This is a genomic window from Lentzea nigeriaca (assembly GCF_016907955.1).
Classification (GTDB): domain Bacteria; phylum Actinomycetota; class Actinomycetes; order Mycobacteriales; family Pseudonocardiaceae; genus Lentzea; species Lentzea nigeriaca.
On record NZ_JAFBCX010000013.1, the window covers coordinates 115,344 to 196,215 of the forward strand.

Consider the following 80,872-nt stretch of genomic DNA (forward strand, 5'->3'; position numbering starts at 1 on the left):
CGTCTACGGCACGCAGGACTGGATCGCCGGGATCCACGACGGCAAGCTGTGGGGCGTACTCGGCGCGTCGTGGAGCGTCGGCACGCTCAACCGGTCGATCCCGAAGGACACCGGGCGCTGGGCCGTCGCGACCATGCCGACCTGGGACGGCAAGCCCGCCAACGGGATCCAGGGCGGCACGGCCTTCGGCATCTCCGCGGAGAGCAAGGCGCCGGAGGCCGCGATGACGTTCCTGCGCTGGCTCAGCACGAACCCCGAGGTGCCGAAGATCGGCAGCACGTTCACCACTCCGTTCCCCGCGCACCTGCCCAACCGCGCCGTGGCACGGCAGGCGTACAAGGGCGGTTACTTCCTCGGCGACCCGGTCTACGACGTGCTCGACGAGGCGGCGAAACGGGTGCCGGACTGGACGTGGGGCCCCAACGCCCTGCGGTTGTTCTCGACCATCTCGGACTCCTTCGGACCGGTCCGCAGCGGCGGCACGACGTTGCCCGACGCGGTGCGGAAGGTCCAGCAGCACGCCGTGACCGACATGCGGGCCAGGGGACTCTCGGTGCGAGAGGGGAAGACGGCATGAGCGTCCTCGCGCCCGAGCGCGCACCCGCGCAGGAACAGACATCGACAGAGCCGGCCACCAGGACCCGCAAGAAGGACTTCGCCGGGGCGGTGCTGGCCGTGCCGTTCGCGATTCTGCTCGTCTGCACCGTGCTGGTGCCGGTGGCCTACACGCTCTACCTCAGCCTCTTCACCGAACGCTTGCGCGGCCTCGGTTTCTCCGGTCCCGAGCACGTGTTCGTCTGGCTCGGCAACTACCTCGAGGTGATCGCGGACTCGGCTTTCCACGCGAGCCTGGGCAACGTCGCGCTGTTCGCGCTGATCCACATCCCGAGCATGCTGATCGGCGCGCTGATCCTGGCTCTGCTGCTGGACTCCGCGGTCGTGCGGCTGAAGCAGGTGTGGTCGCTGGCGGTGTTCGTGCCGTACGCGGTGCCGGTGGTCATCGGTGGCCTGATCTGGGCGTACCTCTACAGCCCCACGATCGGCCCGATCAAGAACCTGCTGGGCTTCGACCCGTTGAGCGACACCACCGTGCTGCCGTCGATCGCGAACATCGCTACGTGGCAGTGGGTCGGCTACAACATGATCATCTTCTACACCGCCCTGCAGGCCGTTCCCAAGGAGATCGTGGAGGCGGCACGGGCGGACGGCGCGGGCGGGTTCCGCACCGCGTGGTCCATCAAGATCCCGGTGATCCGGCCGACGATCTTCGTGGCGGCGGTGTTCACCGTCATCGGGTCGTTGCAGGTGTTCACCGAACCCATGGTGCTCAAGGGTTTCACCGGCACGGTGACCAGCACGTGGTCGCCGAGCATGTACGTGTACGAGGCCGCGTTCGTGGCCGGTGACAACGGGCGCGCCGCGGCGGCGTCGGTGCTGATCGCGGTGATCTGCGCCGTGTTGTCCGCCGTCGTCATGCGCTTCTCGACGAGGAGGTCGTCACGGTGAGCTTCGCGGACAGCAAGTCCCGCTGGGTGTCCACCCCCGCGGTGCACGTGATCCTCCTGGTCGCCGCGCTGTACAGCCTGCTGCCGCTGGTGTGGCTCGTGACCTCGTCGACCAAGTCGCTCGGCGACTTCTCCACCACCGGCGCGTTCGAGTTCGGCGAGTGGAACCTGTGGGCCAACGTCAAGGCGTTGTTCGCGCAGGAGAACGGGATCTTCTGGCACTGGCTGCTCAACTCCGTGCTGTACGCGGGCGGCGGAGCGGTGCTCGGCTCGCTGATCTGCGCCGCCTGCGGGTACGCCATCGCCAAGACGAGCTTCCCCGGCCGCCGGCTGTTGTTCGCGCTCACACTGACCGGCGTGCTCGTGCCGACGACAGTGCTGGCGCTGCCGATGTACCTGCTCGCGTCCGAGCTGCGGATCGTCGACACGTTCTGGGCGGTGTTCGTTCCCTTGCTCACCAACCCGTTCGGCGTCTACCTCGCCAGGGTCTACGCCGACGCGTCGGTGCCGGACGAGGTGCTGGAGGCGGCGCGCGTCGACGGAGCGGGCCAGCTGCGCACGTTCTTCACGGTGGCGCTGCCGATGATGCGGCCCGGTGTCGTGACGGTGTTGCTGTTCCAGTTCATCGGGATCTGGAACAACTTCTTCCTGCCGCTGGTGCTGCTCACCGATCCGAAGCTCTTCCCCGTCAGCCTCGGCCTCTTCCAGTGGAGCACACGGCAGACCCAGTTCCCGCAGTACACCCCGCTGGTGATCACCGGGTCGCTGCTCGCGGTGCTGCCGCTGGTGGTGGCGTTCCTGGTGCTCAACCGGCAGTGGCGCAAGGGTCTCGCGGCGGGGAGCGTCAAGTGACGGAACACCGGCCAGAGGTCATGCTCGCCATGAGCCCGGACGTCGCCGACCTGCAGTTCGGCCCGCTGGAACTGGCGCGGTTGCGCAGGCTCGCGACGCTCGGTGATCCCTTGGTGGCGCACGACTTCTCGGCGCCCGCGGTACGCCGCCGCCTGGCCTCCGTGGAGGTGCTGATCACGTCGTGGGGCTGTCCTCCGATCGACGCGAACGTGCTGGAGGCGGCACCGCGGTTGCGAGCCGCCCTGCACGCGGCGGGCAGCGTGCGGTCACACGTCGGTGACGCCGTGTTCGACCGCGATGTCCTCGTCACGACGGCCGCGCACGTCAACGCCGAACCGGTCGCCCAGTACACGGTCGCGGCGATCCTGTGGGCGTTCAAGAAGGTGCCGTTCCTGGCCGCCGACGCCCGCCGGTTCCGCGAGGACTGGGGTTATCGGGAACGGCGCGGTGAACTGTCGGGGCTGGGCCGCACGATCGTGCTGGTCGGGTTCTCCCGCGTCGGCCGCAGGGTGGTGGAACTCCTGCGGCGGCTGCAGGCGGGCAGGCTGCTCGTGGTCGACCCGGTCGTCGATCCCGCGCTGGTGCGGGCGGCCGGCGCCGAGGTCGTCACGCTCGCCGAGGCACTCCCCCAGGCCGACGTGCTGAGCCTGCACGCCCCCGAGCTGCCCCAGACGCGCCACCTGATCGGCGCGGCGGAACTGGCCGCGCTGCCCGAGCACGCCACGCTCGTCAACACCGCCCGAGGGTCCCTTGTGGACACCGCGGCGCTGGAGGAGGCGTGCGTGCACGGACGTCTGCACGCCGTGCTGGACGTGACGGATCCGGAACCGCTGCCCGCCTGGTCGCGGCTCTACGACCTGCCGAACGTGGTGATCACGCCGCACGTCGCGGGATCTCTGGGCTCGGAGACGCGCCTCATGGCGGCGGCCGCGCTGGACGAGTTGGAGCGGTACGCCGGAGGGCGGCCACCGTTGGAACCGGTGACCAGGCACGGGCTCACGGTGCAGGCATGATGCTCCCACCCGAGAACCGCCGTCTCTCCCCGCACACCGGCTGGACCCGTGCCCACTGGGAAGCCACCGCCGACCACCTGCTCGACGCCGTCAACGGGCACTGGTCGCCGAGGTGCGCCCGGATCGACCTGCCCGGCGAGCCGAGCAGGTACGGACCGGTCTCCGACGGCCTCGAGGGATTCGCCCGCACGTTCCTGCTCGCCGGGTTCCGGGTGGCGGGCGGGGGCGATCCCGCGCTGCTGGAACGGTACGCGTGGGGCCTGGCCGCGGGCACCGATCCGCACTCGCCGGAAGCCTGGCCGCGACCGGACGAGCTGGGCCAGGCGAAGGTCGAGGCCGCGTCGATCGCGCTGGTGCTGCAGCTGACCAAGCCGTGGCTGTGGGACCACCTCGACGACAGCGTCCGCGAACGGGTCGTCGAGTGGATGGCCACCGTGATCGGCCAGCCGTACCCGCCGATCAACTGGGTGTGGTTCCGGATCGTCGTCGAGTCGTTCCTGCGGCAGGCCGGTGGTCCCTGGTCGGCCGGTGACATCGAGCACGACCTGGCGCTCCACGCGTCGTTCCGGCGTTCCGGTGGCTGGCTGAGCGACGGCGCGGAACGCGCGTTCGACCACTACACGGGCTGGGCGCTGCACCTGTACCCGTTGCTGTGGACGCATCTGTTCGACGTCCCTGAGTCCTTGTGCTCGCAGGAAACCCGCCGCACCTGGACGAGTGATCTCTCGCGGTACCTGCAGGACGCCGTGGCACTGCTCGGCGCCGACGGCTCGCCGTTGATGCAGGGCCGCAGCCTGACCTACCGGTTCGCCGCGGCGGCGCCATTCTGGGTGGCCGCGATCACCGGCACACCGGGCCAGGAGCCCGGCCTGCTGCGCCGGGCCGCGTCCGGGGTGCTGCGCCACTTCGTCGACCACGGCGCGCTGGAGCCGGACGGGGTGCTGCGCCTCGGCTGGCACGGCGGCTGGCCCGCGATCCGGCAGGCCTACTCCGGCCCCGGCTCTCCCTACTGGGCCGCCAAGGGGATGCTCGGCCTGGCCCTGCCCGTCGACCATCCCGTGTGGACGGACGTCGAACGCCCGCTGCCGGTGGAGACCGGCGACTTCACCCATGTGATCGCCGCACCGGGCTGGCTGGTGTCGGGCCGCCGCGCCGACGGCATCGTCACGACGATCAACCACGGCACCGACCACGCGTTGCCGGGTGATCAACGCGCGGACTCGCCGTTGTACGCGAAGTTCGGCTACTCCACGGCGACGATGCCGACCACCACCGACAACTCGGTGGTACTGCTCGACTCCGCGGGCGCCGCGAGCCACCGCGCGGGCTTCGAGACGCTCTTCGCCGAGGAACTGCCCGGCGAGGTGGTGGCGGCTGCGTCACGCGGACCCGTGCGCTGGGTCGACACCAGCGAGGACGACTCACCCGACCACGGTTCCGGCCGTTCGGGCGAGATCGTCGGGGGACCGCCGGTGCTGGTCGTCTCGGTGGTGCGCCGCGGCACGGAGGTCCGGCTCGTGCGCGTGGACGGCGAGACCGGCGCCCGGCTGAGGCTGTCGGGCTGGCCGATCGCCGGCGACACCCGGCCGCGTGCCGAGAGCGCAGCGTCGGAGGTCGTCGTCTCCGGTGCGCGTTTGCGTTCTTCGCTGTGCGTGCTGCGCGGCTTCGACCGGACCGGCGTGCACACCGGCACCGGCACGTCGCCGCTCGGCAAGTACGTCGCGACACCGTGGCTGGCGACGACCGGCCCCGTCGTGCGCGGTGACGTGCTGGCCGCGGCCGTGCGCCTCGACCGGGACGGCACCACGACCACTCCGCAGCTCACCGTGCACGGCAACGACATCGTGCTGCGGTGGAGCGACGGACTCGAAACACGGATCACCCTGCCCGATCCCCGTGACGTGGCAGCCAACGATCGCCGCGTCTCCGCCGCTCGACAGGGCGGCACGAGCTCGCGATGAACGGCGCACTTGTTCACCTCAGGTGGACAAATGCGCCGTTCATCAGTTGCTCGTACCGCGATGCGCCGTCTGAGCGCCGAGTGCGGGCGAAGGCTGACTACCTCGGCACTAGTAGACCGTCGCCTCTAACCTTTGGTATGGGCCGGTCGTCCGCGTGTCGCCGCGGCGTGTCGGCGATGTGATCGTGAGTTGGCGGTAGGTGGCGTGATCAGCAAACGTTTGCCTTGGCTCGCAACTACAACCAACTCAAGATCGCGGACCACACAACTAAGCCGCGACGCTCCACTAGGAGGAACGTCGCGGCTTGGTTGTGCTGCGTTGAGTCGGGCAGGGGGCTGGGCGGTCTGGTGCTCGTCACCGGAAGCCCGGATGGTCGCGCTCTCATGTACGTCGCTGCCGAGATGGCGGTAGAGAAACGCTGACGCAAACGTCTTGGCTGATCACCGCAACTGCTGCCAACCGTGCAGTCGGCAGCCGTGAGAGCGCGATCTTCATGATCGAAGCGCGGCTGCCTGCCGGCATCACTCTCAGTGTCACATCCCAAGAGATAGCTGCGACACGCTACTAGGAGGAACAATGGTCACCCGCAGGACAGTGCTGTCCGGTGCGGCGGCCGCCATCGCGGCGACAGCCCTCGGCACCCGAGCCGGTGCCGACCAGACCATCACCGTCGACCCCGCCACGAGCTACGGCACTTGGGAAGGCTGGGGCACGTCACTTGCCTGGTGGGCCAACGTGTTCGGCGACCGCGACGACTTCGCCGACCTGTGGTTCACCATGAAGTCCGTCACCTACAACGGAACGACGCTGCCCGGCCTGGGCATGAACATCGCCCGCTACAACCTCGGCGCGTGCAGCTGGAACTCCGTCGACGGCGCGAAGATGGTCTCGTCGCCGAACATTCCGCGCTTCAAGCAGATCGAGACGTTCTGGCAGGACTGGCGCACCACGGATCCCGGCTCGTGGCAGTGGGGCGCCGACGCGAAACAACGCGCGTCCCTGGTCAAGGCCGTCGCACGGGGCGCGATCACGGAGCTGTTCTCCAACTCCCCCGCGTGGTGGATGTGCGTCAACCACAACCCTTCCGGCGCCGACAACGCCAACAGCAACAACCTCCAGTCGTGGAACTACCGCACGCACGCCGCCTACCTGGCCGAGGTGGCCAGGCAGTTCCGCGACCGGTTCGGCGTCACCTTCCGCACGGTCGAGCCGTTCAACGAGCCCGCGTCGGACTACTGGTCGGCTACCGGCAGGCAGGAAGGCTGCCACTTCGATCCGTCGCTCCAGCGGACGGTGTTGCAGTACCTGCGCGAGGAGATGAACAACCGCGGCCTGGCGGGCATGCGGATCGCGGCGTCCGACGAGACCAGCTACGACGCGGCGCGCAGCACGTGGAACTCCTTCGACGCCACCACGAAGTCGGTCGTGAACCAGCTCAACGTGCACGGCTACCAGGGTTCTGGCGGGCGCCGCGACCTGCTCTACACCGACGCCAAGGCGGCGGGCAAGGTGCTGTGGAACTCCGAGTACGGCGACAAGGACGGCACCGGGCTCTCGATGGCGGGCAACCTGTGCCTGGACTGGCGCTGGCTGCACCCGACGGCGTGGTGCTACTGGCAGGTGATGGACCCGACGCCGGAGTGGGCGCTGATCGCCTACGACCCGGACACGCTGCAGGCGGGTGCCGTGCAGCGCAAGCTCTACGTGCTGGCGCAGTTCACCCGGCACATCCGGCCGGGCATGCGGATCATCTCCGCCTCCGCGGGAAACGCCGCCGTGGCCCTCGATCCCGCCACCCGCAGGCTCGTGCTGGTCGGCGTGAACACCGCGACCTCGGCGCAGACGATCACCTTCGACCTGAGCCGGTTCGGCACCCTGCCCACCGGCCTGGTCACCAGGTGGTCCACGTCGACGACCAGCGGCAGCGACAGGTACGTGCAGCGCACCGACGTCCAGCTGGACGGCAAGCTGCTGCGGGTGCCGTTCGCCGCGGGGCAGGTGCAGACCTTCCAGCTCGACGGGGTCTCGGCCTGACGTGCAGAGGTGCGCATGTGGCAACCCGAATTAGGCGGAAGATCTTCCGTCGATCGCCGAACGACGAACGGAACTTAGGTAACGCTCACATACGCTCGCCGGGAATCATTTTCGTCACGGGGAGCGGGGTACGGCGTTGGGCGCAGCACTTCGCGGTCGTTCGCGAGCGCTGCGCCGGTTCGGCGTGCTCACGCCGACCGCCCGGCTGCTGGTACTGAGCCAGCTGCTGTTCAACATCGGCTTCTTCCTGGTGCTGCCGCACCTCGCCGGGCATCTCGCCGACGAGCTCGGGCTCGCGGGCTGGTTGGTCGGTTTGGTGCTGGGCGTGCGCACGTTCAGCCAGCAGGGCCTGTTCGCCGTCGGCGGTGTGCTCACCGACCGGTTCGGCGCGAAGCCGCTGATCATCACCGGTTGCCTGGTGCGCGCGGCGGGTTTCACGGTGCTGGCGGTGGCATCCGAGCTGCCCACCGTCCTCTGTGGAGTCGCACTCGTCGGGTTCGCGAGCGCGTTGTTCTCACCGGCGGCCGAGGCATCCCTTGCCCGTGAGGCGGATCCGGACGCACGCGCGGACACGTTCGCGATCCGGTCCATGGCGGGCGAGGTCGGCACGGTGCTCGGGCCGTTGCTCGGTGTCGTGCTGTCGGCGAGCTTCCCCCTCACCTGTGTGATCGGTGCGGTGCTGTTCTGCCTGATCATGCTGCTGCACCTCGAGTTCCTGCCGCGCCGGCCGGGCGAGCACCGCGACGAGGGCATCTTCGACGGCTGGCGCGAGGTCTTCGGCAACCGGGCGTTCCTGCTCTTCGCCGCCGGGTACTCGGCCTATCTCGTCTCCTACAACCAGCTCTACCTCGCGCTGCCCGCCGAACTGCACCGCGTCGGAGCGCCGGACCAGGCGCTGGGGCTGTTGTTCGCGCTCGCATCGGCGCTGGTGGTGTTCGGCCAGCTGCCGACGACGGCGCTCGCCCGGCGGCTGCTCGGCCGCGAACGCGCGCTGGTGGCCGGTTTCACCGTCATGGCGCTCGCGTTCGGCGTGGTCGCGCTGCGGCCGCCGGGACTGGTGGGCGCCACCGCGTTCGTCATTCTGCTGATCTTCGGCCAGATGCTGGCCGCCCCGTTCGCGATGGAGGTCGTGCCGCTGCTGGCGGGCGACCGCAGGCTCGGCGCGCACTTCGGCGTGCTGTCGTCCGCGGGTGGCGTGGCGGTGCTCGTCGGCAGCACGGCGAGCGGAGCCCTGCTGGGCCAGGGCCGCGTCGCGTGGCTGCTGCTCGGACTCCTGCCGTTGGCGGGCGCGTGCGTCATGGCGTTCTCCGGCAGACGGCGCGCGTTCCTCTCCTGATCGAAAGGCACACCATGTTGTTGCGACGAACCCTGCTCGCCGCCGCGGTGCTCTCGCTGACCGCGGGATGTTTCGCCGGCAGCCAGGCGGAAGGCCCGGCGCGGTTGCGCGTCACGCTGCCGTTCGCGCCCGTGCAGTCGTTGTCGCCGTGGGGAGACGACGGCGTCACGCTCACCCGGCTCGGCATCGCGGAGACGCTCGTGCGGCTCGACGCCGACGGCAAGCCCCAGCCGCTGCTGGCCGAGAGCTGGACGCGCAAGTCGCCGACGACATGGTCGTTCCGTGTGCGCGGCGGCGTGAAGTTCCACGACGGCACCGCACTCACCGCCGCGGCCGCCGCCGACGCGCTCAACCGGGCAGCGGCGGCGAGCCCGGTGCCGCGCGCGATCAAGGGCGTCGGCGTGAGCGCGAAGGCCGCCGGTGACCTCGACCTCGAGGTGAGCACGGTCGCGCCCGATCCCACGCTGCCGCAACGACTTTCGTCGGCGAACCTCGTCGTGCTCTCCCCCGCCGCCTACCAGGGCGAACGGGTGAGCCCGGTGAAGGCGGGCACCGGGCCGTTCGTGCTGCCGGACCTGAACGTGACGGCGGGCGCGACGCTCAGCCGGTTCGACGGGTACTGGGACGGCGTTCCCGCACTGTCCGGTGTGGACGTTCGGTTCGTGCCCGACGGCAACACCCGTGCCGCCGCGTTGCGCGCGGGCGAGGTCGACGTCGCCACCACCGTGCCGATCAGCGGGCTCGCCAACGTCACCGCGGCGGAGGTGCCGCTGCCGAGGACGGTGTCGGTGCTGCTCAACACCGCCAAGCCGCCGTTCGCGGACCCGAGGTTGCGCGCGGCGGTGCGGGAGGCGGTCGACCCGGCCGCTTTGGCGAAGGGTGTCTACGAGGGCCACGCCGACCCAGCCACGGGGGTCTTCCGGGGCACGGCGCCGCGCCAGATCACGCCCACCGGTGCGACCGCGGGCGGCCAGAAGATCACCCTGGCCACCTGGAGCGACCGGCCGGAGCTGCCGGGCGTCGTCACTGCCGTCGCCGAGTCGTTGCGCGGCAAGGGTTTCGAGGTCGAGCAGGTGGTGCGCAAGTACAGCCAGCTCGAACCCGACCTGCTCGCGGGCAACTTCGACGCCGTGATCTTCTCCCGCTCGTACGCGATGGACAGCGGTGACCTGGCCGCGAACCTGAGCCTCGACTTCAGCTGCTCCGGCGGTTTCAACCTGGTGAAGGTGTGTGATCCGGCGCTGGACACCGCCATCGGCCAGGCGCTGGCCCTCGATGACGTCACCGCCCGCCGGACCGCGTCGATGCGGGCCCAGGACGCCGTTCTCACGACCAACGCGGTGGTGCCGCTGGTGCACGAGCGCACCATGATCGGGCGTTCGGGCGCGGTCAGCGGGCTGTCCACCGACCCGTACGAGCGTCTGCTGATCACCGGCAAGACCCGCATGTCATGAGAGTGCTCGGACGGCTCTGCGCGCTGCTCGCCCTCACCGCGGTGATCGGCCTGCTGCCACTGGTGGCTGGCAGGGATCCGGCACTCGCGGTGCTGCGGGCGCGTTCCGCCGATCGGGAGCCCGACGCCGAGGCGATCGCGTCGGTGCGGCGCGAACTCGGTCTGGACGGCGGGCCGTTCGAGCTGCTCGGCCGCTGGTCCGGCCGGGCGCTGCACGGTGATCTCGGCACCTCGTGGGTGTCCGGTGAGCCGGTGACCGCTCCACTGGGAGCGGCCATCGGCGTCTCGGTCACGCTGACGGCGCTCGCGGCGGTGGTCGCGCTCCTCGTGATGACCGCGCTGGTCGGCCGCCCGTTCGTGCTCGGCTTGCGCGGCAGGTCTCCTTCGAGCCGCGCGGGCCTCGCGGCCGTGCTCGCCGCACTGCCGGAGTTCCTCATCGGCTCGGTGCTGCTGCTGGTGGTGTCCGTGCGGCTGGGCTGGCTTCCGACGTCGGGCTGGCGCGACCTCAGCTACGCCGTGCTGCCCTCCATCGCCCTGGGCACACCGGCGGGCGCGGTGCTGGCCGTCGTCGCCGGTGACGCCCTGCGCGACGCCGTCGCCGCACCCTGGCTGCGCTCGTGGACGGCCGCGGGTTTCGGCGCACGCACGATCGCGCTGGCCGTGCTGCGCCGCGCGGGGTCCGTGGTGACCGGCCAGCTCGGCATCGTCGTGGCGGGCATGTTCGGCAGCGCCGCCACGGTCGAGGTGGTGTTCGGCGTGCCGGGCCTGGGCAGGCTCGCGGTGGACGCGGCGCTGGCGCAGGACGTGCCGGTGGTCCAGGCGTGCGTGCTGGTGATCCTTCTCACGGGTGCCGCGGCGGGCGCGATCGGGGCGCTGGCGCAACGGTTGCTGCTCGGCCCGGCGCTCACCGACGGGGCGTTGGAGTCCGCGGCTCCGCGCCCGGTGGTGTCCGGCCGGTTGGGTCTGGTCCTGCCTGCCGCGGCTGTGGTTTCGGTCGTACTGTGGGGAATCTGGCGCGATCCGTTCACAGTGGACCTTTCGGCGCGGCTGCTGCCTCCGTCCGCGGCACACCCGATGGGCACCGACGCGCTGGGCCGTGACCTGCTCGCACGGGTCGCCCACGGCGCACTGCACACCGCCGTCCTGGCGACGGGAGTGACGGTCCTGGTCGTCGTGATCGCCCTGCTGGTCGGCATCGCGGGCCGGCGCGGCTCGGCGGCCGCGGACCTGGTGAACGCGCTGCCGACGGTGGTGGTCGCACTGGCCGTCGCCGCGACCGCGGGCCCTGGCTGGACGAGCGCCGTGATCGCGGTCGCCGCGGTGGCCTGGGCTCCCCCGGCCGCCCACGCCCGGTCACTGGCGCTGGAACAACGCGGCAGCGCCCACCTCACCGCCGCGCGGGCACTGGGCGCGAGCACCCGGCACATCCTGCTCCGGCACGTGCTGCCCGCCGTCCTGCCTCCCGTGCTGCGCAACGCTTTCGTGCGCCTGCCCGCCATCGCACTCGCACTCGCGTCGCTGGGCTACCTCGGGCTCGGTGCGCAGCCGCCCGAGCCCGAGTGGGGGCTCCTGCTGGCGGAGGGCATGCCGAACGTGGAGCGGGCGCCGTGGGTCGTGGTGTTCCCGGCGGCGGCACTGGTGACGCTCGGAGTCGGCGCCGTGGTGGCGGCGAGCCGGATGCGCTGACGTCAGGCCACCGCGTCCGCGAACAACGCCGCCCTCAACAGCTGAGCCCCGTGCCCACCGGCCGGATCCCATCCGGTGATCTTCGCGATGCGCTGCAACCGGTAGTCCATCGTGCTGCGGTGGACGAACAGGTCGCGGGCCGCCTGGTTGCGGTTGAAGTCCGCGTGGACGAGCGCGACCAGCGTCTCCCACAGGACCTGGTTCTCGCGCACCGGCCTGATGATCTCGGCCAGCCGGCCGGCGACCTGGGCGTTGGACGCGATCGCCTGCTCCACCAGCACGTCGGTCAGCGCGTAGGTGCCGGCGGGCCGGCATCCGGCCGCCACCAGGCGCAGCACCTCGGTGGCCTCGGTGTAGGCGTCCTCGAGCTCGGCCACGGGGCGCCTGGCGGTGGCGACCCACCTGGTGCCGCCCATCAGCCGAGTCGTGATCTTGTCCAGCAGGTCGGTGTCGCGGTCGGGGACCAGCAGCACGAGGAGGCCGGATCTCGTCGTGCGGAGGACGCCGTGCAGGTCGAGCTCCTGCAGCCGCACGTCCCGCTGCTCGGAGATCACCACCACGTAGCCGGGTGCGAGCCGCCCCAGCACGCCGTGCGGGACCGCCTTGCCGTCGATCAGGTCGGCGGCGAGGTCACCGGACGGCGGCAGCGCGGCGGTGCAGCTGAGCCCGTCGAGGAAGTCCTCGAGCAGCTGGGCACCGGCGCGGGCGAGCTGGAGCAGCTCGGGGTCGTCCGCCGCGGCCGCGCACAACAGCTCGGTCAGACCGGCAGGCCTGGTGCCCGACCACTGCTCACCTGCCGCCCGGACCTTCGCACGGAACTCGGCGAACCGATGTTCGTGCTCGCCCACCACGCGCAGGTTGAGCGCGGGGTCGGCCTCCCAGTCCGGTGAGGTGTTCGGCATGGCCACATCCGCAGTTTTGATGCGCACGTTCACAACGTCAACATGCCATGCGTTAAATCACCAGCAAAGTGCCGTCTCAATTCGTTTCCACCACAACTGTGAGGTGCATTTCATTAGCGGCAACGCATGGTATTGCGATCTCTTGACCCCTCAGATAAGGAAGGTTTGTTAACGTAAACAATCCGATTGCCGACGCAACAACTCAGTTGCTGCTGCTGATGCTCGCGACCAGGTTGATCGTGGTCGCGAGCAGGCCGGTGCCGAAGAGATACGAGAACAACGCGTGCCGCAGCGCCGTGCGGCGGATCTCGCTCGTGGAGAGGGAAGTGTCGGACACCTGGAACGTCATCCCGATGCTGAACGCGACGTACGCGAAGTCCCCATAGTCTGGCGGGTCCGGCTGGTTGAAGTCGATACCGCCGTCGACGTCGTGGTAATAGAGCCGGGCGTAACGCAGTGTGAAGATCGTGTGCACGACAGTCCATGACAACACCACGGACTGCACACCGAGTCCCACGCGCAAAAGTTCTGACGTGCCAGAGGTTTCGGCCGCACGAGCGAGCACGAAACCGACGGACACGAGGCTCGCGACCGCCGCGAGCAGCAACACGATTTCGGCGACAGCGCGTGTGGGGTCGTTGCGCACGGCGTGCCGCGCGGTCTCCTCCGCGTCCATCGGCCAGATCAGGACCCACACCCAGGTCAGGTAGACCAGCGTCGCCACGTTCCAGCCGACGAGCGGCCCGAACTCGGCGTGACCGGTGAGCGAGACCACGAGGCCGGCCGTGACCCCGGCGGCGAGCACCGTCGCGAACTTCGTCCTCGCCAGGACGTAGCCGTCGTCGGACGGCGGGCGGACCGGGAGATCATCTGGCATGAGACCCGAAGGTACGACATGTCGGTCAGCTCCGCCGCGACCCGCCCGCCCCAGGATGCAGCTCCGGCACGGCGCCACGGACGACGTGCTGAGGTACCGAACTTCGGGGAGGAGGTTCGGCGTACCGGTCGCCCACTCGACCTTCGCGTCGCGCACCGGCACAACGCGTTGCCGTTCCAGGACGACACCGCGATCGCCGACGGCAGTCGCGGTCAGTGACCGAACTCCCGCAACAACCCCGAGTACCGCTTCGGCGGCGGGACCGCGAACTCGTCCCGCTTGCCGGTGCGCAACCCCATCTCCACCAACGCCTGCACGGTGAGCACGGCGGACTGGACGCCGTCGACCACCGGCACGCCGATCGCCGCCGAGATCACCGGTGCCCAGTCCGTCATGCCCGCGCAGCCGAGCACCACCGCGTCCGCGCCGTCCTCCTCGACGGCGCGGGCGCAGGCGGTCGTGACGACGTCGAGAGCGCCCGGATCCCGGTCGAGCTCCAGCACCGGGATGTCACAGGCGTGCACGCCCCGGCACAGCCCGCGCACGCCGTACCGCTCGGCCAGCTCCCACGCCCGGCCGCGGGTGCGCGACAGCGTGGTCACCACGGTGAAGCCCCGTCCCAGGTACGCGGCCGTGCGCATGGCCGCTTCGGCGATCCCGACCACAGGTCCCCTGGCCAGCTCCCGCGCGGCGTCGAGTCCGGGGTCGCCGAAGCACGCGACGACGTAACCGTCCACACCGGACACTTCGCCGTCGGCGATCTCCTGCAGCAAACCCGGAACGCTCAACGCCTCGTCGTAGTGGCTCTCGATCGACTCCGGCCCCATCTGCGGGCTGACCGCCACGACGGTCGTACCCGCAGCGGCGACGGCCTTGGCGGACCGTTCCACCAGCGCGGTCATGTCCGCGCTGGTGTTCGGGTTCACCACCTTGACGATCACCGAGCGCGCCTCGACGCCAGCGTGTGCACCACCAGGCCGACTGCCATGCCGATGAACCAGCTGTACTGCGCGGCGGGCGCCAGTGCGGAGATCAGGACCGGGGCCACGGCGACGACCGCGCCGGCGGCGGTGGCGGCGATCGCCTTCGGGTTGTAGCCCTTGCGGTAGTGGTAGCGGCCGTCCGGCGACAGCGTGAACAGGTCGTCCACCACCACCTTCTGCTTGCGCACCAGGTAGTAGTCCGCGATCAGCACGCCGAACAGCGGACCGATGAACGCGCCGAGCACCTCCAGCGTGTAGTGGATGACCTCAGGGCTGTTGTAGAGGTTCCACGGCGTGATGAGGACCGACCCGACGGCGGCGATCATGCCGCCCGCGCGCCAGCTGATCTTCTGCGGGCTGACGTTGGAGAAGTCGAACGCGGGCGAGATGAAGTTCGCGACGATGTTGATCCCGATCGTCGCGATGGTGAACGTCAGCGCGCCCAGCACGATCGCGAACGTGCTGTCGACGCGCGCGACCGTCTCGACCGGGTCGGTGATGAGCTCGCCGAACACCGGCAGCGTCAGCGACGTCGTCATGACCACCAGCACCGAGAACACCAGGAAGTTCACCGGCAGGCCGAGCAGGTTGCCCCGCTTGACCGCGGCGAACGAGCGGCCGTAACGGGAGAAGTCGCCGAAGTTCAGCATCGGGCCGGAGAAGTACGACACCACCAGGGCGATCGCGCCGAGCATCACGGGCACCGACGCGAGACCGGTGAGGCGGACCTCGCCGAGGCTCAGGTCGATCGCGCTCCAGCCCGCCCGGTAGATCAGGTAGCCGGTGAGCAGGAACATCACCACGTACACGGCGGGACCGCAGAAGTCGATGAACCGGCGGATCGTCTCCATACCGGTCCAGAACACCGCCGCCTGCACGAGCCACAGCAGCGCGAACGAGCCCCAGCCGAGCAACGGCAGCCCGAGGAACCCGTACTGCTGCACGTCCGCGTACGGCATGAGCGCCGGGAAGAGCTTGAGCAGCACCACGTTCAGCGCCGCGGACGCGAGGTAGGTCTGGATGCCGTACCACGCCACCGCGATGAGGCCGCGGATGATCGCCGGGACGTTGGCGCCCAGCACACCGAACGACGCCCGGCAGATGACCGGGTACGGCACACCGGTGACCTGGCTGGGTTTCGCGACGAGGTTGCAGAAGACGTTCACGATGCCGATGCCGATGAGCAGCGCCAGCAGCACCTGCCAGCTGGACAGCCCGAGCATGAACAGGCTGCCTGCGGTCACGTAGCCGCCGACACTGTGCACATCGGACATCCAGAACGCGAAGATGTTGTAGGAGCCCCAGGTCTGGTTCTTCAGCGGCGCCAGGTCCTCGTTGGTGAGGCGTGGTTCGTACTGGGCTGTGGCGCCGATCGCCGGGCGGGCGACAGTATCGGTCATCACCGACTCCTCGTGACCTCGGATGTGGGTGCGAGCAGCCTGGTCCGGCAGTGTTACGCCCTAATGACGCGAACCGTATATCTTCCCCGTCGCGCTCAGTCGGAGTCGACGAACAACCCTGTGTGACGAGGCAATGCGGCGAGTGACGCCCGCAGCCTGCCGTGGTGCGCCCGCGCCGCGGCCACCAGCCTGTCCACGTCCCGCGCCAGGAACGCCGCGAGCATCTCCTCGTGGTCGCGGTGCATCTCGACCTTCGCGCCGTCGGGCACGTGGGCCATGGGCTGCACCGGTTCGGTGGTGTTCCACGCCGACTCCAGCATGGCCATCAACCGGTGCATCCCGCACGGCCGTACCAGCGCCAGGTGGAACCGCCTGCTGTCGCGATGGTATGCGCGCACGTCGTGGGCGGCGATGGCCTGGCCGAGAGCCTCGTGCGTGGCGGTCGCCTCCAGGTCGTCCTGCTCGGTCGCCGAGGCCACCGCGGCGGTCAGTGCCGCCACCTCCAGCACCTCGCGCACCACGTACAACTCGTGCAGCTCACGGGTCGTCAGCCGGGCGACGTGATAGCCGAGGTTGGGCCGGTGCTCGACCAGTCCCTCGCCGATCAGCGTCTTCAACGCCTCACGCACGGGGATGCGGCTCACCCCGAACACCTGTGCGACCTCGTCGAGCGGGATCGGCGTGCCCGGCGGCACCTCACCGTCGAGCAGGCACCGGCGCAGTTCCTCGAGGATCGACGCCTGGGAACCACCCGGCTGGTCGCTCACCAGCCGGGCGATCAGCGCAGAACGTTTCCGCGGGCCCGCCACGTCCAGCAGCCTATGCCACGAACGGGCAGCAGACGCCACTCCGGGTGGCCGCTGAGGCCACCTCCCAGCGGTTCCTTCGCAACCGAATAACCCCTAATGTTCAGGCATGCCAAAGTGGAAAGCGCTCTCCCTGCTCCTGGCACTCCAACTCTCGGCGACGGCCACACCGGCCCTCGCCGACCACTCCCCCTCCTGCGCGCGCCCCGGCGTGCTGTTCTGCGAGAACTTCCAGTCCGTCCCGCTCGGCGGCGCCACCAGTCTCAACTGGGGAGTCGACACCAGCCACGGCACGCTGACCGTGGAGAAAGCCACGCGCGGCCAACGGGTTCTGCACGTGCACACCGAACGCAACGGCCGGGCGTTCCTCCGGGTGGAGGACTTCGCGCCGCCCGGCAACAGCTTCTACGGACGCGTGCGGCTCAAGGCCAAAGCCTTCCCGCGCAAGCCGGACTGGGCCCACTACACCCTGATCGAGGCCACCGGCCAGGGCGCCGAGATCGTGCGGCCGCTCGGCGGGCAGTACGTGCCCACTGTGGACCGTCCGCTGTGGGGTGTCGGCGCCGACGGCGGGCCGACCGGCGACTGGACGAACTGGCGCGAGTCGGCCCCGTCCCGTGAGGACGTCTGGCAGTGCGTCGAGTGGCGGATGGACGCCGCCGACAACCAGGTCGAGCTCTGGTTCGACGGCGTCCCGCAGCCGGATCTGACCGTGTCGACGCGCAACCACGGCGGAAACCCGGTGGACTTCGTGTTCCCGCGGTTCACCACGGTCAAGTTCGGCTGGCAGCTCTACCAGCCCAACGAGGGCGCCTACGACCTCTGGATGGACGACATCGCGCTCGCGACCGACCGGATCGGCTGCTGAGGTCTCATCCGCAGACCACCCCGTCCAGCGTCGGTGAGAGGAACGGCGGGGTGCCGCCGCCATGGGTCGCGTTGTAGCCGATGGTGGCGGTCCCGCCGGTGCCGAGAGCACCGTTCCAGGACGCGTTCCCGACCTCTACGAGATCGCCCTTGTCGATCCACGTGCCGTTCCAGCCCCGCGACACCGTCACGCCCCGCGCGGAGAACGCGGACCCGCTGCCGTTGCGGCTCGTGTCGAATCACCGCGCGCAACGTGTGCGGGACCGCCTGGTCGAACGTCGACCGACCACTCAGTGCGCGGCGAACTGCACGTTCGTCGGCTGAACGACATCGGGCTTGACCGGCAGCGGGTTCACGACGAGGCGCTCGCCCCAGATGTCCGTGATCGCCACGGCACCGCCGCACCCGGCACCGTTCTCGGAGAGGAAGTAGTTGTAGTCGACGCGCTTGAGTTCCCTCCACTGCCCGCCGGCCTGCACTTCCAGCCGTGCCACCGGGTTGCGGTGGTCGATGGCCTGGATTCCGCACCACCACTGGCTCGACCCGGTCTTGTAGCGGATGGAGATCTTCTTCTCCAGCGGTGGGCTCACGAGCGTCCACGTCACCGGGATCTCGCCCTGCTGCGGGTCCGCGAGCCGGGCGAACGCCTCCTTGCTGAGGTCGAGCTGCCCGACCCGGCACGGCGCCGGGCAGAGGTTCGTGACCCGCACGGTGACGCTCTTGCCGTTCGCCTTGACGAGGATGTAGGCGCCGCAGGCCTTCGAGTCCTCGTAGTCCGACCAGTTCATCGCGACCGTCAGCGGATCGGGGCTCCGGTCGTACGAGCAGGCGCCGCTGCCGTCGGAGTCGTAGTGGGTCGCCGGGCCGTTCCGGGTGACGCCGGGCTTGATCTTGCCGACCAACGGTGCGCCGGCCGCCGCGACCGGTGATGGCTGCGCCGAGGACGACGAGGGCGGAGGCGACGAGACCGGCGGCGGTGGCGTGGTCGTGGTGGTGGGCGGGGCGGTGCTCGTGGTGATGCTCGTGGTGACTGCGGCAGCCACCGCACGACCGGTCACGTCCGCGTTGCCCCAGACCGCGACAGCGGCGGTCACCAGCACCAACACGGCTCCCGCCAGCACCGCGACACGACGCCTCGTCACCAAGCCAGCCCCAATCTCGCGATGTAGTCGTTCAGCTTCCCGGAGATCAACCGGTGGTCGTGCTGCGAGAAGTGCCAGTCACAGCCCAGCCGGTCGAGCGCGGCGTCACTGTAGTTCCAGTACCGCACGCGGCTGTCACCCCGGTCCTGTACGACCTGCCTGGCCGCGTCGGCGAACGCCCCGGAGGCCTCCGGCACGCTCACGAGAATCGTCGTGCCGGAGCCGTACCTGGACCGCAGCTTGTCCAGAAAGCCCTGGTACGCCGACTTGTACGCGCTCACGAGACTCCGCTGGTCCGGCCACTGCTCACCGGGCTTGAGCGCGGTCGAGAAGTCGTTGGTGCCCAATCCGACCACGATCAGCTGCGGCCGCCAGGTGCCGGGGTTCTGCCACACGTCACCGTCGACGTTCAGCAACGCCCGATCGTAATACGTGCGGTAGCTGGTGCCGGGTTCACCGCCGTTGTAGTTGCGGACCATGCCGCGGCCGGAAAAGGCGTTGATCTGGTAGTCCGCGTTCAACGTCCGGGCGGTGAGCGCACCGAAGGTCAGGTCGGCATTGCTGTTGCGGTCCACGCCGCCGTTCGCCGAGCAGTCACGGGTCGTCGACAGGTTGCCGTAACCCGCGGTGAGCGAGTCGCCGATGAACTCGATCTGCCGGGACCGCGCCGCGGGCTTCGAGAGGACATTGCCGACGAACCCGCCGAACTCCCCCGCCGCCCACGCGCTTTCCGACCGCTTGACGAGCCGGACACGGTGCTCGGCGTCGCTCAGGTTGCGCACCCAGTACGTCGTGCGGCCGGGTTTGACGAGCGTCGTCACGGTTCGTCCGTCGATCTGCACGTCGTAGTAGCTCGCCGCGTCGTTGAGCGTGACGCCGACGCTGGTGCCGCGGAACCGGCCCTCGAAGTACACGCCCGGCCAGGAGAACTGACCGGACTTCGTGACCCGGCCGGCGGTGTGGGCCTGATCGAGGGGGGCGGCCTGGGCCGCGGGAGCGCCGAGCAGTGCGGCGACGAGGACGACCAGAGCAGGCCTGGTAACCAATTTCCGCGACATGGGTCGAAAAGTGGCACGGCGCCCGACAGCCGTCAAGACGCTTCACCGGAAAATGGACGCGCTTCGACAAAACGGCGTCGAAGTCGATTCGATGGGATTGCCCGCATCGACGATCTCACTTTAGCCTCGCATGCGGCGATTTGAGCCGGACATCGGCGCGTTCGAGCCTCAGCATACGCTGCACCGATACTCGGGAAAGCGCTTTCCCGCTTGAACCGCAACGAGTATGCTGAAAGGAAGATCGTTTTCTGTTGCGTCTACATCAGACAACCCCTGCCGTCTGGAGACAATCGTGCGGAAACGTGTTCTGACCCTCGTAGCACTCGCCGTCCTGCCGTTCCTCGCCGCCAGTCCCGCTTCGGCGGACCGGCCCGACTGCGCTCCCGCCGCCACCGCGGCGTCCACCAGCGCCGCGAGCGTGAAGGTCTGGCTCGCCGGCGACTCGACGATGGCCAACCCGCGGTCGAGCTGCCCGGTCGGCTGGGGCAGCCAGTTCGACCCGCTGTTCAACGACAACGTGGTCGTGCAGAACGACGCGGTGGCCGGCCGGAGCATCCAGACGTGGCTGTACGAGTCCAACGTGCAGAACACGATGGACTCCGCCGGTGAGTGCGTGGTGAGCCCCAGGACGTTCCACCAGCGCTGGCTGAACATGCTGGACGCCACCAACGGCATGAAGGCCGGCGACTACCTGATGATCCAGTTCGGGATCAACGACGGCGACCGCAACTGCCCCAGGCACGTGGGCAGCGCCCGGTACAAGGAACTCCTCACGATGATGGCCAAGGCGGCCAAGGACCGCGGCGCCACCCCGATCTTCCTCACCCCCGTCTCCGCCATCAGGTGCAGCGGCAGCACGGCCGTCGCCACCCGCGGCTTCCTCACCGAGACGTTCGACGCGGGCAGGGCGAGCGGAGTCGCCGTCATCGACCTGCACAAGCTCAGCTACGGGCTCTACAACACGCTCAAGCTGTGCCCCAACGACGGTGACTACACCAAGGGCCCGGTCGGCGCGTTCTTCTGCAACGACCACACGCACTTCGAGGCGGCCGGTGCCAGGCAGATCGCCGGTGTCGTGGCGAAGGCGTTGCGCGACCAACGGATTCCCCTTTCCACCTACCTCAAGTGAACTGTCACGGTGTTGCCGATACCCGGAACCGCCTCCGCGCCCGGCAGCCCGACCTGCCAGGACGACGGCGGCGATTCGGCCTCGACGCAGATCCGGTTGCCGGTTCGACGCGTGTGGAACGTGGAACCCGCGACCTCAGTGGTGATCGAGGCGCCGTCGTCGAGCTGGTGGATCAGCAACGTGACGCCGTCGGCGTAGTCGTAGTCCGGGCGGTCGTCGACGGCGCCCAGCGGGAGAACCGTGTTCGGCCGCACCAGCAACGGCACGGTGAGGAAATCGCACGACATCGTTGTCCACCGGCCGCCCGGCACCTCGGCGCCGGTGAAGAAGTCGGTCCAGGTCCCTTCCGGCACGTAGAACGACACCTCGCCGTTGTCGGCGAAAACCGGTGCCACGAGCAGGCTGTCGCCGAGCATGTACTGGCGTTCGAGGTGCGTGCACGCCGGGTCGTGCGGGAACTCCAGCGCCATCGCCCGCATCATCGGCGTTCCCCCGGTGGCCGCTTGCCGTGCCGCGTGGTGCAGGTAGGGCATCAACCTGGCCTTCAACTTCGCGAACACCCGCAGCACGTCGACGGCCTCCTCGTCGAACAGCCACGGCACCCGGTAGGACCTGCTGCCGTGCAGGCGGCTGTGCGACGACAGCAGGCCGAACGCGATCCACCGCTTGAACAACGCCGGATCAGGCGTGCCCTCGAAGCCGCCGATGTCGTGGCTCCAGAACCCGAAACCGGACAGTCCCAGGGAAAGGCCGCCGCGCAGGCTCTCCGCCATGGCCTCGTAGGTCGACTCGCAGTCGCCGCCCCAGTGCACCGGGAACTGCTGCGACCCCACGGTTGCCGCGCGAGCGAACACCACCGCCTCGCCGTCACCACGTCGTTTCCGCAGCACGTCGAAGACGGTCTTGTTGTAGAGGTAAGCGTAGTAGTTGTGCATCCGCTCTGGATCGGAACCGTCGAAGTACACGACGTCGGTCGGGATGCGCTCGCCGAAGTCGGTCTTGAAGCAGTCCACACCCTGGTCGAGCAGAGCGTCCAGTTTGGACGCGTACCACTCGCGGGCCGCCGGGTTGGTGAAGTCGACCAGCGCCATGCCCGGCTGCCAGAGGTCCCACTGCCACACGTCACCGTTCGGTCGGCACAGCAGATAGCCGCCCTCGACGCCTTCTTCGAACAACGGAGACCGTTGGCCCACATACGGATTGATCCAGACCGAGATCCGCAGGTCCCGCGCCTTCAGCCGGTCGAGCATGCCGACCGGGTCGGGGAACGTGCGCGGGTCCCACTCGAAGTCGCACCAGTTGTACTCGCGCATCCAGAAGCAGTCGAAGTGGAACACGCTCAACGGCAGATCGCGCTCGATCATGCCGTCGATGAAGCCCGACACCGTCTGCTCGTCGTAGGACGTCGTGAAGGACGTGGACAGCCACAGGCCGAACGACCACGCCGGCGGCATCGCCGGTCTGCCGGTCAGCGCCGTGTACTTCCGCAGGATCTCCTTGGGGCTGGGCCCGTAGACCACGAAGTACTCGAGCGACTGCCCTTCGACGCTGAACTGGACGCAGGACACCTTTTCCGAGGCAACCTCGAACGACACGTGGCCCGGATGGTTGACGAATACGCCGTAACCCGCATTCGTCAGGTAGAACGGCACGTTCTTGTACGCCTGCTCGCTGCTCGTGCCGCCGTCGGCGTTCCAGATGTCCACCGTCTGGCCGTTGCGCACCAACGGTCCGAAGCGCTCGCCGAGCCCGTACACCACGTCGCCGACGCCGAGCGTGAGCTGGTCGCGGACGTAATGCTTGCCGTCCAGCGTCATGAAACCCATGCCCTTGGCGGAGCTAGACGTCAGCACGTCGCCGCCGACGGCGAATTCGACCTTCCAGTCGCGGTTCACCTTCACCTGCAGGTCGCCGGACGTGAGGGAATCGTCCGCGAGGCGCACGTGCGGTTCCGAGCCGGTCAGCGGGAACTCCGGTTGCCTGCGCTGCTCGCCCTCGAAGTGCGTGAGCCGCACCCTGATCACGTCGGGCATCGGCGAGGAGAACCGGACGGTCGCCACCGGGCCCTGCAACAGGTCGCCGCGATGGCGGATCGGTCGGGTCGGAGCGTGGACCACCAGCTCCCCCGCTGTCTGGGTGATGTCGTAGACCTCGACCGGATGAGCCGCCTTCACGCCGTCGCGCAGGAGCCAGTACCCGTTCGTGAATTTCATTCGACCGCTTTCACCGTTCGAATTCGAATCGAATCGCTTCGATTGCTTTTCCTGTGAGGAACGCTAGCGACAACGTGCCGGGTTGACGAGGGAGATTTCCGATGTTCTCGACCAGGCTGAAGGCGGGCACGGTCGTCGCCGCGACGATCCTCGGTGGTCTGGCACCGGCACACGCCGAGCCGCGCATCCTGGCCTGCGGCGACCGCACCTCGTACCCGCGGGCGATGGCCACCTGCGCCGCCAGATGGGCAGACCCGCCGAACCCGTAGATCCCCAACCCCGCTCGTTCTGCTGCGGACGCTGGTGTTGCCGCGGTTGTCGACGCGCACGCCCAGGCCGCCGGACAACCGCATGTCGATCTGGCCGAGGATGAGGTTGTCGACGTTGCGCAGGTGCGCGAAAGCCCCTGTGGCACCAACACGACGTTCCGCAACGTCAAGCTGAACAACAGCACGTCGAACGTGTGCCCGTGACGCTCAGCGGACGAAGACCGGTGGCTCGTCGGCCGCCAGGTCCTCCGGCAGCCGCAGCGCCTGCTGCCGCGGCACGAGCTCGGACTGCAGCACGATCGCCGCGGCACCGATCGCCGAGGCCGACGCGGCGGACGGCGACAGCCGCACGGAGACCGGATGGGCGATGACCGCGCCCTCCAGCTCCGCGCGCAGCACCGGCAGGTACACCGAGCCCGCGACGGCGAAGCTCGGGCCGGTCAGCACGAGGACCTCGAGGTCGAGCACGTTGGCCAACGAACGGGCCGCCACGGCGACGTACCGCGCGGACCGCTCCAGCAACGCGAGTGCCCGCGCGTTGCCCCGCCTCGCCGCCCGGCTGATGGCCGCGAAGTCCGCCGCGACCGGTGCGGCGGCACGGGTCCGGCCGCCGACGAGACCGGCCGCGCGGGACAGCGCCCGGTCGGCCCGCGCCCGCGCCACCACCGCGCCGGGACCGGCCAGCACCTCCAGGCATCCCCTTGCCCCGCAAGGGCATTGCGGCCCGTCGAGGTCGAGGCACGTGTGGCCGATCTCGCCGGCGTGGCCGCTCGGACCCCGATGCGTCGTGCCGCCGAGCACCACCCCCGCGCCGAGACCGGTTCCCATATACAGCGCGGCGAACGTCGACGTGGCGCCGACGCCACCGGACCAGTGCTCGCCGATCGCCGCCGCCGTCGCGTCGTTGTCCAGCACGACCGGCAGGCCCGTCGCACGCTCCAAGGCCGCACCGAACTCGGCGAGTGCCGGGGGACGTGCCGCGACCAGACCGAGGCCCAGGATTCGATCGCGTTCGACACCGACGCTGTCGATCAGCGCGTCCACCTCGCCGGCCATTCTGCCGACCACGGCGGCGGGCTCGTCCGGCCCGGAGCCGGCGCGCGAGATGCGGGCCACGACCGCGCCGCCGAGGTTGGTCAGCACGTAGGTGATCCGCGCGTCGTCCAGGTGCACTCCGACGGCGTAGCGCGCGAAGTGGTTGAGCTGCAACATGACCCGACGCTTGCCGCCGGTCGACTCGGCGTGCCCGGTCTCGGCGACCAGGCCCTCGTCGATCAGGCCGCGCACGACCGTGGAGATCGTCCCGCCGGTCAGGCCGGTGGCGTTGACCAGGCCGACCCGGCTGATCATGCCCGCCGCACGGATCAGGTCCAGCACGGCCGCCCTCGTGCTGGCATGGGTCACCCGCGCCGGTCCGCTCACCGCAATCCTCCGTCGAACGACGAACTTTTCTCATCGACAAGTCGTGCTCAGTAAACCATTCGGCGGCGTTGACTTTCTTTGTTTAGTAACTGAAGAATCCTCGCCGCGAACCACCCAGCGGCGGGGAGGATCAACGATGCTCAGGCAGATTTGCGCACTCGGTCTGGCGGTGGTCGTCGCGGCCACCGCGGCGTGCTCGGGGTCCGGCGGCAGCGGCAAGGCCAGGGAGACGCTGGTCGTCTACACCGGGCAGGCAGGCGACTTCCAGCTCAACTTCAACCCCTACGCCCCCACGCAGATCGAGGGGCCGGGCACGATCTACGAGCCGTTGTTCTTCTTCAACATCGCGAAGGACACCCCGCCGAAGCCCATGCTCGGCACCGAGTTCAAGTGGAACGCGGACGGCACCGAGCTGTCGGTCACCCTGCGGGACAACGTCACGTGGTCCGACGGCGAGAAGTTCACCGCGAAGGACGTGAAGTTCACGCTGGACATGGTCTCCAAGACCCCGGCCGTCAACAAGACCGGCTTCAAGGGCGAGACCACCGTCGTCGACGACACCCACGTGGTGGTCAAGTTCCCCGAACCGTCCTACATGGACGGACCGCAGGTGCTGGGCCAGCTCTGGATCATGCCCGAGCACATCTGGAAGAACTACGCCACCCCGGCGACCGAGGTGAACCCCAACCCGGTCGGCACCGGCCCGTTCCAGCTCGGCGACTTCAAGGCGCAGTCGTTCACGCTCAAGGCGAACCCGAAGTACTGGGGCGGCGAGCCCGCGGTCAAGCAGGTCCGCTACCTGTCGCTGTCCGGCAACCAGGCCGGGGTCGACGCGCTGAAGGCCGGGTCCGTCGACTGGCAGACCGGCCCGATCCCGGACATCAAGGACATCGAGAAGAACTATCCCGGGTACAAGGCGATCACGTTGCCGCTCAACCAGGTCGCGCTGTTCACGTGCTCCAACGCGCAGCTCGGCTGCCAGGGCGCGCAGACCGATCCCGCCGTGCGCAGGGCGATCTACTACGGCATGAACCGCACGCAGATCAACTCGCTGGCGTTCCAGAACGTCAACAGCGAGATGTCGCCCGGTTTCACGTTGCAGCCGCGCGACGCCCAGCTGCTGTCGAGCAAGCTCACCGACCGCATGGCGCCGATGAACCCGGACACCGCCAAGGCCGATCAGATCCTCACCGCGGCCGGGTACGCCAAGGGCCAGGACGGCCTCTACGCCAAGGACGGCAAGCCGTTGACGCTCACGGTGAAGGTGGTCGCCGGCTGGACCGACTACATCACCGCGCTGGAGACGCTGAGCCAGCAGCTGCTGGCCATCGGCATCAAGATCACGCCGCAGCAGCTGTCGTGGAACGAGTGGGCCGACGCGCGCGGCCGCGGCCAGTTCGAGCTGCTGATCGACTCGGTGGAACAGGGCCCCGCGCCCGACCCGTACTACACCTACAGCTACTTCTTCTCGACCGCGACGACGGCGCCGGTCGGCCAGGCGGCCAACCCGAACTTCTCCCGCTTCAGCAACCCGGTCGTGGACGACGCGCTGGTGGAGCTGAAGAAGACCGACCGGGGCAACCCCGCGCGGCAGCCGCACTACGACGCCATCCAGGTCGAGCTGGAGAAGTACATGCCGTACATCCCCGTGATGACCGGCGGCATCCCGACCGAGTTCAACGCCAAGGCGTTCACCGGCTGGCCGAGCAAGGACGACCTGTACGCGTTCCCCGCGGTGTGGAAGCGGCCGGACGCCTCGCAGGTGTACCTGAAGCTCAAGCCCGCCGGTAACTGACCATGGGCTACTACCTGCGCAAGCTCGCGTTCTACCTCACGGCGCTGTGGGCGGCGGTGACGCTGAACTTCGTCATCCCGCGGATGCTGCCGGGCAACCCGGTGGACATCCTGATGGCCAAGCTCCAGCAGCGCGGCGGATCCGTCGATCCCGCCGCGCGCACGGCCTACGAGACGTTGCTCGGCAGGGGTGGGCGCGAGTCGTTCGCCGAGGAGTACTTGGCCTACCTGGGCAACCTGCTGCGCGGTGACCTCGGGGTGTCGGTCAGCGCGTTCCCGGCGAAGGTGTCGGACGTGATCGGCGACGCGCTGCCGTGGACCGTGGTCCTGGTGGGGCTCGCGACGTTGATCTCGTTCCTGCTCGGGGTCGGGCTCGGCGCGGTCGTCGGGTGGAAGCGCGGCACCTGGCTCGACTCGCTGGTGCCCGCGACGACCGTGCTGTCGGCCGTGCCGTACTTCTGGCTGGCGCTGATCCTGGTCGCGCTGCTCTCGTCGCAGCTGGGCTGGTTTCCGCTCAACGGCGGCTACGACGTGGTGCTGGATCCCGGCTGGAGCCCCGAGTTCATCGGCTCGGCGATCTACCACGGCACGTTGCCCGCGCTGACGATCGTCATCTCGTCGATCGGCGGGTGGTTGCTGGGCATGCGCAACATGATGGTGTCGGCCATGTCGGAGGACTACGTGCTGACCGCGCGGGCCAAGGGCCTCACCGACAGCCGGATCATGGTCCGGTACGCGGCCCGCAACGCGGTCCTGCCGTCCGTCGCCGGGTTCGCCATCTCGCTCGGGTTCGTGGTGTCCGGGTCGATCGTCACCGAGCAGGTGTTCTCCTACCCCGGCATCGGCTCGAAGCTGCTGCAGGCCGTGCAGAACAACGACTACGCGCTCATGCAGGGGATCTTCCTGGTGATCACCATCGCGGTGCTCGGCGCCAACCTGGTCGTCGACCTGCTGTACGGGCTGATCGACGCCCGCACGAGGGACAGGAGCACCGTGTCATGACCTGGTCACCGAAACTGGCCACCGGTCTCGGGCTGGCGGCCGCGATCGTCCTCTTCGGACTGATCGGCCCCATGCTCACCGGCGACCCGGCCACGATCAGGGACATCGGCCTCACGCCACCGGGCGCTGAGCACGTTCTCGGCACGACGCTGACCGGCCAGGACGTCCTCGCCCAGCTCGCCGGCGCCACCCGCGGCTCGCTGTGGGTCGGCGTGCTCGTCGGTGTCATGGCGACCGTGCTGTCCGGGATCTTCGGCATCGTCGGCGCCTACGCGGGCGGTGTGGTCGACGAGGTCTTCTCGTTGTTCTCCAACGTGATGCTGGTGATCCCCGGTCTGCCGCTGGTCATCGTGGTGGCCGGGTTCGTCCCTGCCGACCGGCGCGGCACGTGGACGATCGCGCTGGTGCTCGCCATCACCGGGTGGGCGGCGGCTGCGCGCGTGCTGCGGGCGCAGACGTTGTCGTTGCGCACCAGGGACTACGTGGCCGCGGCGCGGGTGTCGGGTGAGAAGACGTGGCGGGTGATCTGCGTGGAGATCCTGCCGAACCTGCTGCCGATCCTCGCCTCCCAGTTCGTGTTCGCCGTGGTGCTCGCGATCCTCAGCGAGGCGGGGCTGTCGTTCCTCGGGCTCGGCGCCGCCAACGCGTCGACGCTTGGCACGATGCTCTACTACGCCCAGAACGGCTTCGCGCTGCAACGGGAGGCGTGGTGGTGGTTCGTGCCGCCAGGGCTCGTCATCGCGTTGCTCGGCGGTGCGCTGGCGCTCATCAACTTCAGCATCGACGAGATCATCAACCCGAGGTTGCGCGACCGGGCGCGGCGCAAGCGGGACGTGGTGGCAGTCGAGGCCGAGGTCGTCCCCGTCGACCCGGACGCCGTTCTCACGGTCAGGAACCTCAACGTCGTGTACCAGGCCGAGACGCCGGTGCACGCCGTCAAGGACGTGTCGCTGACCCTGCGCCGGGGCGAGATCCTCGGCCTGGCAGGCGAGTCCGGCTGCGGCAAGACCACGCTGGCCTACGCGATCAACCGCCTGCACCGGCCACCGGCCGAGGTCACGTCCGGATCCGTGACGTTCGAGGACTTCGACGTCCTGGCGCTGGAACCGGACGAGCTCAGGGAGTTCCGCTGGGTCCGGCTCTCGATGGTGTTCCAGGGCGCCATGAACTCGCTGAACCCGGTCACCCCGATCCGCGCGCAGCTGCACGACGTGCTGCGCACCCACCGGCCGGGGATGTCGACGCCCGACCGTGAGGTCAGGTGCGCCGAGGTGCTGCGGCTCGTCGGCGTCGACCCCGCTCGGCTCGGCGCGTACCCGCACGAGCTGTCCGGCGGCATGCGGCAACGGGTCATGATCGCCATGGCGCTGCTGCTCGACCCGCAGGTGATGATCATGGACGAGCCCACCACCGCGCTCGACGTCCTGGTGCAGCGCGAGATCCTGAACGAGATCAAGCGGCTGCGCGACGAGCTGCGGTTCGCGGTCGTCTTCATCACCCACGACCTGCCGCTGCTGCTGGAGCTGAGCGACCGGATCGCGGTGATGCGCGACGGCGAGGTCGTCGAGTACGCGACCGCGGAGGACATGTACCTGCGGCCGCGACATCCGTACACGCGTCAGCTGCTGGCCTCGTTCCCCAGCCTGACCGGCGAGGCAGGAGCGCTGATCACGTGACCACGCTGGAGGTTCGCGGCCTCACCAAGACCTTCCACAAGATCACCGCGGTCGACGACGTCTCGTTCACGCTCGCGCCCGGACGGACCGTCGCGCTGGTCGGCGAGTCGGGGTCGGGCAAGTCGACGATCGCGAGGATGATCGCCCGCCTGGTCCGCCCCACGTCGGGCGAGATCGTCCTGACCGGTCCTGACGGCGAACCGGTGCCGCGGCGGGGCTACCGCGACCACGTACAGATGATCTTCCAGGACCCGTTCGCGTCGCTCAACCCGTTCCACACGGTCGAACACCACCTCGCCAGGCCGTTGCGGCTGCACGGGCGGTCCCGTTCGGACGTGCCGCGACTGCTGGAGAAGGTGAGCCTGACAGCGGACTTCGCCCGCAGACGGCCGCACGAGCTGTCCGGCGGGCAACGGCAACGGGTCGCGATCGCCCGCGCGCTCGCACCGGGCGCCAAGGTGATCATCGCGGACGAGCCGGTGTCCATGCTGGACGTCTCGATCCGGCTGGGAGTGCTGAAACTCCTCGCCCGGCTGCAGCGCGAGGAGAACCTCGCCGTCCTCTACATCACGCACGACCTGGCCACGGCACGGCACTTCTCGGACGAGGTCCTGGTGATGCACCGGGGCCGGATCGTCGAACGCGGGTCGAGCGACGACGTGCTCGTGCGCCCGCAGGATCCCTACACCCGCCGGCTCGCCGCCGCCGCGCCCGACCCAGAAGCCCGCTTCCGCCAGGGAGGACAGTCTTGATCCGGCAGTACCTGCACGACGGCTGGCAGCTGACCGCGACGACGACCGAGGTGCCGGACAACCTCCTGGGCAGGACCGTGCCCGCGACGGTGCCCGGCAGCACCCATCTCGACCTGCTCGCGTCCGGGCTGATCACCGACCCGTTCCTCGACCAGGCCGAGGCCGAGCTGACCTGGATGCACCGCGCGGACTGGCGGTACGGCACCACGTTCCCGGCTCCCGCGGTCGCGTCCGGCCAGCGGGTGGATCTCGTGTTCGACGGCCTGGACACGATCGCCGCCGTCGAGCTCAACGGCCACCTGCTCGGCCACACCGCGAACATGCACCGGAGCTACCGGTTCGACGTCCGGCAGTTCCTCGTCGACGGCGGCAACGATCTCACCGTGTCGTTCTCGTCCGCCCTCGCGTACGCCGAGAAGACCGAGGCCGCGCTCGGCAGCCGTGCGCACGTGAACACCCACCCGTTCAACATGATCCGCAAGATGGCGTGCAGCTTCGGCTGGGACTGGGGGCCGGACCTGCAGACCGCGGGCATCTGGCGGCCGGTCCGGATGGAGCGCTGGCACACCGCGAGGCTCGCCCAGGTCCGCCCGGTCGTGACGGTGTCCCCGGACGGCACGGGGCACGTCGAGGTGCACGTCGACGTCGAGTGGGCCGAAGGCGAGAACCTGACATTGCGGATCTCCGTCGGGTCGTGCGAGCACACAGTCGCCGTTCCCGCGGGCCAGGAGACCGTCGTCGCGCGTCTCGACGTGCCAGAGGTGGAGCTGTGGTGGCCTGCGGGGTACGGCGCGCAACCGCTGTACGACCTGGAAGTCGAGCTCCGCTCGCCATCGGCCACTGTGGACGGTGTGACCAGGCGGATCGGGTTCCGCACGGTCACCGTCGACACGACACCCGACGAGATCGGCACGCCGTTCACGGTCGTGGTCAACGACGAACCCGTCTTCGTCAAGGGCACCAACTGGATCCCCGACGACCACTTCCTCACCCGGATCACCCGCGACCGGCTGGCACGGCGGGTGGACCAGGCCGTCGAGGCGCACGTCAACCTGCTGCGCGTGTGGGGCGGCGGGATCTACGAGTCCGACGACTTCTACGACGTGTGCGACGAACGCGGAGTGCTGGTGTGGCAGGACTTCCCGTTCGCGTGTGCCGCCTATCCGGAGGAAGAACCGCTGCGGACCGAGGTGGAGGCCGAGGCGCGGGAGAACGTCGCCCGGCTGATGTCGCACGCCTCGCTGGCGTTGTGGAACGGCAGCAACGAGAACCTGTGGGGTTACGCCGACTGGGGCTGGCCGTGGCAGCTCGACGGCAGGACCTGGGGCCTCGGCTACTACACCGAGCTGCTGCCGAGGATCGTGGCCGAGCTCGACCCGACCCGGTTCTACTGCCCCAGCAGCCCGTACAGCCCGGTGGAAGGCCTGCACCCCAACGACGAAGACCACGGCACGCGGCACGACTGGCAGGTCTGGAACGAAATCGACTACACGCACTACCGCGACCACGTGCCGCGGTTCTGCTCGGAGTTCGGGTTCCAGGGGCCGCCGACGTGGGCCACGCTGACCCGGTGGATCCACGACCACCCGCTGACACCGACGTCACCGAGCTTCCTCACGCACCAGAAAGCCGAGGACGGCAACGGAAAACTCGACCGCGGCCTCGCGGCGCACCTGCCGGTGCCGCAGGGGTTCCCGGACTGGCACTGGGCGACGCAGCTCAACCAGGCCCGCGCGGTGAGCTTCGGCATCGAGCACTACCGCTCGTGGTGGCCGCGCACGGCGGGCGCCGTCGTCTGGCAGCTCAACGACTGCTGGCCCGTCACGTCGTGGGCGGCGATCGACAGCGAGGAACGCCGCAAGCCACTGTGGTACGGGCTGCGGCACGCGTTCGCGCCGCGGATCCTGACCTTCCAGCCGCGCGACGGCCGCCTCGTGCTGATCGCCGTGAACGACCACGACGAGCCGTGGGACGCGCACATCACCCTGGACCGGCAGACGTTCCGCGGCGTCACGCTGCACCTGACTAGACTGCGCCGGACGGTGCCGCCCCGGTCGGCCGTCGCGCTCGACCTGGACGAACCGCTGCTGCAGCCAGTGCACGACGACGCGGAGGTGATGGTGGCGACCACCGCGGACGCGCGCACGATCCACGTGTTCCGGCCGGACACGGAGCTCGCGTACCACCCGGCTCCCCTGGTGGCCCAGGCGGAAGCAGTGCCCGGCGGCTATGAGGTCGAGGTGTCCGCCAAGGCGTTCGCGCAGGACGTGGCGATCCTGGCCGACCGGATCGCGCCCGACGCCGTCGTGGACGACATGCTCGTGCCGATGCTCGCCGGAGAGGTCCGCGTGTTCGGCATCCGCACGGACGCCGTCGTCGATCCCGCGGCCTTCACGGATCCGCTGGTTCTGCGCTGTGCCAACGACCTCGGCGTGGTGCCGTAGTGGAGGTCTCGCCGACCGGCGCGGTCGGGCTCGTGCTGGCCAGGCCCGCGCGGCTGCTGGGCGTCGAGCCGTTCTTCATGGAGTTCATCGCGGGCATCGAGGAACGGCTGGCCGAACGCGACCTCTCCGTGCTGCTGCACGTCGTGTCGGATCACGAAGCCGAGATCGCCGCGTACCGGCGGTGGGCGGCCCGCGGTCTCGTCGACGCGACGGTGGTCGTGAATCCCGTCGTGGACGACCCGCGTCCAGCCGTGCTGCGCGAACTGGGACTGCCGGCCGTCGTGGTCGGCGATGACCCGGACCTGCCCGCGGTGCGGACCGACCACGCCGGACCGGTCGCCGAGGCCCTCGGCCACCTGCTCGAGCTGGGTCACCGGCGGATCGCCAGGGTCACCGGGCCCTCGGCGTTGCAGCACACACGGGCGCGCACGGCGGCGTTGCTCTCCGGTTGCGCACAGGCCGGTGTCGAGCCGGTGATCGTCGAGGGCGACTACTCGGAGGAGGCGGGAGCCAAGCTCACCACGGCGTTGCTGAGTCTGCCCGAACCACCGACCGCGATCCTCTACGACAACGACGTGATGGCCGTGGCGGGCCTGGCCGCGGCCGCGTCGCTGGGTGTCGCGGTGCCCGCGCAGCTCAGCCTGGTGGCGTGGGACGACTCGACGTTGTGCCGCCTCGCCTCCCCGGCGCTGACGACGATGAGCGTCGACGTGCACCAGTTCGGCGTGGCGGTGGCGGAGTCGGTGCTCGAACGCATCGACGGCGTGCCCGTCACGCCGCGCTGGTCCCCCACCGCGCACTACGTCCCGCGCGGCACCACTGCACCGTCCCCTTAGGACGGTTTGCGGGCCAGCAACGTGAACGTGTTCGGCAACCGGCCCCGCCACGCCGCCGCGTCGAGATCACCCCAGCGCCAGAACGGTTCCGGGTGCTCGGCCAGGTGCCGCAGCTCCAGCCCTGCGCCGAGCACCGCCGTGACGATCTCGGCCAGCGTCGCCTGCCACTCCACCGCACCGTTGGCGGGGAACGTGTCGTTGACGTGCGACCGCTCGAAGTACCCGCGATCCGGCCGGATCCGCGGTTCGTCGGTGTCCCACGTCCACAGCGGCACCATCGGGTGCGCCTCGTGGACGAACAGGTGTCCGCCCGGCTTCAGCAGTCGGGCGACGTCCGCGGCCCAGGCGTCGAGGTCCGGCAGCCAGATCAGCGCACCCTTGCCGGTGTAGACCAGCTCGGTGCAGCCGTCCCGCAGCGGAGCACCCGGCAGCTCGGCGATCACGTACCGGCAGTTCACGCCCAGCTCGGTCGCCCTGCGTTGGGCCGCCGTGGCCGCCACCGAGCTGAAGTCGACCCCGACGACGGACCGGGCGCCTTCCGCGATCAACGCGATGTCGTCCAGGCCGTTCCCGCTCTGCAGGTGCACAACCGCAGGGTTCGAGGCCAGCAACGGCCGCAGCAGTGCGAGTTCGCACTCGACCAGCGACGAGGAGTTCCTGGCCTCGTCGAGCAGTTCCTGATGTTCGTCGACGTACTTCCGCGACGCCGTCTCCCACGCGATCCGGTTCCCCACGACGTTCACTATGCCGTGAAAGGATTTGCCCGTGGATGAGGGCGCCAACATCGTGATGGTCAACTCGGCGGGAGAAGTGCTGCTGTACCTGCGCGACGACAAGCCCACGATCAAGTTCCCGAACACCTGGTGCCTGCCCGGCGGCTACGTCGAGGAGGGTGAGCGGCCGGACGAGTGCATCCGGCGCGAGATCGAGGAGGAGATGGGCGTGGTGCTGGACGAGGTGCGCCATCTCGTCTCGGCGGCCCGCTCCTACGGCGTCGAGCACACGTTCTGGACCGAGATCGAGCTGGACCTCGACCACGTCGTCCTGACCGAGGGACAACGCCTGAAGTGGTTCACCAGGGCCGAGATCGAGGCGCACGAGCTCGGCTACGAGGACAACGCGATCCTCGCTGACTTCTTCACCGCGGGAACCCGCGCGCCGCGATCAGCAGAGCTTCGCTGACCGCCGCCTCCACCTCGGTGTCCGGATCGGCCTGGAACGCGTAGTGCTCCACGGCCGCCCGCAACGCGGCGTTGATCATCGCCGCGTGGACCGTGGCGGTCAGGTCGGGAGCGTGCAGTCCGCCGCGCCGGGCGAGGGCCTCGGCGAAGACCGGCTCTGCCTGCCGGTGCGCCTCCAGCCACACCGCGCGCAGGCCCGGCTCCGTCCTGGTCAGGCGGACGAGGTCCAACATCGATGCGCGGTCGATCGTGAGCCGGCCTGGTTGCCGCATCACCTCGATGAGCTCCGGGATGCCGTCCTCGTCGCGCCAGGAGCGCAGGCAGTCGGCGGCGAGCTCGATCGCGCCGGTCAGCAGCGGCATGACGCAGCTGTCCTTGGTCGGGAAGTACCGCCACAGCGTGCGCGCCGAGATGCCGGCCGCCGCCGCGATCTCCTCCGCCGACGTGGCGGCCACGCCCTTGGCGACGAACAGGCCCACCGCGGCGCGAGCCACGTCGAGACGGGTCTCGGCCTTGCGCCGCTCCGTGAGGGACGGACGTCCGATCGGCATGCCTCACGCTAACACTTTTTGACAGTCACTGCCTAGCTGGCGCACACTGCCAAAAAATAGTCGCAGATGGAGGCACCCATGAACAGCAGCGGGCTGGAAGGCAGCAGCGTCGTCGTCACCGGCGGCGGCTCGGGCATCGGCAGGGCGGCCGCCCTGCGCTTCGCCGGTGAGGGAGCGAACGTCGTGGTGGCCGACATCAACGCCGACGCCGCCAAGGCCGTCGTCGCCGAGATCGAGGCGGCGGGCGGGACCGCCGTGGCGGCGACAGGAGACCTCAGCGACCAGGCCGTGGCCGACGAGGTGGTCGCGACCGCGGTGACCACGTTCGGCGGCCTGGACGTCCTGGTGAACAACGCCGGGATCATGGACTCGATGTCCGCCGCGGCCGACGTGAGCGACGCCGAGTGGGAGCGGGTCATCCGGGTCAACCTCACCGCGCCGTTCCTGCTGACCCGCGCCGCGTTGCCGCACATGCTGGCCAAGGGCAAGGGCGCGATCGTGAACACCGCCTCGGAGGCGGGCCTGCGCGGCAGTGCCGCCGGCGCCGCCTACACCGCGTCGAAGCACGGCCTCGTCGGCCTCACCCGCTCGGTCGCGGTCATGTACCGCGACTCCGGCATCCGCGCCAACGCCATCGCGCCCGGCGGCACGAAGACCGGCATCACCGTGCAGGCGGACCCCACCGCACACGGCCCGCAAATCGTCGGCAGGTACATGGGGAACATCGGCCGCGCCGCCGAGGCGGACGAGCAGGCCGCTGCCATCGTGTTCCTCGCCTCCGACGCCGCCTCCAACATCAACGGTGTCGTGCTGCCCGTCGACAACGGCTGGGCCGCCGTCTAGACCAGCTCACGGTGCTGGGCAGGGTCAAGTCGGCGTAGACATGCGCGGGGCGCGTACTGATGGAGGCCTCGTCGTGCTGGTCCAGGCGTGGTAACCGAAGCCAACCCGAGCGGCACGTTCACGGCAAGGTCAACTCACCCGAGTTACAGACACAACTTCTGGCAAGGCGCCTGGTAGAGCGTCGCGGCTTGGTTGTGCTCCGTTTGAGTCGGGCAGAGGGCTGGGCGGTCTGGTGCTCGTTACCGAAAGCCCGGATGGTCGCGCTCTCACGAACGTCGCTGCCGAGATGGCGGTAGCGAAATGTTGACGTTTCTGATCACCCCAACTGCTGCCAATTGTGCAGTCGGCAGCCATGAGAGCGCGATCTTCATGATCGAAGCGCGGCTGCCTGCCGGCATCACTCTCACTGCCACATCCCAAGAGACAGCTGCGACACGTTACTGGCTCGTCGTGGGTGTTTTCCGTCGTCAGAGCGGCGGACGACACCCACGACTATCGTGCCGTGGGTGACCCGCAGCAAGACACCGGAAAGCACTCGGCAACGCATCCTCGACACCGCCGAGCGCATGTTCGCCGAGCACGGCGTCTTCTCCGTGTCCAACCGGCAGATCAGCGACGAGGCCGGTCTCGGCAACAACACGGCGGTCAGCTACCACTTCGGCAGCAAGGCCGAGCTGCTCCGCGCGATCTACCTGCGCCACAGCGAGCCGACGGAGCTGCTGCGCGACCAGGCGCTGGAGCGGCACGCCGGCAGCACCGACCTGCGCGACTGGCTGACCTGCTTCGTGCGGCCGTTCACCGACCACCTGGCGTCGCTCGGACCGAACAGCTGGTACGCCCGCTTCGTCGCCCAGCTCATGACGGAACCGAAGCTGCGCGAGCTCGGCCTCGTCCAGGTGGGTCAGACCTCGTCGCAGCGCACGGTCAGCGAGGGGCTGCACCGGTGCCTGCCCGATCTGACACCGGCCGTGCGCGCCGAACGCGACGAGATGGCCAGGGTGCTGATCGTGCACATGTGCGCCCGGCGGGAACAGGACCTGCCGGACGACAGCACCGAGGTCTGGAACTCGACCGCGACCGCGCTGATCGACGCTCTGGCGGGCTTGTACGAGGCTCCCGCCACACCACGGTGACTCGAATCGATCAGCTGACTCAGTCTGAGCCGATGAACGCGATCGCGGCCAAGAACTGCGCGACGTAAAGCCTTCGCGTCGCCGAACGCGGATTCCTGGCGTGGCCGTCAGTTCGCATCGCCGAGAACCTCGTTGATGCCATCACCCGCACCGCGGGAGACATTCCGACGGCCGCCGCGAGCGCGGCTCCCGGCAACGCGGCATGATCGATCTTCACAGCTTCTGTGCTCGCACACCAAAGCGGATCGGCACTCGCGTGCCGGTCCGCTTTGGATGGAAACGTCAGAGCGTCAAGCTCCAGCTGTCGATCGTGCCGACGTCCTCTGTCGCCGCATCACGCACCTGAAGCTTCCAGGTGCCGTTGCGGGCCTCCGACGACAGGTCGAGGGTGAAGGTCTGGTCGATGTCGTCCGCGCTGCCGCCCGAGCGGTTGGACAGCGAGTACGACGACCCGTCCGGCGCGATCAGGTCGACCACCAGGTCACCGCGGTAGGTGTGCTTGATGTGCACCTCCACCTTGCTGGAGGCCGACGCGTTGCCGGTGCAGCCCGAGAACGTGATCGACGACGACACCGTCGAGTTGTCCGGGATCGCCACGTCGGTGCCGTTCGTCTGCGTGCCACAGGTGGACGAGCCGACCGTCCACGTGAACGAGGCGCTGCCCGAACCACCGGCCGTCGCGGTCGCCGTCGCGGTCACGTTGTACGTGCCCGCAACGGTGGCCGTGCCGGAGATCAGGCCGGAGGAGCTGATCGACAGGCCGGTCGGCAGACCGGTCGCGGACCACGTGTACGGCGCGGTACCGCCGGACGCGGACAGCTGCAGGTTCGCCGTGCCGTTCAGGGCAGTGCTCTGCGCGCCGGGGTTGGTCACGGAAACACCGGGAACGCCACCGGAGTTGGTGCGCAGCAACAGGTTCGCCGAGCTCGTACCGGGGTTGCCGATCTTGTTCGGTGTGGCGGCCGCGATGATCGCGGCCTGCACTTCGGCCGGCGTCTTGGTCGGGTTGTCCGCCAGGTACAGCGCGGCCGCGCCCGCCACGTGCGGTGAGGCCATCGACGTGCCGCTCATCGTGGCGGTGCCGGTGTTGTTGTTGTAGGACGCGGAAACGATGTCCTGGCCGGGCGCGAACAGGTCGCTGCACGTGCCGTACGAGGAGAACGAGGCGCGGGCGTCGGTGCGGGTGCTCGCCATGACGTTGATCGTCTCGGTGACGCGCTGCGGCGAGTACTTGCACGAGTCGTCGTTGAAGTTGCCCGCCGCGACGACGTAGGTGACACCGCGCTGGATCGACGCGCGCACGGCATCGTCGAGCACGCGGCTCGGCTCGTTCGCGGTGCCGGTGTAGAGGCTCATGTTCGCGACCGCAGGCAGGACGGCGTTCGCGGTCACCCAGTCGACGCCCGCGGCCTCGGTGGACACGGAACCACCGCCCTGGCAGTCGAGCACGCGGACGGCCTTGAGCTTCACGTTCTTCGCGACACCAAAGGTCGCGCCGCCGACCGTGCCGGACACGTGCGTGCCGTGGCCCATGCAGTCCTTGCCGTTCTGGCCGTCGCTGAACGCGTCGAACCCGAACGTCGCCCGACCACCGAAGTCGGTGTGGTTGTAGTTGATGCCGGTGTCGATGACGTACGCGGTGACGTTGGAGGCGTCGGTGCTGTAGCTGTACTTGTTGTTCAGCGGCAGGTCGGTCTGGTCGACGCGGTCAATTCCCCACGACGGCGGGTTGAGCTGATCGGACAGGACCTGCACGGTCCGGTCCTGCTCGACGTAGAGCACGCCTGGGTCGGCGGCGAGGCGCTTGGCCTGCTTGGCCGACATGGTGGCGGAGAAGCCCTTGAAGGCGGCCCGGTAGGTGAACGCGATCTTGCCGCCGTAGCGCGCGGCCAGGCCGACGGCGCGGCCGCCGACCTCCGTGCGCGCCATGCCGTTGTCCTTCAGGACCACGATGTAGCTGTCCTGGACGGCGTTCGGCGCGCTCTCCGCGACGATGGGCCCTTCCGGCTGCGCGGCCGCGACCGGTTGGAACGCCAAAGCCGTGCCGACGGCGGCGATCGCCGCCACCCCGAGCGTGCGCAGGGTGCGTTGTCTCATCACTGCTCCTCATTCGCAGGGGAACCGCGTGCGAACGCGGGCCGGCCCTCGACAGCCCATGCAGATGCGTCACACGCGGTTGCGAAACAGCGGTAGTCCGTTAGCGGACGTGATGAATCTTTAGTTGAGACAACGGTGAGAACAAGCGACTTTAGAAGGGTTGTTCAGCCCGCGAGCGCGAAGAGGTCCTCTGGACGGCCAGACGACTTGAGCATCGCGAGCGACTGCTTCTCCAGCTGGCGGATCCGCTCGCGGGTCAGGCCGAGCTCCTCCGCGACCTCCTGGAGGGTGCGCTCGCGCCCGTCCTCCAGTCCGTACCGCAGCCGCATGATCCGGCTCTGCCGCTCGGGCAGAACGTCCAACAGCGACCGCACGCCCTGCTCGAACTGCTGGCGCTCCACGAGTTCCGGCGCGGACACGCCGTCGGTGTCCTGGATCAGGTCGGCCAGCACGGAGCCGCCGTCGTCGCCGATCGGCGTCTCCAGCGACACGCACGTGCGGGAGGCGTCGAGCAGATCCTGCACGCGCACCGCGGAAGTCTTGGCCTCGGCGGCGATCTCCTCGACGGTGGCCTCCCGGCCCAGCGCCGCGGACAGCTTCTGCCCGATCCGCTTGAGCTTGTTGACCTCCTCCACGACGTGCACCGGCAGACGGACCGTGCGCGTCTGGTCGGCCAGACCCCGTTCGATCGCCTGACGAATCCACCACATCGCGTAGGTGGAGAACTTGTAACCCTTGGCGTAATCGAACTTCTCGACCGCGCGGATCAGGCCGAGGTTGCCCTCCTGCACCACGTCCCCGAACGGCAGTCCGCGGAACGAGTGCTTCTTCGCGACCGACACGACCAGGCGCAGGTTCGCGCGGATCATGTGGTCCTTGGCGCGTTCGCCCTCGGCGGCGATGCGCCTGAGCGCACGGCGGTCGCGCGAGGTGTCGCCGGACTCCAGGAGGTGGGCGGCGTAGACCCCCGCCTCGATGCGCTTGGCCAGGTCGACCTCCTCGGACGCGGTCAGCAGCGGGGTGCGTCCGACGTCGCGCAGGTACTGGCCGACCGAGTCCGCGTCCTGCTGCCCGGACGCGCGGTTCTTCAGATCTGCGGGCATGACAAATCCCCCCGTTTCCGTTGGCAGGTGTGGCAGCCGAACTGGCTGCACGGTGTGTAACGGTTCAGAGGCCTTCTTCATTCCGCGGTTTCGGCTGTGACCTCAGCCTCACCAGCGTGATCGCGTGATGCTCGACCTGCCGCACCTCGATCCGCCAGCCGGACACCTCGACCACGTCACCGGGCTCCTCGGGGATCCGCCCGAGCAGCACCAGCACGAGACCCGCGATCGTCGCGTACGGGCCGGGTGGCGCGTCCCGCAGCTCGACGCCGACATCCACCAGGTCGTGGACGGGGAACGTACCGGGCAGCTCGATCGAGCCGTCCGGTCGCGTCCGCACCGCGACGACGTCCGGGTCGGTCTCGTCGTAGATCTCGCCGACGATCTCCTCGAGCAGGTCCTCCAGCGTCACGATGCCGTCGACCGCGCCGTGCTCGTCCACCACCAGCGCCATCTGCTCGTGCTCGGCTTTCATGCGCCGCAACGCGTCGGTGACCCGCACCGAGTCCGGCAGCACCATCGGCACCCGCACGACGTCGGCGAGCTTCACCTCGTCGTCGAGCAGGTCCCGCAGGTTCACCACGCCGGTCACGTCGTCCAGGTGACCGTCCTTGGTCACCGGAGCCCGTGAATGTCCGGACCGTGCCAGGATTTCCCGCGCGGCCGGGGTGGTCAAACCTTCCTCCAGCACGGTCACGAGCCGCCGCGGCACCAGCACCTCGCGCAGGCGCCGTTCGTGGATCTCCAGGGCGCCGGTCATGATCGTGCGCTGTTCCGGGTTCAGATGTTGTTGCACCTCAACGAGATCACGCAGCTCCTCCGGCGACATCTGTTGCTCTTCGACGTCCGGGTCGCCGCCGAAGATCCGCACCACGAGGTCGGTCGACCTGCTGAGCAACCACACCGCGGGCCGCGACACCGAGGAGAGCAGGTCCAGCGGGCGAGCGATGATCTTCGACCAGCGCACCGCGTACTGCATCGCGAGGCGCTTGGGCGCCAGTTCCCCGAACACCAGCGTGAAGAACGTGAGAACGATCGTGACGAGGGCGATCGCGACCCCGTCGGCGGCGCCGTCGAGGAACCCCAGCAGCGGAATGAGCGGCTGCGCGAGCGACACGGCCGCGGTTGCGGACGCCAGAAAGCCCGAGAGCGTGATGCCGATCTGGATGGTCGCGAAGTACCTGTTCGGATCACGTGCGAGGCGGACGAGCGTGCGGTGCCCGTCACGTTCCAGCGATCGCAGCTGGCCTTCGCGCAACGACACGAGAGCCATCTCGCTGCCCGCGAACGCCGCGTTGAGCAAGACCAGCACCGCGACCAGCGCGAGGTTGAAGCCGTAGCCGTCCACACGTTTGGGGTAGCACGCACGGTGGTATTTCGCGACCTGACGGCCATCTTGAGCAGCCAGGAGGGCCTGAACCGAACGAGGTGGGGATGGAGATGGATACTCCCGAGGTGCTGCGCGCCTCCGTGAGAACCGTGCACACCCTGCCGCAGGACCGGCCGAACCTCGTGGCCATGCGCACGTGGGTGTCGTCACTGCTGGGAGATGTTTCCGAGGACGTCCGGCTCGACGTCCTGCTGGTGTGCACGGAGCTGGCCAGCAACGCCTACGAACACGCTGATGGACCGCGGGTCCTGCGCGTTGAACGGCTCACGGACCTCATCCGGGTCGAGGTCGACGACGGCACCCCCGCCGAGCTTCCTCACCTCGGCGAGTCACGGCTGGGCGACTCGCGGGGCCGCGGGCTGATGCTGGTGGCCCAGCTCGCACGTTGCTGGGGCACGCGCGAGATGCCGCAAGGAAAAACCGTTTGGGCGGAGATCACCGCATAGGTCGTCTGTGCGTTTCGCACAGAGAAGTCATGACATCGCACGGATGGGTTCTGCCGCGGGGTTCTTCGACTCTTGATGCATGACAACGACACGAACCCCCAAGGCACCGGCCTTCTGGACGACCCCGCTGGTGCGCGCGTTCATCGATCGCTGGCCGATGGTGATCGCACTGGCCATCTCGTGGGACTTCTGGCTGACGCCGCTCGTGCCTCCCGTTTGGACGCTGGTGCTCTGCCAATCGGCGTACCTGTTGTGGGGCTGGCGGAAGCCACGGCTCCAGCTCGCGGTGCTCAGCGTGTACACGGCGCTGGCCGCCGCGGTGATCATGGTGACGCCGCACGCGCCCCACGTCGGCGTGCTGCTGATCGCGTTCGGCTGGGGCGCGCACGCCGTGTGGGATCTGGTGCACCACGTGCGCAACGCCGTCGTGCCGCGTTGGTGGTCGGAGTTCTGCGGTGTGTTCGACCTGGTCATCGCCGTCACGATCCTGCTGAAGTGGTTCTAGGCTGATGGCGATGAAAGATCTTCCGCACACCGCCCTGCGCGGAACCCTCCACGTGCTGTGGGTGGCGACGCTCGCCGTGCCGCTGATCGCGGTCCTGCGCGAGCCGTCGGCCACCCGCTGGCTCGGGGTCCTCGGCCTGCTGATCCTGGCCGTGGCGTACGCGGTGGCCCTGCGGGAGGCGAAGCTCTGGGTGCTCGTCGCCGCCACGCTGGTCTCGATTCCGCTGGTGGCGCCGGTCGGCCCCGACGAGATGTCGACGTGGGCGTGGATCGGCGGCGGTGCGGCGGGGTTCGCCCCGCTGCTGCTCTCCGGCGTGTGGCGGTGGATGGCCGCCATCGGCGCGGTCGTGCTGTCGGGCCTGGTCGGGTTCTTCGTGACCCGTGACCACACGACATACCAGATGATCGCGGCCGCGGTCGGGGCGACGATCATCGCGATGGCCGGGCTGCCGATGTGGTTCGCCGGGTTGCTCGCACAGGCGCGGGCCGGCCGGGAGGCGCAGGCGGAGCTCGCGGTCAGCGAGGAACGGCTGCGGTTCGCCCGTGACGTGCACGACCTGCTCGGGCACCGGCTGACGGTGATCGCGCTGAAGGCCGAGCTCGCCGGGCGTTTGGCCGAATCCGATCCCCAGCGCTCGGCCGCGGAGGCGTTCGAGGCCCAACGGCTCGCGTCCTCGGCGTTGGAAGAAGTGCGCGACGCGGTGCACGGGTACCGGTCGGTGAACTTCCCCGAACAGCTGGAAGCGGTGCGCGACGTCCTGACGGAAGCCGGCATCCGCTGCACCGTCACCGACGTCCCGGTGCACGGCGAGGGCGCCACGCAGCTCGCGCTGGCGTTGCGGGAGGCGTGCACCAACGTGCTGCGGCACAGTCACGCGACGTGGTGCATGATCGACGTCGCGGAGGAGGCCGGCGAGGTGCGGATGACCGTCACGAACGACGGCACCGAGAAGCCGTCCGGTGAGGGCAACGGGATCAGGGGCATGAACGAACGACTGGCTCCGGTCGGCGGCAAGGCGTCGACCGAGCTGTCCGGGGACGTGTTCACGTTGCAGGTCGTGGTGCCCGCGTGATCAGAGTGCTGCTGGCCGACGACGAGGAGCTGATCCGCGACGCGCTCGCGGCGCTCCTCGACCTGGAGCCGGACCTCGAGGTGGTGGCCCGCGCCGGTGACGGCAGGGCCGCTGTCGAGGCCGCGCGGGCCCACCGCCCGGACGTGGCCGTGCTCGACCTGCAGATGCCGGAGCTCGACGGCCTGGAGGTGACCGAGGAGCTGGCGCGGGTGCTGCCGTCGTGCGCCGTCGTGATCCTGACCGGCCGCGGCAGGCCGCCACACCTGCAGCAGGCCCTGCACGCGGGCGCGAAGGGGTTCCTGCCCAAGGGATCGCCCGGCGGCACGCTGGCCGACGTGATCCGCCGGGTGCACGGCGGCTCGCGCTGGGTCGACCCCGCACTGGCCGCCGACGCGCTGGCCGCTCCCCCGTGCCCGCTCACGCAACGCGAGCTGGAAGTGTTGCGGCTGACCGAGTTCGGCACTCCGGTCGCCGAGATCGCGTCCCGCACCTCGTTGTCCGCCGGGACCGTGCGCAACCACCTGTCCGCCGCCGTGACCAAGCTCGGGGTGGCGAACCGCGCGGAGGCGTTCCAGCTCGCGCATGAGCACGGGTGGTTGTAGGGACCGCGGAAAGTGGAACAGTTCGGCGCCGGTGCGCGGATCCGGTGTCAGGCTGGTTCCCGTGGGTGATCACGTCACGCTGCCGGCCGGCGCCGCGGGTGTCGAGTCGGCCTTCGCCGATCTCGTTGCCGGAGCGTGGGATCGGCTGTGCTCGCGGGTGTTCGTGCCGGCCTGGGACGCGCTCGCGGCACCGCTGCGGGCGAACTTCGCGGCATGCTCGCCCGGCCGGCCCGGGTTGCGCGGCGAGCTACCGCGCCACCTGTCGATCATCAGCCTCGGCGTCTTCTTGCGTTCACGCAGGCCCGTCATCGACGCACAGGTCAGTGCGCCACAGCGGAAGCTACGTTTTGAGACGCACCCGTACCGGGAATTGGTGTAGACCTTGCTAGTGAGGTGACCTCCTCACTACGGTCCGTGAGATCGCTCTCACAGACCTGCGGAGGACCGGGTGCGTGTAGTCGGAGTCGTCGTCCTGGCCGGTGCCCTGCTCACCGCCGGCCAGTCACATGCCTCTCCCCCACGGGCAGCGAACGCGCCTGCCGTCACGCTGATCACGGGCGACCAGGTGCTCACCGATCAGCGCGCGGTGAGACCCGCTCCCGGCCGCGAGCACATCCTGTTCACGACCTACACCGCCCAGGGCCACGAGTACGTCGTGCCGTCGGACGCCATGCCGTTGATCGCGGGCGGCCGCCTCGACGAGCGCCTCTTCGACGTCACCGAGCTCGCCACGTACGGCGGTGCTCTGCCCGTGATCGCCACCTATCCCGAGGGCACCCTCAGCACGCAGTCCGGCATCCAGCTGCGCAGCATCAACGGCGTGGCGTTCGACGCCGCCAAGACACCGCTCGCAGGCGGCCTGGCCACGAACGCCAAGAAGATCTGGCTCGACGCCAAGCGCCAGGCCAGCCTCGACCGCAGCGTCGCCCAGATCAACGCCCCCGCCGCCTACACCGCGGGCTTCACCGGCAAGGGCACCACCGTGGCCGTCCTCGACACCGGCGTCGACCAGACCCACCCTGACCTGAAGGACCGCGAGATCGGCGAGCGCAACTTCACGTCCTCCCCTGACGCGGGCGACCACTACGGCCACGGCACGCACGTGGCGTCGATCATCGCGGGCACCGGCGCGAAGAGCGGCGGCAAGTACCACGGCGTGGCACCGGACGCGCGCATCCTCGACGTGAAGGTGCTGGGGGACAACGGTTCCGGCCAGGACAGCGGGATCATCGCGGGCATGGAGTGGGCGGTCGAGCAGGGCGCCCAGATCGTCAACATGAGCCTCGGCGGCTACGACTCGCCCGAGATCGAACCGCTGGAAGAGGCCGTGAACCGCCTGTCCGCCGAGAAGGGCACGCTGTTCGTGATCGCCGCCGGCAACAGCGGCCCGAACGCGAGCACCGTCGGCTCACCGGGCTCCGCCGACGCGGCCCTCACCGTCGGCGCGGTCGACGACCGGAACCAGCTCGCGGAGTTCTCGAGCCGCGGCCCGACCAAGGCCGGCACGCTCAAGCCCGACCTCACCGCACCCGGCGTCGGCATCGTCGCCGCCCTGCACTCCGACGGCAGGATCGGCCGGCCCGTCGTCGACGGCTACACCTCGCTCGACGGCACCTCGATGGCCACGCCGCACGTCGCGGGCGCGGCGGCCCTGCTGCGTCAGCAGCACCCCGAGCTCACCGGCGCCGAGCTCAAGGCCCGGCTCACCGGCAGCACCACACCGACCGCGAAGCTGACGCCGTTCGAGCAGGGCTCCGGCCGCGTCGACGTCGCCAAGCTCATCAAGCAGAGCGTGACATCCACCCCGACCAGCCTCAGCTTCGGCTCGCACCGGTGGCCGCACACCGGCGAACCCGCGCTGTCCAAGGAGATCACCTACTCCAACGCGGGCACCGAGCCCGTGATCCTCGACCTCACGACCGAGACGACCGGCTCGCTCTTCAGCGTCTCCCCCGCCAAGCTCACCGTGCCCGCGGGCGGTTCCGCGAAGGCGACGATCACCGCCGACGTCGCCCGGCAGCCCGACGGCGGCGTGCTGGGCGGCGCGATCATCGCGAGCGGCGTGCGCACAGCCGTCGTCGTCGACCTGGAGACTGAGAGCTACGACGTCACGATCACCGCGACCCAGCGGTCCGGCGCGAAGTCGTCGCCCTCGTACGCGTTCCTGGTCAACGTCGACACCGGCGCCCGCGCCTGGCCGAACACCGAGACCGGCGTGGCCCGCCTGCCCAAGGGCCGCTACCTCCTCAACGGCGGCGTCATGACGTCGGACAGCCCCTACACCCACGACGCGATCAACTACCCGAACCTGACCGTCACCGGCGCCACGACGATCGACCTGGACGCACGGCAGGCCAGGCCGGTCCAGGTGACGCTCCCCGTCATCGCGCGACTCTCGTTGCTGCAGACCGGTTTCGAGCGGATCGTCAACGGAACCGCCTACACCATCGGCAACTTCTCGGTCGGCGGCGACATCTCCCACCTCGGCGTGGCGAGCCTCGGCCCGGACTCGGCCGAGGTCACCGGCAAGGTCGCGACGTTCTGGAACGCGGGCACCGACTTCTACGGCCTCGCCTGGTACCAGCGGGGACACGCCCCGAACGGCCTGACCAGGACCGTCGCTCGCAAGGATCTCGCCTCCGTCAAGGTCGACATGCCGCCGTTGAAGGCGGGCCAGAACGCCACGGTCGGCCACACCTCCGCTCCCGAAGGCCGCGCCGACTGGGGCTACGGCTCGCTCGACAACCTGGCCGCGGGTCAGCGCACCGAGTACTACGGCGGCGAGGGCGGCGACTGGTCGCGCAGATTCAACCTGTTCGACGAGAACGGCAACATCGGCGCACTGGTCACCCCGCTGCGGCACTACCGGCCAGGCCGGGAGTACCTGGAACCCTTCAACCGCGCGGTGTTCGGCCCCGCACTGCCCGAGACCCGCGTCGTCCCTCACACGTTCCGCACCGGCGACCTGATGCGCGTCACGATCCCGCTCTACGGCGACAACGCGGGCAACGAGGGCTACGGCCCCGTGACCTCCGCACGCACCACGGTGTACCGCGACGACACCAAGGCGTGCGAGACCGCCGAGGCGGGCTGGTGCCTGGCCGACGTCCAGCCGGGCGCCGCGAACTACCGCGTCGAGACGACCGCGACCCGCGCCACGCCGTTGAGCACCGAAGTGTCTGGCGTCTGGACGTTCCGCAGCGACACCACCGCGAAGCAGACCGCGCTGCCGCTGTCGGTCATCCGCTTCACCCCGCAGCTCGACGACGACGGCTTCGCTCAGGCAGGCCGGATGCTGGCGGTGCCGATCTCGACCCAGTCGCAGACCGGTTCGGTGCGCGTCACGTCCGTCCAGGTCTCCTACGACGGCGGCACGACGTGGCGCTCGACGCCCGTGACGAGCGGACGCGTGCTGCTGGCTCACCCGAGGGACGCGAAGTCGGTATCGTTGCGCGCCAAGGCGTCCGGCCACGGCCAGACCGTCGAGCAGACGATCATCAACGCGTACCTGTTGCGCTGACGGGGGTTCGGGTGCGGGAACTGACCGACGAGATGGTCGTCGACCGGTTCCCGCCTGCCCGCACCCCGGCCCCACCGGGCGATCTCCACATCCCCGGCCGTCACGTCGCCGAGGCCGCCCGGCATCCCGACGGCCGGCTCGCGGTCATCACCTGGTCGTCGCCGGAGATCGATCCCGGCCTGCTCTACCCGGCACTCCACGTGATCGAGAACGGCGAGATCACCGATCTCGGCCCGACCCCCGCCGACGCCGGTTCGCCCGTGTGGTGGGGCGACGAGATCGTCTACCTGGCCCTGACACCACCACATCTGCAGGGCGGCAAGGCTGTCTTCGACCAGCGCCACCGCAATCTCACCGCAGGTATGCCAGCGTGCCCGGTCGACCTCGTCCAGGACGACGGCAACGCGCCGATCATGGTCGTCGCCGCCGGGCTCGACACCGAGTTCCACCGTCTCGGCCGAGGACTCCTGGCCCGCGTCACGGGAGGTCACAGGCGACAGGTCAGCCTCGACGATGTCCCGTGGGGCCACCAGGAGCGTCTCCGCTACGAGGCCTCCGACGGTCTCGAACTCGACGCGCTCCTGGTGCTCCCGGTCGGCAAGACAAGAGACGACGGCCCATTCCCACTCATCACCCTCGTCCACGGCGGCCCGTACGACCGGTGGGCCGACGAGCGCCAGCTGCAGTGGGTCCCGTCGGCGCAGTGGTTCGCGCACCAGGGTTTCGCGAGCTTCCTGCCCAACCCCAGGGGCAGTCTGGGCAGGGGCCACGAGTTCGCGGCGGCGGTCGCCGGGCGCGTCGGCCAGGAGGAGTGGCACGACATCGAGACCGGGATCGACCTGCTGATCGCTCGGGGAGTCGCCGATCCCGAACGGCTCGGCATCGCGGGCTGGAGCCACGGCGGGTTCATGGCCGCGTGGGCGACGACCCGAACCGACAGGTTCAAGGCCGCGCTGGTCGGTGCGGGAATCTCCGACTGGCCGAAGCAGATCGCGAACGGCGAGTGGGGCGCGTTCGAGGCAGCCCTCGGCGACAGCCCCGAGCACAGCCCGATCACCTACGCCGACCGGATCCGCACACCGCTCCTCATCGTGCACGGCGCCGAAGACACCAACGTGCCGGTGGAACAAGCCGAACTCCTGCACCGCGCGGTGAAGCACTCCGAACTCGTCGTCTATCCCGGCGAAGGGCACTCGCTGCGGCAGCGGCAGCACAGGCTCGATCTGCTGAACCGAACCAGGAGGTTGTTCGCGAACCTCTGAGGCTGCGCAAGCCTTGCGCAACGACCGCAAGCCCGCAGCAAGCCCACGCAAGCGCGCCCCTCGAAACCGAATCGAATTTTGAGGGACGTTCGGGGGCAAATCTCCTCCTCTAGGCACCCTCGACCGCGTTCGACGACACGTCTTTCCTGTTCAGAGGGCTCTGTCGCAAATTTGCGCAATCACGTCGACATATTGCGGTAATCTGCTCGGCACTTCTACGGTGAAGCGCGCCACACCCCCTCGCGAAGGGCCAAGCACGCCATGTCACCGACGACACGCGCTCGCTCCCTGCCAGCCCCGTTGACCGCCCTGACGCTCACGGCACCAACGCTCGTCATCACCCCTGCCACGCAAGCCGCGCCCGTGAGCCTCGATCTGCGGAAGCAGACCCGCATCGACCAGGTCACGCTCAAGGCGCCCCGCACCGGCACGGAAACCTTCGCCGCGCAGACGAGCCTCGACGGCAGAGGCTGGTCGACGCTCGTGGCGGAGCGACCACACCGGCACGTCCGCGCAACCAACACGACAGCGAAGATCGAGATCCACGAGGCAGCCGCGAGCGCGAAGCCAGAACCGGGTCAGCGACCTGCCGTGGGCGCGGTGACCACCAACGGGATCCGGTTCAGCGACAACTTCCAGGACATCAGGAACACGACCACCACCTTCACGATCACCATCAACTGATTTCCCTGCCGTAGAAGGACAATTACATGAAGAACACGCTACTGAGGCGTGCGGTGAGCGCTGCGCTCGTCACCGCACTGGCCCTCTTCGGACTGACACCTTCGGCAGGAGCGGCAGTCGTCAGGCTGTCCGCCACCCTGACCGCGTCGAGCAGCAACGGCCCGTACGGCGCCGGAAACGCCGGTGACGGCAACCAGGGCAGCTACTGGGAGAGCACGAACAACGTGTTCCCGCAATGGATCCAGGCCGACCTGGGCACCGCGAGGGACGTCAGCAAGGTCGTGCTGCGCCTGCCCTCGAACTGGGAACAGCGCACACAAGCCCTTGCCGTGCAGGGAAGTCAGAACGGCTCGCAGTTCACCGACATCTCCGGCTCCGGCGGCAGGGTGTTCTCGCCCGCCGCGAACAACACCGTGACGCTGGACTTCGCGGCGACCAGCGTCAGGTACGTCCGGGTCACGATCACCGCGAACACCGGCTGGCCCGCCGGTCAGCTCAGCGAGTTCGAGGTGCACGGCGAATCAGGCCCGGTCGACCCGCCGCCCGCAGGAGACAACCTGGCGCTGGGCAAGCCGGTCGAGGAGTCCGGGCACGTGCACGACTTCGTGGCGGCCAACGCCGTCGACGGCAACACCGGCATGTACTGGGAATCCAACGGCTTCCCCGGTGACCTGACCGTGAAGCTGGGCGCGAACGCGGACCTGTCGTCGGTCGTCGTGAAGCTCAACCCGGACCCGATCTGGGGCGCGCGCACGCAGAACTTCGAGGTGCTGGGCAGGGACTCGGCCGCCACGGAGTTCGCGACCCTGAAGGCTCGCGCCGACTACCGGTTCGACCCGGCCACCGGCAACACGGTGACGATCCCGGTCACCGGCCGGGCAACCGACCTGCGGCTGCACTTCCACTCGAACACGGGCGCGCCCGGCGGCCAGGTCGCGGAGCTCCAGGTGTTCGGTTCTGCCGCACCGGCTCCCGACCTGACCGTCACGAACCTGACGTGGACGCCCACCAGCCCGACCGAGACCGACGCGATCAGGCTGACCGCGACCGTCCGCAACGGCGGCACGTTGGCGTCCGGAGCAACGAGCCTCAACGTCACGCTCGGCGGCAACAACGCGGGCATCGCCCAAGTCGGCGCGCTCGCTGCCGGAACCACCACCAGCGTCACCGTCGACGTGGGCCGGAGGGGTGCCGGGTCCTACCCGGCCGCGGCCACCGTGGACCCGGCCAACCAGGTCGCGGAGACCAACGAGGGCAACAACACCTTCACCTCCGGCTCTCCCCTGGTCGTCGGCCAGGCTCCCGGCCCGGACCTGCGGATCACCGGCATCACGCCGAACCCGTCGTCGCCGTCCGCCGGCCAGCAGGTGACGTTCGCGGTGCAGGTCGACAACCGCGGAACGTCGGCGGCCGCCGCCTCGGTGACCCGCGTGGTCGTCGGCAGCAGCACGCTCACCGCCAACACCGCAGCGATCAACGCCGGTCAGACCGCGACGGTCACCGTCGGCACCTGGACCGCCACCAACGGCGGTGCCACGGCCACGGCGACCGCGGACGCGACCGGCCTGGTCGCGGAGACCGACGAGAACAACAACACCGCGACGCAGTCCATTGTGGTCGGACGTGGCGCTTCGGTTCCGTTCACCAGCTACGAAGCCGAGAACGGCCGCTACCAGGGCCAGCTCCTGGAGGCCGACGCGAAGCGCACGTTCGGGCACACCGACTTCGGGTCGGAGTCGTCCGGCCGCAAGTCGGTGCGGCTCGACGCGCAGGGCCAGTTCGTGGAGATCACCTCGACGGTCGGCACGAACTCGATCGTCGTCCGCAACTCGATCCCGGACGCGGCCGCCGGCGGTGGCCAGGAGGCGACGATCAGCCTGTACGCCAACGACCGGTTCGTGCAGAAGCTGACGCTGTCGTCACGGCACAGCTGGCTCTACGGCACGACCGACGACCCCGAGGGCCTCACGAACCGGCCGGGTGGTGACGCCCGCAGGTTGTTCGACGAGTCGTCCATCCTGCTGCCGGACTCCTACCCGGCGGGCACCCGCTTCAAGCTGCAGCGCGACGCGGGTGACAACGCGCAGTTCTACGTCATCGACCTGATCGACCTGGAGCAGGTCGCGCCGCCGGCGCCGAAGCCGGCGGAGTGCGTGTCGATCACTCAGTACGGCGCCACGGCGAACGACCAGACCGACGACGCGGACGCCATCCAGCGCGCGGTCACCGCCGACCAGAACGGCGAAATCCCGTGCGTCTGGATCCCGGAGGGCAGGTTCCGGCAGGAGAAGAAGATCCTCACGCGGTTCAACTCCGGCGGCTACAATCAGGTCGGCATCCGCAACGCCACGATCCGCGGCGCGGGCATGTGGCACTCGCAGCTGTTCTCGCTGATCCAGCCGCAGGACGCGAACACGATCAACCACCCGCACGAGGGCAACTTCGGGTTCGACATCGACGACAACGTGCAGCTGTCCGACATCGCGATCTTCGGCTCCGGCCGCATCCGCGGCGGCGACGGCAACGCAGAGGGCGGCGTGGGGCTGAACGGCCGGTTCGGCAAGAACACGAAGATCACCAACGTGTGGATCGAGCACGCCAACGTCGGTGTCTGGGTCGGCCGCGACTACACGAACCTGCCCGACCGCTGGAACCCCGGCGACGGCCTGCAGTTCAGCGGCATGCGCATTCGCGACACCTACGCCGACGGCATCAACTTCACCAACGGCACGCGCAACTCCACGGTATTCAACTCGTCGTTCCGCACCACGGGCGACGACGCGCTCGCGGTGTGGGCGAGCAAGTACGTGAAGGACCAGACCGCGGACGTGGGCCGCAACAACGCGTTCCTCAACAACACGATCGCGTTGCCGTGGCGTGCCAACGGAATCGCGATCTACGGCGGCTCCGGCAACCGCGCGGAGAACAACGTCGTGTCCGACACGGCGAACTATCCCGGCATCATGCTGGCGACCGACCACGACCCGCTGCCGTTCTCGGGCGAGACCCTGCTCGCGAACAACGCCCTGATCCGCACCGGTGGCGCGTTCTGGGGCGAGCAGCAGTTCTTCGGCGCCATCACGTTGTTCGCGCAGAACCTGCCGATCCCCGGTGTCGTCATCCGCGACACCGAGATCGCCGACTCCACCTACGACGGAATCCAGTTCAAGGGCGGTGGCGGCGAGATGCCGAACGTGCAGATCACCAACGTGCGCGTCGACAGGTCCAACAACGGCGCGGGCATCCTCGCCCAGGGCAGCGCACGTGGTTCCGCTCGCCTGACGAACGTCACGATCACCAACTCCGCGAAGGGCGACGTCGTCGTGGAGCCGGGGTCGAGCTTCGTCATCAACTGAGTCGCATTTAGAACCACCTCCGGTCGGGTATCCCCTGGCCGGAGGTGGTTTCCCATGCCTGTTGTCGTGGTCGGGTTCGACGGCTCCGACCTCGCCCGCCAAGCCGTTCTGTGGGGCGCCGAGGAGGCTTCCCGCTCCGGCGCGGCCCTCCAGGTCGTCCAGGCCGTCCGCGCGCCTCTGCCGGAGCCCGTCTTCACCCCGATGACCACACCGGTGCCGGAGTTCGTCACCGAGGAGACGATGAGGCGCTCCGCCGAGGACCACCTCGCCGAGATCGCCGCCGAGATCAGGCGAAGCTGGCCGAACCTGCGGGTGTCCACGCGCGTGGGCCTGGGCCGCCCGGTCGACGTGCTGGCGATGGAGGACGGCGAGCTGCTGGTGCTCGGCTCGTCCGGCCGCACCGGCATCGCCGAGATGTTCCTCGGCTCCACCGCCGCCGAACTGGTGTCGATCGGCGGACGCCCGGTCGTCGTGACGCGTTCCGGCCCGCTGGACGGCCGCGTGGTCGTCGGCGTCGACGGCTCCGATACCTCGACCGACGCGATCGACTTCGCGTTCGCCTTCGCGTCCCGTCACGGCCGCGAGCTCCTGGCCATCCACGCGTGGAACGACGTCGGCTGGGCCGAGCTGCCCGAGCAGGACTGGGACCACGTCCGCGTCGACCTCGCCAAGCTCCTGGAGGACCAGCTCGCCGACCAACGCGCACAGCACCCCGAGGTGCACGTCGCGCAGGAAGTCGCATTCGACGCACCCGCGCGCGCGTTGCTCCAAGCGGCCGACGGCGCCGCCCTCGTCGTCGTGGGCAGCCACGGCCGCGGCGCGGTGAAGCGTGCAATTCTGGGTTCGGTGAGCCACGCTGTGCTGCACCACGCGCCGTGCCCGGTCGCCGTGGTCCATCGGAGGTGACGCGAAATGCGCGGGTTAGCGGCCGTGCTGTTGTGCCTGATGCTGGCTTCGTGCGCCGGTCAACAGCCACCGCCCCAGGCCCCTGCGTCCAGCTCACCGACCAGTGACACGTCCACACCGAGCATCCCGGCGCCCTTGCCACCGTCGTCCGCGCCGATCACGACTCCATCGCGCGCGCTGGAGCCGGGCATCACCGTGCGGGGCACGGTGTCGTCGGGTGTCGAAGCCGGCTGCCTGGTCCTGGACACCGGCACCGCGCAGTACCTGCTGCTCGGCGCCGACCCCGCGATCGCGGTGGCCGGTGCCGAGGTGGAGGTGACGGGACGGGCCGAGCCGGGCGCGATGACCACGTGCCAGCAGGGCACGCCGTTCCAGGTGACGAAGACCCAGCGCGTCGGCGGCTGAGATCCTTCAGCTCCGGACGAGTCGCCCCTGGATCCGACCTCGTACGTGCCGCCTGAGTACTTCACGGCCCGGACAGTCCGCTCATCCCCATGCCACGTGCTCTACGGCGGCGAGTTCCAGAACGAGTTCATCTACCGCCAGCCCAAGACCAGGGTCGGGGTCGCGCTGGACACCGGACGCCGGTCGGGCCTGGTGGGACCAGCGAGACCAGCTCCCGGATCTCTGACTCAGCCGAGGGCCTCGCGGAGGAACGCGGTCGCCTGGTTGATCGCGGCCTCGGCGGCGTGCGTGCCGCGCAACGCGTTCAGCATCACGAAGTCGTGGATCGCGCCCGCGTACCGGACGGCGGTGACGGGCACGCCCGCCTCGCGCAGCTTGTCGGCGTAGGCCTCGCCCTCGTCGCGCAGCACGTCGGCCTCTGCCGTGATCACCAGCGCCTGCGGGAGACCGGCCAGCTGGTCCTTGGTGGCACGCAACGGAGAGGCGGTGATCTCGGCGCGTTCCGCCGGGTTCGTCGTGTACTGGTCCCAGAACCACTGCATGGCGTCGCGGCGCAGGAAGTAGCCCTCGGCGAACTGGAGGTACGAGTCGGTGTCGAAGGACGCGTCGGTCACCGGATAGAAGAGGACCTGGGCCTTCAGCGAGACGTCGCCACGTTCCTTGGCCTGCAACGTCAACGCCGCCGCCATGTTGCCGCCGACCGAGTCGCCGGCGACCGCGATGCGCGTCGCGTCGAGGCCGTAGTCGGCGCCGTTGCTCAGGATCCACTGTGCAGCGGCGTAGTTCTGGTTGATCGCGACCGGGTAGCGGGCCTCGGGCGAGAGCGAGTAGTCCGGGAAGACGACCGCGGCACCGGCGCCGACGGCGAGTTCGCGGACGAGGCGGTCGTGGGTGTGGGCGTTGCCGAAAACCCAGCCCGCGCCGTGGATGTAGAGGACGACCGGCAGCACACCGGTGGCACCGGCGGGTTTCACCACGCGGACCTTGAAGCCGTCGAGCTCGACCCATTGCTCGTCGATCTCGGGCTTGTCGACGACACCCGACTGGACCTCGTCGACGGCCTTGCGCCCCTCGGCGGGCGGGATCTCGAACAGGAACGGCGGCTGGGCGGTGGCGGCGGCGAACTCGGCGGCGGCGGGCTCGAGAACTGGGCGCTTCATGACTGCTCCTTTACGTCGGATGCCATAAAGCTAGCGCGCGATTAAATCGCGCACAACGTAATCACGGCCTCACCGAGGACGGGAATAGATCCGCGGTCGAGCGGACCGCCGCGACGGCAACGTCCAGACAGGACAAGAAGTCCTGGCCCGTGCCGATCCAGCGCTCGACCGCCTCCTGCAGGCAGATCGCGACCAGCCGCGCCACGAGGCGGGCCTCCCCCGCTGCCGCGCCACGGTCCACCAGCGCGTCACACAAGGCAGCCGTGATCGCGGCATGCTTGGTGCGCTCACGCTCCCGCAGCTCGGGACTCGACTCGATCACGGCCAGCCGCTCGGGCGACCGGTCGACGCGGGTCACGAGCGCGGCACCGACCCTGCGGGCGGCGTCGAGGGCGATGGCCGGCACGGACTGCTCGGCCGAGTCGCGCACCGCCTCGGCGATCGCCGGGGGCAGCAGTTCGGCACCGGCGAACAGGACCTCGCGCTTGTCCGGGAAGTACCGGAAGTAGGAGCGACGGGTGATCCCCGCACGCTCGGCGATCTGCGCCACCGTCACGTTGTCGTAGCCGTGTTCGGTGAACAGCTCCAGCGCCGCTCGCCTGAGTCGATCTTCGGTTCCCGGATCCCACCTGGCCACAGCACACCCTAGCAAAGTGATGTCTCAGTGTGCCGTCACCGTGCTAACGTCAGTGATGACACACTGAGACATCACTGCGGGAGTACACCATGAGCATCTGGGTCCTCGGCGCCACCGGCCGCGTCGGCAGCGCCGTCACCGCGCGCCTGCTCGACCGGGGCGACGACGTCGTGCTGGTGGGCAGGGAAAGCGGGCGCCTTCGCGAGATGGCCGCGAACACCGGCCTGCCAGTGATCATCGCCGACACGGCCGAGCGCATCGCGGCGGCGATCGAGCGGGAACGACCGGCCGTCGTCATCAACACCATCGGCAACTACGCCGAGTCCGCGACGGTGATCGCTCGCGCCTGCCTGCGCGGAGGCGGTCACTACCTCGACCAGGCCGCGGACCTGACCGCCGTGCCCCGGCTGCTCGACCTGCACGACGAGGCCGCGGCGGCGGGCAGCACCCTCGTCACCGGCGCCGGTTTCGGTGTCCTCGCGACGGAAGCCGTCGTGGCGGCGCTGTGCGAGGGCCGTCCGGTTCCCGCCGAAGTGCGGGTGGACGCCCTGGCGTCGGTGGCCGTGGACGACGGCCTGCTGGGCACCGCCCTCGCCGCCTCGATCATCGACGTGCTGGTCACCGGCGGCCGTCGGTACCGCAACGGCAGGCTCGTGAGGTCACGCCTCGGCGCAGGCGCGCAGCTGATCACCCTGCCCGACGGCGAGCAGGCAGCGTCCTCCGAGGCACCCTCGGCCGAACTGCTGGCCGCTCGGCGCGCGAGCGGCGCTCCGGACGTCACCGCCACCACCGCGATGATGCCTGCCTCGCCCGTGGTACGTGCCGTGCTGCCGCTCACCGGACGGCTGCTGAGGCTGGAACCGTTGCGCCGCTTCGCGATCCGCCGGTTGGCCGGCACACAGGTCAAGGCCGCGCCGAGGCCCAGGACGCACTCGTGGGGCCACGCCGTGGTCACTTGGCCGGACGGCACGAGCCGGGAGGGATGGCTGCGGACCGGTGAGGCCATGGACTTCACCGCTGCGGTGGCCACCGAGATCGCGGCACGGCTTGCCAGGGGCGAAGGCAAACCCGGCGCGCACACGCCCGCGGCCGCCTTCGGCCCCGATCTCGCCACCGCGGCGGGCGGCCGGATCATCACCCGACCGTGAACGCCGCCGTCGCGCCCGTGAAGCCGGTGATCTTGCCGGTCCAGCCGGACTTCTCGTCGCCGTGGTGCACGATCCGGTACGTGCCCGCGGGCGTGTCGGCCGGGATCTGCCAGGTGATCGTGGCATTCGAGAACGCGATGCCGACCCGTTCCCACTTGTAGCGCGTGGACCAGTCACCGTCGTCGGCCACGCGCGTCCACTGACCGTTCACCTGCCGCTGCACCTCCAGGAAGGTGTGGTTGCGGTGCAGATTGTTCTTCGGGTGCCCGGTGACGAATACGGCCGTCACGGTCTCACCGCGCGTGTAGGACGACTTGGGCGCGGACAGGACGTCCCCGTACTTCTTGTCGGCCGGCTTGTCGTCGAGGACGACACCGGTCTGCAGGTTGATGTCGGTGAACGGCGGCTTGCCCGGCGCCGGATCGGCGGGCAGCGGCGTGCCGTTCCTCATCGACGCGGCCAGCTTGCCGAACTCCTGCTGGTACGCGGGCGTGGTGTTGCGGCCAAACAGCGTGGAGCCGCCCTCGTACTGCTGCGAGTCGTACTCCTCCGGCGTTGTGACGTACTGGCTGTAGTCGTTGGCGTAGCCCTGGATCAGCACGTTCTGCACTGGCACGCCGAGCTCGCCGGCGACGGCCCTGCGGATGCGCAGACCCGCGGTGATCGTCACCTCACCCGGGACGGCGACGAGGTGCAACTGTCCAATGCGGACGATCTGCAGCGGCAGCACGTTCGGCGTCGCGGCGACCAGACCCGTTGGCACCAAGGAGGCCTTCGGGTACTGGCACGACTTCAGCCACTCGGGCACCTCGATGTCGAGCGGCTCGAACAGCTTCTTCAACGGTGACTGCATGCCCTCGGAGAAGCCGGGGATCGCCGGGCCGTCCTCGACGCTGCCCGCGAACGTCGAGGCGCCGACGACTCCGGGGCACGTGGTGCCGGGCTGACCGGTGGTGGTGAAGCGGCCCTCGACCTGCACGGCCGACATGTCCACGAACCGCATGCGGTAGTCGACGCCGCCGTTCACGGCCTGCTGCGGGCCGTTGTAGATCTCCTGCGCCTTGCGGTTCTGGCGCTCACCGATGATGCGGGTGTTCTCCCACTCGTTCTCGGTGGGGCCGGAACCGGGCTTGAGGTTGAGGTTCGGCGACATGTCGCCCGCGTTGGTGTTCGGGAACGCCGCCACGAAGCCCGCGGTGTTGTCCAGGTACCGCACGCCCTTCTCGTCGTGCTCCCATTGGTAGGCCGCGTAACCCTTGTTGTCGGGGCTGATCAGCGTGTTGGCGTTGGTCACCGACGTGTTGTGGGTGGCGAACCAGCTGATCGCGCCGACGTCGTTGCCGGACTGCCTGAACTTCAGCACGGTCATCTGCGGGTCGATGCCCTGCGGGAAGAAACCCTTGTCCGGGTTGAGGTCGAACGCGACGCGCGACCGGTTGACGCTGGCGTTCGTCAGCTCGCCGAACCCGAGGCTGATCGAGCCCGGCTTGAGGTCCTCGTGCGCCTCGACGATCGACTCGGTGATGCCGTCGACCACGGCCTCGAGTGCCTGCGGCTGCATACCGAGGATCGAGAGGTTGTAGGCGAGGTTGTGCGAGTAGCCGCCGGGGCCGCTGTGCGTGTGCGTGGCGGACAGCAGCAGGTTCTCGCGTGTGTAGGTGGTGCCGTACTTGGCCTGCAGCTTGGCGAGCACCCCCTCCTGGACCGCGCGGAAGATCATCGCGAGGTCGGCGTTGACGTACGCGACGCGCTTGTTCGTGGCCCGGTCGACCACGACGTACGCCCGCGACCGCAGCCGCTGGGCGATGCCCGTCGTCTTCTGGTCGAACTTGGAGTAGCCCATCATGCCGTTCTCGGCGGCCGGGCCGGTGACGTCCGAGATGCCCCTGCCGACCAGGTACGGCTCGGGTTCCGCCCACGCGAACGGCCCACTGACCAGCACGGCTCCTGCCAAAGCGGCGACGACCGTCATGACTGCGGTGCGCATGGACACCCCACTAAGTGAAGGGGATTCACATTTCGCGCTGAACGGTAGGTGATCCAGGCCACTCAGAGCAAGTGACTGCCAGTGCATTGGTGGTCACGACGAGCAAGATTCCCGCCCAATGGTGCAGTGCGAGCTGCTCCCCCAGCAGCAACAGCCCCGCGAGCGCGGCGAGCACCGGGTGCACGCTCATCGCCAGCCCGAAGAACCGCGGCGGCACCCGCCGGAGCGCGATCACGTCGGCCGCGTAGGGCACCACGCTGCAGAAGACCCCGGCGCCGACCGCGTAGAGCACCGCCGTTCCGGTCAGCCGGCCTTCCACCACCAGCAAGACCGCGACCGGGACGTAGAGCAGCGCGGACACGCTCGTCGCCGCCGCCGGCGCCTGCAGGCCGGGCAACCGGCGGCCGACCACGCGGTTGAGCAGGATGTACGCGGCCCAGCACATCGCGGCGAGCAGCCCGGCGCCGATGCCGAGGTAGTCGCTGCTCGGCCCCGGCAGCACCAGCACGTAGACACCGACGGCCGCGATCAGCACGAACAGGACGTCCTTCTTCGTGCGCGAGCCGCCCAGCGCGACCGCGAGCGGCCCGAGCACCTCCAGCGTGACCGCGAGCCCCAGCCCGATCCGGTCGACCGCCGTGTAGAGGGTGAGGTTCATGGTGGCGAACACCAGACCGAGCGCGATCGTCGGCCACCACTGCGCCCACGTGAATCTTCGCGGGTCGGGCCGGGCGACGGGCAGCAACACCGCCGCGGCCACGAACTGCCGCACCGCCACGACACCGGCCGGGCCGATCGCGGCGAACGCGTGAGCGCCCACCGCGGCACCGAGCTGGCTGCTGGCCGCGCTCGCCGTCATCGTCGCGAATCCACGGAGGCTCTTCATGCGCCCAGCCTGCGGTGTCGGCGTTGATACGAGAAATGCATGAGCCGATCTGGCTATACGCTGGACGCATGGATCTGCGGCAGCTGCGGGCGTTCGTCGCGGTGGTCGACGCGGGCACGTTCACCGACGCGGCAAGGGAACTCGACCTCACCCAGGCGTCGGTGTCACGAGCCGTCGCCGCGCTGGAAGCCTCGTTGGGCGTACGACTCCTGCAACGGTCGACGCGACACGTGGCCCTGACGGTGACCGGCACGCAGGTGCTCGCCGGCGCGCGGCGGGTGCTGGACGAGGTCGCGCACCTGTACCGGATCGCATCGGCCACGCAGACCGAGCTCCGCATCGGTTACGCCTGGTCGGCGCTGGGCAAGCACACCCGGCGCGTCCAGAAGGCCTGGGCCGCGACGCATCCCGGCCTGCCGCTGGTGTTCGTCCAGTCGAACTCGCTCACCGCGGGCCTCGCCGAGGGCACCGCCGACGTCGCGGTCGTGCGCAGGGCCCTCGACGACCCGCGCTTCGAAACGGCGTTGCTCGGCACCGAACGCCGCTACGGCGTCGTCGCGACGGACAACCCGTTGGCGCGCAAGCGTTCCTTGTCCTTGGCCGACTTCTCGCGGTACGGCATCGCGGTCGACGACCGGACCGGGACGACCACTTTGGACCTCTGGAAACCGGGCGCCGCACCCGCGGTCGTGCGCAACACCCACGGCGTCGACGAATGGCTGACGCTGATCGCGGCGGGCCAGGCCGTCGGCATGACGTCCGAGGCCACCGCGAGCCTGAACCCGCGCCCCGGCGTGGCCTACCGCGCGGTGAAGGACGCGCCGCCGATCGCGGTGTGGCTCGCGTGGTGGAAGGACGACCCGCCGCGGTATGTGAACGACCTGATCACGCTGGCGTGCGACGCTTATCGCGCGTGACGATCTCCTGCACCACCGCGATCAACGCCCTGGCCGCCGCGGTCGGGGCGCGGTCGGCAGGCCGAGCGAGTCCAAGCGGCCACCTCAGATCCGCTCCGGTGACTTTCAGGGTCGTCACTCCTTGGGCGTTCCCGAGGATGTAGTTCGGAAGGAGCGCGACGCCGAGGCCGTGCCGGACGTAGTCGACACCGGTGAAGATGTCCGCCATCTCCAGGGTCACCCGTCTCGGCACCGCGGCCTGCGCGAACGCCCGGTCCACCACGGCCCGGTTGCCGTAGCCCACCGGCGAGTCGATGAAGTCCAGTCCAGCGAGATCACCTATGGACACTTCTTCTTTGGTGGCCAACGGATGGTTCTTTGGCACGACCAGGTCCATTGTGGAGTGCGCGAGCTCGTCGAGGACGATCCCGGCGGGCGCCTCGCCCGGCAGCGACACGAAGGCGAGGTCGAGCCTGCGGTCCAGCAACTGCTCGACGAGGCCCTGCGAACCCGAGGTGGCGGCACTCGTGCGCACCAGCACACCGGGATGCCTGCGGTGGAACTCGCCGAGCAGCGCCGGCAGGTCGATCAGGGTCATCGCGGTGAGCGTGCCGAGCTTGACCGTGCCTCTCAGTCCGCCCTTGACCTGGGCCACCGCGTCCTTCGCCGCGGTGACGGCGTCCAGCGCGGCCTGGGCCTTCGGCAGGAGCGCCTCGCCGGCGTCGGTCAGCAGGACCCGTTTGGAGTTGCGGTCCAGCAGGGTGGCGCCGAGCTCGCGTTCGAGCGTCTTGATGGCGGCCGAGACGGCGGACTGGACGACGTGCACGCGGGCGGCGGCTCGGGTGAAGGTGCCTTCCTCGGCGACCGCGACGAAGTACTCCAGCTGACGGAGGTCCACACGTGCAAGTATCTCAGAAAGTGATGATCACTAGCGTCAACTTTCGTTGGACGTGATGATCGCGGGCGCGGAAGGTGAGGGCATGTCCCTGGACCTCACTCCGCTGATCGATACCACCGCGCCCACCAGCACCACCGCACCCGTCACCACCACGGTCGCCATGACCATGACGGCACCCAACACCCGCACCCGCACGGCCAACAGGACACAGGCCACCTCCAGCAGGCGCCACGGCGTCGGTTTCTGGGTCGTCGCCGCCACCTTTCTCGTCGCGATGGCCTACTCGACCGTCCCGTCTCCGCTCTTCCCCCTCTACGTGGCCCGCGAAGGCTTCTCCACCTTCGCCATCACGGTCGTGTTCGCGGCGTTCGCGGTGGGCGTGGTCATCAGCCTCGTCCTGGCTGGCCACGTCTCGGACTGGCTGGGCCGCAAGGCGATCCTCCTGCCCGCCCTCGGCCTGGAGATCGTGTCCGCGCTGCTGTTCCTCAGCAGCACGGCACTGCCCGTCCTGATCCTGGCCCGCGTGGTCAACGGCCTCGGCGTCGGCATGATCGCCGCCACCGCCACCGCGTACCTGCACGACCTGCACACCCGCCACCGTCCCGGCGCCTCCTCGCAGCGCTTCGAGATCGTCTCGACCGCCGCGAACATCGGCGGACTGGGCGTCGGCGCGCTGCTCGCCGGGGTGCTGGCGCAGTACGCGTCCTCGCCGTTGAGCACCCCCTACGTCGTGCTGGCCGTGCTGCTCGTCGTGAGCGTCATCGCCGTGGCGTTGACCCCGGAAACGGTTACGCGCCAACAGGTCCGCTACCATCCACAACGGATCAGCGCAGGCCATCTCGTCGCCGGAATGGGCGCGTTCTCGGCGTTCGCGGTGTTCGGCGTCTTCACGTCCGTTTCGCCGGGCTTCGTGGCGGGCGAGCTGCACCACCCGTCGCGGACGCTGGCCGGGCTCGTCGTCTTCATCGTGTTCGGTGGCGCTGCCCTCGCCCAGACCCTCACGAGCGGACTGCCGGTGCCCGTTCAGCGCACGGTCGGCCTTGGCGCGCAGGCGATCGGTGTGCTGCTGGTCGTCGCGGGCATGGACGCGGCCGGCTTCCCGCTGTTCCTCGTCGGCGGCGCGATCGCCGGGGTCGGCGCGGGCGTGCAGTTCAAGGCGGCCATCGGGGCCGTGGTGAGGATGGCGGCCCCCGAGAAGCGCGGCGAGGCGTTGGCAGGCCTGTTCTTCATCGCCTACCTCGGGCTGAGCTTGCCGTCGCTGTCGATCGGGCTCGCCACGCGGTACTTCGCTGCGACGACCGTGATGACGTGGTTCGCCGCCATCCTGCTCATGCTCCTGGCGGGTGTAGCTGTGCTAGCCGCTCCACGGCGGTCCTGACGTACCGGTCCTGGCCCGAGTCGATGCCGTACAGCCCGGAGTCGACCGGCGCCATCCGGACGCGTTCCTCGATGTAGCGCCGCATGCCCGGCCAGACGAGCCCGCCGTGGCGCGCGTAGGCGTCGACCAGCGAGTCGAGCCGCCCGAACTGCTTGACGAGGCGGCGGAAGTCGGCGGCCGGGTCGCCCACCAGCGAGTCGGTCCAGTCGATCACGCCGGAGAGCTTTCCGTCGACCACCAACGTGTTCGCCGGACTGATGTCCGTGTGCGCGACGACCGACCGCGGCGGCCACGTCGAGTCGTCGTCGAGCCACCCCTGCCAGTAGCGCCACAGTTCGTCGGACAACCCGAGCTCACCCCGCGACCGGTGGATCTTGCGGGCGATGGTGGAACGGATCTCGCCTGGCAGACGCACCTCGACACCGGTCCGCGCGGCGTCCTCCATCGGGATGGCGTCAGCGCGGCGAGAAACCGTGCGACGTCGGAGAAGTACTCGTCGCCCGGATCGTCCGGGTGTTCCCCCGGAAGAGCGCGGTAGACGGCGATGTCCGCGATGTCCGGACGCCAGCGCGGCACCGGAACCGGCACGCGATCCGCCACCAGGTCGAGCAACGCGCGCTCGGGGCCCATGCGCCGCAGCACCCATCCTCGCCGTGGCTGCCGCAGGATCCACGCGGCACCATCGGCGTCCAGGGCGTGCAGCACCAGGAAGTCGCCACCGGAATCGACCAGCGCACCGGGCAGAAGGCCCATCGCGTCGGCGATCTGAGGGAGATCAGTCAATGTGCACCTTGACCGGGTGCCGCACGTCCTGTGAGCACAGGAAGACGTTCAGATTTCCCTCGCTCCCGAACACCCACTCGACGTTGTCGCCGGACGGCTCGTACGTGCCGAGCGAGAGGGTCTGGCGCTGCACCGCGGAGCACTCCGGGCACACGAACGTCAGCGGGCCGGAGGCGTGCCACGCGGTCCAGCCGCCGATCTTCGTACCTTCCGAGGTCGTCGGCAGGTCCCGCAGTTCCTCCGGACGCTCGTACGCGTGCGGGTACTCGGTGTACCGGATCGGCTCGAGGACGTTGACCGTGGGGACGTAGAACTCCTCCTGCTCCGAGGGCTCCGGTTCCTCCTCGATCAGCTCGAACACCCTCGTGGAGTCACGCCACACCAGCCGCACGTCCGGGCCGTAGGCGTCGGGGACCTCGTGGTCGAGGGTGCACAGGAACACCTGGAGCACATCCGTGCCGTCAGGAAACGGCAACTCCGGGAAGTCGCGCCGATACAGCTGCAGAGCGCCGACGAACGGCTCACCGTCGCCGTCGCAGTGCGGCCACGGCTCGTCGATCGGCCACAGCATCGGGCCGCCGATGTGGCTGTCGGCGTCCGTCGGATCGCCTTCCAGCGGGTTCAGCAGCACCGCGGGCCTCGCCCAGTCCTGCTCGCCCATCAGTCGATGCGCAGCTTGATCGGATGCCGGACGTCCTCCGTGCACGCGAACACGTTCAATGCGCCCTCCCTGCCGAACTCCCACCCGACGACCGCCTGTTCGGCGATCTCGCAGGAGCACAGCTCCTTCTCGGGTTCCTCGTGGGTGTAAAGAGCTAGCAGAAGGCGCCGGTCGGCTCCGCAGGAGGGGCATCCCAGGCCGAAGGGCGAGGTCTGGCACCAGAAGGCCCAGCCGCCGACCTTGCTGCCGTTCGCGACCGGCGGCCAGTCCCCCCGCGCCTACAGGCTGTTCGTCGCCCATCGGGTACTCGACGATCCGGCACGGGTGCAGCACGCACGGCCGGGTGCGGTACTGCGGCTCGAACAGCGCCGGTTCGGGAACGTCAGCGAGAACGTCCGTGACGGCCGACGAACGCCAGAAGAGCTGCACGCACGGTCCGAGGTGGTCGGTCTCATCATCGGTGTGCTCCAACGGGCACATGAGGACCTGGAGCGCATCGGTGCCGTCGGGGAAAGGGAGCTCCCCCCATGATCGACACGAGAAACGGGCCAGTGGTGTGCGGCGGAATGTTGCCGGTGAACTTGCGGTCAGAAGCGTGGGGGCTGTGCCGCGAGGTGCCCTGCCGAGCGTGAATCACCTCGCCGACGTTCCGAGTCGCACCACTGGCTCCCGGCCCCGCGAACGGGGCCGGGAGCAGCGAAATCAGTCCGTTCCCGACTCGATCGCCGCGGCGTCGAGCAGCGCGTCGGCCGCCGACACCTCACCGCGCGAGGCGATGGCCTCGGCGCCGCCGTCCGGAACCTCGCCGATCAGCTTCGTCGGCTCGGCCTGGGCCGAGATGAGCGCCGACTGGCGGGTGCCGACCATGCCGAGGCTCGCGAAGAGCTCCAGCTTGGCGCGCGAGTCCGCGATGTCGAGGTTGCGCATGGTCAGCTGGCCGATGCGGTCGACGGGGCCGAACGCCGAGTCCTCGGTGCGCTCCATCGACAGCTTGTCCGGGTGGTAGCTGAACGCCGGGCCGGACGTGTCGAGGATCGAGTAGTCGTCGCCGCGCCGCAGCCGCAGCGTGACCTCACCGGTGACCGCGGAGCCGACCCAGCGCTGCAGCGACTCGCGCATCATCAGCGCCTGCGGGTCGAGCCAGCGGCCCTCGTACAGCAACCGGCCGAGCTTGCGGCCCTCGTTGTGGTAGGCGGCGACGGTGTCCTCGTTGTGGATCGCATTCACGAGGCGGTCGTAGGCGATGTAGAGCAACGCCATGCCGGGCGCCTCGTAGATGCCGCGGCTCTTGGCCTCGATGATCCGGTTCTCGATCTGGTCGGACATGCCCAGACCGTGGCGGCCGCCGATGGCGTTGGCCTCCAGCACGAGGTCGACGGCGCTGCCGAACTCCTTGCCGTTGATCGTGACCGGGCGGCCCTGGTCGAAGCCGATCGTCACGTCCTCGGTCGCGATCTCGACCGACGGGTCCCAGAACTTCACGCCCATGATCGGCTCGACGATCTCGATGCCCTCGTTGAGCAGCTCGAGCGACTTGGCCTCGTGCGTCGCGCCCCAGATGTTCGCGTCGGTCGAGTACGCCTTCTCGGTGCTGGCGCGGTAGGGAAGGCCGCGCTCCAGCAGCCACTCGGACATCTCCTTGCGGCCGCCGAGCTCGGTCACGAACGCGGCGTCGAGCCACGGCTTGTAGATCCGCAGCGACGGGTTCGCGAGCAGGCCGTAGCGGTAGAACCGCTCGATGTCGTTGCCCTTGTAGGTGGAGCCGTCGCCCCAGATCTGGACGTCGTCGTCGAGCATGGCGCGCACGAGCATCGTGCCCGTGACCGCGCGCCCGAGCGGGGTGGTGTTGAAGTACGCGCGGCCACCGGAGCGGATGTGAAACGCGCCGCACGCGAGCGCGGCGAGACCCTCCTCGACGAGAGCCGACCGGCAGTCCACGAGGCGCGCGATCTCGGCACCGTACGTGCCGGCGCGGCCGGGAACCGTGTCGATCTCAGGCTCGTCGTACTGACCGATGTCCGCGGTGTACGTGCACGGCACCGCGCCCTTCTCACGCATCCACGCGACCGCGACAGAGGTGTCGAGACCACCGGAGAAGGCGATGCCGACGCGTTCGCCGGCGGGAAGTGAAGTGAGCACCTTGGACACGTAGAGAATTATGCACGACGATGTATGAGCATGCACGCCGGGGTGCCTGTTAGTTGTGACTCAGCGGGCACCCTGCCGCACCTCGCGGTGCGCCGCCATCCGGACGGGGGCGTTGACGACGCCGAACCCGCGGTAGCCACCGACGCGCTGCACCACCTCGAAGAACACCCTCGCCCGCTCGGCAGGCGGACCGGTGCGCGCCGGTGGGCCGGGCGGGTAGAACTGGTTGAGCGCGACCAGACCGTTCCCCAGCGAGCCCACCACCAGCCGGACCTCGCCGTGTCCTCGGGCAGGAGCCGTTCGACGCTCTCGGCGTCCCTCCCGTGGTAGGCGATCGCGAGCCGCAGACCGATCGCCCGGCTCCGGTTTTCTGCTCCGGCGAGGCGAACCATTACTGGTGCTGCGCGGTTCTGGGAACCACACCTCGCAGCGTGCCGGTCATCGGCTGTTTCCGCTCAGCCGCAGCGTCTAGGCAAAGATTCGGCAAACCGGCTAGACGTGAACAGCGTTCATGTACCACCTTCTGCCTCGCAAGCCTCACCGCACCCTGCTCACGGAATAGAGGCCACTGTTGAGGAAGTTCCTGCCCGCGCTGACCGGCGCGCTCCTGATCACCGCCCTGCTCCCCGGCGTCGCACTCGCCGATCCGCCGCAGGCCATCCCCGCCAGCTTCGCGGCGGAGGACGGCAAGTGGCAGCCGGCGTTCGACTACGACGGCGACGGCTGCTACCCGACCCCGGCGATCTCGCCGACCGGTCAGGTGGCGACGGGCCTGAAGAACTCGGGCGCGCTCAACGGCCAGTGCCACGACCGTTCCGACCTGGACAACACCAACTCCTACAGCCGCTCCAAGTGCAACAACAGCTGGTGCGCCTACCTGTACGACCTGTACTTCGAGAAGGACCAGGCCGTGCCGGGCTGGGACTGCTGCGGCCACCGCCACGACATCGAGCACGTGATCATCTGGGTGCAGAACGACGTGGCGCAGTACGTCTCGACGTCCGCGCACGGCAAGTACAGCACCTACTCACGCGACAAAGTGGCATGGGAAGGCACCCACGCCAAGATCATCTACCACAAGGACGGCGCCAGCACGCACTGCTTCCGCCTCGCGGGCTTCAACGAGGTCGCCGAAAACCACTACGGGGTCTACCAGTACCCCGGCCTGGTGAGCTGGGACCGTTTCCCTGCCGGGGTGCGCGACATCCTGGTGAACGCGAACTTCGGCAAAGCATCGCTGGCGATCAAGGACAGCGCGTTCAGCCACAACCTCGGCATCGCCAAGCCCGCCGGGATCCCGTTCGACCCCAACGCCTGAGGCTCACTTGGCCACGCGGTCGAGCCATTCGGCCAGGAGGGCCCGTTCCGCCGGAGACAGCATCAGGGGCGGGTCCTCCTCCAGCGCCGCCTTCAACGCGATCGCGCGGCTCGGGATGTCCGTCGGCTCGTCCGGCGAGGCGTCCGTCGTGATCGCCCTGATCACCTGCTCGCGCGAGAACGTGATCAGCTCCAGGTCGCGTTCGGGTTCCGGTGTCGCGATCAGCGACAGAACGACCCCCGTGCCCGCGGCGTGCACGAACTGCGCGGCCTGCTCGACCGGCACCGTCAACCGGCCCACCGCCGCGATGCGGCTGATGATCTCGCGAAGCATGGCGTCCGCCTCCAGCCGCGCCTCGCGCTTGCGCGGCTCGCCGTACATCAGCAGGTAGAACGCGGGCCGCGCGAGGCCGAACCCGATGTGCAGCTCCCACCCGCGACGCAGGTCGTCGACCGGGTTGTCGCTCGCGCCCATCGCGTGCTTGGTCGCGAGGTAGTCGGCGAAACCGTAGGCCGCGACGGCATCCAGCAGACCGTCCTTGTCCCCGAACAGCCGGTACAGCGTGGGCGCCTGCACACCCGCCGCCGACGCCACCGCGCGCGTGGAGACAGCCTCCTTGCCGCCCTCGATCAGCAGCTCGGCCGCGGCCTTCACCAACCGCTCTCTCGTGTCCATGTAACGACGATAACACATCAGAGGTAGCGCTGATTCGATATCAGTGCTACGTTGATTGCGTTAACGACGGAAACAGCAGCTAGGAGCACTGTTATGACACGCGTTGCGATCGTCACCGGTGGATCGAGGGGTATCGGGCGGGCCGCCGCCGAGCGACTCGCGGCGGACGGCCTGGCCGTCGTCATCGTCTACGCCGGCAACAAGGTCGAAGCCGACAAGGCGGTCGAGGAGATCAAGGCCGCCGGCGGCCAGGCCATCGCCGCCCAGGCGGACGTGGCCGACGAGGTGGCTCTCGGCGCCGCGTTCGACCTGGCTGCGGAGACGTTCGGCGGCGTGGACGTCGTCGTGAACTCCGCGGGCATCATGCCGTTGGGCACGGTCTCGGACATGGACCTCGAAGTCTTCGACCGCATCATGCGCACCAACGCCCGTGGCACGTTCGTCGTGTCCCAGCAGGCGGCCCGGAAGCTGCGCGACGGCGGCGCCATCATCAACATCTCGTCATCGGTCGTGGGCCTGCGTTTCCCGCAGTACGGCGCCTACGCCATGTCGAAGGGCGGCGTCGAGGCGCTCACCCTGGTCCTCGCCCGCGAGCTGCGCGGCCGTGACATCACCGTGAACGCCATCGCCCCCGGCCCCACCGCCACCGCCCTGTTCCTGGAGGGCAAGGACGAGGCGACGATCGACAACCTCGCGAAGCAGGCCCCGCTGGAGCGAATCGGCTCCCCGGAGGACATCGCCGAGGTCGTCTCCTTCCTGGCGGGGCCGGCCCGCTGGATCAACGGTCAGGTCGTTCGTGCGAACGGAGGCATCATCTGATGGGCAAGGTCATCGTCGTCACGGGAGCGTCCAGCGGCTTCGGAGCGCTGGCGGTGCGCGCGCTCGCCCGCGCGGGCCACACCGTCTACGCGGGCATGAGGCAAACAGCGGGCCGCAACGCACCGGCGGTCGCCGAGTTGGGCGCTTTCGGTGCCGAGAACGGGGCCGACGTGCACGCCGTCGAGCTCGACGTGCAGTCGCAGGACTCGGCCGACGCGGCCATCGAGCTGATCATCGCCGAGCAAGGCCGCCTGGACGTCGTCGTGCACAACGCGGGACACATGGTCACCGGCCCGGCCGAGGCCTTCACACCGGAGCAGTACGCGGCCCTGTACGACGTGAACGTCCTCGGCACGCAACGGGTCAACCGCGCCGCACTGCCGCACCTGCGGCGTCAGCGATCCGGCCACGTCGTGTGGGTGGGTTCCTCGTCGACGCGCGGCGGCACTCCCCCGTACCTGGCCCCGTACTTCGCGGCCAAGGCGGCGATGGACGCGGTCGCCGTGTCGTACCGCGCCGAGCTGCTCCGGTTCGGCATCGAGACCACGATCGTCGTGCCGGGCGCGTTCACCCACGGCACCAACCACTTCACCCACAGCGGCTCGCCCGCCGACACCGACGTGGCGTCCGCCTACGAGGAGTTCTACCCCGGCCTGATGGACCAGGTCGGCGCTCGCCTGGCCGAGCTGGAGCCGCCGTGGGCCTCCGTGTCGGCCGTCGCCGACGCGATCGTGTCCGCGGTCGACACCGCGAAACCGCCGTTCCGCGTGCACGTCGACCCGTCCGACGACGGTGCCGAGGTCGTGAACATGGTGGCGGACCGGGTGCGCAGCGAGTTCCTGCGCCGGGTGGAGCTGGCCGACCTGATCTGACTTAGGCCCGGTTCAGGAGCGCGGAGACGGTGACGAAGCGGAAACCGCGCTCCTTGAGCTTGGTGATGATCGGCTTGAGCGCCTGCCGGGTCTGATCCCTGGACTGGTACATGGGGTGCAGCAGGATGATCGAGCCGGGCTTGGTCTTCTCGAGCGTCTCCTGCTCGATCTGTTGTGCGGTGGGCGTGCCTTCGGAGTCCGGTTCCACGTCCCACATGATCGTCTTGCGGTGGTGCTCGCTGAGGTAGTGCGGCAACGAGAAGAGCTTCCTGCCGTGGGGCGGCCGGAAGTGGATGTCGCCCTGGTAGCCGGTTTTCCTGATCTGGGCGTCGGTGTCCTCGACCTCTTTGGCGACGGTACTGGGCAACACGCCGACCATCCGCGGGTGGTTGTAGGTGTGGTTGCCGATCTCGTGGCCGGCTTGCGCGATCTTCCTGCCCAGGTCGGGGTGCTTCTCGAGGTCACGGCCCATCAGGAAGAACGTGGCCTGGACCTGGTTTTCGGCGAGGGTGTCGAGCACCTGCTGGGTGCCTGCCGGGTCCGGGCCGTCGTCGAAGGTCAGCGCCACGATCTTCTCGTGGGTGTCGACCCGGTGGACGAGCTCACCGAAGAACTGGAAGGTGCGGGCGCTGCTGATGTTCCAGAGTGTTGCCGCGGCCACGAGCACCACGACGAGACTGACTGCGGCGATAATCGTCGGCTTGCGGCGCAACCACTTCATGCGCCCACTATGGCCAACACCGCTTTCCCGACGCGCAGCACCCCGTCATCGAGCGGCACGCACCGCATGCCGCCCTTCCCACGCAACGCCTTGAACGCCCCCGGCGCGACCGCGACGTCCATCCACGCACACGGGTGAGCGGGCCGGTGCGCCTCGAACCGCACCGGCCCCTCCCCGCTGTCCAAAGTGAACACGGTGCCGCGAGCCAGCGAGCCGACGTCGAACCCGCGCACCATGACATTCCGCCGTGCCGCCAACGGGACCATGGAACCTGGAGCGTCGCCCGGTCGCCCACAGCGGAGATGAAGCGGCTCCGGGCCCGCATCCGTGAACTGATCACCCCTTTCGAGGACCAGGTGCGGCTGTACCCGACTGACAGCCGCACCTTCGCCGAGCGCTACATCATCGGAGCACGCACCGTCGAAGAACGACGGAACGCAAATCACCAGGGCCGAAGCAGCGTCCAACCCGAACGGGTCCGGCTACATCGTCAAGATCGCGTTCAATAGCGCAGCGTGCTCGTCACCGCCTGCACCGACGACGACAGGCATGTCGAGGATGAACTCGTTGAGCTGAAACGCTGTTCGATGAAGCCATGGCGCGCAAGCGGCATGGGGATGTCTTCGCACGTGCTGACATGCCAGCTCAAGGGGTACGCCAGCATGTACTGGCTGGCGCGCGCAAGCATGCTGTCTCCGCAGCTCGCAACACCTCCGAGCCGCTCGATGTGTCGATGTATCTCACCGCGCGCTTCCCGACTTGGGTGCACGCAAGTGCTGTGAGACCTTGCGTCAGTACTGAAGGGGACGACCTCCGGACCAACCGAACCATCGATCGATCGCTACGTGGACCGTCACTAGCGGGTTCTCCCTGGCAGAGTAGTCCTTGCCGAGGAAGTGCCTCGAGAGTCGATCGATGTCGGCGAGTCCCTCATCAGGCTTGATCGACACGACGTGTCCCTGGACAGAGACATGCGTACCGAAATCATCCGCTCCAAGCACAGTCAGCGACACATGGCCGTTATTCTGCAGGTGCTTCAGGCGGGCGCGGTCGGCGTTCATGCACAGCATGAGACGTCCATCATCTTCGATGAGGTACCAGGTCGCTACCGATACGGGGCGGCCCTTCGCAGTGACCGTCGCCATGACGGCAGGGTTCGGCTTACGGAGAAAGGCCAGGGCGGCTTCTGGCAACGGAGCATCAGACACAGATCCATTGTGCCAGGATGCGGATCCCGTCACGCGACACCCTCCGCCTGATCAAATCGCAGACGACCACTGCCGTAGCGATCTACCAACTGCGCTACCACGAGCATCGGCTTTACCAGTCCCGCGACCAGATACCGCGACGTACCCATGCAACGCCAGAGCCTGTCCGACGACCAGATCGACAATGCCGAACGCCTCTACGAACAGGGCTGGCCACTCGCCCGCACCGGCAACCATGTGGACGTCACCGCCGACACAGTGCGCAAACGCCTCCTCGAACGCGGCATCACCATGCGCGACACCCAAGGACGTCCCGCCCCGAGGCACCAACCGACGCAGGTGAATCTCGATGACCCGCTCGATCATCCAGCCGTCAACCCGACCAGGTCCGGACATCACACCCGTCGTGCACGCCGCCACCATCATTGTGTACGCTCGTCAACCACGGCCACGCGGCACCAAGGTCTCCATCAAACCCTGTTTCGTCCGGCATGACGAACGGCTGACCTGGCGGATCTCCGCCTTTCTGCCAGCAGCGAACCATACGCTCGCCCTCAACGCGGTGCTGCAAGACGATGCACACCGGGTACTGGTTGTCCGCCGCTACGCACAACTACGAGACAGATAGGGCAGGTCTTGATAATCAGGTGTCAGCCTGCATGGGAGTTCACCAGCTTGCGCAGCTTGTCTGATGTGGACTGGTGCGGGCGCAGCCGGTAAGAGGGGCCGTCGATGGCCACGACGGTGGCGTGGCGCATGAGCCTGTCGAGCATCGCGGCGACGACGGTGGCGTCACCGAAGGCTGTTGCCCAGTCAGCAATTCCGACGTTCGTGGCGAGGATCGTGGAGCTCTTCAGATAGCGCTGGCTGATCACCTGGAACAGGGCTGAGGCGCCGTCGCAGGGCAGCGGCAGATAGTCCAGCTCGTCGATCACGAGCAGTTCGGGTCCGGCGCAGAACCGCATGCAGGTTGCCCCGGCGGCCCTCGACCGCGGCCTGGTGACACCGCGTTGCGAGATCGGCGCCGCGGGCGAGTGCGCTGGCAAGCATGGTCTTGCCGACTCCGGGTGTTCGATGGTCGTTGCCGAGGTCGTGCCCCAAGCCGCCAGTTGCGCACAACGACACCTGCGTCGGTCCGTCAAACGCCACTGTGTTGGCCGTGCGCGGGAGCTTTCCGGCATCGGCGTTGTCGAGCAGCTGTTGTGCGGGAGTCCGCTCCTGCCATCAGGGTTTGTTCGGCGAGGCCGAGCAGGTGGGACGGAATGCCGGGCAACTTCTGCAGGACCCGCACCACCCTGAGGTCAAATCTGCGCGCTCCGCCGGCTTCGATACGGGTGATCGCGGACTTCCACAGCCGAGCCATCGCGGCGAGTTCTGCTTGCTTCAGGCGCGCGCGGCGTACCACGGCCACGATGGCACCAGGCGCGTCGTGCTCGACCGCCTCTCGCACATCGGCGGACGTCCACAACTCCGGTGGGAGTGTGGGGCAGTTTCTGAGCTACCGGGGGAACCTCAGGTATGACCGCGAACGTAGTCGCAGCCATCGCCTGCACCGAACCGGCGGAAACACTTCACGCGTCGAGGAACTGGATGCCCTCTTGAAGGGGTCCAGCGGAAGGTGACAGCCAGCGGCGCCGGTCGTACACCGGTTACGAGGTCGGGCGATCGGCCGTGGGGACGAGTTGCATGAGTAGCCAGTCGCTGTCCGGGACGAGTCCGGCCAGCGACCGTCCGCATGCCTCGATCACTGAGGGGCTGGAGGTGATGTGCTGGGTGCCGGCGTGCATGTCACGGTAGTTGCGCTGGAGTGATCCGCTGCGTAGCGCGGTCGTGCCGGCCGCGTGGTAGACGGTGGTGCTGATCGACTCGGCGGTCCAGGTCGCGTTGTACAGCGCCAGCCGGGCCAATGTCTTCTGCTGGTGGCTGGGCTGGTTCCCGGTGTTGAGGCTGGCGGTGATGTCCTGCCAGGCGCGGTGCACGAGGCTGTGCGCGGCGTGCCATTGGGCCTCGGCTTTGCCGTACGTAGCCAGGAAGTTCGTGCTGTCGGCGACGCTGCCCGCCCGTCCCGCCTTGCCGCGCACCAGTTGGCCGAGTTCGTCGAGCATGGAGCGGGAGAGCCCCAGCGCCCACGCCGAGTGTCCGATGATGGCCAGGTGGATGATGCCGAGGCGGAGCAACGATCCGCCGCGCAGCGGGGCTTCGGTGGTGGCGGGGTGGGTGAACTCGGCCGGCACGAACAGGTTGTCGATGGTGTAGTCGATGCTGCCGGTCGCCCGCAGGCCCATCACGTCCCAGTTGTCGATCAGCGTCGCTTTCTCCACCGGCACAATGAAGATGAGCGCCTCGCCGGTGCCCTCGACCACGCCAAGCGTGTGGATCCAGTTGGCGTGCTTGATGCCTGAGCCGAAGCTCCATTCGCCGGACAGCCGGTAGCCGTCGCCGTCGCGTACGGCGCGTCCGGGGCGGGTGCCCTGACCGGCGATGACCGGGAAGCGATCGCCCTGGAAGACCTGCTGGACCGCGCTGTCGGCCAGGTAGCCGCCCGCGGTGCCGGTCGCCAGCGAGGTCGCCATCAGGACCCAAGCGACCGAGGGGTCCGCCTCAGCCAGAGACTGAAGGACGTTCAGTGAGGTGATCGGGTCGAGTTCGGCTCCGCCGAGGTCGGCCGGGGTCCACATCCCGAAGAAACCTTGTTCGTGCAGCGCCGCGAGCACAGGGGCGGTGAGCTGTCCGGATTCCTCATTGGCACCGGCGTGTTCCCGGAGCAGCGGTCGAAGTTGCTCGGCGCGTGTCAGCATGAAGCCGGCGCGCTCGGCAGTGGCGAGGTTCGAGAAAGGGGCAAATGTCGTTGTCATGCCGGTTTTCACTTCCTAAGAATTGTGCACGATTGTCCGCATAGCTCCGCAGAGAGATCAGTTGGCGAGGTGCGCGATGACGGCCGTGGCGACTTCGTCGGGGCGTTCGCCGTACAGGGCGTGTCCGCAGTCATCGACGGAGACGAGCTCGGCGCCGGGAATGGCTGCGGCGTACCGGTCGCAGTGCTCTCGCGGGACGACGCGGTCATTGCCCGCCGCGATCACGCGGGCGGGCGCGGTGATGCCCGCGAGACGTCCTTCAAGCTGCGCACTGCTCAGATCCGGGAATCCGAAGCGGGCGAGGGCGGAGAAGTCGCGGTAATAGGCGACGATGTCATTCTTGGCAGGTGGCATGGCGAGAATCGCGTCCGCGATCGCCTGGTTGTGGAACAGGGAGCGGATGACCTGTTCGGAGCTCATGGCGAACAGGTTCGCGACCGGATTGCCGGGCACGTGCAGCCCGACCGGCGCCATCAACACCATTTTCGCCACCCGGGAAGGCGCGTGTGCTGCCAGTTCCGCGGCAACCCAGCCGCCGAACGAGACACCGACGACATCGACACGATCAAGGCTGAGTTCGTCCAGGAACGTGACGTAGTGGCGGGCGAGGTCGCTCACCGACTCCAACGCCGGGAAGACAGTGGTGCGGCCGAATCCCGGATGGTCAGGTGCGATCAGCTCGGCGACGGCGGACAGTCGATCGTGCACGGGCAGCCAGCGCGCCGCCTCGCCTGCCGAGTGCAGGAACAGCGTCGGACGGCCTTGACCAGTGTGGAAGTAGCTGACCGTTCCGTCGGCGAGTTCCAACCGTCGCGCGGTGATCTGAGCGGTGGGAGATGTCATCGGGACCTCGTTTGTGTACCGGAGTGCCTGCGAAATGGGTTGGTGCGTATCGCGAAGACGGCCCGCTCCACGACGGCGGCGAGTTCGCCGGGAGCGGAGAAGAATGGTGAGTGGTCGCAGTTGAGCTCGATGGTGTTGTCGGCGCGGACCGCGACGGCCCGTTGCGCGGAAACGCTGACCACACGGTCCTGGGTGCATGCCACATAACATGTCCAGATGCGGGTCCATGCCGGGTCCGGGATCGGATGGCGGGGCACTTCACTGCGCATGGGTCGCCATGCCTGCTGCGCCGACCGCCGCAGGTCCGGGTGCGTGGTGTTGTAGAGCAGGTCGGCTGCTGACGGGGTCAGCATTGTGTCTCCGTTCGGGGCAGCGGTGATCGCCGCACGGAAGCGCGGCCGGGTCCATGCGTCGGCGGGGATCTCATCCGCTGCGGGCATCCGCGCGGTCACATAAAGCAGGCCGTCTGCCTCATGGCCGGCGGCCGAGATGATCAGGCCGCTGTAGCTGTGTCCGACGAGCAGAACCGGACCGTTCGCCTTGGCCGCCGCCACCGCGGACCGGACAGCGGTGCAGTCGTTGGTGAACGAGTCGAAGGGCAGGTCCACGGCCTGGCTGGCGATCCCGGCCTGGGCGAGTCGGTCTCTGACCAGGGACCAGCACGATCCCTCGTGGTAGGCGCCGTGCACGAACACAACCGACGGTTCAGATGCCTGGGCCGGATCCTGTGCCGCTGGTCCGGTCATCGGTCTCCCCCATCGGTGTCGTCGCCGAGGGAAGCGAGCCAGGCCCGGATCTCATCGGAGTGCTCCCCGAGACGGGGAGGCGGCAACTCGTAGCGCGGCTGGTAGCCGGAGAAGGCGAGGGGGTTGCGTATCCCAGGCACGGCGTCCTGGCCCGACCCGATTCGCACCACCGGTCGCAGACCGAGTTTCTCCGCGTACTCCACGCCTTGGGTGACCGTGTTGATCGGTCCGGCGGGCACACCTGCGCGAGTGAGCTGGTCGAACCACGACGCGGCCGGCTGGCCGGCCAACCGTTCGACGAGCAGTGGCCGCAGTTCGTCGCGCCGGGCTGTCCGGTCCGCGTTGGTCCGGAAGCGCTCGTCGTCGGCGATCTCCGGGATCCCGAGCACTTCGGCCAGCTTCCGGAACTGGGTGTCGTTGCCGGCCGCCACGACGAGGTCGTCATCGGCGGTCGGCAGCGGCTCGTAGGGAAACAGGCTCGGGTGCGCGTTTCCCATCCGGGTCGGGGTGACTCCCCCGGCGACTACCGCCGAGGTCTGGTTCACCAGTCCACTCAGCGCCGAGGCCAGCAGGCTGGTCTCGATGTGCTGGCCCGAGTAGCGATCGCTCGCCTCGCGGTGTCGCAACGCCGCGAGGATGCCGATCGCCGAGTGCAGTCCCGCCATGACGTCGAAGACGCTGATCCCGGCCCGGTAGGCGGGTCCGTGCCGGTCGCCGGTCAGGCTCATCAGCCCTGACACGGCCTGGACGATCAGGTCGTAACCGGGCAGCGAAGCTCCGTCCGCAGTGCCGAATCCGCTGATGGAGCAGTAGATGACAGCAGAGTTGCGGGCCTGCACCGACTCGTAGTCGAGCGCGAAACGGCGCAGGCCGCCAGGTTTGAAATTCTCGATCACCACGTCGGCACGCGCAGTGAGTTGATGTGCCAGAGCCAGATCATCCGGCTGGTTGAAGTTCAGCACGATCGACCGCTTGTTGCGATTGATCGCCGAGTAGTACGTCGACACCCCATCGGGCCGGACCGGCGGAACCCACGTACGCGTGTCATCGCCGGCGGGACCTTCGACCTTGATCACGTCGGCGCCCAGGTCCGCGAGCAACATGGTGGCATAGGGTCCGGCCAGGATCCTGGAGAAGTCCGCGACCACGATGCCGTCCAGGGGCCGGCCCGTCATCGTGGTGCTCCGGTCGTGGCCGGTTCGCTTCGGCACTCGCGGTGCACCGTCGTCGTCGTGCCGTTGTGGTACAGCAGTGGCTCCACGCTCTCGCCTGGCCAATGAACGTCGACGACCTCGGCCAGCACCAGCGTGTGATCGCCCGCCGGAAGGATCGAGTGGCGGACGGCCTCGATACTCACCAGGCAATCGCGGATCAGGGGTAGATCGCGGGCGGAGCGCGTCCAGGTCAGTCGCGCGAACCGCTGTTCGACTGGCCCCCGGAACGCGTCCACGACTGAGTAGTGGTCGCTGTTCAGGACGTTGAAGCTCCAGGCTGGTTCATCAAGCAGTCGGCTCAGTGTCCTGGAACGGTGGTCACCGAAGAATCCCACCAGCATGGGGTCCGACGAGACGTAGGCGAAGGAGCCGACCAGCATCCCGACCGGTCCGTTCTCCTGTATCGCCGCCGCGACGGTCACGGTCGTGGGCAAGGACCGCATCACTTGCCGGAATGCGCGTGGAGTGAGCCCGCTCCGGAGACGGCCGGCATCCATTTCTTGGTCTTTCCTCGGGCGCGACTGGTCAGCGCCAGTGGTTGTTGGAGGTGTGATCGCCCGCCAGCCATGAGGCGAGATCGGCGCGGGCGGTACCTCGCCGCTGCGCGTCGGTCGCTTCAACGCCCTCGGCGTCGACGGTGAACTCCAGCAGCAGGCCGTTGGGGTCGGCGGTGTACAGCGACCGGCAGTAGCCGTGTTCCAGGACATATGTCTGGTCAGGGTTCCACCCCGCTGCGTCCAGCTTCTGGACCAGCCGGTCCTGCACCTCTTTTGTCACCTTCAACGCGATGTGCTGGAAAGGCGAAAACGGCATCTCGGGGCCGAACTGTTCTTGATCACCAGCGTCGGCGAACTGGAAGAAGGCGAGCGCACTGCCATCGCCCAGACCGTAGAACGTGTGGCAGTAGGTGCGCATCTTGCCGAAAAGTTCGTCGGATTCCTTCCACGTCGCAACGAGCGGCAGGCCGATGATGTCCTCGTAGAAGGCACGCGTCGCTTCCTGGTCCTTGGTGACGAACGCGTTGTGGTGCAGCCGAGCCGGAAGTTCGACCAGCTCGAATGGTTCGGCAACCGGCTTCTCGACATGTGCGGTCATCTTCAAAGTTCTTTCTCGTGAGGCGATTTTGGTGAATGCGGTGCCCGCGGTGTGGCGGTACCCACACAGTCCTTGGGAGTGGCCCGGCTGGGCAATCCGTTACCGGCACTAACGTGGGCCACACGTGCCAGAAGTGGACCGGCCGCCGGCGGCCTGCCTTGCATCCGGTACCAGGTAGGCCGGTCCGCTTCTGGACGCTCGTATCCGGATCTGGCACAGGGTCAGCGCTGAGCAGGGGTTCCCCGATCCCGCCCCTTGACAGCGCATGCCTCACCAGCGACTTTGGTATGCCTCGTGCATCGACGTGGAGCAGGAGTGACGGCATGGCGGAGCAGTTCGTCGCCTCGGGCGTTCGGCCGCGGCAGCTTGGGCACTGGAACCGCTTCGCGACACCCGACCCGGACGACGCGCAATCGCGAACCGAAGGCCTGCTGGGCTGCTCCCATCAGTTCACCGTGCTGGAGCGCAGTACCCCATTCCTCGCGCAGATCGCACACGCCTCGCTGGGCAGTGTGGGTTTGCTGCGTTCCCGCTACGGCGTCGAGGTGGAGATCACCTGCGATCCGCCGATCCCCCTGGTCACCGTCAGCCTCGTCCGCAGCGGCCACATCACGGTCACCAAGGAACACGGCGACAAGATGGACATCGACGCTGGACACGCGGCCGTCCTGTCCTACGACCAATCGGTGCGGATGCGATGGACGGCCACCACCGAGCAGGTCATGCTGGTGCTCACCAAGTCCGCGGTTGTCGATGCGCTGGAGCGCATGCTGCAACGCCCACTGGGCAACGATCTCGTTTTCGACACCGAGTTGGACATCCGAAACCTCGGTCAGGGAGTCATCGGAGCCGTCGCCACCCTCGCCCAGGTCATTTCCGCGCTGCCGGCCGGTGTGAAGCCCGGCCCCGTCACAGCGGAACTCGCGGGGTCGGTGGTCACCCAGCTACTACTCGCGCACCGGCACAACTACACCGAGAAGTTGTTCGCCGACCAACCGCTACCACCTTCTCGCGTGGTGCGGCGAGTGATCGATTTCATCGACGCCAGCGACGGTGCGCAACTGCGGCTGGCCGACCTGACCGATTGCGCCGACCTCAGCGCACGATCGCTGCACAACGCGTTCAAGAGGCATGTTGGCATGTCGCCGATGTCCTATGTCCGGCGGCGCCGTCTACAGCAAGCGCACGACGAACTGCTGCGCTCCGACCCAGGGAATGGCGTGACCGTCACCGACGTCGCGCTCCGGTTCGGGTTCAACCACACGGGCCGCTTCGCCGCTGCCTACCGTGAGCGCTTCGGGGAATCCCCCTCTGCCACCCTGGCTCGCTGACGCCCGCCCACGACACGTTTCGCCCTGCCCGGGTCTGTCAAACGAGCGGTGTAACTCGGGTTGAAGGAAACTACTTGCGGCCTATGGCCAGACGGCCGTCGAAGGCGATCTCGAACGCGTTCAAC

General features: G+C 68.9%; 77 protein-coding genes and 2 pseudogenes (1 of these 79 running past the window's edge). 41 read left to right on the plus strand and 38 right to left on the minus strand.

Going from position 1 to position 80,872, the window contains the following annotated elements:
- The 9 genes from JOD27_RS33970 to JOD27_RS34010 all read left to right on the plus strand — a co-directional run.
- A protein-coding gene (locus JOD27_RS33970) for an ABC transporter substrate-binding protein (RefSeq protein ID WP_204766415.1) crosses the window boundary here: on the plus strand, positions 1-577 show its final stretch. Its footprint begins 749 nt before the window's first position; only the last 577 of its 1,326 coding nucleotides appear in the window; its start codon lies beyond the left edge, outside the window; it ends in the stop codon at positions 575-577.
- Positions 574-1,506 (plus strand): carbohydrate ABC transporter permease, encoded by a 933-nt coding sequence (locus tag JOD27_RS33975; RefSeq protein WP_204766416.1) that lies wholly within the window; start codon positions 574-576, stop codon positions 1,504-1,506. Before JOD27_RS33970 ends, JOD27_RS33975 begins: the two co-directional genes overlap by 4 nt.
- Positions 1,507-1,547: 41 nt before the next feature.
- Positions 1,548-2,357 (plus strand): carbohydrate ABC transporter permease, encoded by an 810-nt coding sequence (locus JOD27_RS33980; RefSeq protein WP_204766490.1) that lies wholly within the window; start codon positions 1,548-1,550, stop codon positions 2,355-2,357.
- Positions 2,354-3,370 (plus strand): hydroxyacid dehydrogenase, encoded by a 1,017-nt coding sequence (locus JOD27_RS33985; RefSeq protein ID WP_307830484.1) that lies wholly within the window; start codon positions 2,354-2,356, stop codon positions 3,368-3,370. The genes JOD27_RS33980 and JOD27_RS33985 overlap by 4 nt, the downstream gene beginning before the upstream one ends.
- The gene (locus JOD27_RS33990; RefSeq protein ID WP_239570155.1) at positions 3,367-5,331 is read left to right on the plus strand and encodes a DUF2264 domain-containing protein; all 1,965 of its coding nucleotides are present in this window, start codon (positions 3,367-3,369) and stop codon (positions 5,329-5,331) included. Before JOD27_RS33985 ends, JOD27_RS33990 begins: the two co-directional genes overlap by 4 nt.
- A gap of 576 nt (positions 5,332-5,907) precedes the next feature.
- Entirely contained in the window at positions 5,908-7,365 is a 1,458-nt protein-coding gene (locus JOD27_RS33995) for a glycoside hydrolase (RefSeq protein ID WP_204766417.1), read from the plus strand.
- Positions 7,366-7,501: 136 nt separating this feature from the next.
- Complete coding sequence (locus tag JOD27_RS34000; protein WP_204766418.1) at positions 7,502-8,701, plus strand: MFS transporter; 1,200 nt, start codon at positions 7,502-7,504, stop codon at positions 8,699-8,701.
- Between the two features lie 14 nt (positions 8,702-8,715).
- A complete protein-coding gene (locus JOD27_RS34005) occupies positions 8,716-10,155 on the plus strand; it encodes an ABC transporter substrate-binding protein (RefSeq protein ID WP_204766419.1) in 1,440 nt (479 codons plus the stop codon).
- Positions 10,152-11,840 (plus strand): ABC transporter permease subunit, encoded by a 1,689-nt coding sequence (locus JOD27_RS34010; RefSeq protein ID WP_204766420.1) that lies wholly within the window; start codon positions 10,152-10,154, stop codon positions 11,838-11,840. The genes JOD27_RS34005 and JOD27_RS34010 overlap by 4 nt, the downstream gene beginning before the upstream one ends.
- 2 nt (positions 11,841-11,842) lie before the next feature.
- Here JOD27_RS34010 and JOD27_RS34015 read toward each other — a convergent pair whose 3' ends face one another.
- From JOD27_RS34015 to JOD27_RS34035, 5 genes are all read right to left on the minus strand, one after another.
- Positions 11,843-12,769, minus strand: coding sequence for a PucR family transcriptional regulator (locus JOD27_RS34015; RefSeq protein WP_204766421.1), 927 nt, complete (start codon positions 12,767-12,769; stop codon positions 11,843-11,845).
- A gap of 175 nt (positions 12,770-12,944) precedes the next feature.
- A complete protein-coding gene (locus JOD27_RS34020) occupies positions 12,945-13,619 on the minus strand; it encodes a DUF1345 domain-containing protein (RefSeq protein WP_204766422.1) in 675 nt (224 codons plus the stop codon).
- Positions 13,620-13,831: 212 nt separating this feature from the next.
- Entirely contained in the window at positions 13,832-14,560 is a 729-nt protein-coding gene (locus tag JOD27_RS34025) for an aspartate/glutamate racemase family protein (protein ID WP_204766423.1), read from the minus strand.
- Positions 14,557-16,002, minus strand: a complete 1,446-nt coding sequence (locus JOD27_RS34030) for an NCS1 family nucleobase:cation symporter-1 (protein WP_204766424.1) — start codon at positions 16,000-16,002, stop codon at positions 14,557-14,559. The genes JOD27_RS34025 and JOD27_RS34030 overlap by 4 nt, the downstream gene beginning before the upstream one ends.
- Positions 16,003-16,097: 95 nt before the next feature.
- On the minus strand, positions 16,098-16,811 hold the full coding sequence (locus JOD27_RS34035; protein ID WP_204766425.1) for a GntR family transcriptional regulator: 714 nt from the start codon (positions 16,809-16,811) through the stop codon (positions 16,098-16,100).
- A 106-nt stretch (positions 16,812-16,917) separates the two neighbouring features.
- Between JOD27_RS34035 and JOD27_RS34040 the strand changes: the two genes are divergently transcribed.
- Positions 16,918-17,676 (plus strand): hypothetical protein, encoded by a 759-nt coding sequence (locus JOD27_RS34040; protein WP_204766426.1) that lies wholly within the window; start codon positions 16,918-16,920, stop codon positions 17,674-17,676.
- Between the two features lie 4 nt (positions 17,677-17,680).
- Here JOD27_RS34040 and JOD27_RS34045 read toward each other — a convergent pair whose 3' ends face one another.
- The 3 genes from JOD27_RS34045 to JOD27_RS34055 form a co-directional block, all read right to left on the minus strand.
- On the minus strand, positions 17,681-17,866 hold the full coding sequence (locus tag JOD27_RS34045; RefSeq protein ID WP_204766427.1) for a cellulose binding domain-containing protein: 186 nt from the start codon (positions 17,864-17,866) through the stop codon (positions 17,681-17,683).
- Between the two features lie 99 nt (positions 17,867-17,965).
- A complete protein-coding gene (locus tag JOD27_RS34050; protein WP_307830485.1) occupies positions 17,966-18,817 on the minus strand; it encodes an expansin EXLX1 family cellulose-binding protein in 852 nt (283 codons plus the stop codon).
- Positions 18,814-19,875, minus strand: a complete 1,062-nt coding sequence (locus JOD27_RS34055; RefSeq protein ID WP_204766428.1) for an SGNH/GDSL hydrolase family protein — start codon at positions 19,873-19,875, stop codon at positions 18,814-18,816. The genes JOD27_RS34050 and JOD27_RS34055 overlap by 4 nt, the downstream gene beginning before the upstream one ends.
- 292 nt (positions 19,876-20,167) lie before the next feature.
- Between JOD27_RS34055 and JOD27_RS34060 the strand changes: the two genes are divergently transcribed.
- A complete protein-coding gene (locus JOD27_RS34060) occupies positions 20,168-21,004 on the plus strand; it encodes an SGNH/GDSL hydrolase family protein (protein WP_204766429.1) in 837 nt (278 codons plus the stop codon).
- Here the strand turns inward: JOD27_RS34060 and yicI are convergent.
- Positions 20,992-23,217, minus strand: a complete 2,226-nt coding sequence (gene yicI, locus JOD27_RS34065; protein ID WP_204766430.1) for an alpha-xylosidase — start codon at positions 23,215-23,217, stop codon at positions 20,992-20,994. The two genes, JOD27_RS34060 and yicI, sit on opposite strands and share 13 nt — an antisense overlap.
- 101 nt (positions 23,218-23,318) lie before the next feature.
- Between yicI and JOD27_RS34070 the strand changes: the two genes are divergently transcribed.
- Positions 23,319-23,486, plus strand: coding sequence for a hypothetical protein (locus JOD27_RS34070; protein WP_204766431.1), 168 nt, complete (start codon positions 23,319-23,321; stop codon positions 23,484-23,486).
- A gap of 207 nt (positions 23,487-23,693) precedes the next feature.
- Here the strand turns inward: JOD27_RS34070 and JOD27_RS34075 are convergent, their stop codons facing one another.
- On the minus strand, positions 23,694-24,908 hold the full coding sequence (locus tag JOD27_RS34075; RefSeq protein ID WP_204766432.1) for an ROK family protein: 1,215 nt from the start codon (positions 24,906-24,908) through the stop codon (positions 23,694-23,696).
- A gap of 136 nt (positions 24,909-25,044) precedes the next feature.
- On the opposite strand from JOD27_RS34075, the gene JOD27_RS34080 reads away from it, so the two are divergent.
- From JOD27_RS34080 to JOD27_RS34105, 6 genes are read left to right on the plus strand one after another with little or no spacing between them, the layout of a single operon-like run.
- Complete coding sequence (locus tag JOD27_RS34080; RefSeq protein WP_204766433.1) at positions 25,045-26,703, plus strand: ABC transporter substrate-binding protein; 1,659 nt, start codon at positions 25,045-25,047, stop codon at positions 26,701-26,703.
- A gap of 2 nt (positions 26,704-26,705) precedes the next feature.
- A complete protein-coding gene (locus tag JOD27_RS34085; RefSeq protein ID WP_204766434.1) occupies positions 26,706-27,704 on the plus strand; it encodes an ABC transporter permease in 999 nt (332 codons plus the stop codon).
- Positions 27,701-29,380 (plus strand): dipeptide/oligopeptide/nickel ABC transporter permease/ATP-binding protein, encoded by a 1,680-nt coding sequence (locus tag JOD27_RS34090; RefSeq protein WP_204766435.1) that lies wholly within the window; start codon positions 27,701-27,703, stop codon positions 29,378-29,380. The genes JOD27_RS34085 and JOD27_RS34090 overlap by 4 nt, the downstream gene beginning before the upstream one ends.
- Positions 29,377-30,132 (plus strand): ABC transporter ATP-binding protein, encoded by a 756-nt coding sequence (locus tag JOD27_RS34095; RefSeq protein WP_204766436.1) that lies wholly within the window; start codon positions 29,377-29,379, stop codon positions 30,130-30,132. Before JOD27_RS34090 ends, JOD27_RS34095 begins: the two co-directional genes overlap by 4 nt.
- Positions 30,129-32,576 carry a glycoside hydrolase family 2 protein gene (locus JOD27_RS34100; RefSeq protein WP_204766437.1) on the plus strand — a complete coding sequence of 816 codons (2,448 nt, stop codon included), beginning with the start codon at positions 30,129-30,131 and terminating at the stop codon, positions 32,574-32,576. Before JOD27_RS34095 ends, JOD27_RS34100 begins: the two co-directional genes overlap by 4 nt.
- The gene (locus JOD27_RS34105) at positions 32,576-33,412 is read left to right on the plus strand and encodes a LacI family DNA-binding transcriptional regulator (protein ID WP_204766438.1); all 837 of its coding nucleotides are present in this window, start codon (positions 32,576-32,578) and stop codon (positions 33,410-33,412) included. The genes JOD27_RS34100 and JOD27_RS34105 overlap by 1 nt, the downstream gene beginning before the upstream one ends.
- On the opposite strand, the gene JOD27_RS34110 is transcribed toward JOD27_RS34105, so the two are convergent.
- A complete protein-coding gene (locus JOD27_RS34110; protein ID WP_204766439.1) occupies positions 33,409-34,146 on the minus strand; it encodes a class I SAM-dependent methyltransferase in 738 nt (245 codons plus the stop codon). The two genes, JOD27_RS34105 and JOD27_RS34110, sit on opposite strands and share 4 nt — an antisense overlap.
- 31 nt (positions 34,147-34,177) lie before the next feature.
- Here JOD27_RS34110 and JOD27_RS34115 point away from each other — a divergent pair, with 31 nt between their 5' ends.
- A complete protein-coding gene (locus tag JOD27_RS34115) occupies positions 34,178-34,594 on the plus strand; it encodes an NUDIX domain-containing protein (RefSeq protein ID WP_204766440.1) in 417 nt (138 codons plus the stop codon).
- Here the strand turns inward: JOD27_RS34115 and JOD27_RS34120 are convergent.
- Positions 34,551-35,144, minus strand: a complete 594-nt coding sequence (locus JOD27_RS34120) for a TetR/AcrR family transcriptional regulator (protein WP_204766441.1) — start codon at positions 35,142-35,144, stop codon at positions 34,551-34,553. The genes JOD27_RS34115 and JOD27_RS34120 overlap by 44 nt on opposite strands.
- Positions 35,145-35,222: 78 nt before the next feature.
- Here JOD27_RS34120 and JOD27_RS34125 point away from each other — a divergent pair, with 78 nt between their 5' ends.
- Both JOD27_RS34125 and JOD27_RS34130 read left to right on the plus strand, forming a co-directional pair.
- A complete protein-coding gene (locus JOD27_RS34125) occupies positions 35,223-35,987 on the plus strand; it encodes an SDR family NAD(P)-dependent oxidoreductase (protein ID WP_204766442.1) in 765 nt (254 codons plus the stop codon).
- Between the two features lie 506 nt (positions 35,988-36,493).
- Positions 36,494-37,120, plus strand: coding sequence for a TetR/AcrR family transcriptional regulator (locus tag JOD27_RS34130; protein ID WP_307830486.1), 627 nt, complete (start codon positions 36,494-36,496; stop codon positions 37,118-37,120).
- A 19-nt stretch (positions 37,121-37,139) separates the two neighbouring features.
- Here JOD27_RS34130 and JOD27_RS34135 read toward each other — a convergent pair whose 3' ends face one another.
- From JOD27_RS34135 to JOD27_RS34150, 4 genes are all read right to left on the minus strand, one after another.
- The gene (locus tag JOD27_RS34135; protein ID WP_204766443.1) at positions 37,140-37,337 is read right to left on the minus strand and encodes a hypothetical protein; all 198 of its coding nucleotides are present in this window, start codon (positions 37,335-37,337) and stop codon (positions 37,140-37,142) included.
- Between the two features lie 65 nt (positions 37,338-37,402).
- Positions 37,403-39,217 carry a S8 family peptidase gene (locus tag JOD27_RS34140; protein WP_204766444.1) on the minus strand — a complete coding sequence of 605 codons (1,815 nt, stop codon included), beginning with the start codon at positions 39,215-39,217 and terminating at the stop codon, positions 37,403-37,405.
- Between the two features lie 164 nt (positions 39,218-39,381).
- Positions 39,382-40,320 carry a sigma-70 family RNA polymerase sigma factor gene (locus tag JOD27_RS34145; RefSeq protein WP_204766445.1) on the minus strand — a complete coding sequence of 313 codons (939 nt, stop codon included), beginning with the start codon at positions 40,318-40,320 and terminating at the stop codon, positions 39,382-39,384.
- 64 nt (positions 40,321-40,384) lie between these two features.
- The gene (locus JOD27_RS34150; protein ID WP_204766446.1) at positions 40,385-41,668 is read right to left on the minus strand and encodes a hemolysin family protein; all 1,284 of its coding nucleotides are present in this window, start codon (positions 41,666-41,668) and stop codon (positions 40,385-40,387) included.
- 86 nt (positions 41,669-41,754) lie between these two features.
- Between JOD27_RS34150 and JOD27_RS34155 the strand changes: the two genes are divergently transcribed.
- From JOD27_RS34155 to JOD27_RS34205, 11 genes are all read left to right on the plus strand, one after another.
- Positions 41,755-42,156, plus strand: coding sequence for an ATP-binding protein (locus JOD27_RS34155; protein WP_204766447.1), 402 nt, complete (start codon positions 41,755-41,757; stop codon positions 42,154-42,156).
- A 79-nt stretch (positions 42,157-42,235) separates the two neighbouring features.
- Positions 42,236-42,661, plus strand: a complete 426-nt coding sequence (locus tag JOD27_RS34160) for a hypothetical protein (RefSeq protein ID WP_204766448.1) — start codon at positions 42,236-42,238, stop codon at positions 42,659-42,661.
- A gap of 10 nt (positions 42,662-42,671) precedes the next feature.
- A complete protein-coding gene (locus JOD27_RS34165; RefSeq protein ID WP_204766449.1) occupies positions 42,672-43,733 on the plus strand; it encodes a sensor histidine kinase in 1,062 nt (353 codons plus the stop codon).
- Positions 43,730-44,335: a response regulator transcription factor gene (locus JOD27_RS34170; RefSeq protein ID WP_204766450.1), complete on the plus strand. Its 606-nt coding sequence runs from the start codon at positions 43,730-43,732 to the stop codon at positions 44,333-44,335. The genes JOD27_RS34165 and JOD27_RS34170 overlap by 4 nt, the downstream gene beginning before the upstream one ends.
- 61 nt (positions 44,336-44,396) lie before the next feature.
- Entirely contained in the window at positions 44,397-44,714 is a 318-nt protein-coding gene (locus JOD27_RS34175; protein ID WP_204766451.1) for a hypothetical protein, read from the plus strand.
- A 69-nt stretch (positions 44,715-44,783) separates the two neighbouring features.
- Entirely contained in the window at positions 44,784-47,855 is a 3,072-nt protein-coding gene (locus JOD27_RS34180) for a S8 family peptidase (RefSeq protein WP_204766452.1), read from the plus strand.
- Between the two features lie 11 nt (positions 47,856-47,866).
- On the plus strand, positions 47,867-49,117 hold the full coding sequence (locus JOD27_RS34185; protein ID WP_307830487.1) for an alpha/beta hydrolase family protein: 1,251 nt from the start codon (positions 47,867-47,869) through the stop codon (positions 49,115-49,117).
- A 363-nt stretch (positions 49,118-49,480) separates the two neighbouring features.
- Positions 49,481-49,801 carry a hypothetical protein gene (locus tag JOD27_RS34190; RefSeq protein WP_204766453.1) on the plus strand — a complete coding sequence of 107 codons (321 nt, stop codon included), beginning with the start codon at positions 49,481-49,483 and terminating at the stop codon, positions 49,799-49,801.
- 26 nt (positions 49,802-49,827) lie between these two features.
- Positions 49,828-53,157 carry a CARDB domain-containing protein gene (locus JOD27_RS34195; RefSeq protein ID WP_204766454.1) on the plus strand — a complete coding sequence of 1,110 codons (3,330 nt, stop codon included), beginning with the start codon at positions 49,828-49,830 and terminating at the stop codon, positions 53,155-53,157.
- 54 nt (positions 53,158-53,211) lie between these two features.
- The gene (locus tag JOD27_RS34200; protein ID WP_204766455.1) at positions 53,212-54,063 is read left to right on the plus strand and encodes a universal stress protein; all 852 of its coding nucleotides are present in this window, start codon (positions 53,212-53,214) and stop codon (positions 54,061-54,063) included.
- 6 nt (positions 54,064-54,069) lie between these two features.
- On the plus strand, positions 54,070-54,468 hold the full coding sequence (locus JOD27_RS34205; RefSeq protein WP_204766456.1) for a hypothetical protein: 399 nt from the start codon (positions 54,070-54,072) through the stop codon (positions 54,466-54,468).
- Positions 54,469-54,695: 227 nt separating this feature from the next.
- Here the strand turns inward: JOD27_RS34205 and JOD27_RS34210 are convergent, their stop codons facing one another.
- Positions 54,696-55,628, minus strand: coding sequence for an alpha/beta hydrolase (locus JOD27_RS34210; protein ID WP_204766457.1), 933 nt, complete (start codon positions 55,626-55,628; stop codon positions 54,696-54,698).
- Positions 55,629-55,689: 61 nt separating this feature from the next.
- On the minus strand, positions 55,690-56,265 hold the full coding sequence (locus JOD27_RS34215) for a TetR/AcrR family transcriptional regulator (protein WP_204766458.1): 576 nt from the start codon (positions 56,263-56,265) through the stop codon (positions 55,690-55,692).
- Positions 56,266-56,354: 89 nt separating this feature from the next.
- Here JOD27_RS34215 and JOD27_RS34220 point away from each other — a divergent pair, with 89 nt between their 5' ends.
- Positions 56,355-57,413 carry a saccharopine dehydrogenase NADP-binding domain-containing protein gene (locus JOD27_RS34220; RefSeq protein WP_204766459.1) on the plus strand — a complete coding sequence of 353 codons (1,059 nt, stop codon included), beginning with the start codon at positions 56,355-56,357 and terminating at the stop codon, positions 57,411-57,413.
- Here the strand turns inward: JOD27_RS34220 and JOD27_RS34225 are convergent.
- On the minus strand, positions 57,400-59,400 hold the full coding sequence (locus JOD27_RS34225; RefSeq protein WP_204766460.1) for a neutral/alkaline ceramidase: 2,001 nt from the start codon (positions 59,398-59,400) through the stop codon (positions 57,400-57,402). The genes JOD27_RS34220 and JOD27_RS34225 overlap by 14 nt on opposite strands.
- Before the next feature lie 25 nt (positions 59,401-59,425).
- Positions 59,426-60,286, minus strand: coding sequence for an EamA family transporter (locus tag JOD27_RS34230; RefSeq protein ID WP_239570164.1), 861 nt, complete (start codon positions 60,284-60,286; stop codon positions 59,426-59,428).
- Between the two features lie 68 nt (positions 60,287-60,354).
- Between JOD27_RS34230 and JOD27_RS34235 the strand changes: the two genes are divergently transcribed.
- The gene (locus JOD27_RS34235) at positions 60,355-61,203 is read left to right on the plus strand and encodes a LysR family transcriptional regulator (protein WP_204766461.1); all 849 of its coding nucleotides are present in this window, start codon (positions 60,355-60,357) and stop codon (positions 61,201-61,203) included.
- Here the strand turns inward: JOD27_RS34235 and JOD27_RS34240 are convergent.
- Entirely contained in the window at positions 61,172-62,080 is a 909-nt protein-coding gene (locus tag JOD27_RS34240; protein ID WP_204766462.1) for a LysR family transcriptional regulator, read from the minus strand. The two genes, JOD27_RS34235 and JOD27_RS34240, sit on opposite strands and share 32 nt — an antisense overlap.
- Before the next feature lie 82 nt (positions 62,081-62,162).
- Here JOD27_RS34240 and JOD27_RS34245 point away from each other — a divergent pair, with 82 nt between their 5' ends.
- Positions 62,163-63,458 carry an MFS transporter gene (locus JOD27_RS34245; RefSeq protein ID WP_204766463.1) on the plus strand — a complete coding sequence of 432 codons (1,296 nt, stop codon included), beginning with the start codon at positions 62,163-62,165 and terminating at the stop codon, positions 63,456-63,458.
- On the opposite strand, the gene JOD27_RS46255 is transcribed toward JOD27_RS34245, so the two are convergent.
- The 3 genes and pseudogenes from JOD27_RS46255 to JOD27_RS34255 form a co-directional block, all read right to left on the minus strand.
- A complete protein-coding gene (locus tag JOD27_RS46255; RefSeq protein ID WP_275591872.1) occupies positions 63,409-63,903 on the minus strand; it encodes a phosphotransferase in 495 nt (164 codons plus the stop codon). The two genes, JOD27_RS34245 and JOD27_RS46255, sit on opposite strands and share 50 nt — an antisense overlap.
- Positions 63,904-63,926: 23 nt before the next feature.
- Positions 63,927-64,211: pseudogene (locus tag JOD27_RS47280) on the minus strand (phosphotransferase); the annotation flags it as partial.
- Between the two features lie 22 nt (positions 64,212-64,233).
- Positions 64,234-64,902 (minus strand): YwqG family protein, encoded by a 669-nt coding sequence (locus JOD27_RS34255; protein ID WP_204766465.1) that lies wholly within the window; start codon positions 64,900-64,902, stop codon positions 64,234-64,236.
- A gap of 240 nt (positions 64,903-65,142) precedes the next feature.
- Here JOD27_RS34255 and JOD27_RS34260 point away from each other — a divergent pair, with 240 nt between their 5' ends.
- Entirely contained in the window at positions 65,143-65,433 is a 291-nt protein-coding gene (locus JOD27_RS34260; protein WP_204766466.1) for a hypothetical protein, read from the plus strand.
- 171 nt (positions 65,434-65,604) lie between these two features.
- Here JOD27_RS34260 and argG read toward each other — a convergent pair whose 3' ends face one another.
- A complete protein-coding gene (argG, locus tag JOD27_RS34265) occupies positions 65,605-67,050 on the minus strand; it encodes an argininosuccinate synthase (RefSeq protein ID WP_204766467.1) in 1,446 nt (481 codons plus the stop codon).
- Between the two features lie 60 nt (positions 67,051-67,110).
- Positions 67,111-67,224: pseudogene (locus tag JOD27_RS47400) on the minus strand (VOC family protein); the annotation flags it as partial.
- 397 nt (positions 67,225-67,621) lie between these two features.
- On the opposite strand from JOD27_RS47400, the gene JOD27_RS34275 reads away from it, so the two are divergent.
- The gene (locus tag JOD27_RS34275; RefSeq protein WP_204766468.1) at positions 67,622-68,368 is read left to right on the plus strand and encodes an NPP1 family protein; all 747 of its coding nucleotides are present in this window, start codon (positions 67,622-67,624) and stop codon (positions 68,366-68,368) included.
- 3 nt (positions 68,369-68,371) lie between these two features.
- Here JOD27_RS34275 and JOD27_RS34280 read toward each other — a convergent pair whose 3' ends face one another.
- On the minus strand, positions 68,372-69,043 hold the full coding sequence (locus JOD27_RS34280) for a TetR/AcrR family transcriptional regulator (protein WP_204766469.1): 672 nt from the start codon (positions 69,041-69,043) through the stop codon (positions 68,372-68,374).
- Positions 69,044-69,136: 93 nt separating this feature from the next.
- Between JOD27_RS34280 and JOD27_RS34285 the strand changes: the two genes are divergently transcribed.
- Together JOD27_RS34285 and JOD27_RS34290 are read left to right on the plus strand one after the other, a co-directional pair.
- The gene (locus tag JOD27_RS34285) at positions 69,137-69,862 is read left to right on the plus strand and encodes an SDR family oxidoreductase (protein WP_204766470.1); all 726 of its coding nucleotides are present in this window, start codon (positions 69,137-69,139) and stop codon (positions 69,860-69,862) included.
- Complete coding sequence (locus JOD27_RS34290) at positions 69,862-70,734, plus strand: SDR family NAD(P)-dependent oxidoreductase (protein ID WP_204766471.1); 873 nt, start codon at positions 69,862-69,864, stop codon at positions 70,732-70,734. Before JOD27_RS34285 ends, JOD27_RS34290 begins: the two co-directional genes overlap by 1 nt.
- A 1-nt stretch (position 70,735) precedes the next feature.
- Here JOD27_RS34290 and JOD27_RS34295 read toward each other — a convergent pair whose 3' ends face one another.
- The 4 genes from JOD27_RS34295 to JOD27_RS34310 all read right to left on the minus strand — a co-directional run bounded on the left by JOD27_RS34295 (position 70,736) and on the right by JOD27_RS34310 (position 72,663).
- On the minus strand, positions 70,736-71,455 hold the full coding sequence (locus JOD27_RS34295; RefSeq protein ID WP_204766472.1) for a polysaccharide deacetylase family protein: 720 nt from the start codon (positions 71,453-71,455) through the stop codon (positions 70,736-70,738).
- Positions 71,452-71,721: a hypothetical protein gene (locus tag JOD27_RS34300; protein ID WP_239570167.1), complete on the minus strand. Its 270-nt coding sequence runs from the start codon at positions 71,719-71,721 to the stop codon at positions 71,452-71,454. The genes JOD27_RS34295 and JOD27_RS34300 overlap by 4 nt, the downstream gene beginning before the upstream one ends.
- 236 nt (positions 71,722-71,957) lie before the next feature.
- Positions 71,958-72,143 carry a hypothetical protein gene (locus tag JOD27_RS34305; RefSeq protein ID WP_204766473.1) on the minus strand — a complete coding sequence of 62 codons (186 nt, stop codon included), beginning with the start codon at positions 72,141-72,143 and terminating at the stop codon, positions 71,958-71,960.
- Between the two features lie 103 nt (positions 72,144-72,246).
- Positions 72,247-72,663: a pyridoxamine 5'-phosphate oxidase family protein gene (locus JOD27_RS34310; protein ID WP_204766474.1), complete on the minus strand. Its 417-nt coding sequence runs from the start codon at positions 72,661-72,663 to the stop codon at positions 72,247-72,249.
- A gap of 147 nt (positions 72,664-72,810) precedes the next feature.
- Between JOD27_RS34310 and JOD27_RS45415 the strand changes: the two genes are divergently transcribed.
- Entirely contained in the window at positions 72,811-73,158 is a 348-nt protein-coding gene (locus JOD27_RS45415) for a hypothetical protein (protein ID WP_239570171.1), read from the plus strand.
- 155 nt (positions 73,159-73,313) lie between these two features.
- Here JOD27_RS45415 and JOD27_RS34325 read toward each other — a convergent pair whose 3' ends face one another.
- From JOD27_RS34325 to JOD27_RS34355, 7 genes are all read right to left on the minus strand, one after another.
- Positions 73,314-73,598, minus strand: coding sequence for an ATP-binding protein (locus JOD27_RS34325; RefSeq protein ID WP_307830489.1), 285 nt, complete (start codon positions 73,596-73,598; stop codon positions 73,314-73,316).
- A 714-nt stretch (positions 73,599-74,312) separates the two neighbouring features.
- A complete protein-coding gene (locus tag JOD27_RS34330; protein WP_204766476.1) occupies positions 74,313-75,530 on the minus strand; it encodes an acyl-CoA dehydrogenase family protein in 1,218 nt (405 codons plus the stop codon).
- A gap of 45 nt (positions 75,531-75,575) precedes the next feature.
- Entirely contained in the window at positions 75,576-76,361 is a 786-nt protein-coding gene (locus JOD27_RS34335) for an alpha/beta fold hydrolase (RefSeq protein WP_204766477.1), read from the minus strand.
- Entirely contained in the window at positions 76,358-77,107 is a 750-nt protein-coding gene (locus JOD27_RS34340) for an alpha/beta hydrolase (protein ID WP_204766478.1), read from the minus strand. Before JOD27_RS34340 ends, JOD27_RS34335 begins: the two co-directional genes overlap by 4 nt.
- Positions 77,104-78,282, minus strand: coding sequence for a CaiB/BaiF CoA transferase family protein (locus JOD27_RS34345; protein WP_204766479.1), 1,179 nt, complete (start codon positions 78,280-78,282; stop codon positions 77,104-77,106). Before JOD27_RS34345 ends, JOD27_RS34340 begins: the two co-directional genes overlap by 4 nt.
- Entirely contained in the window at positions 78,279-78,818 is a 540-nt protein-coding gene (locus JOD27_RS34350; RefSeq protein ID WP_307830490.1) for a flavin reductase family protein, read from the minus strand. The genes JOD27_RS34345 and JOD27_RS34350 overlap by 4 nt, the downstream gene beginning before the upstream one ends.
- Before the next feature lie 28 nt (positions 78,819-78,846).
- Positions 78,847-79,416 (minus strand): VOC family protein, encoded by a 570-nt coding sequence (locus JOD27_RS34355; RefSeq protein ID WP_204766481.1) that lies wholly within the window; start codon positions 79,414-79,416, stop codon positions 78,847-78,849.
- A gap of 323 nt (positions 79,417-79,739) precedes the next feature.
- Between JOD27_RS34355 and JOD27_RS34360 the strand changes: the two genes are divergently transcribed.
- Entirely contained in the window at positions 79,740-80,747 is a 1,008-nt protein-coding gene (locus JOD27_RS34360) for an AraC family transcriptional regulator (protein ID WP_204766482.1), read from the plus strand.
- Positions 80,748-80,872 lie beyond the last annotated feature (125 nt).

Excerpts from the sequence above, each read along its gene's own strand:
- JOD27_RS33975 (WP_204766416.1), top strand. The coding sequence starts at position 574 with ATGAGCGTCCTCGCGCCCGAGCGCGCACCCGCGCAGGAACAGACATCG.
- JOD27_RS33990 (WP_239570155.1), top strand. The coding sequence starts at position 3,367 with ATGATGCTCCCACCCGAGAACCGCCGTCTCTCCCCGCACACCGGCTGG.
- JOD27_RS33995 (WP_204766417.1), top strand. The coding sequence starts at position 5,908 with ATGGTCACCCGCAGGACAGTGCTGTCCGGTGCGGCGGCCGCCATCGCG.
- JOD27_RS34005 (WP_204766419.1), top strand. The coding sequence starts at position 8,716 with ATGTTGTTGCGACGAACCCTGCTCGCCGCCGCGGTGCTCTCGCTGACC.
- JOD27_RS34010 (WP_204766420.1), top strand. The coding sequence starts at position 10,152 with ATGAGAGTGCTCGGACGGCTCTGCGCGCTGCTCGCCCTCACCGCGGTG.
- JOD27_RS34020 (WP_204766422.1), bottom strand. The coding sequence starts at position 13,619 with ATGCCAGATGATCTCCCGGTCCGCCCGCCGTCCGACGACGGCTACGTC.
- JOD27_RS34030 (WP_204766424.1), bottom strand. The coding sequence starts at position 16,002 with ATGACCGATACTGTCGCCCGCCCGGCGATCGGCGCCACAGCCCAGTAC.
- JOD27_RS34040 (WP_204766426.1), top strand. The coding sequence starts at position 16,918 with ATGCCAAAGTGGAAAGCGCTCTCCCTGCTCCTGGCACTCCAACTCTCG.
- JOD27_RS34055 (WP_204766428.1), bottom strand. The coding sequence starts at position 19,875 with ATGTCGCGGAAATTGGTTACCAGGCCTGCTCTGGTCGTCCTCGTCGCC.
- yicI (WP_204766430.1), bottom strand. The coding sequence starts at position 23,217 with ATGAAATTCACGAACGGGTACTGGCTCCTGCGCGACGGCGTGAAGGCG.
- JOD27_RS34070 (WP_204766431.1), top strand. The coding sequence starts at position 23,319 with ATGTTCTCGACCAGGCTGAAGGCGGGCACGGTCGTCGCCGCGACGATC.
- JOD27_RS34080 (WP_204766433.1), top strand. The coding sequence starts at position 25,045 with ATGCTCAGGCAGATTTGCGCACTCGGTCTGGCGGTGGTCGTCGCGGCC.
- JOD27_RS34085 (WP_204766434.1), top strand. The coding sequence starts at position 26,706 with ATGGGCTACTACCTGCGCAAGCTCGCGTTCTACCTCACGGCGCTGTGG.
- JOD27_RS34090 (WP_204766435.1), top strand. The coding sequence starts at position 27,701 with ATGACCTGGTCACCGAAACTGGCCACCGGTCTCGGGCTGGCGGCCGCG.
- JOD27_RS34120 (WP_204766441.1), bottom strand. The coding sequence starts at position 35,144 with ATGCCGATCGGACGTCCGTCCCTCACGGAGCGGCGCAAGGCCGAGACC.
- JOD27_RS34125 (WP_204766442.1), top strand. The coding sequence starts at position 35,223 with ATGAACAGCAGCGGGCTGGAAGGCAGCAGCGTCGTCGTCACCGGCGGC.
- JOD27_RS34140 (WP_204766444.1), bottom strand. The coding sequence starts at position 39,217 with ATGAGACAACGCACCCTGCGCACGCTCGGGGTGGCGGCGATCGCCGCC.
- JOD27_RS34145 (WP_204766445.1), bottom strand. The coding sequence starts at position 40,320 with ATGCCCGCAGATCTGAAGAACCGCGCGTCCGGGCAGCAGGACGCGGAC.
- JOD27_RS34155 (WP_204766447.1), top strand. The coding sequence starts at position 41,755 with ATGGAGATGGATACTCCCGAGGTGCTGCGCGCCTCCGTGAGAACCGTG.
- JOD27_RS34160 (WP_204766448.1), top strand. The coding sequence starts at position 42,236 with ATGACAACGACACGAACCCCCAAGGCACCGGCCTTCTGGACGACCCCG.
- JOD27_RS34165 (WP_204766449.1), top strand. The coding sequence starts at position 42,672 with ATGAAAGATCTTCCGCACACCGCCCTGCGCGGAACCCTCCACGTGCTG.
- JOD27_RS34195 (WP_204766454.1), top strand. The coding sequence starts at position 49,828 with ATGAAGAACACGCTACTGAGGCGTGCGGTGAGCGCTGCGCTCGTCACC.
- JOD27_RS34200 (WP_204766455.1), top strand. The coding sequence starts at position 53,212 with ATGCCTGTTGTCGTGGTCGGGTTCGACGGCTCCGACCTCGCCCGCCAA.
- JOD27_RS34205 (WP_204766456.1), top strand. The coding sequence starts at position 54,070 with ATGCGCGGGTTAGCGGCCGTGCTGTTGTGCCTGATGCTGGCTTCGTGC.
- JOD27_RS34210 (WP_204766457.1), bottom strand. The coding sequence starts at position 55,628 with ATGAAGCGCCCAGTTCTCGAGCCCGCCGCCGCCGAGTTCGCCGCCGCC.
- JOD27_RS34220 (WP_204766459.1), top strand. The coding sequence starts at position 56,355 with ATGAGCATCTGGGTCCTCGGCGCCACCGGCCGCGTCGGCAGCGCCGTC.
- JOD27_RS34225 (WP_204766460.1), bottom strand. The coding sequence starts at position 59,400 with ATGCGCACCGCAGTCATGACGGTCGTCGCCGCTTTGGCAGGAGCCGTG.
- JOD27_RS34230 (WP_239570164.1), bottom strand. The coding sequence starts at position 60,286 with ATGAAGAGCCTCCGTGGATTCGCGACGATGACGGCGAGCGCGGCCAGC.
- JOD27_RS34235 (WP_204766461.1), top strand. The coding sequence starts at position 60,355 with ATGGATCTGCGGCAGCTGCGGGCGTTCGTCGCGGTGGTCGACGCGGGC.
- JOD27_RS34245 (WP_204766463.1), top strand. The coding sequence starts at position 62,163 with ATGTCCCTGGACCTCACTCCGCTGATCGATACCACCGCGCCCACCAGC.
- JOD27_RS46255 (WP_275591872.1), bottom strand. The coding sequence starts at position 63,903 with ATGGAGGACGCCGCGCGGACCGGTGTCGAGGTGCGTCTGCCAGGCGAG.
- JOD27_RS34255 (WP_204766465.1), bottom strand. The coding sequence starts at position 64,902 with ATGGGCGAGCAGGACTGGGCGAGGCCCGCGGTGCTGCTGAACCCGCTG.
- JOD27_RS34280 (WP_204766469.1), bottom strand. The coding sequence starts at position 69,043 with ATGGACACGAGAGAGCGGTTGGTGAAGGCCGCGGCCGAGCTGCTGATC.
- JOD27_RS34285 (WP_204766470.1), top strand. The coding sequence starts at position 69,137 with ATGACACGCGTTGCGATCGTCACCGGTGGATCGAGGGGTATCGGGCGG.
- JOD27_RS34290 (WP_204766471.1), top strand. The coding sequence starts at position 69,862 with ATGGGCAAGGTCATCGTCGTCACGGGAGCGTCCAGCGGCTTCGGAGCG.
- JOD27_RS34295 (WP_204766472.1), bottom strand. The coding sequence starts at position 71,455 with ATGAAGTGGTTGCGCCGCAAGCCGACGATTATCGCCGCAGTCAGTCTC.
- JOD27_RS34300 (WP_239570167.1), bottom strand. The coding sequence starts at position 71,721 with ATGGTCCCGTTGGCGGCACGGCGGAATGTCATGGTGCGCGGGTTCGAC.
- JOD27_RS34305 (WP_204766473.1), bottom strand. The coding sequence starts at position 72,143 with ATGCTTGCGCGCGCCAGCCAGTACATGCTGGCGTACCCCTTGAGCTGG.
- JOD27_RS45415 (WP_239570171.1), top strand. The coding sequence starts at position 72,811 with ATGCAACGCCAGAGCCTGTCCGACGACCAGATCGACAATGCCGAACGC.
- JOD27_RS34335 (WP_204766477.1), bottom strand. The coding sequence starts at position 76,361 with ATGACATCTCCCACCGCTCAGATCACCGCGCGACGGTTGGAACTCGCC.
- JOD27_RS34340 (WP_204766478.1), bottom strand. The coding sequence starts at position 77,107 with ATGACCGGACCAGCGGCACAGGATCCGGCCCAGGCATCTGAACCGTCG.
- JOD27_RS34345 (WP_204766479.1), bottom strand. The coding sequence starts at position 78,282 with ATGACGGGCCGGCCCCTGGACGGCATCGTGGTCGCGGACTTCTCCAGG.
- JOD27_RS34350 (WP_307830490.1), bottom strand. The coding sequence starts at position 78,818 with ATGGATGCCGGCCGTCTCCGGAGCGGGCTCACTCCACGCGCATTCCGG.
- JOD27_RS34355 (WP_204766481.1), bottom strand. The coding sequence starts at position 79,416 with ATGACCGCACATGTCGAGAAGCCGGTTGCCGAACCATTCGAGCTGGTC.
- JOD27_RS34360 (WP_204766482.1), top strand. The coding sequence starts at position 79,740 with ATGGCGGAGCAGTTCGTCGCCTCGGGCGTTCGGCCGCGGCAGCTTGGG.